The organism is Herbiconiux liangxiaofengii, from assembly GCF_041927335.1.
In the GTDB taxonomy this organism is placed as follows: Bacteria; Actinomycetota; Actinomycetes; order Actinomycetales; family Microbacteriaceae; genus Herbiconiux; species Herbiconiux liangxiaofengii.
The window spans coordinates 167,568-280,317 of record NZ_JBHFHD010000006.1; the positions used below are offsets into that span (position 1 = coordinate 167,568).

Consider the following 112,750-nt stretch of genomic DNA (forward strand, 5'->3'; position numbering starts at 1 on the left):
CACTTCCGGCTCTTCGACACCATGAGTGTGGCCGACAACGTCGTCTACGGCGCCGAGCCGCGGCGCAGGGGTCTCTTCGGCCGGGCCTTCGTCGACCGTCGAGCAGCGGATGCGCGGGTGCGCGAACTGAGCGAGCGCTACGGTCTCGAGACCGACCCGTCGGCCGTGGTGGGCAGCCTCAGCGCCGGCGCGCGGCAAAGGGTCGAGATCCTCAAGGCGCTCCACCGCGACGCGCGCATTCTGATCCTCGACGAACCGACCGCCGTGCTCACCCCGAGCGAGGTCGACAGCCTCTTCGCCGTCATCAGACGAGCAGCGGATGCCGGTACCACCGTCGTGCTCGTCACCCACAAGATCCACGAGGTGCTCTCGGTGAGCGACGAGGTGACCGTGCTCCGCGACGGTCGCGTCACCGGCCGGTTCGCCACGGCGGACGCCACGTCGGCCGAGCTCGTGCGCGCGATGACCGGACGGGCCATCGCCGACGTGACCAACACCGGCGCGGGCGAGCCCGGCGAGCCGGTGCTCGAGGTCTCGGGCCTCACCGTCGGCGACGGCCGGATCACCCACGTGCGCGACGTGTCGCTCACGGTGCACCGCAACGAGATCGTGGGCATCGCCGGCGTCTCGGGCAACGGTCAGCACGAACTCGTGGCCGCGGTGCTCGGCACGGGGGCGATGTCGGCCGGCAGCGTGGTGCTCGTCGGCTCCGACGTCACGGCCGCCTCGGTGCGCGATCGGCGGGCCCGCGGGCTGTCCGTCATCCCCGAAGACCGCCGTGGCGAGGGCAGCGCCGTCACGATGACCGTGGCCGAGAACGCCGCGCTCGGGCATCACCGTTCCGCACCGATCGGCGGCACCAGGGGCCTTGCGCGCGGCTGGATGTCGCTGAAGGCCGAGCGTGAGCAGGCCCGCGACCTCATCCGCGACTTCGACGTGCGCACCTCGGGCGAACAGCAGCTGATCGGCTCGCTCTCCGGCGGCAACGCGCAGAAGGTCGTCGTGGCCCGCGAGCTCTCGCACGGCGCACCCGTGCTCATCGCCGAGCAGCCCACCCAGGGTGTCGACGTGGGCGCCATCGAGGCCATCCACGGCCGGCTGCTGGAGTACCGCGCGGCCGGCAACGGCATCCTGCTGGTGTCGCACGAGATCAGCGAGCTGCTGGCGCTGGCCGACCGCATCCTCGTGATGTACGCGGGCGCCGTGGTGGCCGAGTTCTCGGCCGCCGAGGCCACCACCGAACTCATCGGAGCCGCCATGGCCGGAGCCGCCAGCGCCAGCACCCCCGGCCACGGAGACCCCGCATGAGCACCACCCCACCCTCCGTCGCCCGCCGCACCCCGCGCATCCTGACCGCCGCCCTGCGGCACCCCGCCGTCGTGCCGATCGGCGCGGTCGTGCTGGCCCTGCTCATCGGCGCCGTCATCATCCTCGCCGCGGGCCTCGACCCGATCGCCGCCTACCGCGCCGTGCTCGAGAACTCGCTCGACCCCGGCCAGCTCGACTACACGTTCTCGGTGTGGGCCTTCATCTGCGGCATGGCCCTCGCGGCCGCCATCCCGCTGCGCATGGGCGAGTTCAACCTGGGCGGCAACGGTCAGCTCGTGCTCGGCGGGCTCACCGCCGCGGTCATCGCCAGCAACCTCCCGTTGCCCTCGATCATCGTCGTGCCGTTGGCGGTGATCGGCGCGGCCGTGGTGGCGGGGGCGTTCGGGGCCATCTCGGCGCCGCTGGCCACCCGCTTCGGCATCCCGATCATCATCTCCACGCTGCTGCTGTCGCCGGTGGCGGTCGCCGTGGTGTCGTTCCTCGTGCGCTTCCCGCTCGGTGAGGCCGGATCCGCCGTCGCCCAGACACCCCGGCTTCCCGAGAGCGGCCGCATGTGGTCGCTCGGCGACCTCTCGTACAGCAACGCGGGCCTCATCATCATCGTGCTCATGATGGCGGTGTTCTGGGTGGTCGACTCCCGGTCGGCCGTCGGATTCGAATTGCGGGTGGTCGGTGCGAACCGCCGCTTCGGTGCCTACGGCGGCGTGCGGGTGGGGCGCCTGGCGTTCGGGGCGATGGCCGCGGCGGGAGCGGCGGCCGGGGTGGTGGGCGCGGTGATCGTGATGACCTCGCCGTTCCGCCTCATCGACGGCGCCCTCATCTCGCCCGGCTACACCTTCGCGGGCCTGGCGGCGGCTCTGCTCGCGGGCGGACGGCCCGCCCTCATCCCCGTCACCGCCATCCTCTTCACCGTGCTGCAGGTCGGCGGCGCCGGCATGGAACGCTCGGCCGACGTGCCCCGCCAGCTCTCCGACGTGCTGCAGGGCGTCGTGATCGTGGTGCTCGCACTCCGCACCGTGCTCGACCAGCGCCGCACCGAACGGAGCTCAGCCTGATGCACGTGTTCGAACTCGGCTTCGTGGCCGCCGTGCTGCTCGCGGCGACGCCCATCCTCTACGCCGCCCTCGCCGGCGCCATCTCGGCGCAGGTCGGGGTGTTCAACATCGCCCTCGAGGGCCAGATGCTCTGGGGCGCGTTCGCGGCGGTGGCGGGCAGCTTCTACACGGGCAGCGCCTGGGGCGGCGTGCTCGCCGCCATCCTGTCGACGGCCCTGTTCTCCGTGGTGCTCGCGGTGGGCGCGGCGCGGTGGAAGGCCGACCCGATCATCATCGCCATCGGCACCAACCTGCTGGCCATCGGCCTCACCGGTTTTCTGCTGCGCGTGCTCTTCGACACCTCGGGGTCGTTCTCGCCGCGCGGGCTGGAGGGGTTGCCGAAGATGGCGTTCCTCGCCGACGTGCCGGTGATCGGCCCGATCTTCGCGGGCCAGACCGTGCTGGTGCCCCTCGCCTTCGTCATCATCGCGGCCGTGGGGGTGTGGCTGTCGCGGTCGGCGCGCGGCCTTCGTCTCCGCGGCGTGGGCGAGCATCCGGATGCGTCGGCCGCGCTGGGTGTGAACGTCGCGTCGTACCAGACCTGGGTCACCATCGCGGGAGGAGCCCTCTGCGGGCTGGCCGGCGCGCAGTTGGCGCTCGGCAATGTGACGGTGTTCACCGAGAACATGACGGCGGGCCGGGGCTGGATCGCGGTGGCCGCCGTGATGCTCGTGGCCGGCCGGCCGCTCTGGTTGCCGGTGGCGTGCCTGGGCTTCGGCGCCGCGGAGGCGCTCGGCTTCCGACTGCAGGGCATCGGGGCCCCGCAGCAGCTCACCGACGCGGCGCCCTACGCCATCACCCTGCTGGTGCTCGTGGCGACGCGCATCCGTTTCGCGAAGCGCACCGCCGTACCCACCACCTGACCCGACCCCCCGCTCAACCCCCGCGACTCGTCCCGAATCGAGAGAAGACGCATGAACGACACCAACCCCGCCCGCGAGACCCGCCACATCGTGGTCGACACCGACACGGGCATCGACGACGCGCTCGCCCTGCTCTACCTCGCGGGTCGCGACGACGCCGAGATCTCGGCGATCACCAGCGTCTACGGCAACACCCCGGTCGAGTCGGCGCTCACCAACATCGCCCGCGTGCTGCAGCTGGCCGGCCTCGACGACGTGCTCGTCGCCCGCGGTGCCGCCGGGCCCATCGACGGCGAGCCGCGCATCGCCTCGCACGTGCACGGCCACGACGGCCTCGGTGACCTCTGGTCGGAGCCGATCGCGCCGAAGAACCTCTCGCCCCTGTCGTCGGCCGAACTGCTCGTCGAGCTCGGCCGGTCGAAGCCGGGCTACTACGACCTGCTGCCGGTGGGCCCGCTCACCAACCTCGGCCTCGCGCTCGAGATCGAGCCCGAGCTGCTGACGCTCTACCGCTCGGTGGTGATCATGGGCGGCTCCGGTCCGTTCCCGCCGCTCGGCACCGTGCAGATGGTCGACGCGAACATCCACAACGACGCCGAGGCCGCGCGCCGGGTGTTCGCCGCGCCGCGCAACCAGCTCGTGATGGTGGGCGTCAACGTCACCGCCGGAACCATCGTCGACGAGCAGGCCGTCCAGGCCCTGCATCGCGCCGGAACCGAGTGGGGCACCTTCTCGGCCCAGGTGCTCGAGGCGTACATGGACTTCTACCAGTTCTCCTGGGGCCGGCGCGTGTCGCCCGCCCACGACGGGCTCGCAGCGGCTCTGCTCGTGCAGCCCGAGTGGATCACCGCATCCGTCACCGGCCCCGTCAACATCACCAGCGACGGCTTCGCCACCCGTGCCCACCTCATGCAGACCGACACCGGCCTGCCCGTGTCGTGGCCGAGCGAGGCCGCGCCCGACACGTTCGTGGTGCTCGACGTCGACCGCGAGGCGTTCCTCACCGACTTCGTGCGGGTGCTCTCGGGCCGCTGACGGCCACCCCGGGTGGCCGCCGACCGACGCCGGCAGCCACCGGCCGGGCCGCCCTCCCGCTGTGGGATAGGTTGGAGGGCATGAGCACCCGGGGCGCGACGAAAACGGTTCACGTGCGGGCGCCCGGCAAGATCAACGTCTTCCTCAAGGTGGGCGCGGTGATGGATGACGGATACCACGACGTCGCCACCGCCTACCAGGCCGTCTCGCTCTACGAAGACGTCTTCGCCGCCGAGGCGAGCGACTTCTCGGTGGTGTTCGAGGGTGGCCACATCGACGCCTCGGCCCTCGAGACCGACGGCTCGAATCTCGCCATCCGTGCCGCGCGCCTCCTCGCCCGCACCACGGGCTACCGCGGCGGCGTCGCGTTGCGCATCGAGAAGAACGTGCCCATCGCGGGCGGCATGGGCGGCGGGTCGGCGGATGCCGCGGCGGCACTCCTCGCCTGCGACACCCTCTGGGGCACCGAGGTCGGCCGCGACGAACTGCTCTCGCTCGCCTCGCAGCTCGGCGCCGACGTGCCCTTCGCCTTCGCCGGCGGCACTGCGATCGGTACCGGCCGCGGCGACCAGTTGAGCCCGGCGCTGGCCAAGGGCCAGTTCCAGTGGATCCTGGTGCTGCCGGGCCGCGGGGTCTCCACCCCCGAGGTCTACCGGGAGCTCGACCGCCACCGCGAGCGGCACGCGCAGGACATCTTTCCGGCGCAGGGTCAGCCCGTGGTCGACACCGACGTGCTGCAGGCGCTCCGGGCGGGCGATCCGCACATGCTCGCGGAGTCGCTGCACAACGACCTGCAGGCGCCGTCGCTGCACCTGAACCCCGGACTGAGCGCGGTGCTCGAGGTGGGGGAGCAGAACGGGGCCCTGGCCGGGATCGTCTCGGGCTCCGGCCCGACGGTCGCATTCCTCGCGGCCGACCTCGACGGTGCGCTCGAGCTGCAGATCGCCCTCAGTGCGGCGCGGCATCACGTGGTTCGTGTCACCGGCCCGGTGCCGGGCGCCCGCGTCGTCGCCGACTGACCCTCGGCCGGGGCGCAGCGGCGGTCAGAGGGTGAGCAGCGCCTTCACCGGGGCGTCGGTGGCCGCATCGACCACGGCCCGCCCGCCGAGGTCGTCGAGCTCGATCACCACGGCCACCCCCACGACCTCCCAGCCGGCGCGCTGCATCAGCCGGATGGTGGCGGCCAGCGTGCCACCCGTGGCGAGCACGTCGTCGACGATCACCACGCGGGCGCCGTTCGGAAGCGTGTCGGGGTGCACCTCGAGGCTCGCCGACCCGTACTCGAGCGCGTAGCTCTCGTTCAGCACGGCCCCCGGCAGCTTGCCCGCCTTGCGCACCGCGAGCATCCCGTGCCCGGTCGCGACAGCGGCCGCCGCCCCCAGCACGAAGCCGCGGGCCTCGACCCCGGCGACGGCGTCGATCTCGCCGAAGCCCTCCACCAGGGCCTCCGCCACGACTCGAAGAGCGGATGCGTCGGCGAACAGCCCGGACAGGTCGCGGAACAGGATCCCCGGCTCGGGGAAGTCGGGCGTCTCGGTCATCCCGGAGCGGATGGCGTCGACCACCGGGGTCGGGGCGGCAGGGCTGACGGATTCGTTCAGGTCGGACATCCGTCAATCGTATTGTGCCGCCCGCTGCGCCGCCGAGTGAGTGGTGATTGCTCAGTCCGGGGTGCCGTAGGCCCGCACTAGCGTGTCGGAATCCGGACCGCCCCGCGGCTCCGGCGACTCGAGAGGCAGCACATGGGAACCCTTCTGCGCCCCCGCCCGCGCCCGGCCAAGCCGTAGCGCGCCCACCCCGGTCGCATCCGCGTGGTGGTGCGATGCGGCCGGGGTGTTCAGGCCCGACCGGGCTTCAGGCCCGACCGGGGTTCAGGCCCAGCGGGGGTCGTCGATGTCGGGCGAGTCCACTCCGTCGGCATCCGCGAGCACCGGCGCGCCGGCGATCCAGGCCGCGAGTGCCTCCCCGTGCAGCAGCCATGGCCGGTCCGCGCCGAACAGCTCCGGATGCTCGACCACTGCGATAGGTCCGTCGCTCGCCAGCACCACCACGTTGCCGAGCGGCCCTTCCGCATCGGCGGGGTCGAAGTCGAGCACCACGGCCACCTGCCCGAACACGGCACCGAGGGTCGCGGCCTGCGCTCGGGCGTAGTCGAACGGATGCCCGTCCAGCAGGTTCACCGCCACGAGACTGCCGGGGGCCGTGCGCCCCGCGACGAGCCGGTAGAACTCCAGGCTGGCCACGTGCGACCGGATGGTCGCGGCGTCCCACAGGTCCACCACGGTGATGCGCGCGTCGGCCCAGTCCCGCCCGGCCTGCCCTGACCAGGTTTCGGCGAGCGCGCGCGCATCGCCGTAGACGAGCTCGATGTCGGCGCCATCCGGAAGCGGCAGTGCGCCCAGCACCGCCTCGCAGAGCTCGCGTTCGAACTCCACCACGAGCTGTGGCGAACCCGGCCGGGCGGCCGCGACGTAGCGGGGGAGCGCCATCGCCCCGGCGCCGAGGTGCACGGCGAGCAGGGGCTCACCGGCCGGGGCGGCCGCGTCGATCGCCCGCGCGATGTGGCGCACGTAGGGCCACGCCAGGATGCGGGGATCCGCGAGCGACACCACCGACTGCGCCACTGCGTCGACACTCAGCTCGTAGCTGGCGCTGGCCTTGTCGACCCGCTTCAGGGTCGCCTTCCGGCCGTCGAAGGCGAACGAGTATCGGCGGCGCTCGGCGTGCATCCGCTCAGTGTAGGGCGCGGGCCGGAGCTCGCAGAGCACTGCACGGATGCACGCCGAAGCGGCAGCACACCGATGCGCCGGGGCGTGGGATCAGGCCTTGACGGGCCCGAACGCGTTCTCGACCTCGGCCATCTCGATCTCCGCGGTCTGCTGGATGAGCTTCAGCAGGTCGGGGTCGAGCCCGGGGCTGAACTCCTCGAGCCGCTCGGGAGCGATGAACGACGGGGTGCCGATCGGCGCCTGCTCGCTCGCGACGAGGTCGGTTCCGTCGTTCGACGGCGATGCGCCCTGGAAGATGCGGCCGGCCTCCGACTCGCCCTTGAGGTCGAACGAGTACTGCTTGCTCTGCAGACCCAGGTCGACCAGCTTCTTCACCTCGGGGAACTTCTCGGCGTTGGTCTTCGGAATCGGCAGCGTCTTCTTCCAGTCGATGCCGAGCGTCTCGAGTGCCTTCGCGTACGCGTTCTCGTGGGCCTGGTCGCGCACGATCAGGTACGCGATCGTCGAGCGGGCCGTCTTGTTGGCGGTCATCTCGTAGATGCGGCACTTCTGCAGGCGTCCGGTCGACTCGAGCATCAGGTTGTACAGCAGGTCGAGCACGAGGTTGCCCGAGTTGTACACGTAGCTGCCGAGCCACGGATTGCCCGCGGCATCGACGGGCAAGGCGCCCTGGGCGCCCACGAGGTAGTGGTGGATGTTGCCCGCATCGAGAGCGATGTTCAGCGGCGTGGCTCCACCGGCGCCCGGGGTGTCGAGCGGATCGGTGAGCGTGCCGGTGTAGCGGGGCGAACCGTCGAGCAGGCGCGAGATGGTGGTGCCGATGAGCTCGACGTGGCTGATCTCCTCGGTGCCGACGCCCTGGATCAGGTCGCGGTACGGCTTCGCCGCCGGGCCGCGGAAGTTCATGGCCTGGAAGAGGTACTGCATCATCGTGCGCATCTCGCCGAACTGGCCTCCGAGCCCCTCCTGCAGTGCGTTCGCGGCTGCGGGATCCGGCTCGTCCTCGGCGATCTCGTTGATCCATTCCTGAGCGTGGAAATACATGGTCGACCTCCGTGAGTGACGGATGGCGGAGTGCCATCCGCTTTTCACCCTGCTCCGGCCGGCCGGTTGCGAGGCCCCCCTTGCGCATCCCGGCGCGAAAGGGAAGATCAGCCCTGCGCCGCGCTCCCATCCGCGCCCTGTACCCTCGACGGGTGGCTCATCTCCTGGGCGCTGAGGCGCTCCATCTCGAATATCCCACCCGAGTCATCTTCGATTCCGTCACCGTCGGCATCAACGAGGGCGACCGCATCGGCATCGTGGGGCGCAACGGCGACGGCAAGTCGACCCTGCTCTCGCTGCTCTCCGGGCGTATCGAACCCGACAGCGGCCGGGTCACCCGGCGTCGCGGGGTGACACTCGGCATGCTCGACCAGGCCGATACCGTCGACTCGTCCCTCACCGTGGCGCAGGCCGTGGTCGGCGACCTCGACGAGCACGTCTGGGCGGGCGACGCCCGGGTGCGCGACGTGATCGCCGGGCTCCTCAACGACTTCGACTGGAACGCCGTCATCGGCACCCTCTCGGGCGGCCAGCGCCGCCGGGTCGCGCTCGCCGCGCTGCTCGTGGGCGACTGGGACGTCATCTTCCTCGACGAGCCCACCAACCACCTCGACGTCGAAGGGATCGCCTGGCTCGCGCAGCACCTGCGTAAGCGCTGGCCGGCCGGTTCCGGCGGGCTCGCGGTCGTCACGCACGACCGGTGGTTCCTCGACGAGGTGTCCACCGACACCTGGGAGGTGCACGACCGGTTGATCGAGCCCTTCGAGGGCGGCTACGCCGCGTACATCCTGCAGCGGGTCGAGCGCGACCGCATGGCCAGCGCCACCGAGTCCAAGCGGCAGAACCTGATGAAGAAGGAGCTCGCCTGGCTCCGGCGCGGGGCTCCTGCCCGCACGTCCAAGCCGAAATTCCGCATGGATGCCGCGGCCGAACTCATCGCCGACGAGCCGCCCGTGCGCGACACGGTCTCGCTCACCCAGATGGCCACCGCCCGCCTCGGCAAAGACGTCGTCGACATCCTCGACGTGTCGGTGTCGTTCGGCGACAAGCTCGTGCTGCAGGACGTGGAGTGGCGCATCGCTCCGGGTGAGCGCACCGGCATCCTGGGCGTGAACGGCGCCGGCAAGTCGACGCTGCTCGGCCTCGTGACGGGAGCCGTCACACCCACCACGGGCACCGTCAAGCGCGGCAAGACCGTGAAGATCGCCACCCTCACGCAGCAGCTCGCCGAGCTGCAGGACGTGCAGAGCGACCGTGTGAGCGAGGTGATCGGCCGCTACCGCACGTCTTACGTTGCGGGAGGCAAGGAGCTCACCCCCGGCCAGCTGCTCGAGCGCCTCGGGTTCACCAGCGCGCAGTTGATGACCCCGGTCAAAGACCTGTCGGGTGGGCAGAAGCGGCGACTGCAGCTGCTGCTGATCCTGCTGGACGAGCCGAACGTGCTCATCCTCGACGAGCCCACCAACGACCTCGACACCGACATGCTCGCCGCGCTGGAGGACCTGCTCGACTCCTTCCCCGGCACCCTGCTCGTCGTCTCGCACGACCGCTACCTGCTCGAGCGCGTCACCGATCAGCAGTACGCGGTGCTCGACCACCGGTTCCGGCATCTGCCGGGCGGCCTCGAGCAGTACCTCACGCTGCGGAAGGCAGGGGAGGGATCCGCGGATTCCCGCGCAATGGACCGCGGCGCCGGCGGCACCGGTTCGTCGATCGGGGCCTCGCAGCCGGCCCTCGCTGGAGCCGAGCTCCGGGCCGCCGAGAAGGAGCGCTCGTCGCTCGAGCGCAAGATCAACAAGCTCACCGGCCAGATCGACACCCTGCACCACCGCATCGCCGAGTTCGACCAGAGCGACTACGTGGGCCTCGGTGCGCTCACCGCGGAACTGCAGGCCCTGCAGACGCAGATCGACGAGTACGAGACGCGCTGGCTGGCCCTCTCCGAACAGCTCGACTAGCCGGCCTCCGGCGAGGTCACCGCTTCGCGGCCATGTCCAGCGACAGGCGGCGGAGGAGGGCCGCCAGGCGGTCCTGGTCGGCCTTGGTGAGGCCGGCGAGCAGCTCCGTCTCGGCGGCGACCAGGTGTGCGATGGCGCCGTCGACACGGTCGCGGCCCTCATCCGTCATGCGCACCCGCACCCCGCGCCCGTCGTTCGGGTCGGTGCGGCGCTCGACGAGCCCGCGGCGCACCATGCCGTCGATTCGGTTCGTCATCGTGCCGCTGGAGACGTAGGTCTGCTCGAGCAGCGCTTTCGGACTGAGCTCGTGCGGGCTGCCGGCGCGGCGGAGCGCCGCCAGCACGTCGAACTCCCACGACTCCAGGCCGACGGTGGCGAACGACGAACGTCTGGTCTTCTCGAGCTGCTTCGCCAGGCGGGACACCCGCGAGAGGATCTTCAGCGGCGAGACGTCGAGCCCCGGACGCTCGCGCATCCATGCGTCGACGATCTCGTCGACCGTGTCGCGCGCCTCCCGATTGTTCACCTGACCATTATGGCGACACGTCGTCTGGCAGACTGGTCTACTGCGCCGACCCCGGCGTTCCGCCTTGGTGTAATGGCAGCACGACAGCCTTTGGAGCTGTTAGGTCTAGGTTCGAACCCTGGAGGCGGAGCGATGGGATTCGATCCTGCGGATCGATTCCCCTCCGCTCCGAAAGACGGCAGCCCTCAGCCGGGGCACTCTGCACAACACGACCTATGACGGTCGTATCCCCACGAAGGAGTCCGGAACCGATGACCGATCAGAACCTCGCAATCGTCGTCCTCGCCGCCGGCCAGGGCACCCGCATGAAGTCCAGCCTCCCCAAGATTCTGCACGAGATCGCCGGCGTGCCCCTCATCGGTCACGTGCTCGCCACGGCCGGTGAGATGGATGCCGCCTACACCGTCACGGTGGTGCGTCACGAGCGCGACCAGGTTCAGGAGGTCGTGCACGACCACTTCCCCAGCTCCCTGATCGTCGACCAGGACGACGTGCCCGGCACCGGCCGTGCGGTGGAGCAGGCGATCGGCGCCCTCCCCGCCGACTTCGACGGCGATGTCGTGGTGGTGTCGGGCGACGTCCCGCTCCTCGACGCCGACACGCTGCGCGCCCTCGTCGGCGAGCACCGGGCCACGCGCTCGGCGGCCACGCTCCTCACCACGAACCTCCCCGACCCCACCGGGTACGGCCGCATCGTGCGCACCCCCGACGGTCTGCTCGACCGCATCGTCGAGCACAAGGACGCCACCGACTCCGAGCGCGCCCTGAGCGAGATCAACGCCGGCGTGTACGTGTTCGGCCTGGCCGAGCTCCGCGACATGCTGGCCAGGGTCACCACGGCCAACGCGCAGGGCGAGAAGTACCTCACCGACGTGGTGGGCCTGCTCCGCCGTGCCGGTTCCGACGTGGCCGCAGTCTCCGTGGCCGAGCCCTGGCTCGTGGCCGGCGTGAACGACCGGGCCCAGCTCTCCGAGGCGGCCGCCAAGCTGAACGCCCTGATCGTGCGTGGCTGGCAGCTCGCCGGCGCCACCATCGTCGATCCGGCCACCACCTGGATCGACCTGAAGGCGAGCCTCGCCGAAGACGTCACCGTGCACCCCGGCACCCAGATCAAGGGCGCCACCAGCGTCTCGCGCGGCGCCGAGATCGGCCCCGACACCACCCTCGTCGACTGCGAGGTGGGTGAGAACGCGGTGGTGAAGCGCACCGACGCGACATTGAGCGTGATCGGCGCCGGCGCATCCGTGGGCCCGTTCGCCTACCTGCGGCCGAACACGGTACTGGATGCGGGCGGCAAGATCGGCACCTTCGTCGAGACGAAGAACTCGCACATCGGTGCCGGTTCGAAGGTGCCGCACCTGTCGTACATCGGCGACACCGAGGTGGGCGTGGAGTCCAACGTGGGCGCCGGTACGATCACCGCGAACTACGACGGCGTGACCAAGAACCGCACCGAAGTGGGCTCGCACGTTCGAACCGGGTCGCACAACGTGTTCGTCGCCCCCGTTAGAATCGGAGACGGCGCCTACACGGGTGCCGGAACGGTCGTCCGAAAAGACGTGCCGGCCGGCTCGCTCGCGATCAACGTGGCTCCCCAGAGGAACATGGCCGACTGGGTCGAACAGAACCGGGCGGGCACGGCGGCGGCGAAAGCGGCCGCGGCGGCCCGCGACGGCGAGATCGACGCGAGTTAGACCCGAACGAGCGGAGAATTGGTGTCCGGAATCAAGGCCAGCGGAGAGAAGTCCCTCCTCGTCGTCTCAGGGCGAGCTCACCCGCAACTGGCTCAGGACATCGCGGCCGAGCTCGACACCACCCTGGTCGACACCGAGGCGCGCACCTTCGCCAACGGCGAGCTGTACATCCGCTACGGCGAGAGCGTGCGTGGGGCGGATGCGTTCGTCATCCAGTCGCACACCGCGCCCATCAACGAGTGGTTGATGGAGCAGCTGATCATGGTCGACGCGCTGAAGCGGGCCTCCGCGAAGCGCATCACGGTCGTGGCGCCGTTCTACCCCTACGCCCGGCAGGACAAGAAGGGCCGCGGCCGCGAGCCCATCTCCGCCCGCCTCGTGGCCGACCTCTTCAAGGCCGCCGGCGCCGACCGCATCATGTCGGTCGACCTGCACGCCGCCCAGATCCAGGGCTTCTTCGACGGCCCCGTCGACCACCTCTTCGCCATGCCCGTGCTGATGGAGCACATGCGCAAGGAGCTCGACCCGTCGACCCTCACCGTCGTCAGCCCCGACATGGGCCGCGTGCGCGTGGCCGACATCTGGAGCGACAAGCTCGGCGCACCCCTCGCCATCATCCACAAGCGCCGCGACCCGCGGGTGCCGAACCAGGTCAGCGTGCACGAGATCGTGGGCGACGTGGCGGGCCGCGTGTGCCTGCTGGTCGACGACCTGATCGACACCGGCCGCACCATCGTGGCCGCCGCCGAGGCCCTCAAGGCCAACGGCGCCACCGGCGTGGTGGTGGCGGCGACGCACGCCGTCTTCTCCGACCCGGCCCCGAGCATCCTGCAGTCGGAGTTCATCGATCAGGTCGTCGTCACCGACACCCTGCCGATCCCGGTCGAGAAGCACTGGGACAGGCTCACCATCCTGCCCATCGCGCCGCTGATCGCCCGGGCCATCAACGAGGTCTTCTCCGACGGCTCCGTCACCACCATGTTCGACGGCGACGCCTGAGTTGATTGTGTCGGCGACGCCTGGGCCGATCGTGTCGGCGACGCCTGGGCAGTTCGCGCACAGCGGGCACCGGATGCGCGGCTCGTGCCGCCGACATCCGTCGACCGGCTTAAACTGGGTCGCATGAGCATCGCCTCGATCGACACCTACACGCCCGCCGCGGGCTCCGTCACCATGTTCTCCACCGGCTGGTGCGGGTACTGCAAGCGCCTGAAGTCGCAGCTCGACGCGCAGGGCATCGCCTACACCGAGGTGAACATCGAAGAGGTCGACGGCACCGCCGAGCTCGTCGCCCAGGTTAACGGAGGCAACCAGACGGTGCCCACCCTGATCTTCCCCGACGGCTCGACGGCCACGAACCCGTCGGCGCGCGAGGTGTCCGAGCGTCTTGGCTGATCGCACCCCGTGGTCGCTGTCCGGCGCTCTGCGCGGGATGTTCCAGAAGCGCACCATCGACGACGAGACGTGGGACGACCTGGAGTCCGCGCTCCTGAAGGCCGACTTCGGCCCCACCGTCACCGAGCAGGTGGTCGACGAGCTGCGTGCGAAGGTGCAGCGCTACAACACCACCGACCCGCGCGACCTGCAGCGGATGCTCCGCGAGACCATGGAGGAGCGGCTCGCCAAGTACGACCCCACCCTCAAGCTCACCGAGCGTCCCGCCGTCGTGCTGGTCGTGGGCGTGAACGGTGTGGGCAAGACCACCACGATCGGCAAGTTCGCCCGCTTCCTCAAGACCTACGACCGCTCGGTGGTGGTGGGGGCGGCCGACACGTTCCGCGCCGCGGCCGTCGAGCAGCTCGCCACCTGGGCCGAGCGCGCCGGAGCCGACATCGTGCGTCCGCAGCACGAGGGTCAAGACCCGGCGTCGGTCGCCTTCCAGACCATCGAGAAGGCCAAGGCCAACGGCACCGAGATCGTGATCATCGACACGGCCGGCCGCCTGCAGACCAAGGGCGGGCTGATGGATGAGCTCGGCAAGATCCGGCGCGTCATCGAGAAGCAGGCGCCGGTCTCCGAGGTGCTGCTCGTGCTCGACGCCACCACGGGGCAGAACGGGCTCGCCCAGGCCGACGCGTTCATCCAGCACGCCGGAGTGACCGGGCTCGTGATCACGAAGCTCGACGGCTCGGCGAAGGCCGGCTTCGTGCTGGCCGTGCAGGAGAAGACCGGCATCCCCATCAAACTGGTGGGCCAGGGCGAGGGCATCAACGACCTCACGGGCTTCACGCCGCACGTCTTCGCCCAGAACCTCGTGGGCTGACGCCGTTCCGTCGCAGAAAGTCGTGCCCACGGGCGCTTGAGCACGGTTTTTCGCGACGCATTAGCGCTCAGGGGGGCGCGGGAACTCAGGTGCGGGCGAGGAAGGTGCGGATGGCGGGCAGCGCGTCGGGGTGCCTGGGGGTGTCGGCGTGGGTGGCTCCGTCGAGCAGCACGAGCTCGGCGCCGGGCAGCGCAGCCTTGACGTTCTCGGCCGCACGCAGGCGCGGGCGATCGCGGGTGCCGGCGAGCAGCTGCACGGGCATGGGGAAACGTGCGATCGCGGCATCCGGAACCGTCGGCTGACGCTCGGTCTCACGCATGTAGGCCGCGAGAGCCGGTGCGTCGTTCGCCAGGAACGCCGTGCGGGTCATCGGGTCGACCGGGCTTCCGGATGCGCGCTCCCACTCCGCGAGGAACCCCGCCATGCCGCCGCGCTCGAGCGCCTCGATGCTGCCGGTGAAGAACACCTTGTCGAAGGTGCCGACCCCCGTGCCGGGGGCTCCCGCCACGCTCACGAACGAGGCGAGCCGCTCCGGATGCGCGGCAGCCAGCGAGAACCCCACGCGGGCACCGAGCGAGTACCCCAGGTAGTGCACCCGGTCGAGGGCGAGAGCGTCGAGCACGGCGAGCACGTCGTCGACGAACCGGGCCATGTCGTAGTCGGCCGGCCGGTGGGGCGTGCCGCTGCGCCCGTGCCCACGGAGGTCGAGAGTGATGACGGGCCGTTCGGCGCCGAGGGCCTTCAGATAGCCGAAGCCCCGCCAGATGGCCTGCGAGAGTGCCGTGCCGTGCACGAGCACGACGGGAGTGGCCGTCTGGGCGGTGTCGCCGGTGGCCGCGGTGTGCCGGTAGGCGATGCGTGTTCCGTCATGGGGATTGGTCGCGAACTCCACGCGACCACGCTACCCGTGCCGTGCCGTGCCGTGCCGTGCTGTGCTGTGCTGTGCTGTGCTGTGCTGTGCCGTGCCGTGCCGTGCCGTGCCGCGGGCCCGACGCCGACCGCGACTGTACAACGTTGTAGTGTGGGGTGACCACCGCACGGCAAGGGGATGAGATGGCTGCGACGCTGCACGATGTGGCCAATCTCGCGGGCGTCTCGATCAAGACCGTGTCGAACGTCGTGAACGACTATCCGCACATCCGCCCGGAGACGCGTCAGAGGGTGCAGGCGGCGATCGACGAGCTCGGCTACCAGCCGAACCTGTCCGCCCGGAGCCTGCGCAGCGGGCGCAGTGGGGTGATCGGCCTCGTGCTTCCCGAGCTCAGCCTCAGCTACTTCGCCGAGCTCGCGGATGCAGTCATCGCGAATGCGGAGAAGCAGGGCATGGTGGTGCAGATCGAGCAGACCGGCGCCGATCGCGACCGCGAGATCGCGGTGCTCACCAGCCCGCGGATGCGCCTGACCGACGGCCTCATCTTCAGCCCGCTCGGCATGGGGCAGGAGGACGTCGGCCATCTCGACGTCGACTATCCGATGGTGCTGCTCGGTGAACGGATCTTCGGTGGCCCGGTCGACCACGTCACCATGCGCAACGTCGAGGCCGCCGAAGCTGCGACCCGGTTCCTGATCGATTCCGGGCGCCGCCGCATCGCGGTGATCGGTGCCCACGAGGGCGAGGTCGTCGGCTCGGCCGCGCTTCGTCTGCGCGGGTACCGCGATGCGCTCGACGCGGCCGGCATCCCCTTCGACCCGGCGCTCGTGAGCTACACCACGCTCTGGCATCGCGCCAACGGCGCCGCGTCGATGCGCGAATTGATCGATGGCGGTGTGGCGTTCGATGCCGTGTTCGGCCTGAACGACGCCCTCACGCTCGGGGCCCTCAGGGTGCTGCAGGAGAAGGGCATCCGGGTTCCCGGAGACGTGGCACTGATGGGCTTCGACAACATCGACGAAGCGCAGTACACCGTGCCCAGCCTCAGCACGATCGATCCGGGTCGTGAGCGGATCGCCGAGCACGCCGTCTCGCTGCTGGTGCAGCGCATCCGGGAGCACGAGACCCGGCCGAAAGACCCGCAGCAGATCCTGGTGGACTTCTCCGTCGTGCCCCGAGAATCGGCGCCCTCACGGGCGTGACGGCGTTCCGAGACGCGCGTACGGTGCCTGGTTGACACTGTTCGGAGTCGGGGTTACTGTTCATCTACAACGTTTACCTACAACGTTGTAAATGGTTGAAGAAGCACCCCACCACAGCTCACCCTGTACAGACGACGACGTCGCGCCGGCCGACACAGCAGTCACCCGGCAGAAAGGCTCCTCATGAAAAAGCTCCTCACGGCGGTCGCCGTGCTGGCGGTCGCCTCGCTCGGCCTCGCCGCGTGCTCGTCCGGCAGCGACTCCGGCTCCAGCTCGGGCGACCCGGTCACCCTCACCTTCTGGCACGGCTACACCGAGGCCGACGGAGACGTGCTCGAGGGCATCGTCGATGACTTCAACGCTTCGCACGACGACGTGAAGATCCAGACCGAGGTCAAGACCTGGGCGGTTATCGACGACACGCTCCTCACGGCACTCTCGGCCGACCAGGGCCCCGACATCGTGGCGATGCCGGCCGAGCGCCTGCCCGTCTACGCCTCGAAGGGCGCGTTCGCCGACCTCACCGACTTCTACGCCGACGACGCGAGCAACACGAGCGAGCTCAACCCCCAGGCGGTCGCCATGGAGACGGTCGACGGCACCCCGTACGGCGTGCCCACCGGTTTCGTGCCGCTCTCGGTCTTCTACAACAAGGCCTTGTTCGCCGCGGCCGGCATCACCGAGTTCCCCACCACCTGGGACGAGTGGGTCGCCGACGCCAAGAAGCTCACCGTCGACCAGAACGGCGACGGCACGCCCGAGCAGTACGGCATGGTGCTGCCCGACCACGCCACGGTCGCCAACGGCGTCTGGCCGAGCCTGTTCTACGGCAACGGTGGTGACGTGGTCGACGACGGCACGACCGCCGTGATCGACTCGCCCGAGAACGCCGAGACACTGGAGTACTGGAGCAAGGCCGTCATCGACGACAAGATCTCGCCCACCGGTGTCGACGGGGTGAAGGCCGACGAGCTGTTCAGCTCGGGCAAGGTCGCGATGACCATCGGCGGCCCGTGGATGGCCTCCATCGCGAAAGACAATGCCATCGACTACGGCATCGCCGCGATCCCCGCCGGCCCGAAGCAGCAGGCCGCCTCGGCCATCGGCGTCTCGATGGGCATCACCGCGCAGGCCGACGACGCGAAGGCCGCCGCGGCGAAGGAGTTCTTCTCCTACTTCTTCGAGCCCGAGGTGGCCACCGCCTGGTCGCTCGGCTCGGGCTGGCCGCCCCTGCGCACCGACATCCCCGCCTCCGACGTGGCCGAGAACCCCACGGTCGCCGCGCTCACCGAGATCGCGGGCACCAGCCGTGCGCTGCTGCCGGGCGTGGTCGACAGCTCCGACGTGCTCACCGAGATGGATGTCGCGACGCAGAAGGCACTGGCCGGCGGCGACGTGCCCAGTCTGCTCGGCGACGCCCAGACCGCCATCCAGGGCACGCTCGACGAGCAGTAGCCCCTCGGATGCGCGGGGCCGGCCCCGCTCACCAGCCCGGCCCCGCGCATCCGCTGCCCGACCAGAGCCCCCACGCGAAGGATCCGAGATGACCACTCACGCCACCCGGCCGCCCCGCCGCTACCGCCCCCCGGGCCAGCTCGGCGGCCGCGGACCTCTCGGCGGCCAGGCCAAGCGCCGGCTGACGATCGCCGGCTTCCTGCTGCCGGCCCTCGGCATCCTCACCCTGTTCGTGTTCTGGCCGATGATCTCGGCGCTGCGCCTGTCGTTCACCGATGCCAGCGGCTTCGGCCGCGAGAAGTTCATCGGCCTCGACAACTACACCGAGGTCTTCACCGATCCCGACATCCTCCGGGCGATGGGCAACACGGTGCTCTACACCGTGATGTTCACGCCGCTCGCGGTCATCCTCGCCCTGGCGCTCGCCCTCGCGCTGAACAGCCCGTACCTGCCCTTCCGGGGCGTGTTCCGCACCTGGCTCTTCCTGCCCTTCATCGTGTCGCTCGCCGTGGCGGCCTTCGCCTGGCAATACCTGCTCGACCCGCAGGTGGGCCTGCTGAACTACTGGCTGCAGGGCTTCGGCATCCGCATCGGCAACGTGCTGCAAGACCCGGTGCTGGCGATGCCCACCGTGGTGCTCGTGGCGGTGTGGAAGAACTTCGCCTTCTACATGATCGTCTTCCTGGCCGGGCTGCAGGAGATCCCGGGCAGTCTCTACGAGGCCGCGAAGATGGACGGCGCCGGGCCGTGGTCGCGCTTCCGCAACGTCACGATGCCGCTGCTCGGCAACACCACCGGCTTCGTGCTGATCATCGCCACCATCGCCGCGCTGCAGGCCTTCGACCAGATCTATGTGCTGACCGGCGGCGGCCCGTACAAGAGCACCCAGACCGTGGTGATGCAGATCTACCAGTCCGGCTTCAAAGACCTCGACCTCGGGTTCGCCTCGGCACTGTCGTACGTGCTGCTGATCGCGACGCTCATCCTCAGCCTGGTGCAGTTCTTCGTCACCGGCCGACGCGAGAAGGATGTGGGCTGATGACCGCTCTGACCGAACGACCGCCCCGCACGCCGGATGCGCCGGTCGCGCGCTCCACGGCGAAGCGACGCGCGCCCCTGCGCCGGATCGGCCCGTGGCTGTTCTTCGCCGCCATGCTCGCCGTCGCCCTGCTGGTGCTGCTGCCGATCATCATCATCGTCTTCACCGCCTTCAAGCCCGTGGCCGAGGTGAACGCCTTCCCGCCCTCGCTGGTGCCGGGCGACTGGACGCTGGACAACTTCACCCGCATCTTCACCGAGCTCCCGTTCGGCCGGCTGATCCTGAACAGCTTCGTGTTCGCGGGCGGTGTCACGCTGTGCGCCTTGGTGTTCGACTCCCTCGCCGCCTACGTGCTGGCGCGGGTCGACTTCCGGGGCAGCCGCGTGCTGCTGATCGTGATCGTCGCGAGCCTGATGATCCCGTTCCAGGCCACCCTCATCCCGATCTACCAGCTGGTGGCCGACTTCGGCTGGGTCAACACCTTCTGGGGGCTGATCATCCCGAGGGCCGCGGATGCCTTCGGCATCTTCTTCCTGCGTCAGTTCTTCCTCTCGCTGCCGCGCGACCTCGACAACGCCGCGCGCATCGACGGGGCGAGCGAGTTCCGCATCTTCCGCAGCATCGTGCTGCCGAACGCGGTTCCGGCCCTGCTCACGCTCGGCATCTACACCTTCGTCAACAACTGGAACGACCTGCTGTGGCCGCTGGTGTTCACCACCCAGCAGGATATGGGCACCATCACCTCGGGGCTGACCCTGCTCACCGGCCCGAGCGGCATCGTGCCCTACGGCGTGATGATGGCCGGTTCGCTGATCGCCGTGGTGCCCCTGGCCGTGATGTTCCTCTTCGTGCAGAAGCGCTTCATCGAGAGCGTCGCCAGCACAGGGCTGAAGTAGGCGGGCAGGAGAGAACCATGACCGACACCATCAAATGGTTCGACGACGGCCGGATGCACTTCGGTCTCGGCATCGAAGACACCTTCGTGCCCCAGGAGCGACCCGGCGAACGGGCCGTCGACGAGTACGAGCTCACCGAGCACTACGAGCAGTTCGACACCGACTTCGCACTCGCCACCGGCGTCGGAGCCTCGTTCCTGCGCTGGGGCATCCCGTGGCACCGGGTGAATCCGGCGCCGGGGGAGTGGGACTGGTCGTGGCTGGACCGCGCCATGGCCTCCTTCGGCGAGCACGGCCTCCGCCCGATCGTCGACCTGCTGCACTACGGGACGCCGCTCTGGTTGGAGGGCGAGTTCGCGCATCCGGATTACCCGCAGCGCGTCGCCGAGTACGCCGTGGCCGTCGCCGAGCGCTACCGCGACGTGGCCACCGACTACACGCCGGTCAACGAGCCGATGATCCACGCGCTGTTCAGCGGCGAGTACGCCTACTGGCCCCCGTACCTCAGCGGCCCTCATGGTCTCGTGTCGATCTCGGCCGCGCTGGCCCGCGGCTTCGTGCTGACCCAGCGCGGCATCGCCGAGGTGCTGGGAGACGCCGCGAGCTTCGTGCACGTCGACGCCACCCTCCGCTACGCCGGCGACACGGATGCGCCCGAGCACCGGGAGACCGCCGAGCGACTGCGGCACCAGGCCTTCCTCGTGGAAGACCTGGTCACCGGATCGGTGGTCGAGGAGCATCCGCTCCGGCCGCTGCTGAGCTCGAACGGGCTGTCCGATGACGCCCTCGCCTGGTTCGCCGAGCACGCGGTGCGCCCCGATGTGATGGGTGTCAACTACTATCCGCGGCACTCGACCGAGCTGTTCGAGGCGGGCGTCACCCACGGCGGCGGCTTCGCTGATCCGCGCCCCACGCTCGACGACGGCACCGACGGGATGCTCGCCTCCCTCCGCGACTACGCCTCCCGCTACGGAGCCCCGGTGATGCTCTCGGAGACCTGTGTCACCGACTCGCCCGAGGCGCGCATCCGGTGGCTGGATGCCTCGGTGGGCGCTCTCCAGGCGGCCCGCGCCGAGGGGCTGCCGGTGGTCGGCTACACCTGGTGGCCGCTGTTCGACATGTACGAGTGGACCTACCGGCACAGCACCGCTCCGCGCGCCGCCCACCTGCTCAGCATGGGCCTCTACGACCTCGTCGAGCCCGTCGACGCCGGCGGTCCGCTCGGCCGGCGCGAGAACCCCGTCGCCGCACGCTTCCGCGAGCACGCGCTCGCGGCCTCCGATACCTCCACCCCCACCTCGAAAGGCTGAGATGGCCACCGCACGACTGATCTTCGACCCCCGCCTGCCCGTCGGCGCGGTCAACCGCCGCGTCTTCGGCTCCTTCGTGGAGCATCTGGGGCGCAGCGTCTACGACGGCCTCTACGAGCCCGGCCATCCCTCCGCCGACGAGCGGGGCTTCCGCGCCGACGTCATCGAGCTCGTCGAGCAGCTCGGGGTCAGCGCCATCCGCTACCCGGGGGGCAACTTCGTCTCCGGCTTCCGCTGGGAGGACAGCGTAGGCCCGGTGGCCGAGCGGCCCGCGCGCCTGGATCTGGCCTGGCACTCCACCGAGTCGAACGAGGTGGGACTGCACGAGTTCTCATCGTGGCTGGAGTCGGTGGGCAGCGAGCTGATGCTGGCCGTGAACCTCGGCACCCGTGGCACCCTCGAAGCCCTCGACCTGCTCGAGTACTCCAACCTCGCGCAGGGAACGGCGCTCGCCGACCGTCGCGCGGCGAACGGCCGCCGCGAGCCCTTCGACGTGCGGATGTGGTGCCTCGGCAACGAGATGGACGGCCCGTGGCAGCTCGGCCACCGCTCCGCCGACGACTACGGCAAGCTCGCCGCGCAGACCGCCCGGGCCATGCGCGCCTTCGATCCCGCGCTGGAGCTCGTGGTCTGCGGCTCGTCGAGCCGGCACATGCCCACCTTCGGCGAGTGGGAGCGGGTGGTGCTGAACCACACCTACGACGACGTCGACTACATCTCCTGCCACGCCTACTACGAGGAGAAGAACGGCGATCTCGGCAGCTTCCTCGCCTCGGCCGTCGACATGGACGCGTTCATCGAGTCGGTGGTCGCCACCATCGACCACGTCAAGGCCGTGAAGGGCAGCGACCACGTCGTGAACATCTCCTTCGACGAGTGGAACGTCTGGTACAACGAGCGCTTCGAGAAGGTCGACAAGCTCACCGGCGCCGACAACTGGCCGGTGGCTCCCCGGCTGCTCGAAGACGCCTACACGGTGGCCGACGCGGTGGTGGTGGGCAATCTCCTGATCTCGCTCCTCAGGCGCGCCGACCGGGTCACGAGCGCCTCACTCGCGCAGCTGGTGAACGTGATCGCGCCGATCATGACCGAGCCGGGCGGCATCGCCTGGAAGCAGACCACCTTCTTCCCGTTCGCCCTCACCTCGGCGCTGGCCACCGGCAGCACCGTCTCGACCCGGGTGGAGTGCGAGCGCTACGACACCGCCGAGTACGGATCGGTGCCCACCCTCGACGCCGTCGCCACGGTCGACGAGGTCACCGGCCGCACGAGCATCTTCGTGGTCAACCGCTCGCAGAGCGGGACCACGACCCTGGAGCTCGATCTCAGCTGCGTGGGAGCGGTGTCGGATGCGGGGGCTCAGACGCTCGCCGACGACGACTTCCACGCGGTCAACACCCTCGAGAACCCGCAGCGCGTCGGCATAGCCGTGAACGACACCCTGGTGCTCGGCGACGGCGTGGCCACGATCGAGCTGCCGCCGGTGTCGTGGACGGTGATCACGCTCAGCTGAGGCGGGAGGCCGCCTCCACGAGCACGTCCTCCGAGCCTGCGTAGATGCCGTCGCGCCGCGGCCAGTGGGCGATCACGTCGGTGAACCCGAGCTCGCCTGCGCGGCCCGACAGCTCCTGGAACGCGTCGACACTGCTGAGGGAGTACGTGCCGCCGGAGTCGAGCGAGAGATAACGGTCGATCGTGCCGGGGTCGCGACCGGATGCGGTGGCCGCGTCATCCAAGCGCGTCGCGAGCTCGGCCACAGCGCTCCACCACTCCTCGCCCGTGCGGCCCTCGGGGCCCGTGGTCACCCAGCCCTGGCCGAAGCGCGCGACGAGCGCGAGCCCCTTCGGCCCGTTCGCAGCGAGCACGAACGGCAGGCGGGGCGACTGGGCGGGGATGCCCACCATCCGCGCATCCTTCGCCGTGTACCACGCGCCCTCGAAGGAGAATCCGGCGTCGGATGGGGTGTCGGTGTCGGTGTCGGTGTCGGCGTCGGCCTCGAACCGCAGCAGGGCGTCCAGTCGCTCCACGAACTCGGCGAAGCGCTCGTGCCGCTGCCGGGGTGTCAGCTCCTCCTGGCCGAGCACGAAGGCGTCGAACCCGGTACCGCCCGATCCGACGCCCAGGGTCAGCCGCCCGCCCGCGATCTCGTCGAGGGTCGCCAGCTCTTTGGCGAAGGGAACAGGGTGCCGGAAGTTCGGCGAGGCCACGAAGGTGCCGAGCCGGATGCGCGAGGTGACCGTGGCGGCGGCTGTCAGCGTCGGCACGGTGGCGCCCCACGGCTCACCCGCGAGCGATCGCCAGGAGAGGTGGTCGTAGGTCCAGGCATGGTCGAATCCCAGTTGCTCGGCGAGCTGCCACCTGCGGCGGCCTTCGACCCAGGGATCTTGGGGCAGGATGACGATTCCGTGGCGCATGCTGCGAGTCTGGCACGCGGTCCGCCCCCTCGGTCAGACCCGGCGCGCCTCGGCCTCGTCGAGTTCGAGGTCGTCGGCGAGTTCCTCACGCGGCGCGACGGCCTGGAAGGAGCCGGTGGCCGTGGATGTCGCGGCCATCCGGTCGCCCTCGCCGAACACGAGGCGCAGGCGCCGCCGCGTGCCCTCCCGGCCGTCGCGCTCGAGCGGTACCCGCTGCAGGCGCGCCCGCCGGTACACGACGAGCCACACGGTGCCGGCCGCGAACGCCACCAGCCCGGCAGCGGCCGCCACGCCGAGGCCCCAGCGCGGCCCCAGGGCGTTGGCGACGGCCCCGATCAGCGGTGCCCCGATCGGCGTCCCGCCCATCAGGATGGCCATGTAGAGCGCCATCACCCGCCCGCGCATGAGGGGATCGGTGCTGGTCTGCACCGATCCGTTGGCGGTGGTGATCATCACCTGGCCGGCGAAGCCGATCAGCACGAGCGCCACCGCGAACACGATCAGCGACGGCGCGAGCGCCGCGGCCAGCGCGCTCGCCGCGAAGGCGCCGCAGGCTGCGAACACCAGCACCACCCGCGGCTTGTCGCGGCTGGCCGAGAGCAGGGCGCCCGCCACCGACCCCAGCGCCATCACCGAGGTGAGGATGCCGAAGCCCGCCGACCCGAGCCCGAACTCGACGGTCGCCATGGTGGAGGTGAAGATCTGGTAGTTGAAGCCGAACGTGCCCATCACGAACACGACCACGAACAGGATGAGCAGGTCGGGGCGCTGGCGCACGTAGCGGAACCCCTCCAGCAGCTGCCCCTTGGCGCGGGGAGCCCGAGGCACCTGCACCAGGCGGTCGGCCCGGATGGCGGCCAGCGACGCGAGCACCGCCGCGAACGTGACGGCGTTCAGAAGGAACACCCAACCGGCCCCGATGCCCGCCACGAGCAGTCCGGCCACGGCCGGACCGATGGTGCGGGCGGCGTTGAACGAGGCCGAGTTCAGCGCCACCGCGTTACCCAGGTTCGGCCCGGCCACCAGGTCGGAGACGAAGGTCTGGCGCACGGGCGCGTCGACCGCGGCGGCCACTCCGAGCAGCAGGGCGAACAGGTACACGATCCAGAGCTGGGCGACCCCGGCCAGCACGATCACACCGAGCCCGGCGCCGAGCAGACCCATCGCGAGCTGGGTCACCATGAGGGTGTGCCGCCGGTCGAGCCGGTCGGCGATCAGCCCCGAGAACGGCACGAGCAGCAGTTGCGGAAGGAATTGCAGGGCGGTGGTGATGCCGAGGGCCACGGCGTCGTGGTCGCTCAGCTCGGTGAGCACGATCCAGTCCTGTGCGGTGCGCTGCATCCACGTGCCCACGTTCGACACGAGGGCGCCGGCGAACCAGATGCGGTAGTCGATGCTCGCGAGCGAGCGGAACATCGCGCTCATTCGGCCGTCAGCTTCCGGATGACCGGGGTCGCGCGCTCGAGCAGCTCCCGTTCGGCGGGGGTGAGCCTCTCCAGCCGCTGCTCCAACCACACGTCGCGGCGCACCCGGGTGGCCTGCACGACCTCCCGGCCGGCCTCGGTGAGGGTCACCACCACCATCCGCCGGTCGTCGCCGCTCGGGGTGCGGCTCACGTACCCCGCGAGCTGCAGGGCGTTGAGGGTGCGGTTCATCGACGGCGGGCTGACCTGCTCGTGAGCGGCCAGGTCGGCCGGCGAACTGCCCCCGGTTCGGTCGAGCACCGCGAGCACGGCGCTCTGGCCGGGCGACAGCTCATCGTCGGCACGCTGCTGACGGATGCGTCGCGCGAGCCGCAGAGTCGCCTGCCGCAGTTCGCTGCCCAGTGAGGAGATGACCATGTAATTATCATACGCTAATTAGCCTTGCTAACGACCTGTGCGCCCCGGCCCGCCATCCGTACCCGGTGTTCAGCCTCGACCGGTTAAACTGCTTGCACGATGGCTACTTTTGGAAACCTCTCCGACCGGCTCGCCGAGACCTTCAGAAATCTCCGCACCAAGGGCAAGCTGAGCCCGGCCGATGTCGACAGCACCGTGCGCGAGATCCGGCGCGCCCTGCTCGACGCCGACGTGGCGCTCGAGGTCGTGAAGGAGTTCACCGGCAAGGTGCGCGAGCGCGCGCTCGGCGACGAGGTGAACCGTGCGCTGAACCCCGCCCAGCAGGTGGTGCAGATCGTCAACGAGGAGCTCGTGCAGATCCTGGGCGGCCAGCAGCGCCGGCTCGAGTTCGCCAAGAGGCCGCCGACCGTCATCATGCTCGCCGGCCTCCAGGGCGCCGGTAAGACCACCCTCGCGGGCAAGCTCGCGCGCTGGCTGGCGAAGGACAACCACACGCCGCTGCTCGTGGCGGCCGACCTCCAGCGGCCGAACGCGGTCAACCAGCTGCAGATCGTGGGCGGCCAGGCCGGCGTGGCGGTGTTCGCGCCCGAGCCCGGCAACGGTGTCGGCAACCCGGTGCGCGTGGCGAAGGACTCGATCAAGTACGCGGTCGACAAGCAGTACGACACGGTCATCATCGACACGGCCGGCCGACTCGGCGTCGACGCCGACATGATGAAGCAGGCAGCCGACATCCGTAAGGCCGTCGACCCCGACGAGGTGCTCTTCGTCATCGACGCGATGATCGGCCAAGACGCCGTCACCACGGCCCGCGCCTTCCAGGAGGGCGTCGACTTCACCGGTGTCGTGCTCACCAAGCTCGACGGCGACGCCCGCGGTGGAGCCGCACTGTCGGTGGCCTCGGTCACCGGCCGGCCCATCATGTTCGCCTCCACAGGAGAGACGCTCGACGCCTTCGAGCCCTTCTACCCCGACCGGATGGCCTCGCGCATCCTCGACCTCGGCGACATCCTCTCGCTGATCGAGCAGGCGCAGTCGGCGTTCGACGAAGAAGAGGCGCTGAAGGTCGCCGAGAAGTTCGCGACCGACTCGTTCACGCTTGATGACTTCCTGAAGCAGATGCAGCAGCTGCGCAACGTCGGCTCCATCAAGAAGATGATGAGCATGCTTCCCGGCGCCGGTGGCCTGAAGCAGCAGCTCGACAACTTCGACGAGAAGGAGATCGTGCGCACCGAGGCCATCATCCAGTCGATGACCAAGGCCGAGCGCGTCAACCCGAAGCTCCTCAACGGCTCCCGCCGGCTCCGTATCGCCCGCGGTTCGGGAATGACGGTCACCGACGTCAACCAGCTCGTGCAGCGCTTCGAGCAGGCCTCCAAGATGATGAAGACGGTGGCCAAGGGCGGCGTGCCGAACGTGCCCGGCATGGGCCCCATCCCTGGCGCCGGCTTCAGCGGCGGCCGCGGCAAGCAGCAGGCCAAGAAGAAGAGCGGTTCGCGGTCGGGCAACCCGGCCAAGCGGGCGGCCGAGAACGCGGCCCGGGTGTCGGGCGAGAAGCCGGCCCTCGCCGCCGGCTCGGGGGGAGGCGCCGGTTTCGGGCTCGGTTCCAAGGCTCCGGATGGTGCCCAGAACCCGTCGCCCGAAGAACTCGAGGCGCTGCAGCGCTTCCTGCGCTGACCCGCTCGCCGAGTTGAGCCGAATCGCCCCCATCCGCTCCGCGAACGGGCGATCCGGCGCAACTCGAGGAGCCCGGTAGTGCTTAGGCTGGGGGTATGACCACCACTTCCCGCCCTGTGCGCGTGGGCGTGCAGATCGCTCCCCAGCACGCCTCGTACGGCACCATCCGCGACACCCTCTCCGAGCTCGAAGACCTCGGCGTCGACATCGCCTTCAACTGGGACCACTTCTACCCGCTCTCGGGTGAACCCGACGGCCTGCACTTCGAGGGCTGGACGATGCTCGCGGCCTGGGCGGAGCAGACCTCGCGCATCCAGTTCGGCCCGCTGGTGACCTGCAACAGCTACCGCAACCCCGACCTGCTGGCCGACATGGCCCGCACGGTCGACCACATCAGCGCGAAGGACGGCGCCGAGGGGCGCCTGATCTTCGGCATCGGCTCGGGCTGGTTCGAGCGTGACTACGACGAGTACGGCTACGAGTTCGGCACCGCGGGTCAGCGGCTCGATGCCCTCTCCGAGGCGCTGCCGCGGATCGAGGCGCGCTGGGCGAAGCTCAACCCGGCGCCCACCCGTGACATCCCGGTGCTGATCGGCGGCGGGGGAGAGAAGAAGACCCTCCGCATCGTGGCCGAGCACGCCGACATCTGGCACTCCTTCGCCGACACCGAGACGCTCGAGCGCAAGCTCGGCATCCTCGAGGAGTGGTGCGGGAAGGTCGGCCGCCCGTTCTCCGAGATCGAGATCTCGGTGGGTACCCGAGGCGCCCGCGGCGACCAGCTGCCCGACATGGACCGCCAGCTCGAACTCGGCGTCACCCTCTTCACCCTGGGCATCTCCGCCCCCGACCTCGACATGCAGGGCGTGCGCGACCTCGTGAAGTGGCGGGACTCGCTCTAGCCGGCGGAGCCCGCGCTAGCGCAGGCCGTGGCGGAGTTCCTTGGTGAGGGAGGCCACCACGGCGTGCAGGCTGCCGCCGTTGGCCTCCGCCACGCGGAGCTGGCGCTGGTAACTGGCGCCGTGCTCGAGGATGAGGTTCACCTGGTCGAGCTCGGCCGTGCAGCCCAGCTTCTCCGCGGTCGGCGCGAGGCGCACGAGTTCGCCACGGATCGCATCCGTCACCAGCTGCTCGTCGCCCGCGGAGTTCAGGATGATCTCCGCGTCCATGCCGTAGCGGGCCGCGCGCCACTTGTTCTCGCGCACGAACCACGGCTGCATGGTCGGCAGTTCTTCGCCGTCGTCGAGCCGCTCGGCCATGTCGTCGACGAGGCACTGGATGAGAGCGGCCACCGCGCCGATCTCCTCGGGGCTCGACAGTCCGTCGCAGGCACGCATCTCCACCGTCCCCCACTGCGGGCTCGGCCGGATGTCCCAGCGCACCTCCGTGTGGTCGCTGATGACGCCGGTGCGCAGCAGATCGTCGACGTACTCCTCGTAGTTCGCCCAGCTGCCGAACTGGTAGGGCAACCCGGCCGTCGGCAGCTGCTGGAACATCAGCGCCCGGTTCGAGGCGTATCCCGTGTTCACGCCGCCCCAGAACGGGCTCGACGCGCTCAGCGCCTGCAGGTGGGGGTAGTAGTTCAGCAGCGAGTTCACGATCGGCAGCGCCTTGTCGCGCGAATCGATGCCCACGTGCACGTGGATGCCCCAGATCATCATGTTCCGGCCCCACCACTGGGTGCGGTCGATGAGCTTGTGGTACCGCTCCTTGTCGGTGACGGTCTGGTCGAACCACTGGCCGAACGGATGTGACCCGGCACACATGAGCTCCACGTCGAGCGGGTCGGTGATGGCCCGCACCTCGGCCAGCTGCCCCGTGAGGTCCTCCACCGCGTTCTTCACGCGGTGGTGCACGCGGCTGACGAGCTCGACCGTGTTCAGCAGCAGTTCGCCGGTGATCTGCGGATGAGGCGAGCCGTCGGGCTGCTGCAGCGACTCGAGAACCTCGGCCGCCACCGAGACCAGATCGCCCGAGCTCTGCTCGACCAGCGCGACCTCCCATTCGATGCCGAGGGTCGATCGTTCCGACGGGGCGAAGCTGATCTGCACGGGCAGCCTTTCGAGAATTACCGCTTTGGTGGCGATATCTGTCAGAATAGCCAGTCGAGTCCGCCCTCGCCCGACCCTCTAATCAGGCGGTGCGGATTCCCTTAGAGCTTTTGCCGAGTGTGCCCCCACGCTCACGGCTGTCAGTTCGCCCACCTCATAGATCACACAGGAGAATTGTGGCTGTCAAAATCCGTCTGAAGCGCCTGGGCAAGATCCGCGCGCCCTACTACCGCATCGTCGTCGCCGACTCGCGCACCAAGCGCGACGGTCGCGTCATCGAGGAGATCGGTCAGTACCACCCGACCGAGGAGCCCTCGGTCATCAAGGTCGACTCCGAGCGTGCCCAGTACTGGCTCGGCGTCGGCGCTCAGCCGACCGAGCAGGTCGCTGCGCTCCTGAAGCTCACGGGCGACTGGGGCAAGTTCAAGGGCGACAAGGATGCCGTGTCGACCGTTCGCGTCAAGGGCGAGAAGGAAGCCTACGTCGCCGACGAGAAGAAGAAGCCCGTCCTGAAGCCCAAGGCCGAGAAGCCCGCGGTCGTCGAGGCCGAGGCCGCTGCTGACGCCGAGGCCGCTGCCGCGACCGACGCCGAGGCCAACGAGGTCGCCGTCGAGGCGGCCGAAGACGCTGCGGACAAGGCCTGACCTTGCTCGCTCCCGCTCTCGAGCACCTCGTCAAGGGGATCGTCGACAACCCGGGCGACGTCCGGGTCGTCACGAAGAGCTCACCGCGCGGCGAGGTCATCGAGGTTCGTGTGAACCCCGATGACCTCGGTCGCGTGATCGGTCGTTCCGGGCGCACGGCCAAGGCCCTGCGCACGCTCGTCTCCGCTCTGGCTGATGGCCGGCGCGTTCGTGTAGACGTGGTGGACACCGATTACTGAGAACAACATGACCCAGCTCCGGGTTGGCCGGCTCACCAAGGCTCACGGGCTGAAGGGTGCCATCAAGCTGGAGATGTTCACCGACGACCCGGAACGACGCTTCGTTCCGGGCGCGGTGTTCACCCTGCAGGTACCCACCTCGTCGCCCTGGCACGGCAAGACCCTCGAGCTGGCCGAGCTCCGCTGGTACAACGGGCATCCGGTGGGCTTCTTCAAGGGCGTGCCCGACCGGTCCGCCGCTGAGGCGCTGATCAAGGCCATCCTCTGGATCGATCTCGACCCGGAAGACGCCGTCTCCACCGAGGAGGACGCCTGGTACGACCACCAGCTGGTGGGGCTCCGGGTGGAGCGCGACGGCCGTCAGATCGGCACCGTGAAGCTCGTGGAGCACATGCCGGCGCAGGACCTGCTGATCGTGAAGACCACCGAGGGCGCCGAGGTGATGGTGCCGTTCGTGAAGGCGATCGTGCCGTCGGTCGATCTCGCCGCCGGCGTCGTCACGGTCACGCCGCCGACCGGCCTCTTCGAGGAACTGCCCGACGACGAGCCCGGCGCTGCTCAGGAGTCCGAGACGGACGACGAGCCCGGCGCTGCTCAGGAGTCCGAGACGGACGACGAGCCCCGGCCTTCCGAGGCCGCGGAGAAACCGGCCGAGCCGACCGAATCGGCATGATGCGCATCGACGTCGTCTCGATCTTCCCCGAGTTCTTCGACGTGCTCGACATCTCGCTCCTCGGCAAGGCCCGGCGCACCGGCATCCTCGACGTGAAGGCGCACAACCTGCGCGAGTTCACCCACGACCGCCATCGCACCGTCGACGACACGCCCTACGGCGGCGGTGCCGGCATGGTGATGAAGCCGGAGCCCTGGGGTGAGGCCCTCGATGCCGTCCTGCCCGAGCATCCGGATGCCCGTCCCGTCGTCATCTTCCCCTCACCGGCGGGCACCGTGTTCACGCAGGCGATGGCACGCGAACTCGCCACGCGCGAGCACCTCGTGTTCGGCTGCGGCCGCTACGAGGGCATCGACCAGCGGGTGTTCGATCACGCCGCCACGCGGGCCGAGGTGCGCCTGGTGTCGATCGGCGACTACGTGCTGAACGGGGGAGAGGTCGCCGTGATGGCGATGATCGAGGCCATCGGCCGGCTCATCCCCGGCGTGGTCGGCAACCCCGAGAGCCTGGTCGAGGAGTCGCACGAGGACGGTCTGCTCGAGTACCCGAGCTACACGAAGCCGGCGTCGTGGCGTGGGCTCGAGGTGCCTCCGGTGCTCATGAACGGCAACCACAAGGCCATCGCGGCCTGGCGGCACGAGCAGCAGCTCGAGCGCACGCGCCGGGTGCGGCCGGATCTCCTCCCGCCGGAGTGAGGCCGCGCTCCTAGGAGCGAGCGGTGAGAACCAGCGGGCCGTCTTCGGTGATGGCGACGGTGTGCTCCATGTGGGCGCCGTTCGAGCCGTCGGCCGAGCGCAGGGTCCAGCCGTCTTTGTCGGTGTAGATCTTGTCGGTCGTCTCGAGGAACCACGGCTCGATCGCGATCACGAGGCCCGGGCGGAGGGGAAGCCCCCGGCCCGCGCGGCCCTGGTTCGCGATGTGCGGGTCGCCGTGCATGGTGCGGCCCACCCCGTGGCCGCCGAAGTCGGTGTTCACGCCGTACCCCGCGGCGGTCGCGACGGCACCGATGGCGGCCGAGATGTCTCCGACCTTGTTGCCGGGCCTGGCCGCAGCGATCCCCGCGGCCAGAGCCTCGGCGGTCACCTCGATCAAGCGGGTGTCCGCCGCCGACTTCGGGGTGCCCACCACCACGGTGAGCGCCGAGTCGGAGACCCAGCCGTTCACTGAGGCGGCGAAGTCGAGGCTCAGCACGTCTCCGTCGCGCAGCGCGTAGTCGAAGGGCAGGCCGTGCAGCACGGCGTCGTTCACGCTGGTGCAGAGCACCTTGCCGAAGGGCGACGCTCCGAACGAGGGGTGGTAGTCGATGTAGCACGACTCCGCCCCGCGCGCCCGGATCATGTCGTGGGCGATCGCGTCGAGCTTGAGCAGGTTCACTCCTACGGCAGCCCGTTTCGCGAGCTCGGTCAGCACCTCGGCCACGAAAGCGCCGGCGGGGCGCATCTGCTCGATCTCGGCGGGGGTCTTGAGCTCGATCATGCTGATTCCTTCCAGAGCGTGCGACGCGATCGGAAAAGCGTCCCTGACGACCCTATCGACCGCCCGCCCGTTCACCGTCTGCGCACCGGGAACACAGGGAACTTCCGGAGAGTCTGCCTACGCTGAACATGTGATCATCCGACGGGCGTTCTTCTACTGGCAGTTTCCTGCCTCGGTGATCCTGCCCGCCTGGGTTCTGGTGGGCTGGGGATTGTTCTCCGCCACCGGCTGGCAGATCCTCGGGGTCATCGTCGGCATCATGATGCTGACGGTCGGGATGCTCGCGGTCGCCGGAGTCACCTCCGCCCGCAAGGAGGTGCGCGCCGAGAAGGCGGTCTCCTGGCTCGATGTCGCACTCCTCGCCGTGCTGCACGCCCTGGTGATCGCCGTCGGCTTCTACAGCGATTTCACGGCGCTGTTCAGCACGCTCGCCGTGGTGGCGCTGATCGCACTCTTCTGGGCCGGCATCGTGCAACTGGTCATCGAGACCCGCAAGCGGGTGCGGGCCACCCTGGCGTCGTTCGAGGCCCAGGCCGCGCGGGCTGCGAGCATCGCCGGCCAGCCGCGCAGCCCGAGGGCCGACGGCGAGTACATCGTGATCGAGACGTCGGACCACGGCTCGACGCCTCCTCGTTACTGAGCGGGTTCGCGGCGTCGCGGAGCCGGATCGGGGGCCCGGCGACGTTGCCGTTCGACGCTTTCTGGGAGACCGGATCGCGGGCTTTGCGCGCATCCGTCGGTCTGTGGCACAATTGACCCTTGTGCCGCGGCCAGGCTCTGCCACAGGGGAGCCACCAATTCATGCGCACACCATCTACTGACACCGAAGCCGTAGTCGACCTGTGGCGGGTACAGATTGCGAACACATCATGCATATCCTCGATTCCGTCGACGCAGCGTCGCTGCGTACCGACATCCCCGATTTCCGCGCCGGTGACACCGTCAAGGTGCACGTGAACATCGTGGAAGGCACGCGCTCGCGTATTCAGGTCTTCCAGGGCGTCGTGATCGCCCGCAAGAACGAGGGTGTCCGCGAGAGCTTCACCGTGCGCAAGGTCAGCTTCCAGGTGGGCGTCGAGCGTACCTTCCCGGTGCACTCGCCGGTGATCGACCACATCGAGGTCGTCACCCGCGGTGACGTGCGCCGCGCGAAGCTGTACTACCTGCGCAACCTCCGTGGCAAGAAGGCCAAGATCAAGGAGAAGCGCGACGCGTAGTCCTGCGAATTCGCTTCGCGCTCGACGCGCGCTGAGAGTTATCCTGAGCTCCCGACCACTACAGTGGTTCGGGAGCTCAGGCGGTTAAATGACAGATACATCAGTGCCCTCGCACGAGACGAGTGGCGACACCGCCGACCAGCGGAATTCGAAGCGTTCGAAGAGCGCGTGGCTGTTCGCCCGCGACCTGCTCATCATCTTCGTGATCGCACTGCTGGCGTCCGTGCTCATCAAGACCTTCCTGGTGCGGTCGTTCTACATCCCCTCGGGGTCGATGGAGAACACGCTGCAGGTCAACGACCGCATCCTCGTGAACCAGCTCGAGCCGAACCTCATCCCCATCTCGCGCGGCGACGTGGTGGTGTTCAAAGACCCGGGCGGCTGGCTGCTGCCGACGGTCGAGGCCGAGAAGAACCCGGTGGCCGCCGCCCTCGACTGGGTGCTCGAAGGCGTCGGGCTCGCCGCCGACGACGCGAACGACCACCTCATCAAGCGCGTCATCGGCCTGCCGGGCGACCACGTCACCTGCTGCAACGCCCTCGGCCAGCTCGAGGTGAACGACGTGCCGCTCGATGAGAGCGCGTATCTGAAGCTCCCGGATGGCGTGTCTGCCGTCTCGCAGGAGCCGTTCGACATCACGGTTCCCGCCGATTCGCTCTGGGTGATGGGCGACAACCGCTACAACTCGGCCGACTCGCGGTTCAACCAGGACAAGCCGGGCAAGGGCTTCGTGCCCGAGAGCAACGTGGTGGGGCGGGCAGTGCTCGTGACCTGGCCGATCGACCACTGGGCGTGGCTCGACAACTACGGGAGCGTGTTCGACGGGATCCCGGAGGGGACGGGGGCGGCGCTGTCGGCACCGTCGGTGTCTTCTTCTTCTTCGGCCGTCTCGGCCGCGTCCGACGGCTCGGCGGTGACGGCGCCGGCTCTGCCCGGAGCCTCCCGATGAGCCCGGTCGCCGATCCCACGCTGCGCTTCGAGCGGGAGATCGCGGGGCTGGTGCGTGCGCGCCGTCGGCCCGCCGCATCCGTCGCCCCGGTCGAACCGGAGGCCGTCGAAGAGCGAGCCCCGCACAGCGGCATCATCATCGGCTGCGACGAAGTGGGTCGCGGCGCCCTCGCCGGGCCGGTGGGCGTCGGTGTGAGCGCCATTGACGTACGAGCCACGAAGTCGGTGCCCAAGGGCCTCCGCGACTCGAAGATGCTCTCCGAGGCCCGGCGGGAGGAGCTCGCACCGGTGGCCAGGGCGTGGAGCCTGGCGCACGCCGTCGGCTACGCCTCGGCCGACGAGATCGACGCGATCGGTATCAGCGCGTGCCTCGGCCTCGCGGGTCGTCGGGCGCTGGAGTCGCTCGCCGCCGACGGTGTCGACGTGTCGTCGGCCACCATCATCCTCGACGGGCAGTGGGACTGGCTCACCGCCGCTGCGCCCATGCCCGTGACCGTGCGCACCCGCATCAAGGCCGACCGCGACTGCGCGTCGGTGGCCGCCGCCTCCGTGGTGGCGAAGGTCGCCCGCGATCGGCTGATGATCGAGCACGCCGCAGCGCATCCGGCCTACGGGTGGGAGCGCAACAAGGGCTACGCGAGCGAGCAGCATCGCGACGCCATCGTGTCGCTGGGCGCCACCGCCCTGCACCGGCACACCTGGCTCTCCCGCATCTCGCCGCCCGCCGAGGCCCTGTTCGAGCTCGACGGGCTCTCGGAGTCGGCGTAGCGGCCTAGACTGAAGCCACGATGGACGAAGACGAATTCGAGGACTACGACCGCGAGGTCGAGCTTGCTCTCTACCGCGAATACCGAGACGTGGTCTCGCAGTTCAAGTACGTGATCGAGACCGAACGCCGCTTCTACCTCGCCAACGAGGTGGAGCTGGCCCGCCGAGACACCGAGCACGACTTCTATTTCGAGCTCACCATGAACGACGTCTGGGTGTGGGACGTGTACCGTTCCGACCGGTTCGTGAAGTCGGTTCGTGTGCTCACGTTCAAAGACGTCAACGTCGAGGAGCTCTCGAGCAAAGACTTCGAGCTGCCGAAAGAGCTCGCACTCGACGAGTAGCGGTCGCCGCACTCCTGCACACCTTCTCGGGTAGCCGGGGTTCTCTCCACAGATCCACCCCCGTCGCTCCACCGATTCCTCCCCGCACCGATCCTGGTCGCGGAGGTACCGATGAAGGCGAAAGACGAACTGGGCCGCCGCGGTGAAGACATCGCGGTCGAGCACCTGAAGCACAGCGGTCTGCGAGTGGTGGAGCGCAACTGGCGCTGCCCTGTGGGCGAGATCGACATCGTGGCGTTCGACGGGCAGACGCTCGTGGTCGTCGAGGTGAAGACGAGAACATCGGATGCCTACGGGCACCCGTTCGAGGCCATCACGCCCGCGAAACTGAGGCGGCTGCATCTGCTCGCGGCCGCCTGGCTCGAGCAGTACGGCTCGGGGCGGCGCGTCGCATTCCGCATCGATGTGGTGGGCATCCTGTGGCCCACCCACGGCGAGCCGAGCATCCAGCATCTCCGTGAGGTGCACTGATGGTGGCACGCACGCTCTCGGTGGCCCTGCTCGGCATGACCGGGGCGGTCGTGGAGGTCGAGGCGCACATCGCCGACGCCATCCCCGGCTTCCAGCTCATCGGGCTGCCGGATGCCGCCCTGTCGGACGCGAAAGACCGCGTGCGCGCGGCGGCGGCGAACGACGGATGCGCGTTGCCGGCCAAGAAGATCGTCGTCAACCTCTCGCCGGCATCGCTGCCCAAGCAGGGGTCGGCCTACGATCTCGCCATCGCGGTGGCCGTGCTCGCCGCGGAGGGGGTCATCCCGACGGCGGCCATCGAGTCGGTGGTGCATCTCGGCGAGCTCAGCCTCGACGGCAGGGTGCGCCCGATGCAGGGCGTCCTGCCGGCCATCGTCGCCGCGCGCGCGGCGGGCTACCGGCGCTTCGTGGTGCCGGCGGGCAACGCCGGTGAGGCGAACCTGGTACCCGATGTCGAGATCTGCACGGTGGCGTCGCTCCGCGACGCCCTCATTCGGCACGGCGCCTCGTTGGAGCCCGTCGACGTCGATCCGCTGAGGTCGCCTGCGCCCCTGCCGCCCGAGCTTCCCGACGGAGATCTCGCCGACGTGGTGGGCAACCCCGATGCCGTCGAGGCGCTCGTCGTCGCGGCCGCGGGGGGCCACCACCTCATGATGCTCGGCCCGCCCGGGGCGGGCAAGACGATGTTGGCCCACCGCCTTCCGGCGCTGTTGCCCGACCTCGACGCTGAGCAATCGCTGGTGGTCACGTCGATCTCGTCTCTGGCGGGCCGGCCGCTCAACGGCCTCATCTCGCGCCCACCGCTCGAGAGCCCGCATCACACGTCGTCGGCCGCCGCCCTCGTGGGTGGAGGCTCGAAGGTCATCCGCCCGGGGGCCGCCGCGCGGGCGGCCCACGGCATCCTCTTCCTCGACGAGGCGCCCGAGTTCCCGGCCTCCGTGCTCGACGCCCTGCGCCAGCCGCTGGAGTCGGGAACCATCAGCATCCACCGGGCGAGCGCCACCGCGCACTTTCCCGGCCGATTCCAGCTCGTGCTCGCGGCGAACCCCTGCCCCTGCGGCCAGTTCGGGGCCAGAGACATCGCCTGCACCTGCACCCCCATGGCTCGGCGGCGCTACCTTGGCCGGCTCTCGGGCCCCTTGCTCGACCGCGTCGACCTGCAGCTCCGGGTCAACCGGGTCACCACGTCGGCGGTGCGCATGACGGCCGACGACCGACCGCGCACCACGACCGCGGTGGCCCGCGCCCGGGTCGAGCAGGCGCGGGCGGTAGCCCGCGACCGTCTGGCGGCCACGGCCTGGAAGACGAACTCCGAGGTGCCGGGCGTCTGGTTCAGGTCGGCGAAGCGCCGGCTCGCGCCAGCCGTCTCGGCACCGATCGACCGTGCTCTCGAACGAGGGTCGCTCACGATGCGTGGCTACGACCGCGTGCTGCGTGTGGCGTGGACTCTCGCCGACCTCGACGGGGCGACCTCGCCGAACGGCGACCACGTCGGCTGGGCGCTCTACCTGCGGAAGTCGGTGGCGTCATGACGACGGTCTACGAACTCGATCGTGCACTCGTGCGCGACCTCACGTCTGCGGTCGCGCCGACGCCGGGGGAGGGAGAGCGGCACGAAGTGTCGGAGCACGACGACGTGCAGGCGGCGCGGATGTTCGCCTCCGCCGCCTGGTCGACGCTCGCCGAGCCGGGAGACGCCACGGCCGGGCACGTCACGGCGGCCCTGGGTGCCGATCGGGCGCTGAGTCTTCTGATCGAGAGCCGAACGGTGCCGGAGTGGGTGGCCGCCCTGCGCGAGCCCAGCGAGGTCGATGCGCGAGGGTCCGGCGCTTCGGAGATCGATGAGCGGGAGGTCTCGTCGGCGCTCGAACGGTGGCGGCCCCGGCTCGCGTCACGCACGGTGGTCGCCTCGCTGCGGTCGGCGGCGCGGATCGAGGCGCGGCTGCTCGTGCCCGGTACCCCTGACTGGCCCCCTGTCTTCGACGACCTGGGGCCTCACGCACCGTTGGCGCTCTGGGTTCGGGGGAGTCTGCGGGCGCTCGCGCATCCGGCCGGCCTCGTGGCCATCGTGGGCTCCCGGGACGCCACGAACTACGGCGAGCACGTCGCGATGGAACTCGCTTCGGGCCTCACCGACCGCGGTTTCGCGATCGTCTCCGGCGCTGCCTACGGCATCGACGGCATGGCCCATCGGGCCGCCCTCGTGAGCGGCGGCATCACGGTGGCCTACCTCGCCGGCGGCGTCGATCGGCTCTACCCGGCGGCCCACCACGACCTGCTGCTGCGGGTGGCGGCCTCGGGAGCGATCGTGTCGGAGCTGCCGTGCGGCACCGCGCCCACGAAGTGGCGCTTCCTGCAACGCAACCGGCTCATCGCGGCGGCCAGCCAGGCGACCGTGGTGGTGGAGGCGGGGAGGCGCTCCGGCTCGCTCAACACGGCCGGCCACGCGGCGGCGCTCGGTCGCCCGCTCGGGGCAGTACCCGGCCCGATCACCAGCAGCACCTCGGCGGGCTGCCATCGCCTGCTCCGGGAGTACGACGCCACCTGCGTCACCTCGGCTGCCGACGTGGTGGAGCTCGTCCTCGGGCCCTCCGGTTCCGACCCGGCCCCGCCACTGTTCGACTTCGAGGCGGTGCTCCACCCCGCCGGGGCGTCCACCCCGCCGCCTGCCGCACCGTCGGCTTCGAGTGCGGTGATCATGCCCGGCGCCGAGCGGGCCACCGCGCCCACATCGAGCGAGGTCTCGCCACCCGCCTCCGCCTCGGTGATCGAGGTCGTTGCCGCACCGGTCGGAGCCGCCGCGAACGGCGATGCGGTGCGGGTGCTCGACGCGATGAGCAAGCGCACCGCCCGCTCGGCAGACGACATCGCGACTCGCTCCGGCATGTCGCCCCGGGCTGTCGCGGCGACCCTCGGCGTGCTGCTGCTCGACGAGGTCGTCCGCGAGAACGCGAAGGGCTGGGTGAAGCGATGAGGGCTCTCGGCCGAGGTGGCCCAGTCGTTCGGGCGCTGTTCGGTGTGAGGTCACGATCGAGGTCGGAGGGGTCTGAGAGACTGGGCGCATGTCTCAGTACGGCGCGCCGAACCACACCATCATCCACATCAGCGACACCCACTTCCTCGCCGATGAGAAGCCGCTGTACGGCGCCGTCGACACGGATGCCACCCTCACGCAGGCCCTGCGCCAGCTGGAGGCCTCGGGCATCCGTCCGGAGCTGCTGGTGTTCACGGGCGACATCGCCGACCTGGGTGAAGAAGACGCCTACCGGCGCATCCGGGGCATCGTGGAGCCGGCGGCCGAGCGCATGGGGGCGAAGGTGCTCTGGGTCATGGGCAACCATGACGACCGGAGCCGCATGCGCACCGAGCTGCTCGACGAGCAGGCCGCCACCGAGCCCGTGGTCGCGAGCATCCGGCTGGGCGGGTTGCGGGTCGTCGCGCTCGATTCGAGTGTTCCGGGGTATCACCACGGCGAGCTGTCGGCGGATCAGCTCGACTGGTTGCGAGACGAACTGGCGACGCCCGCATCCGAGGGCACCATCGTGGCGTTGCACCACCCGCCGATCCCCACCACCATTCCGCTCATGCCCATCCTCGAGCTCCAGCGGCAAGACGAGCTCGCCGCGGTCATCCAGGGCTCGGATGTGCGGGCGGTGCTGGGCGGCCACCTGCACTACTCCACCACCAGCATGTTCGCGGGTGTACCCGTCTCGGTGGCGGCGGCCACCTGCTACACGATGGACATGGCGGCTCCGCGGAACTCGCTCGTGGGTAAGAGCGGCGGCCAGTCGTTCTCGATCGTGCAGGTCTACGACGACCGGATCGTGCACTCCATCGTCCCGATCGGTGACTTCCCGGTCGTGTCGGGCTTCGACAGCGAGTTCATCGACCGCCTCGACGCGCTGCCGGCACCCGAGCGCCTCGAGGCCTTCTCCCGTCACGTTCAGCCGCTCGCCTGATCCGTGGATGACTTCCGCGCCGGCGATCGCCGTGCGGCGTTCGCCGTACCTGCGTTCGCTGTGCCGGCCAGACCCGGCCGCCACCGCCGATGAGAAGGCTTGCGCATGCGTTCCTGGGTTCGGAGGCCGCACCGGCCGGCTCACCTGACCCTGCCGAGCGGCGGGCGCGGGTTCGGTGGGAGGTGCGGCGCGGCTGGGGGCCGGCCACCTCGGGGCGAGGCATGCTGAAGGAGTGGAATTCGAGGCGGCGCGCGCGAGGTACCTGGAGTACCTGAGGCTCGAGCGCGGGTACTCCGACCACACGGTGCGGGCGTACGGGGCCGACCTCGCCGATCTGCGGGAGTTCGCCGCGGGGCGGGGCGTGAGCGACGTCGCGTCACTCGACCTGGAGGTGTACCGGGACTGGCTCTGGGCGGCCTCGCAGCGGGAGCTCGCCAAGTCGACGCTGGCCAGGCGGGCTGCCACGGCGAAGACGTTCTCCGCGTGGCTCCGCCGTGCGGGCGTCATCGAGATCGATGCCGCCGCGCGGCTGCGGGCGCCGAAACCCGATCGATCCTTGCCGCGCGTGCTGAGTGACGGATCGATTACCGCCGTGCTGGAGGGGTTGCAGTCCCGCACCGCTGAGGGCGACCCGGTGGCCCTGCGGGACCTCGCTCTGATCGAGCTGCTCTACGCGTCGGCTCTTCGCGTGTCCGAGGTGGTGGGCGTCGACATCGACGACCTCGACCTGGACCGGAGGACCGTACGGGTTCTGGGTAAGGGCGCCAAGGAGCGCATCGTCCCGTTCGGCCGCCCCGCCCACACCGCCATCGTCGACTACCTGTCGCGGGGGCGGTTGCCGCTGCTGGAACGCGCGGCGGCCCGGACGACTCCGGCACGCAGTCGCGGCGCCCTCTTCCTCGGCGCGCGCGGTGGCCGCCTCGGTACCCGCTCGGTGTACGAGCTCGTGGCGGGACTGTTGCAGAGTGTGCCGGGCAGTGGTCCGGCCGGGCCTCACGCCCTGCGTCACACCGCGGCCACCCACCTGCTCGACGGTGGCGCCGACCTGCGCGCGGTGCAGGAACTGCTCGGGCACGCGAGCCTCGGCACCACGCAGATCTACACCCACGTCACGGTCGAACGCCTCCGTGCCTCGTACCAGGCGGCCCACCCCCGCGCCTGACACGCCACTCCCTGGGTGGGCGGCGTCGCGCCGGCGGGGCCGGCGAGGGCCAGGTCGGATTCGCGCACGCGTCGCGGCCGCCGAGCCGTAGGGCGCGCCGGCGGCCGCCTGGAGTGCGTCAGCCCCCGGGGCCAGCCAGGGCGCGGCAGAGGGCTTCGCACACGCGTCGCGGCCGCCGACCCTGTGGGTGGGTCAAAGGCCGCCTGGAGTGCGTCAGACGTCGCCATTCAGGCACGGGAGGCGCGGGAGGCGCGGTAGTGGGTCCGGGAGGTGCCGCGAAGCGGGTGGGAGCCCCCGGAAGGTGCGGGATGCGCGGTGGCGGGATGCGCGGTGGGGGATGCGCGGAGGCCGGTTCGGGAGGTGCCGCGAAGCGGGTGGGAGCCCCCGGAACGCGCGGGATGCGCGGTGGCGGGATGCGCCGCGGCAGGCGACGCTGGGCGCTCGGTGCAGGGTCACCGGGAGCAGCACGGCGCGCGGGATCGCAGCCAGGAAGAGCAGGGGGTTGAGGTAGTCGTCGCCGAGCCGCGCCCCGAGGTGCAGGCAGGCGTCGCCGCAGTGGCCGCCGGTCGCGACCTCTCCCACGAGCTGGCCGCGCGCGACCGCTGCGCCCACGGCGACGGATGCGTGCACCGGCTCGAGCGTCGAACGGACCCCTCCGGCGTGCTGCACCACGATCAGCGGCCGGTCGACCACCGTGCCCGCGAAGGTCACCGTGCCCGCGTCGACGGCGACGACAGCGGCACCCGGAGCCGCCGCCAGGTCGATGCCCCGATGCCCCGCCTCGTACCGCGTGGGCGGCGCCCGGAACGGCGCCGTCACCCGATGGGGCGGAGCGACCGGCCACTCCCACGACCCGGACACCGGTCCAGCCGCCATCCGCCCGCCCGCCGCCGCCCCCGGGACGACCCCCGGGGCGACACCCGAACCCGGCTCTGAGCAAGAGGCCGCGGCGACGTCGCCGCATCCGATCGTCAGGCTCACCGCCAACACGACCACGACCACGCCCTTCACGCCCGCTGAAATCATGCGCCAACCCTGCCCCCGCCCGACCCCGTCAGGGCCACCTTCGGCACCGATGTGCACAAATCGTGCCAGGATCGAAAGTGTGGGGGAGAGGTCAAAGGCGACCCGCCCCGCCGACACGATCACCGACACGAAACGCCACGCGCACCACGCCTCACCGGCACAAAGGAGTCGTCATGACTGCGAATGAATCAGACACCGCCACCCAGAGTCGCCTCCGCCGCAAGGTGATCGCCCTCTCCGTCGCCGCCGCCCTCGGCGGGTTCCTCTTCGGGTTCGACTCCTCGGTGATCAACGGGGCCGTCAAGGCCATCGACGAGGACTTCGCGCTCGGCGACCTGCCGCTGCTCTCCGGCTTCGTGGTGGCGTGCGCCCTGCTCGGCTGCGCGATCGGCGCGTACTTCGCGGGCCGCATCGCCGACCGCATCGGCCGCATCCCCGTGATGCTCATCGGCGCGGGTCTGTTCCTCATCTCCTCGATCGGGTCGGGCTTCGCCTTCGCGGTCTGGGATCTCATCCTGTGGCGGGTCATCGGTGGTCTGGGCATCGGCATCGCCAGCGTGATCGCACCGGCCTACATCGCGGAGATCGCCCCGAAGGCCGTGCGCGGCGCCCTCGCCAGCCTCCAGCAGCTCGCCATCACGCTCGGCATCTTCGCCGCCCTGCTCTCCGACACCCTCCTGCAGGGCGCCGCCGGTGGGGCCAACGAGCCGCTCTGGTTCGGGCAGGATGCGTGGCGCTGGATGTTCATCGTCTGCGCCGTCCCCGCCATCGTCTACGGGCTGCTCGCCTGGCGGCTGCCGGAATCGCCGCGTTATTTGGTGGGCAAGGACCGTCGCGACGACGCCCGAGCGGTCCTCGCCAGCGTCACCCCGGCCTCCGAGGTCGACCCCGCCCTCGAGGACATCGAGCGCTCCCTCCGCGAGGACAAGGAGAACGCCCGCACGGCGAGCCTGCGCGGCAAGCTCTTCGGCCTGCTCCCGGTGGTCTGGGTGGGCATCCTGCTGTCGATGTTCCAGCAGCTCGTGGGCATCAACGTGATCTTCTACTACTCCACCAGCCTGTGGAGCTCGGTGGGCTTCGACACCACCAACTCCGGCACGAGCTTCACCATCTCGGTGGTCACCAGCGTCATCAACGTGCTCGTCACCTTCGTGGCCATCTTCTTCGTCGACAAGATCGGCCGCCGCCCGCTGCTGCTCACCGGTTCGGCCGGCATGGTGGTCTCGCTAGGCCTGATGGCGGTGGCGTTCTCCCAGTCGGTGCTCGTCGACGGTGCCCCGCAGCTGCCCGGTGCCTGGGGGCCGCTCGCCCTGGTGGGGGCGAACCTGTTCGTCATCTTCTTCGGCGCCACCTGGGGCCCGATCGTCTGGGTGCTGCTCGGCGAGATCTTCCCCAACCGCATCCGCGGCAAGGCGCTCGGTGTGGCAGCCGCCGCGCAGTGGCTCACCAACTTCGCCATCACCGAGACCTTCCCGGCGCTGTCGAGCTTCTCGCTCGCCTTCACCTACGGCCTCTACACGTTCTTCGCCCTGCTGTCGTTCGTGTTCGTGTTCTTCGCCGTCCCGGAGACCAAGGGCCGCTCGCTCGAGAGCATGGACGACCTCAAAGTCGAGCGCGGCAGGAGCAAGACGGCCTCCACCCCGGCCTCGCGCCGCTGAATGGTATGATTCTCGGAGCACCCCGCATGTCGGGGTGACTACGCGTGCCCACCAGGCGTCACGCATCCGATCGGTCTCCGTCGCCAGCTGCGAAGCTGCGAGTCGGGGTGCGGATGCGCGCCGGGCACCAGGATTCGCGGCCACCGTCGCGAAGAGAAACCGAGAATGGCGCTCCCGGCTGCTGAGGCGGTCGCGTGCGCTGAGAACAGGAGTACGGCAATGGCCGTCGTCACCATCCGCCAGCTGCTCGACAGCGGCGTTCACTTCGGGCACCAGACCCGCCGTTGGAACCCGAAGATGAAGCGCTTCATCTTCACCGAGCGTTCCGGCATCTACATCATCGACCTGCAGCAGTCGCTGGGCTACATCGACAAGGCTTACGACTTCGTCAAGGAGACGGTCGCCCACGGTGGCACCATCCTCTTCGTCGGCACCAAGAAGCAGGCTCAGGAGTCCATCGCCGAGCAGGCGACCCGCGTGGGCCAGCCCTACGTGAACCAGCGCTGGCTCGGTGGCCTCCTCACGAACTTCCAGACGGTCTCCAAGCGCCTCGCGCGGATGAAGGAGCTCGAGGAGCTGGACTTCGAAGACACCGCGAAGTCGGGCTTCACCAAGAAAGAGCTCCTCATCAAGAAGCGCGAGCTCGACAAGCTGCACAAGTCGCTCGGCGGCATCCGCAACCTGTCGAAGACCCCCTCGGCGCTCTGGGTGGTCGACACCAAGAAGGAGCACCTCGCGATCGACGAGGCCAAGAAGCTCGGCATCCCCGTCATCGGCATCCTCGACACCAACTGCGACCCCGACGAGGTCCAGTACCCGATCCCGGGCAACGACGACGCCATCCGCTCCGTCGCCCTGCTGACCCGCATCGTGGCCGACGCCGCCGCCGAGGGCCTCATCCAGCGTCACCAGAAGCCCGAGGAGGGCGACGCTCCGGCCGAGCCCCTCGCCGAGTGGGAGCGCGAGCTGCTGCAGGCGTCGGAGACCCCGCAGGCCGAAGACGAGAAGATCGAGGCCGTCGACGGCGAGATCTCCGGTGAGGTGAACACGGAGGCCGTGGCCGAGGTCATCGCCGCCGAGGTTCCCGTCGAGGAGAACGACGCCGACGCTCAGGCCGAGGCCGACCTCGCCGCCATCACCGACGAGTCGCTCGTCGTCGAGCACCACGTCGAGTCCGACGCCGAGACCGAGGCGAAGATCGAGGCCGAGGCCACCGACGCCGAGAAGCGCCCCGCAGCCGAGTAGTCGAAACCGTCACGAACGGCGGGCCGGTCACGAACCGGCCCGCCACATCTCTCAAGGAGTCTGAAACACATGGCAACAATCAGCCTGGCTGATGTCAAGGCGCTGCGCGAGCAGCTCGGCACCGGAATGGTCGACACCAAGAACGCTCTGGTCGAGGCCGACGGCGACATGGAGAAGGCCGTCGAGATCCTGCGTCTCAAGGGTGCGAAGGGCAACGCGAAGCGTGCCGACCGCTCCACGAGCGAGGGCCTCGTGGCCGCAACCCAGGGCGACGGCGCCGCGACGATGATCGAGCTCGCCTGCGAGACCGACTTCGTGGCCAAGGGCGACAAGTTCATCGCCCTCGCCGACAAGGTGCTCGCCGCGAGCGCCGCCGCCGGTGCGTCGACCGTCGAGGAGGCCCTCGCGGCCCCCGCCGACGGCAAGACGGTCGCCGACGTCATCAACGACGAGGCTGCGATCCTCGGCGAGAAGATCGAGCTCCGTCGCATCGCGCGACTCGAGGGCGAGAACTTCGAGATCTACCTGCACAAGACGAGCAAAGACCTGCCCCCGCAGGTCGGTGTCGTCGTGGCCTACACGGGCTCCGACGCCGAGACCGCTCGCTCCATCGCGCAGCACATCTCGTTCGCCGACCCGCAGTACCTCTCCCGCGACGACGTGCCCGTCGAGGCCGTCGAGAAGGAGCGCGCGATCGTCACCGAGATCTCGAAGAACGAGGGCAAGCCCGAGGCAGCTCTGCCCAAGATCGTCGAGGGTCGCGTGCAGGCCTTCTTCAAGCAGGTCGCCCTGCTCGAGCAGGACTACGCGAAGGACAACAAACTCTCGGTCTCCAAGGTGCTCGCTGAGGCGGGTCTCCAGGTGACCGGCTTCGCCCGCTTCAAGGTCGGCGCGTAACACATTCCGAGAAGGGCTCGGGCCGAGAGGTCCGGGCCCTTTTCCCTGCCCGGGCCGTGTTCGAGGTTCCGGGCACGATAGCCTGAGCAGGGGCATGACGAGAGGATGCATCACGCATGAGCGAGCCGGAATCCACGCGCAGGGTACTACTCAAACTTTCCGGTGAAGCGTTCGGCGGGGGCTCCCTCGGGGTGAACCCCGACGTCGTCTCCGGCCTCGCCCGCGAGATCGCCGAGGCGGCCCGCGAGGTCGAGGTGGCGATCGTGGTGGGCGGCGGCAACTTCTTCCGCGGCGCCGAGCTCTCCACCCGCGGCATGGACCGCGGTCGCGCCGACTACATGGGCATGCTGGGCACCGTGATGAATGCCCTCGCCCTGCAGGACTTCCTCGAGCAGGCCGGTGCGGAGACGCGCGTGCAGTCGGCCATCTCGATGACCCAGGTGGCCGAGCCCTACATCCCGCGCCGCGCCATCCGGCACCTCGAGAAGGGCCGCGTCGTCATCTTCGGCGCCGGTGCGGGCCTGCCCTACTTCTCCACCGACACGGTCTCGGCGCAGCGGGCGCTGGAGATCCACGCCGACGAGGTGCTCGTGGCCAAGAACGGGGTCGACGGCGTGTACTCGGCCGATCCGCGCATCGATCCGGATGCGGTGAAGCTCGACACCCTCACCTACAGCGACGCCCTCGTGAAGGGCCTCAAGGTGGTCGACTCCACCGCGTTCAGTCTCTGCATGGACAACGGGATGCCGATGCACGTGTTCGGCATGGAGCCGGCCGGCAACGTGGCCAAGGCCATCCGGGGCGAGCGCATCGGCACGCTGGTCGCCACGGAGCACTAGTTCCGCACTGACTACACTTGACAGCACAGATCCACTGAAGGAGCCCCCGTGATCACGGATGTACTGGCAGATGCCACCGAGCGAATGACCAAGGCCGTCGAGGTCACGAAGGACGACTTCTCGAGCGTTCGCACGGGTCGGGCGAACCCCGCGCTGTTCCAGAAGATCCTCGTGTCGTACTACGGAACGCCGACGCCGCTCGAGCAGCTGGCGTCGCTGCAGAACCAGGAGGCGCGCACCCTCCTCGTCACCCCCTACGACAAGAGCGCCCTGCGCGACATCGAGCAGGCCATCCGCGACGTGCCGAACCTCGGTGCGCAGCCCAACAACGACGGCACGATCATCCGTGTCACCCTGCCCGACCTCACCGAGGAGCGCCGCAAGGAGTACGTGAAGATCGTGCGCACCAAGGCCGAAGACGGCAAGGTGGCCATCCGCAACATCCGTCGCAAGGCGAAGGACGACCTCGACGCGCTGAAGAGCGAGGTCGGTGACGACGAGGTGTCGCGCGGCGAGAAGGAGCTCGAGCAGGTCACGAAGCGCTACGTCGACGCCATCGATGACGCGCTGAAGCGCAAGGAAGCCGAGCTCCTCGAGGTCTGACCTCCCGGCGACCATGAGCCACGAACCCCGCCCCAGTCGGCCCCCGCGAGTTCGCCGTACCCGCGCTCTGACGCGCGCCGAGGTGCAGTCTCAGGTGCGTGCTCGCAAGGAGCAGTTCGACGAGGCGAACGAGAAACTCACCGCGCGCTCCGGGCGCAACCTGGTCTCCGCCATCCTGATCGGGGTGGTGCTGGCGGGCGTGATGATCGTGAGCCTCGTGCTCATCAAAGAGCTGTACCTGGTGTTCGCCGTGGTGCTGGTCACCTTCGGCACTCTCGAGCTCGCGACCGCGCTGCGGGTGGCGAAACTGCACGTGGCGCGCATCCCGACGGTCGTCGCCGGCGTGGCGCTGGTGCCCGCCGCCTACTACTGGGGCGCGACGGGGCAGTGGCTGGTGGCGCTCGGCGGCATGCTGCTGGTGACCCTGTGGCGGGTGGCCGAGGTGGCGGTGCTGAAGCCGAGACCGGATGCGCGTGGCCTGTTGCGAGACCTCGGTGCGGGCATCTTCGTACAGGTCTACGTCTCGTTCCTGGCGAGCATCTCGGTGCTGCTGCTGGCGCAGGAGGGCGGTCAGTGGTGGGTGCTGTCGTTCATCGTGGTGGTGGTGCTGGTCGACGTGGGGGCGTACGCCAGCGGACTGAATTTCGGCAAGCATCCGATGGCCCCCACCATCAGTCCCAAGAAGACGTGGGAGGGCCTGGCGGGTGCCGTGCTCGCCGCACTCACGGGTGGCGTGCTGCTGGCCATCTTCGTGCTCGGCCAGCCCTGGTGGTTCGGCCTGCTGTTCGGCGCGGTGATCGCCTTCACCGCTACGGTGGGCGACCTGTCGGAGTCGCTCCTGAAGCGCGACATCGGCGTGAAAGACATGAGTTCGTGGCTGCCGGGCCACGGCGGGTTCCTCGATCGGCTCGACTCGATTCTGCCGTCCGCGGCCGCGGCCTACGTGCTCTGGGTGGTCTTCGGCTCGTGATCAGGTCGAAGTTCGGCACAATAGAGGCGTGAGCGCACTCTTTCCCCGCACCCGCAGTTCGAGCCTCGGCTACGACACCGACGAGGTCGACGACTTCCTCGCCCGTGCCCGCGTGGCCTACGACGAGCGCGACGGAGACACCGGCGAGTACGCGCTCACCAGCGAGATGGTGCGCCAGACGGCCTTCGGAATGCAGAAGGGCGGCTACGACGCGCGTGCGGTCGACGCCGCTCTCGAGCGGCTGGAGGACGCCTTCGCCCTGCGCGAGCGTGATCGGGCCTACCGTCAGCGCGGGGACGAGGCCTGGTTCGCCGACGCCCGCCGTCGGGCGGGCGAGATCCTCGCCCGCCTGGAGCGGCCGGACGGCCAGAAGTTCAGCCCCGCCGGCTTCCTGCGCCAGGGATACAACCGCAAAGACGTCGACGCCTTCGCCGACGCGCTGGTGGAGTACTTCCGTGCCGGCGACGACGTGACGGTGTCGGATGTGCGCACCGTCGTGTTCCGTCCGCGCCGGGGTGGTTACAGCGAGGCGCAGGTCGACGCGGTGCTCGATGCCGTGGTCGACGTGATGCTGGCCGTGCGCTGATTCATGCGTATCGGTGCCCAGCCGCGCTGAAATCCGGCGCTCGACGGTGATTCCGGGCGCACATATTTCAATCGCGTAAAGAATGCTCGTCCGACCCCGCACCGGCTAGGGCGACGGGTGTCGCGTGCTGTTAGCTATGTGACACAGCACAAGCGGGTGGCCCGCGCACCGTCGCGCCTGCCCGCCTTCGAATCAGGAAGAGGTAATGCGAGACATGACGCCCGCATCCACATTCACCCGGCGCACGCTCACGCTGGTCGCCGGCGGAGCCGCCTTCGCGCTCGTCCTCACCGGCTGCGCCGGTTCGGGCGGAGACGACACGTCCAGCTCGGCCGACGCCATCATCGTGGGCACCACCGACAAGGTCACCACGCTCGACCCGGCCGGCTCCTACGACAACGGCTCGTTCGCCGTGATGAACCAGGTCTTCCCGTTCCTGCTCAACACCCCGTACGGCAGCCCCGACGTCGAGCCCGACATCGCCGAGAGCGCCGAGTTCACCGCTCCCACGGAGTACACGGTGAAGCTCAAGGAGGGCCTGACCTTCGCGAACGGCAACGCGCTCACCTCGTCGGACGTGAAGTTCTCGTTCGACCGCATGGTGGCCATCGCCGACCCCAACGGCCCCTCGTCGCTGCTCTACAACCTCGACTCGGTCGCGGCCCCCGACGACACCACGGTGGTGTTCACGCTGAAGAGCCCCGACGACCAGGTGTTCCCGCAGATCCTGTCGAGCCCCGCCGGCCCGATCGTCGACGAGGACGTGTTCTCGGCCGATGCCGTGACGCCCGACGCCGACATCGTCTCGGGCAAGGCCTTCGCCGGTCAGTACTCGATCGACAGCTACGACTTCAACAACCTCATCTCCTACGTGCCGTTCGACGGCTACAAGGGTGTCCTCCCGGCAGCGGAGTCGGCCGTCCAGGCCAAGTACTACGCCGACTCGTCGAACCTCAAGCTCGACGTGCAGGAGGGCAACATCGACGTGGCGTTCCGCAGCCTCTCGGCCACCGACGTCGAAGACCTCTCCACCAACGACAAGGTGAAGGTCTGGGACGGCCCGGGTGGCGAGATCCGCTACATCACGTTCAACTTCAACACCCAGCCGTTCGGCGCCACCACCGCCGAGGCCGACCCGGCCAAGGCCACCGCGGTGCGCCAGGCCGTGGCCGACCTGATCGACCGCGACGAGATCGCCGACCAGGTCTACAAGGGCACCTACACCCCGCTGTACTCCTTCGTGCCCGCGGGCCTCACCGGTGCCACCGAGGTGCTCAAGGAGACCTACGGCGACGGCAACGGCGGTCCCGACGCCGACAAGGCGAAGGCCACGCTCGCTGCGGCCGGTGTCACCGGTCCGGTGGAGCTGAACCTGCAGTACAGCCCCGACCACTACGGCCCCTCCTCGGGCGACGAGTACGCCCTCATCAAGGACCAGCTCGAGTCGTCGGGCCTGTTCACGGTGAACCTGCAGTCGACCGAGTGGGTGCAGTACGCGAAGGACCGCACGGCCGACCTGTACCCGGCGTACCAGCTGGGCTGGTTCCCCGACTACTCCGACGCCGACAACTACCTCACGCCGTTCTTCCTGACCGACAACTTCCTCGGCAACCACTACGACAACCCGGAGGTGAACGACCTGATCCTCAAGCAGGCGTCCACCCCCGACGCCGCCGAGCGTCAGTCGATCATCGAGGAGATCCAGGCCAAGGAAGCGGTCGACCTGTCGACCGTGCCCTACCTGCAGGGTGCCCAGGTGGCCGTCGCCGGCACGTCGGTCGAGGGCGTGACCCTCGATGCGTCGTTCAAGTTCCGCTACGCGCCCCTCACCAAGGGCTGATCCAGAACACGCGAACCAGGGGCTAGGGTCTTCCTAGCCCCGAGCGCGGGGGCGACCGGTTCTCACCGGTCGCCCCTCGTGCGCCACCGGCTCCGACTGATAGGCGATGATGACGACAAGTCTGCTTCCGACCGACGCTCCGTCGGTGGTCGCTCCGAAACCCAAGAGCGCCGGGGGAGGGCTGGGGCGGTATCTGATCATCCGCTTCCTGCTGATCTTCCCGACCATCTTCATCCTGGTCACGCTCGTGTTCCTGCTGATGCGCACGATCGGCGATCCGATCACCGCGGCGCAGGGCGGGCGGCTCACGGCCGAGCAGCTGCAGGAGCGCATCCACGCCGCCGGGTACGACCGGCCCGTGCTGGTGCAGTACTTCGAGTACCTCGGCCAGGTGTTCACCGGCAACTTCGGCAACACCCTCTCCGACAACCGGCCCGTCACCGAGGTGCTGCTCACCTACGGCGGCGCCACCCTCGAGCTCGCGTTCTACGCGCTCATCGTGGCCTTCATCGTCGGCATCCCGCTCGGCATGCTCGCGGCCTCGTTCCGCGACAGGCTGCCGGATGCCGTGCTGCGCATCTTCGCCATCCTCTGCTACGCCACGCCCGTGTTCTTCGCGGGTCTGCTGCTCAAGCTCGTGTTCTCGGTCTGGCTGCAGTGGTTGCCGGTGGCCGGCCGCGCCTCGACGCGCACCGAGCTGTCGATGCAGACCCTGCCCAACAGGACCGGCATCTATCTCATCGACGCCATCTCCCTCGGCAGCCCCGCCGCCATCGGCGACGTGCTCTCGCACGCGGTGCTGCCCGGCATCGCCCTCGGGCTCCTCACGGCGGGCGTGTTCCTCAGGCTCGTGCGCACCAACGTCATCGGCACCCTCGGCACCGACTACGTGGATGCGGCCCGCTCACGAGGCGTCAGCGAGTTCCGCCTCGTGCGCAAGCACGCCTACAAGCCCGCCCTCATCCCCATCATCACGGTGATCGGCCTGCAGATCGCGCTCCTGCTCGGCGGTGCCGTGCTGACCGAGACCACCTTCGAGTGGAAGGGTCTCGGCTTCCAGCTCGCGGCCTATCTCGCCGCCCGTGACTTCGTGGCGGTGCAGGGCATCGTGGCCCTGCTCGCCGTGATCGTGGCCGTGACGAACTTCATCGTCGACGTGATCGCCGCCCTGATCGACCCGCGAGTGAGGTACTGATCATGACCAGCGACGTCATCGCATCCGTTCCCCCCGTGAAGAACAGCCTGCTCGGCCGGCTGCCCGTCGTGAAGCAGCTGCGCCAGAGCGTGGGCCTGCAGCGCGGGATGCTCGTGGCCGGCCTCGTGATCAGCGGCATCTTCGTGCTCGTGGCGATCTTCGCGCCGCTGATCGCGCCCTACGGCTTCTCGCAGCTGCGCGACGACTCCGGTTCCTTCGGTGCCCAGCAGCCGCCGAGCGCGGCCCACATCATGGGCACCACGGTCGGCGGCTACGACGTGTTCTCACGGGTGATCTGGGGCGCGCAGACCGCGGTGCTGGTGATCGTGCTCGCCGTGGTGTTCTCGATCGTGGCCGGCATCGTGCTCGGCCTCGTGTCGGGCTACATCGGCGGCTGGCTCGACCGTGTGCTCGTGGTGATCGGCGACGCCGTCTACGCGTTCCCGTCGCTGCTGCTGGCGATCGTGCTGTCGATCGTGATCTCGGGTGGGCAGTCGAGCCTGTGGGGCGGCATCCTCGCGGCGGCACTGTCGATCACCGTGGTGTTCATCCCGCAGTACTACCGGGTCATCCGCGCGGAGACCATCCGCATCAAGGCGGAGCCGTACGTGGAATCGGCCAAGATGCTGGGCGCGTCGACGCCGCGCATCATGTTCCGGCACGTGCTGCGCAACGCCACCCGCACGCTGCCCATCATCTTCACGCTGAACGCCTCAGAGGCGGTGCTGACCCTCGCCGGGCTCGGCTTCCTGGGTTTCGGCATCGAGCCGTCGGCTGCGGCGGAGTGGGGTTACGACCTGAACAAGGCACTCTCCGACGTCACCAGCGGCATCTGGTGGACCGCGCTCTACCCCGGGCTCGCGATCGTGCTCACCGTGCTCGGCATCACGCTCGTGGGTGAGAGCCTGAACGACCTCGCCGATCCTCGACTGCGCGGCCGCAAACGCGTCAAGGCCAAGGCGGGCGCCGTGTCGCTCACCTCGGTCGACCAGACCCTGCCCTCCGACGTCGACATCCGCGAGGAGAACGCATGACCCGCACCACCGTTCCGGCCGTCCCGTCGGGCCACACCGACGACGCCGTCGTCGAGATCGACCGTCTCGGCATCTCCTTCGCCACCGACGCCGGCGCCGTCAAGGCCGTCGACGACGTGAGCCTTCGGGTGGGCAAGGGCGAGATCGTCGCGATCGTGGGGGAGAGCGGCAGCGGGAAGACCGTCACCGCCAAGACGATCCTCGGGCTGCTGCCCGAGACCGCCACCGTGAACGGTGCCGTGCTGCTGAGCAACCGAGCCGGAACCGGGCGCTCCGACGTGGTGGCGCTGTCGAAGAAGGAGCTGCGTTCGGTGCGCGGGGTCGATGTGGCGATGGTGTTCCAGGAGCCCTCGACCGCGCTGAACCCGGTGTACACGGTGGGCTGGCAGATCGCCGAGGGCCTCCGCGCCCACGGCCGGCTCTCCCGGGCCGAGGCGAAGGCGCAGGCCGTCGACATCCTGCGGAAGGTGGGCATCCCCGACCCCGAGACGCGGGTGGACTACTACCCGCACCAGTTCTCGGGCGGCCAGAAGCAGCGTGTGGTGATCGCGGCGGCCCTGGTGATGAACCCCGGGTTGATCGTGGCCGACGAGCCGACGACCGCGCTCGACGTGACGGTGCAGGCCGAGATCCTCGATCTGCTGCGACGCCTCCGCGACGAGTTCGGCACGGCCATCGTGCTGATCACGCACAACATGGGCGTGGTGGCCGATCTCGCCGATCGCGTGGTGGTGATGTACCAGGGCCGCGTGGTCGAGGAGGCCGACGCCCAGACGCTCTTCTCCTCGCCTCAGAACGATTACACCAAGACGCTGCTCGCCTCGGTGCCGCGCATCGGCCAGGGGCGCGCCCACACCGTCAGTCGCGCCGAGCTGCGAGCGGGGGAGCAGGCCGACCGCGCGTCGGCCGGGCGGGTCGAGAACCCGGTCGTGGAGGCGCGGGGTCTCGAGATCGAGTACCCCGGGCGGCTCGGGCGCAAGGGCTTCCGGGCGGTCGACGGCGTCTCGTTCTCGATCGCGCAGGGCGAAGTGCTCGGTCTCGTCGGTGAGAGCGGGTCGGGCAAGACCACCATCGGCCGCGCCATCGGCGGCCTCACCCGGGCCACCGGCGGCTCCTTGAAGGTGCTCGACTTCGAGATGGTGGGCTTCTCGGAGCGCCGCTTCAAGCCGCTCCGCGCCGACATCGGCTTCGTCTTCCAAGACCCCGCGGCGAGCTTCAACCCGCTGCTCACCATCGCGGATGCGGTGGCCGAGCCCCTGGTCATCCACGGCCGGGCGAAGAATCCGTCCACCGCGCGAGCCAGGGTCGACGAACTGCTCGAGGCGGTTCAGCTGCCCAAGAGCTACGGCGACCGGTTCCCGCACGAGCTCAGCGGCGGCCAGCGGCAGCGAGCCAGCCTCGCGCGCGCCCTGGCGCTGGAGCCCAAGCTGCTGATCGCCGACGAGCCCACCTCGGCTCTCGACGTCTCGGTGCAGGCCCGTGTGCTCGAGCTGTTCGCCGAACTGCAGCGGGAGTTCGGCTTCGCCGCGCTGTTCATCAGCCACGACCTGGCGGTGGTCGACCTGCTGGCCGATCGCATCGCCGTGCTCTACCACGGGCACCTCGTGGAGGAAGGCACGGGAGCCGAGGTTCTCGACGACCCGCAGCACGAATACACGCGTCGGCTGATCGCCTCCCTTCCCGTGCCCGACCCGGCCGAACAGGCCGAACGACGCGCGGTGCTGGCCGCACTTCAGCAGAAGGCTGTGAACGAGTCGAGGTAATGGGCTAAAATCGGTCGAATCGTGGCAAAGCACTCATCGAACGACGCCCGCCCGACCGCATCCCGGTCTCGTGGCAGCTCGAGGCGAACCACGAACCGGGGCCGGCTGGCCCTCCAGGTGGTCGGTCTCGCGGCTGTCACCGCCTGTGCCTTCGTGACGGTCGTGGCCCCCAATGTCGGAGCGTCGTCGGTTCCCCCGTCGTTCGCCGGCACGTTCGACCAGGGCTCCGTGGGCGTGCAGAACCTCGAGGTGAACGCCGCTGCAGCCGCCTCCGTCACGCGCGACGGGTACTCCGTCAAGGAGGCCCCGAAGCCGGTCGTGGTGCTGGTTCCGGCTGCGGTCACCACCGAGAAGGAGTCGAGCTCCTCCTCTGACAGCGGCTGCCCCGACCCCGACGCCGCGGTCGCAGATCCGGCCACGGCGCAAGCCGTCGCCCTCGACCTGGCCGCCGCGCGCGGCTGGACCGGTGCGCAGTACGATGCCCTCATCGCTCTGTGGAGCCGCGAATCCGGATGGCGCGTCAACGCGCTCAACGCCTCCAGCTGCGCCTACGGCATCCCGCAGGCGCTGCCCGGCTCGAAGATGGCCTCGGCCGGCGCCGACTGGCTCACCAACCCCGCCACGCAGATCACCTGGGGCCTGAACTACATCCAGGGCCGCTACGGCGACCCGATCGCGGCCCTCGCCCATTCCGACGCCAACCACTGGTACTGATGCCCATGTCGACTCGAGCCCTCTCCGGAAAAACCGTCGTGCGCGGCAGCGTCAAGGTGCTCGCCTTCGGTGTCGCCGCTTCGTTCATGATGCTGTTCGCCGTGAACGCCCACTCGGCCGAGGCCGCACCCACCGGCACCTTCGCGCCCGAGGTGAGCACCGCATCCGGAACAGCGCAGTCGCTCACCGCAGGCGGCGCGGCCACGGCGATCGCCCGCGACGGCTACACCGTCACCGACCCGCCCGCCCCGGAGCCCGTTCCCGTGCCGGCCGCCGTCGCCGCCCCCGCGGCGGAGAGCCCCGCCAAGGAGTCGGACTCGGCAGCCCCGGCAGCCCCGGCCGACTGCTCGGCCAACACGGTTCCGACCCCGGGCCCGCCGGAGGCCGGCTCGCTGCAGGACATCGCCTACCAGGCCGTTCTCGGCTACGGCTGGGGCGAGCAGAACTACTACTACCTGCTGGCGCTGTGGAACCGCGAGTCGGGCTGGAACCCGACGGCGAGCAACCCCTCCGGGGCCTACGGCATCCCGCAGGCTCTCCCCGGCTCGAAGATGGGGCCGGGCTGGGAGTCCGACCCGAACGTGCAGATCGACTGGGGCCTGCGGTACATCGCCGGCACCTACGGCACACCCTGCGAGGCATGGGCCTCGTCGGAGAACCGCGGCTGGTACTGATCCACGCGCGGGTACTGATCCACGCGAGGTGCGCTCGCTAGGCTGAGCGCATGCGACCAGAGATCATCGGCGTGATCTGCCTGATCATCGTCGTGGGGGTCTCGGCGCTGTCGCCCAAGTTGCGGCTGGCGACACCGATCCTGCTCGTGGTGATCGGCCTCGGCATCTCGGTCATCCCCGGGGTACCTCCCGTGCACGTGCCCTCGGAGTGGGTGCTGGCCGGGGTGCTCCCGCCGCTGCTGTACTCCTCGGCGATCAACCTTCCGCTGGTCGACTTCCGCAAGAACCTCGGCTCCATCTCGGTGCTCTCGGTGCTGCTGGTGATCGCCAGCGCAGTCATCACCGGCTTCCTGCTGTTCATGATCCTGCCCGATCTCAATCTCGCCGGGGCCATCGCCCTGGGTGCCGTGATCAGCCCGACGGATGCCGTGGCCGCCACCTCGATCGGCAAGAAGCTCGGCCTGCCGCCGCGCCTGATCGCGGTGCTGGAGGGCGAGAGCCTGGTGAACGACGCGAGCGCCCTCGTGCTGCTGCGCACCGCCACCGCCGCCTCGGCCGGAACCATCGCCCTCGGCGGGTTCGGTGGTGTGGCCACCGACTTCGCCTACTCGTCGATCCTGGCGGTGGGGGTGGGGCTCGTGGTGGGCTTCCTCACGGTGTACGCGCGGTCGCGGCTGCGTGACTCGGTACTCACCACCGCGGTGTCGTTCGTCATCCCGTTCCTGGCCTACATCCCCGCCGAGGCCATCGGCGCCTCGGGCGTGCTGAGCGTGGTGGTGGCGGGGCTGTACACCGGGCACATGGGGGCCAGGCACTTCACCGCCTCGATCCGCATCAGCGAGCGGCTGAACTGGCGCACCATCCAGTTCCTGCTGGAGAACGGCGTGTTCCTGCTGATGGGGCTGGAACTCAAGGACATCTTCCTCGACGCCATCGGCGACGACCCGCAGTCGCAGAACCTCAACGCCTGGGAGGCGGTGCTGCTCGGCGTTGGGGCCGCGTTCGTGCTGTTCGTGGTGCGCTTCGCCTTCGTGGGGCCGCTGCTGGCGTACCAGCGCGCCCGGGCGCACCGGCGCGACCCGAACGGCCAGGAGGCGGGCGAAGCCACGGGCTGGCGGGGCGGCCTGGTGCTCAGCTGGGCCGGGATGCGCGGGGTGGTCACGGTGGCCGCCGCGCAGTCGCTGCCGGAGGCGACCGCCTACCGGAGCCAGCTCATCCTGATCGCCTTCACCGTGTCGATCGTCACCCTCGTGCTCCAGGGGGGCACCCTTCCCTGGATCATCCGGCTGACGAAGCTGCGCGGCGTCGACGAGGCCGCCGACCACGCCGAGTTCGCCACGCTGGTCGACGAGCTGCGCGCCGCCGGGTTGCAGGTGCTCGAGGCGCCCGAGCTGAGTCTTCCGGATGGCACCCAGGTCGACGAGGGGGTGGTCGAGCGCGTGCGCAGCGACGCCGACCTGCGCAGCGAGTCGGCCTGGGAACGGGCGCACGCGGCCGCGGTGCAGGGCGAGGCTGCCGAGATCGCGCCGCACCAGCAGTACCGGGCGCTGCGCCTGGAGGTGCTGCGGGCTGAGCGCGAGGCCCTGCTCGACGCGCGCGGGCGAGGCGAGTACGCCTCACGCATCCTCGTGCGCGCGCAGCTGATGCTCGACCAGGAGGAGTCGCGGCTGCAGCAGAGCGACGGCAGCGAGGGGCACTGAGGGCTCAGGCCTTCGTAGACTGTCAGGCATGCCCCGCAGCAATCGCCCCCGTCGTCGCGCGGGCGGAGACGACCCCGACGAGCCGGGCCTGGAGCGACTGCTCGCCGGCTGGAAGCGCACCGAGGTGCGACGCGGCGTGAGCTGGAACGTGCAGCCGGTCTCGGCGCTGTCGGCCGTGAAGGAGTACTCCTGCCCCGGCTGCTCGGTGCCCATCGCCCCCGGGCTCGCCCACCTGGTGACCTGGCGCGCCGACGGCGTGATGGGCGACGTGAGCGATCTGGCCGCCCGCCGGCACTGGCACATCCACTGCTGGAAGATCGGAGCCTGACCCTGTGACCGTGCACGACATCCGCTCGTCGACCGAGCTCCCGGCCCGCCGGGAGGACATCGAGCTGCACACCGCCGACGGGCTGACCCTCGTGGGAGAGCTGGCCACGCCGCTCTCGGGCGACCCGGTGGCCACCCTGGTGACACTGCATCCGCTGCCCACCCACGGCGGGTTCATGGACTCGCACATCCTGCGCAAGGCCGCCAACCGGCTGCCGGCGCTGGCCGACCTGGCGGTGCTGCGGTTCAACCTGCGCGGCGTGAGCTCGCCGCGCGGCACGAGCGAGGGCGCCTTCGACGAGGGCGAGGGCGAACGGCACGACGTGGCGGCCGCGATGCGGTTCGTCCAGGAGCAGGGGCTGCCGCATCCGTGGCTCGTGGGCTGGTCGTTCGGTACGGAGCTGGCGCTGCGCTACGGGGCGCAGTACCCGATCGACGGCGCCATCCTGCTGTCGCCGCCGCTGCACCGGGCCTCGCCGGCCGAGGTGGCCGCCTGGGAGGGCAACGGCAAGCGCCTGGTGGCCGTGGTGCCCGAGCTCGACGACTACCTGCGGCCCGCCGAGGCCCGCGAGAAGTTCGCGAGCGTGCCGAGCATCGAGCTCGTGGCGGTGGAGGGCGGCAAGCACCTCTGGGTGGGGGAGCAGCAGACCCGCCGCGTTCTCGACGAGATCGTGGCACATGTGAACGCCGCGGCCTACCCGCTGCCGACCACCTACGAGACGTAGGCCGGCACGACGGAGGTCAGCGCTCGTTCTGGATGGGGATGATGACCTGCTTGATGATGAGCAGGATGCTCGCGGCGATCGGGATGGCCACCAGGGCGCCGAGCACCCCGAGCAGCGTGCCGCCCGCGAGGGCCGCGATGACCACGATCGAACCCGGCACCGACACCGCGCGGTTCATGATCTTCGGGCTCAGCAGGTAGGCCTCGACCTGCATGTAGACGATGTAGTAGATACCGGCCACGAGGGCCGTGAGCGGTGAGCCGAGCCCCGGGATGAGGCAGACCAGCACGATGACGGCCGACCCCGAGATGGTGCCGACCAGGGGGATCAGCGAGAGCATTCCCGCCAGGAACGCGAGCACCGCCGAGAACGGCGCCTGGATGATCGACAGGAAGATGAAGCTCAGCACGCCGTTGATCAGCGCGAGCGAGATCTGCCCCACCACGTAGCGGCCCACGGCGCCGGTGACCTGCTCGCTCAGATCGGCGAACCGCTCGCGCTTGGAGGCGGGCACCAGGCGGTAGGCCGCCCGCTTCATGTGGTTCAGCGACGCCGTGAAGTACAGGGTGAGGATGAGCACGATGATGGCGCCGAAGGCCCCGCTGGCGATCCCCACGCCCACCTGCAGCGCGCCACCGGCCAGGGCCGTCACGTTGCCGGCGTCCTTGAAGTACTCGACGATGGCGTTGTAGACCTCGTTCACGTCGACGAAGCCGCCGAGCTGCTCGGTGGCGTTGTCGCGCCACTGCTGGTCGAGCACGCTGTTGATGATGTTCGGGATGAGGTCGATCAGCTGCGAGATCTGGTCGACGATGATCGGCACCACGGCGAACACGAGGCCGGTGAAGACGCCCAGCACCATCACCAGCACGGTGAGGATCGCCAGCCACCGTGGCCAGTGCTTGCGCTCGAGCCACGACACGATCGGGTCGAGACCGAGCGCGATGAAGATGGCCACACCGATGTAGGTGAGAATCGTGGCCAGTGAGGTGACCGCCCCCAGGATGCCGATGCCGACGCCCACTCCGAGGGTCGCCACCAGTCCGAGAGTGAAGGCGTTCTGAATCTTCACAGGTGCTCCCTCGAAGGTGATGCCGGCGGCGTAGAGCAATCATATGGTCGCCTGAACGTGGCCTGTGCGCCGGGCCGCGGGGGATCGGCTATCTTTTAATGTCTTTGTCAGGAGTCTTCGTGCGCTTTATCTTCGCCATCTTCGCCTTCATCATCGCGACCGCGCTGATCGGTGTCGGCGTCGCGCAACGAACCGTGTTCCTGCCGCCGAACACCGTCTCCTCGACGGTCGCCGTCGACGAGTCCGAGCCCTACCTCATGATCGATTCGTCGGCGCTGCTGGCGCACGAGGGCCGGCAGACCCTCGCGCTCACCGGCAGCGACACCGTGTTCGCCGCCTACGGCCGCACCTCGGACGTCGAAGCCTGGCTCGACGGCTCGGCCTACACCGCCATCGGCTACGACTCGGATGCCGGTGAGCTCACCGCGAGCACCGTCGAGGCCAACCCGGATGCGGCCGACAACGTGGCGAGCGGCTCGGCGAACCCGGCCGGCAGCGACCTGTGGCTCGAGCAGTTCACCTCCGACGACGCGATGTACCGCCAGCTGAGCCTGCCGGCCGGCTACTCGGTGATCGTGGCCTCCGACGGCACACAGCCCGCACCGTCGCAGGTGCGCATCTCCTGGCCCATCCCGAACGCGACTCCCTGGGTCGGCCCGCTCCTGGTGGCCGGCGTGGTCTTCCTGTTCGCCGGCCTGGTGCTGCTCGTGCTTGGCCTGCTGCACATGCGCCGTTCGCAGCGCCCGCGCCGGAAGCCCCCGGCATTGCCCAAGGGCAAGCGGTTCTCGCCCTCGCGCACCAACGCCATCGAGTCGGGCGTCAAGCGCGGCCGACGCTCGATCGCACCGATGATCGCCGTGCCGGTGGCCTTCGCCAGCGTGCTCGCGCTCGGCGGCTGCTCGAGCGACTACTGGCCGCAGGCCGCACCGGCCACGGATGCCGTCACGGTCACCGCGACCCCCGACCCCTCGTCGACGCCGGCCCCGGATGCGCTCCCGACCGACGCGCCCGACGACGACAGCCCGGTTCCCGCCGTCACCGAGGCGCAGCTGGAGGGGATCGTCTCGACGATCTCGACCGTGGCCGCCGAGGCCGACGCCACCTCCAGCGCCGACGCCCTCACCAGCCGCTTCGACGGCCCGGCGCTCGACCTGCGCTCGGCCACCTACGCCATCCGGGCGGGCTACCCCGAGTACCCGGCCCCGCAGGCCATTCCCTCCGGCCCGCTCGAGGTCGTGCTGCCGCAGGCGAGCACCAGCTGGCCCAAGACGGTGTTCACCGTCGTGCAGGGCACCGACACCGCGGTGCCGCCGGTGGCGCTGATGCTCGTGCAGGACTCGCCCCGGGCGAACTACAAGGTGTACTACGAGATCACGCTCGAGCCCGACACGAGCCTCCCGCCCGTGGCGGCGGCCAGTGTCGGAACGACGCGGTTGGCACCGGAGACGAAGCTGCTCACCCTCACGCCCGACGAGCTGAAGACGGCTTACGCCGACATCCTGCTGAACGGCGACTCGAGCCAGTACGCCGCTCAGATCGACCCCGAAGGCGACACCCTGCGCAGTCAGGTCGGCGCGGAGTACAAGGCCAGCCAGAAGGCCGGACTGTCGGCGACGGCCTCGATGGAGTTCGCATCCGTCGCTGCCCCCGGCCAGAACATCGCCCTGGCCACCAGCGGTTCGGGAGGCCTGGTGGCGGTGAACCTGCGCGAGTCGCAGACCGTGAAGCCGATCGAGTCGGGCGCCACGGTGAGCCCCACGGGTGCCGTCAAGGCGCTCTCCGGGGTGACCGAGAGCTCCAAGGGCACCGAGGCCGTGTTCGACTACCAGCTGTTGTTCTTCATCCCGCCTTCGGGAGACACCGGAAAAGCCGAGCTCCTCGGATTCAGCCAGGGGCTCGTCCAAGCCAAGGAGTTGCCGTGAGCATGACCCCGCCCTCCGCCGCCAGCCTGCGCGGCGCCGTCGACCTGTCGTCGCTGGTGAACCGCCCGCAGCCGGGTGTCGCCGCGCCGTCGGCCGCCGCGCCGGGGTCGGGCGCCGGGGCATCGGCCGCCGGCGGTCTCGTGCAGGAGGGCACCGACGCGAACTTCACCCAGTTCATCGAGCTGTCGAACCAGGTTCCCGTCATCGTCGACCTCAAGGCCGACTGGGCCGAGGCCAGTGTGGAGCTCACCGCCCTGCTCACCCGAATCGTGGCCGAGTACGCCGGGCGCCTGGTGCTCGTGGGCGTCGACGCCCAGGCCAACCCGCAGCTGGCGCAGGCCTTCCAGGCGCAGTCGGTTCCCACCGTGGCGGCGCTCGTGGGCGGCCGGCCGGTGCAGCTGTTCCAGGGCTCCTACCCCGAGGAGGAGGTGCGCGCGGTGGTGGAGCAGGTGCTGCAGCTCGCCGCGCAGAACGGGGTCACCGGCACGATCGAGGTCGGCGATGCTCCGGATGCCTCGAAGGCCGAGCCCGTCGAGGAACCCCTGCCGCCGCATCACGCCGAGGCCTACGACGCCATCGCCCGCGGCGACTACGCCGAGGCCATCCGCGAGTACCAGACCGCGATCGCGCAGAACCCGCGCGACGCCCTGGCTGTGGCGGGCCTCGCCCAGGTGAAGCTCCTGGAGCGGCTGCAGGGCCGTTCGCTCGACGAGATCCGCTCGAACGCCGCCGCAGCCCCGGACGACCTCGAGGCGCAGCTGCTGGTGGCCGACCTCGACGTCTCCGGCGGCCACATCGACGACGCGTTCGACCGGCTCCTCACGCTCTTCCCGGCGCAGGACGCCGATGGCAAGAACACCGTGCGCACCCGAATGCTGGAGCTCTTCGAGGTCGTCGGCAACGACGACCCCCGGGTGGCGACGGCCCGCCGCCGCCTCACCATGCTCCTGTACTAGGCCGGTCTCCGGCCAGGGCGCCGGCTGGGCGCCCTAGCTCTTGCGGGGCTTGAGGAACAGGGCCGCGAGCGGGGGCAGCGTGAGCTCCACCGACGCCGGGCGGCCCGACCAGGGCACGTACTCCGCCTCGACCGAGCCGTAGTTGCCCACGCCCGATCCGCCGTACTCCTCGGCGTCGGTGTTCACCAACTCGTCCCAGCGGCCGCCGAACGGCAGACCGACGCGGTAGGGCCCCACGGGAGCGCCCGAGAAGTTCATCAGCACGGCGATCGGGTTGCCCTCCGAGTCCCAGCGCAGGAACGACACCAGGTTCTGCGACGACGAGCCGCCGTCGATCCACTCGAAGCCGGCCGGCTCGTTGTCGAGCGCCCAGAGGGCGGGGTTCTCGCGGTAGACGCGATTGAGATGCCCCACCAGCGCGAGCAGCTTCTGGTGCACCGGCTGGTCGAGGATCCACCAGTCGAGCCCGCGCTCCTCGCTCCACTCGCTCGGCTGGCCGAACTCCTGGCCCATGAACAACAGCTGCTTGCCCGGATGCGCCCACATGAATCCGAGGTACGCCCGCAGGTTGGCGAGTTTCTGCCAGTGGTCACCCGGCATCTTCGTCAGCAGCGAGCCCTTGCCGTGGACGACCTCGTCGTGCGAGATCGGCAGCATGAAGTTCTCACTGAAGGCGTAGAGGAACGAGAACGTGATCTCGCCGTGGTGGTAGCTGCGGTTGATCGGGTCTTCGGAGATGTAGTTGAGGGTGTCGTGCATCCAGCCCATGTTCCACTTCATGCCGAAGCCGAGGCCGCCGCGATCGGTGGGGTGGGTGACGCCGGGCCACGAGGTCGACTCCTCGGCGATCATCACGATGCCGGGGTTGGTCTTGTAGGCGGTGGCCGTCACCTCCTGCAGCAGACTGATGGCCTCGAGGTTCTCGCGCCCGCCGTACTGGTTCGGCAGCCACTCGCCGTCTTTGCGGGAGTAGTCGAGGTAGAGCATGCTCGCCACCGCGTCGACCCGCAGGCCGTCGATGTGGAACTCCTCGAGCCAGTAGAGGGCGTTCGCCACCAGGAAGTTGCGCACCGTGCTGTTGCCGAAGTCGAACACCAGCGTGCCCCAGTCGGGCTGCTCGCCGCGGCGCGGGTCGGCGTGCTCGTAGAGCGGCTGCCCGTCGAAGCGGGCGAGCGCCCACTCGTCCTTCGGGAAGTGGCCCGGCACCCAGTCCATCAGCACGCCGAAGCCGGCCTGGTGCAGCCGGTCGATCAGGTAGCGCAGGTCGTCGGGGCTGCCGAAGCGCGAGGTGGCGGCGTAGTACCCCGTCACCTGGTAACCCCAGCTGCCGCCGAACGGATGCTCGGCCAGCGGCATGAACTCCACGTGCGTGAAGCCCAACTGCTGCAGGTAGGGGATGAGTTCGTCGGCGAGGGTGCGGTAGGTCAGTCCGGGGCGCCAGGAGCCGAGGTGCATCTCGTAGACGCTCATCGGGCTCGTGTGCGGGTCGACCTCGGCACGGGCCGTCATCCATTCGCCGTCTGCCCAGGTGTAGCCGCTCTCGTCGATCACCGACGCGGTGAGCGGGGGCACCTCGGCGGAGCGCGCCATCGGATCGGCCCGCTGCACCCAGTCGCCGTTCTGGGTGAGGATCTCGAACTTGTAGGTGCCGCCGGCTCCGAGGTCCGGCACGAACAGCTCCCACACGCCGGTTCCGCCGAGGCTGCGCATGGCGTGCCTCGTGCCGTCCCAGCCGTTGAACTCGCCGATCACCCGCACGGCCCGTGCGTGCGGGGCCCAGACGGCGAACGCGGTGCCCTCGGTGGCCGAGTCGACGCCCTGCACCGACTCGACCCGTGAGCCGAGAACCGTCCAGAGCTTCTCGTGCCGGCCCTCGCCGATGAGGTGCAGGTCGAGCTCGCCCAGGGTGGGGGAGTAGCGATAGGGGTCGTCGGCGGTCCACACGGCGCCGTCGTCGTAGCGGGCCTCGATGACGTAGTCGTTCAGACCCGTCAGGGTGAAGCCCTGCCAGATGCCGCCCCAGAGGTGGGTGAGGGCCGCGCGGGCGCCGTTGGAGAGCACCGCGCTCACCTCGCTCGCGAGCGGGCGGAGCGTTCGGATGACCGTGATGGGGTCGGAGACGCCCGGCGCCTCGATCAGGTGCTGACCGAGCACCTCGTGCGGGTTGTGGTACGAGCCGCTCGCCACCCGGGCGAGCAGGTCGTCGGACAGTTCGGGCAGGGAGAGCGCGGTGGCGCCGTCGGGGCTGGTCATCGGGTTGCTCCGTCTTCGGTGGATCGGGTGACGTGCAGGATGTGGGCGGGCGCCGAGAAGGCGTCGAGTCGCACGTAGTTGTGCTCGCCCCACTGCCACACGTTGCCGGTGAGCAGGTCGGTGACGGTGAACTCGGAGCCGCTCGGCAGGCCGAGCTGGGCGAGGTCGAGGTGCACGGTGGACTCGCGGCTGGAGTGCGGGTCGACGTTCACGACCACGATGAGGGTGTCGGCCACCCCGTCGGGGGTGAACTCCGCGTCGAGGTGCTTCGAGTAGGCCACGATCGCCTCGTCGTCGCTGGCGTGGACGCGGAGGTTGCGCAGCTGCCCCAGCGCCGGGTGCTCGCGCCGGATGGCGTTCAGCCGGGTGATCTCCTGCGCGATCGAGCGCCCGCCGGCCTCGGCCGCGGCGAAGTCGCGCGGACGGAACTCGTACTTCTCGTTGTCGATGTTCTCCTCGGCGCCCGGCCGGGCGACGTTCTCGATCAGCTCGAAGCCGGAGTACACCCCCCACAGCGGCGCACCGGTGGCCGCGAGCACCGCACGGATGCGGTAGGCCGGCATCCCGCCGAACTGCAGGTACTCGGTGAGGATGTCGGGCGTGTTCACGAACAGGTTCGGCCGCATGAACTCGGCGGTCTCCTGCGAGATGGAGGTGAAGAACTCCTCGATCTCGGCCTTGGTGTTGCGCCAGGTGAAGTAGCTGTACGACTGCTGGAACCCGGCTTTCGCGAGGCCCTGCATCGGCGCCGGGCGCGTGAACGCCTCGGCCAGGAAGACCACGTCAGGATGAGCGGTGTTCACCTCGTGGATGACCCACTCCCAGAAATCGAGCGGCTTGGTGTGCGGGTTGTCGACCCGGAAGATCTTCACGCCCAGCCCGATCCAGAACTCCAGCAGCCGCAGCGCTTCGGCACGGATGCCCTGCGGGTCGTTGTCGAAGTTGATCGGGTAGATGTCCTGGTACTTCTTCGGCGGGTTCTCGGCGTACGCGATCGAACCGTCGGGCAGCGTGGTGAACCACTCCGGATGCTCGGTCACCCACGGGTGGTCGGGCGAGGCCTGCAACGCGAAGTCGAGCGCGAGCTCGAGGCCGTTCCGCTCCGCCTCGGCGAGGAAGTACTCGAAGTCGGCCTGCGTGCCGAGCTCCGGATGCACGGTGTCGTGCCCGCCGGCCGCACCGCCGATGGCCCACGGCGAGCCGGGGTCGCCGGGCTGCGGGTCGAGGGTGTTGTTGCGGCCCTTGCGGAACGCCTCGCCGATCGGGTGGATGGGCGGCAGATACAGCACGTCGAAGCCCATGGCCGCCACGTCGGGCAGGCGGGAGGCCGCGGTGCGGAAGGTGCCGCTGGTCCAGGTGCCGTCGTCGGCCTGCTCGGCCCCGATCGATCGCGGGAAGAACTCGTACCACGAGCCCGAACCCGCGCGGGTGCGCTCGACGTTCAGCGGGTTCCAGTCGGAGTACGTGGTGAGGCTCTCGGCCGGACGCAGGCGCAGCGCATCCGTCACCCGTGTGCCGTAGGCCGCGCCGAGCCGCTCGGCCGGAGGGCCGGCCGTCTCACCGAGCGTTGCCGAGATCTCGGCGAACAGCTCGCGCTCCGGGTCGGGCCGGTGGGTCTCGGTGGACAGTCGGTGGAAGAGCTGGGCGCCGAGGGCGAACATCAGCTCCACGTCGATTCCGGCGGCGATCTTCACGCTCGCGTTGTGCTCCCAGGTGGCGTAGTCGTCGCTGTAGCCCCGGATGCGGAAGCGCCAGCGACCCGCGCTGGTCACTTGCGCGAGCCCGCGCCACTCGTCGTCCCAGCTGTGGGTGCGCGTGAGCGGGCGGTCGATCACGGTGCCGTCGGGTGCCTCGAGCTCGAGGTGGGCGCCGACGGCGTCGTGGCCCTCGCGGAAGACGGTGGCCCCGAACGGGATCACCTCGCCCACGAATCCCTTCGCCGTGAAGCGTCCGCCGTCGACCGACGGGAACACCTGGAGGATGGGAATGCGGCCGATGGCGGGCCGGAAGGCCGTCTCGGGCACCGGGGGCGCCGCGGGAGCCGGGGGCTCGGGAGCGGTCACCTGGGGCTCCACCGCGGGCGCCGCGGTCGTGCGCGCCTTCGAGGCGGAGGTCGATGCGGGTCGTTTGCGAGTAGCTGCCACACCTCAGACCCTACCGAGAATGGGGTCTGCTGCAACGCTGTTCACTCGCCGGTCACGCCGCCGCCCTAAGCTATCGACCACCGATCCGAGAGAGGTGTCGCGTGCGAGCGATCCGCCGATTCACTGTCCGTTCCGTGCTGCCCGAAGCGCTCTCCGCGCTCGGCGAACTCGCCGCCAACCTCCGCTGGGCCTGGCATCAGCCGACGCAGCAGATCTTCTCGCACATCTCACCGGAGGACTGGCAGAGCACCCAGGGCGATCCGGTGGCCCTGCTCGGCGCCGTGCGCCCCGAACGACTCGAGCAGCTCGCCGACGACCAGGGCTTCGTGGCCTGGGCGAACAGCCTGCGCGACGACCTGAACGCCTACCTCACCGAACCCCGCTGGTACCAGGGTCTCGAGGGGCCGCGGCCGCGGTCGATCGGCTACTTCTCGCCCGAGTTCGGCATCGCCGCCGCGCTTCCGCAGTACTCGGGCGGCCTCGGCATCCTGGCCGGCGACCACCTCAAGGCGGCCTCCGACCTCGGCGTACCCATCATCGGGGTGGGCCTGTTCTACCGCTCCGGCTACTTCTCCCAGGCCATCTCGCGCGACGGCTGGCAGCAGGAGAGCTACCCCGTGCTCGACCCTGACGGGCTCCCGCTCTCGGTGCTCCGGCTCGCCGACGGCACGCCGGCCCAGATCGTGCTGGCGCTGCCCGACGACCGGGCACTCTACGCCCGCATCTGGCAGGCCCAGGTGGGCCGGGTGCGCCTGCTCATGCTCGACACCGACATCCCCGACAACGACGACCAGCTGCGCAGCGTCACCGACCGGCTCTACGGCGGCGGTGGTGAGCACCGGCTGCTGCAGGAGCTGCTGCTCGGCATCGGCGGGGTGAGGGCGCTTCAGGTGGTCTCCGAGCTCACAGACCAGCCCATGCCCGAGGTGTACCACACCAACGAGGGTCACGCCGGGTTCCTCGGACTCGAGCGCATCTGCACGCTGATCGGCAACGGCCTCTCGTTCGACGAGGCTCTGCAGGTGGTGCGCGCCGGCACGGTGTTCACCACCCACACCCCGGTTCCGGCCGGCATCGACCGGTTCGACCGCTCGCTCGTGGAGCGGTACTTCTCCACCGACATGCTGCCGGGGCTCGACGCCGGCTCGGTGCTGTCGCTCGGAGCCGAGGACTACGAGGGCGGATCACCCGACATGTTCAACATGGCGGTGCTGGGACTGCGCCTCGGTCAGCGCACCAACGGCGTCTCCGTGCTGCACGGAGCCGTCTCCCGAGGCATGTTCAGCGGGCTCTGGCCGGGGTTCGACCGCGACGACGTGCCGATCACCTCCGTGACCAACGGCGTGCACGCCCCCACCTGGACCGACCCGCTGCTGCAGGAGCTCGCCCGCACCAAGCTCGGCACCGGTGACACCACGGTGGCCGACTGGCGCTCCGACGCCGTCACCGACGATGAACTGTGGGCCGTGCGTGGAGACATGCGGCGCCAGCTCGTGCACGACGCGCGCCGGCGGGTGACCGAGGCCTGGCGGGAGCAGAACCCCGACTCCATCCCTCCCGCCTGGTTCCAGACGCTGCTCGACCCGAACGTGCTCACCATCGGGTTCGCCCGCCGGGTGCCCACGTACAAGCGGCTCACCCTGATGCTGCACGACCCGGCCCGGTTGAAGTCCATCCTGCTGAACCCCGAGCGCCCGGTGCAGTTCGTGATCGCGGGCAAGTCGCATCCGGCCGACGACGAGGGCAAGCGGCTCATCCAGAAGCTCGTGCAGTTCGCCGCCGACCCCGAGGTGCGGCACCGCATCGTGTTCCTGCCCAACTACGACATCGGCATGGCGCAGCTGCTCTACCCGGGCACGGACGTCTGGCTCAACAATCCGCTCCGCCCGCTGGAGGCCTGCGGCACCTCGGGGATGAAGGCGGCGCTCAACGGTGGGCTCAACCTCTCCATCCTCGACGGCTGGTGGAACGAGTACTTCGACGGCGAGAACGGCTGGGCCATCCCCACGGCCGACTCGACGGGCGACGCCGACGAGCGCGACGCCATCGAGGCCGAGGCGCTCTACGACCTGCTCGAGAACCAGGTGGCCACGCGGTTCTACGACCGCGACGCCGACGGGGTGCCGCGGCATTGGCTGCGGTCCATCCGGCACACCCTGGCCACCCTGTCGCCCGAGCTGAGCGCCGAACGGATGGTGCGCGAGTACGTCGAGCGCATGTACATCCCGGCGGCCGCCGCCGAGCGCACGATGACCGTCGACGACCACGAGGCCGCGCGTGAGCTCGCCGCGTGGAAGCAGCGGGTGCGTGCCGACTGGCCGGGCGTCTCGGTGGTGCACGTGGAATCCGGTGGACTCGACGACACACCCCAGGTGGGAGACGAACTCCACGTGCGCGCCCACGTGCAGCTCGGTGGTCTCGAGCCCGCCGACGTGGCGGTGGAGGTCGTCTACGGCCACGCGGTGCACGGCGACGAGCTCGCCGAGACCGACACGGTCGAGCTGACGGCTGCCGCGGGCGCCGGCGACGGCGGATCCGACCGGGTCTACGCGGGCACCGTGCTGCTCGGCCGAGCGGGCTCGTTCGGGTACACCGTGCGCGTCGTGCCCCGGCACGCGAACCTCGCCTCGGCGGCCGAACTCGGGCTCATCGCCGCGGCACGCTGAGTACCGGGTGCCCGCGGCCGACCGGCTGGAAGCGCGTCAGCCGCGGCTGCGGTAGTCGACCCGCGGCGGCTGGCCGGCGCGGATGAGCTCGAGCTTCTCGGGGAAGACGGTGCACACCAGCTCCTCCACGTCGGGGTCGGCGCCCTCGGCGTCGACGAGCTGCAGGCCCAGCACGACGTTGGCGAGCATGCCGCCGGCCAGGAAGTCGTGGGTGGCTGCGGCATCCATGCCCGCTTCGTCGCGCAGCAGCCGGTACACCCTCATGAAACCCTCGCGGGCGGCCGCACCGATCACCGGGTCGGCGCCCGAGGCGAAGGCGTGCATGAGGCAGAGCAGGATGCTGCGGTTGGCGGTGAGTTCGAAGTACGCCAGGCCCAGCCGCCGGCCGATCGGCAGCTCGGGGTCGCCGTCCACGGCCCGGCGGAAGGCCGCCATGAGCTGATCGAGCGCGCTGCCGAGCACCTCCAGGAAGAGCTGCTCCTTGGTGCCGAACATGCGTACCACGTAGGGCTGGCTCACCCCGGCCGCCCGGGCCACCATGTCGGTGGTGGCGCCGGCATAGCCCTGCTGCCCGAACACCGCCAGCGCGGCGTCGAGCACGAGCTCGCGGCGTTCGCTCGCGGGCATCCTCGGTCTCGACTCGCTCACGCTTGACAGAGTATCAGTCGATTACTTACTCTCGTAGTTGTAATCATCTGATTACCTATAACGAGAGGGGCCGCCTTGGCCATCGCAGAATCCCCCGCGACCGGCGCCGTGCCGACAGCGCCGCAGACCGGTGCACCGGATGCCCGTCCCGGCCGGCTCGGCCGCATCCCCGTCTGGCTGGCCGTCGTGGCCGCCTCGGTGCCGATGTTCATGGCCACGCTCGACAATCTCGTCGTCACGAGTGCGCTCCCGGTGCTCGGACGTGAGCTGAACGCCTCGATCGAACAGCTGCAGTGGTTCGTGAACGCCTACACGCTGAGCTTCGCCACCTTCATGTTGCTCGCGGTGGCGCTCGGCGACCGGCTCGGCCGGCGGCACGTGTTCGTGGGCGGCATCGTGCTGTTCACCCTGGCGTCGGCGCTCTGTGCGGTGAGCACCGAGCCGTGGATGCTGATCGCGGCCCGCGCGGTGCAGGGCGCGGGGGCCGCGGCCCTGATGCCGCTGTCGCTCACCCTGCTGGTGGGCTCGGTGGGATCCCGGATGCGTCCGCTCGCGATCGGCATCTGGGGTGGCATCTCCGGCCTCGGAGTGGCGCTCGGCCCGCTGATCGGCGGCGCGGTGATCGAGGGGTTCGACTGGAACGCGATCTTCTGGCTGAACGTGCCCGTGGGCATCCTGAGCGTGCCGCTCGTGCTGCTGGCCCTGCCCAACTCGTTCGGTGCCAGGCTGCGGGCCGACGTGGTGGGCGTGCTGCTCGCGGGGCTCGGCGTGCTGGGTGTGGTGTACGGCGTGGTGCGGGGCAACGACGCGGGCTGGGGGAGCGGCGAGGTCGTGGGGGCGCTGGCCGGCGGCGTGCTGCTGCTCGTGGCGTTCGTGCTCTGGGAGCGGAGGGTGGCGAACCCGTTGCTGCCGCTGCGGCTGTTCCGCGACCGGAGCTTCACGGTGGCGAACATCGTCGGGTTGGTGTTCAGCTTCGGCATCTTCGGGGCGATCTTCATCCTCATCCAGTACCTGCAGATCGTGGGCGGGGCGACGCCGCTCGAGGCCGGCGTGATGACCATGCCGTGGACGCTGGCCCCGATGGTGGTGGCGCCGATCGCCGGAGCACTCGCCGGGCGCATCGGGCCGCGCCCGCTGATCGTGGCCGGACTGCTGCTGCAGGCGGTGGGGGTCGGCTGGCTCGCCGTGACCATGTCGGCCACGCTCGACTACCCGCTGCTCGTGCCGGCGTTCGTGCTGGCCGGGGTGGGAATGGGGCTGGTGTTCGCGCCGGCCTCGACGGCCGTGCTCGCCGGCATGACCCCGGAGGACAACGCGAAGGCCTCCGGCACCAACTCCACCCTGCGCGAGATCGGCGTGGCGCTCGGCATCGCCGTGCTCACAGCGGTGTTCACGGGGGCCGGCGGCACCTTCACCGCCACCGGTTACGTGGATGCGGCGGTTCCCGCGATCGCCACCGGTGCGGGGGCGCTGCTGCTCGCCGCCGTGGTGGCCCTCTGGCTGCCGCGAGTCGGGCGCCAGACCGTCTCGGCTCCGTGAGTCAGACGGCTTTGTAGAGCTGCAACGAGGCGGCCGCGACATCCACCGTGCTGCCGGGGGCGAAGCGGGGGAGGGGCTCGTCGTGGTGATGCGTCGACGGCACCTCCTCCGAGGAGTCCCAGAGCAGTTCGTACGCCTCGACGCCCTCGTGCACCGGCAGGGTGATCGAGATGGGCGACTCCACCCCGTGGATGACGGTGAGGATGCGGTTGAACGGCTCATGCTCGGGCGTGGAGGCGGCCACGTACTGCAGGGTGCGGTTCTCGGGTGAGTTCCAGTCGGCCACCGACATCGACTCGCCCGCGGCGTCGTACCAGTCCATCTGGCTCGAGCCGGGGGTGCGCTCGCCGAACACCCCGTAGCGCACCGGGCGGAGTGCGGGATTCTCGCGTCGCATCCGGAGCAGGTGCTGGGTGGTGCGCCAGAGCTCCTTCTGCCAGGTGCGCCGGTCCCAGCTCAGCCAGGTGAGCTCGGAGTCGTGGCAGTAGGCGTTGTTGTTGCCCTTCTGGCTGCGGCCGAACTCGTCGCCGGCCGTGATCATGGGCACGCCGGCGGAGAGAAGGAGCGTGCCCATCAGGTTGCGCATGGCACGCCGGCGGGCCTCCACGACGGCGCGGTTGGTGGTGGGGCCCTCGATGCCGTGGTTGTACGACATGTTGTTGTCGCTGCCGTCGCGGTTGCCCTCGCCGTTGCCCACGTTGTGCTTGACGTTGTAGGCCGTGAGGTCGGCGAGGGTGAAGCCGTCGTGAGCGGTGACGAAGTCGATCGACGCGAGCGGCCCCCTGGCCTGGGCGAAGGTGTTCGACGATCCGGCGATCCGCGTGGCGAGCATGCCCACGCCGTCGCCGGGGCTGCCGTTCTCGCGGATGGACTTGATGTCGCGCAGCCAGAACTTGCGCATCCGGTCGCGGAAGCGGTCGTTCCACTCCGACCAGCCGGCGGGGAAGTTGCCGGTCTGCCAGCCGCCCATGCCCACGTCCCACGGTTCGGCGATCATCTTCACGCCGGCCAGCTCGGGATCGTCGACGATGCCGGTGATCAGCGGATGCGCGGGGTCGTAGTAGTGGTCGCCGTTGCGACCCAGGGTGGCCGCGAGATCGAAGCGGAAGCCGTCGACCTGCACGTCGTTCGCCCAGTACTTCAGGGAGTCGAGGATCAGGCGGGTGACCGCGGGAGTCGCGGTGTTGATGGAGTTGCCGCACCCGGTGACGTCGACGTAGTCGCCACGGCTGGTCTGCCGGTAGTAACCGGCATTGTCGATGCCGCGGAAGCTGGTGGTCGGGCCCATCCGCCCCTCTTCGGCCGTGTGGTTGTAGACCACGTCGAGGATGACCTCGAGACCGGCTTCGTGCAGCAGTTTCACCATGCCCTTGAACTCGCGCAGCACCGCATCCGGGCCCTCGGCCTGAGCCGCGCGGGAGGCGTAGAGGCTGTGCGGGGCGAAGAAGCCGAGCGTGTTGTAGCCCCAGTAGTTGCTGAGCCCCTGCTTCTGCAGCCGCTGCTCGGAGACGAAGGCGTGCACCGGCAGCAGCTCGACTGCGGTGACGCCGAGGCTCTTGAGGTAGCCGATGCTCGTCTCGTGCGCGAGGCCCGCGTAGGTGCCGCGCAGGTGCTCCGGGATGCGGGGGTTGAGTTTGCTGATGCCCTTGACGTGCGCCTCGTAGATGACCGTGCGGTCGAGGGGGGTGTGCGGCTTGGCGACGCCGTTCCAGTTGAAGTCGTCGTCGACCACGACGCTTCGCCACTGCTCACGGCCAGAGCGCACGAGCCCTCTGGCGTACGGGTCGAGCAGGGGGAGGGCGGGATCGAAGGCGTTCTGGGGCCCGTCGGGGCCGTCGACGTGCAGCGAGTAGCGGCGCCCGGGGGCGAGGCTCTTGGTGCGGGCCGACCAGACGCTGCTCGCGTCGTCACGGGTCAGCGGCACCGTCTTGAAGACCCAGTTGGGGTCTTTGCGGTCGTAGAGACGCAGCTCGATGCTCGAGGCGGTCTCTGACCAGACCCTCAGCTCTCCGCCGTGCGAGGTCTGGCGAACGCCCAACCGGGCGAAGGGGTCGGCCGCTGTCATGCGACTTAGAGTAGTTGCAGGCGAATGCCGCGCCGAAATCGCCCGGGTGGTGCCGGTTCTGCTCGGGTCAGTTCGGTTCAGCTCGCTTGTGTTTGCTCTTGTCGCTCTGCTCGTTCTTGTCGCTCTGCTCGTTCTTGTCGCTCTGCTCACCTGGAGAACCCGGTCACGTCATGCCCGTCTACCTCGACCACGCCGCCACCACGCCGATGCTGCCCGTGGCTCGTGAGGCGTACGTCGACGCGCTCGGCGTGGTGGGGAACCCGTCGTCGATCCACAGCCAGGGGCAGCAGGCGAAGCGGCTGCTCGAGGAGTCGCGCGAGGTCGTGGCGGCCTCGCTCGGGGCCGAGCCGGTGGAGGTGATCTTCACGTCGGGTGGCACGGAGTCGATCAACCTCGGGGTGAAGGGGCTGTACTGGAAGCGGGCATCGTCTGCGGCTGCGACGTCTGCCGGCCAGTCGCGCCGGGTCGTTCTGGTGCCCGGCGGGGAGCATCACGCCACCGTCGACGCGGTCTCGTGGCTCGCGTCGCACGAGGAGGCCGAGGTGGTGACCCTGCCCGTGGACGAGGTGGGGCGGCTGCAACCCGCTGTGCTCGACGCGGCACTCGCGGAGCACGGCGCATCCGTCGCTCTGGTGAGTGTGCTGTGGGCCAACAACGAAGTGGGCACGATCAACGACGTGGCGGCGCTGGTGGCCGTGGCACGGGGGTACGGCGTGCCGGTGCACGTCGACGCGGTGGCGGCCTATGGTTACCTGCCGATCGGGTTCGACGCGCTGGGGGCGGCGGCGCTGAGCGTGTCGGCGCACAAGATCGGGGGGCCCGTGGGCATCGGGGCGCTCGTGCTGGCGCGGGCGTGGGAGGTGGAGCCGCTCATCCACGGCGGCAACCAGCAGCGTGTACGGTCGGGCACGCAGGACGTGGCGGGCGCGGTGGGGTTCGCGGCGGCGGCGGGGGCTGCGTCGGCGGGGGCTGCGGAGGCGGGGGCTCTTGCGGGCGCGGCGTCTGCGGGGTCGGTGGTGCTTGCGGGCGCGGCGTCGAACGGGGCGGAGGGTGGGTTCCTGGAGGAGTTGGCCGGGCTGCGGGACCGGTTGATCGCGGGGGTGAGGGCGGCGGTGCCCGAGGCCGTGCTGCGGGGGGATGCGACGGCCGAAGGGCGGCTGCCCGGCAACGCGCACTTCACGTTCCCGGGGTGCGACGGCGACTCGCTGCTGTTCCTGCTCGACCTGGCGGGCTTCTCGGTCTCGACCGGCTCGGCGTGCCAGGCGGGTGTGCCCGAGATCTCGCACGTGCTTCTCGCCATGGGCGTCCCCTCCGACGCGGCGCGCGGCGCGCTCCGCTTCACCCTCGGCCACGGCACCACGGCTGCCGACGTCGACGCCCTCGTGGCCGCCCTCCCCGCGGCCTACGCCGCGGCGCTCCGCGCGGGCCACTCCACCCGCGCCACCACGCGCTGACCTGCCCGCGCCCACCTCCCCAACCCACCCGCACCAACCCGTTGGGTCGCGAAAAGTCGCCCTCACGGGGCGACGAGCACGTCTTTGCGCGACTCAACAGCGGGGCACGCGCCCGTGGGCTGTGGATAACAACGGCAGGGGTGGCCCGTAGCGCCAGGATGTGCGGATGCAGCACAGACAGAGCAGCCCGCGCATCCCGGTACCGGCGAGCTTGGCGGCGGCACCCTTCTCGGTGCGGGAGGGTACTCGAGCCGGGCTCGGGCGACAGCGGCTCCTCGGGCGCGATCTCCACCGGCCGTTCGCCGGAGCGCGGGTGACCCCCGGCGACCCCACCCTCTCCCTGCAGCAACTCTGCGCCGCCTATCAGGCGAGAAGCCCGACGAGCCACTTCTTCAGCCACGTGACGGCCGCCCGCCTGTGGGATGCTCCGCTGCCCCTGGCTGCGGAAGGCGAGGCCCATGTCCATGTCTCGTGCAATCGACCGGGTGCTGTGCCGCGCGCTCGGGGTGTGGTGGGCCACCTTCTGGCCGATCCGCAGCTGCGGGTCACGGGCCTCCGCGGTCTGCGACTCTGCGACCCGGCCACCACCTGGTGTCAGCTCGAATCTCTGCTCGACTTCGGCGACCTCGTGGCGGTGGGGGACTTCTTCGTCCTGGAGCGCGAGCGCATGGGGACCCACTCCGGCCCTGAACGCCGCGCACTCGTCCCGATCGGCGAGCTCCGCCGACGTGCGGAGGAGCGCTCGGGCCCCGGCTCGCGCGTGCTGCGGAGAGCGGCGGCGGCGGTGCGCGTGGGGGCCGAGTCGCGGCGGGAGAGCCTGCTGCGTCTCCTCATCGTCGGGCACGGCCTGCCAGAGCCCCTCCTCAACCAGAACGTCTTCGACGCCGACGGGCAGTGGCTCGGTCGCGCCGACATGCTGTATCCCGCCCAGAACGTGATCGTGGAGTACAACGGCGACCTCCACCGCACCGACCTGCACCAGTTCGAGCACGACGTCGTGCGCATCGAGTCGTTCCGCCGAGCGGGCTATTCGGTCGTCGAAGTGCGCTCCCGAGGCCTCACGAGCCAGCGCCACCAGACCCTCGAGCGTGTCTCCCACGCGCTCGCCCTTCCGCTGCGCCCGGCCGTTGCGTCGCAAGAACTCGTGCTCAAGCCGCCCTGAACACGAGTTCGCGCGACGCAACGGGCGGAGGAGCAGGGGTCAGAGGGTGAGGGTGGTGATGACAGCGAGGTGGTCGGAGTCGCCGGCGCGGAGGGTCGAGTTGGAGGTGACCTGCATGCCGCGGGTGAGCACGTGGTCGGGGCGGGTCACGGGCGACGAGGCCGGCCAGGTGAACCCGAATCCGCCACCGTTCTGGTTGGCCTCGGCCAGCTGCGAGGTGAGGCCGGCGAGGTTGCGGTCGGACGACCCGGCGTTGAAGTCGCCCATCATGATCAGCCGCGCGTTCTCGTCGCGGGGCACGTAGTCGGCCAGGTTCGAGAGCATCTCGTCGCGCGCCTCGTGGTCGCCCGGCCGAGCCGATGCGGCGTGGATGACGTACAGGCTCACGAGCCCCGTCGGTGTCGCGAGGTCGGCGGCGATGCCCCGCTGCCACCCCAGGCCCAGGTCGAGGGCCTGCGCATTCTCGATCGGGAATGTGCTCCACACGCCCACGGTGCCGATGCCGTAGGAGTAGGGGTAGGTCTCGCTCAGCACGGTCTCCACCTGGTCGCGCGCGGCGTCATCCATCTCCTGCAGCGCGATCACGTCGGCTCCGGATGCGGCGAGCGCGCTCGCCGACTCGGCGGCAGTGCCTGAGTCGGCCTCGACGTTCTGGCTCGCCACCGTCAACGACGACGCGGAAGCGGCGGGAGCGCTCCAGGTCAGCGGCACGATCGAGGGCACGAACATCACGCCCCAGACGATCGCGGGGATCAGCACGGACGCCACGGCTCCACGACTCCGCGTGAGCAGCGCCACCACGAGCAGAACGGGCACGAGCAGCCCGAACCACGGCAACGACGACTCCAGCAGCAGAGAGAAACCGAACGCCTCGGGCGCCAGAGAGTGGGCTCCGAGGAGCACGGCGAGTCCGACGGCCAGCAGGCACACCGCGATCGCCACGGTGGAGCGCGAGCGCCACCGTCGCGGCGACGGACGGCCGCTCGGACGCGGCTTCTCGAGCACTGCAGACATCGCAACCATTGTGCACCGCTCGACTGGCAATCCTCCCCAGGAGGGGTGTGAACGGCAGTTGTCCACAGCCTGTACCCGCCCCCTCGTGGTGTCGGGGGCCCGCCGTATGCTGGACGGCATGAAGGTTCTCGCAGCTATGAGTGGTGGAGTCGACTCCGCCGTCGCTGCCGCACGCGCGGTCGAAGCGGGCCACGAGGTGGTGGGTGTGCACCTCGCGCTCAGCCGCATGCCCGGCACGCTGCGCACCGGCAGCCGTGGCTGCTGCACCATCGAAGACTCGATGGATGCGCAGCGGGCGGCGAACAAGATCGGCATCCCCTACTACGTGTGGGACTTCTCGGAGCGGTTCAAGGCCGATGTGGTCGACGACTTCATCGCGGAGTACTCCGCCGGCCGCACGCCCAATCCCTGCATGCGCTGCAACGAGCGCATCAAGTTCGCCGCACTGCTCGAGAAGGCCATCGACCTCGGTTTCGATGCGGTGTGCACCGGCCACTACGCCACCATCACCACGGATGCCCACGGCAACCCCGAGCTACACCGTGCGGCCGCGTGGGCCAAAGACCAGTCGTACGTGCTCGGTGTGCTCACCACCGAGCAGTTGAAGCACAGTCTCTTTCCGCTCGGAGCCACCCCCTCCAAGGCCGAGGTGCGGGCCGAGGCGGCCGAGCGCGGTTTCTCGGTGGCGAACAAGCCCGACAGCCATGACATCTGCTTCATCCCCGATGGAGACACCAGCGGATGGCTGGCGGAGCGTGTCGGCACTGCTACCGGCGAGATCGTCGACCGGTCGGGGTCGGTGGTGGGCTCGCACGAGGGGGCACACGCTTTCACGGTCGGTCAGCGGCGGGGCCTGAAGCTCGGCATGCCCGCGGCCGACGGCAAGCCGCGGTTCGTGCTCGAGGTGCGGCCGAAGGAGAACACGGTGGTGGTTGGCCCGAAGGAGGCGCTCGACATCGCCGAGATCGCGGGCTCGCGCTACACCTGGGCGGGCCTCGCGCCGGTGGATGCCGCGAACGACTTCGAGTGCCAGGTGCAGATCCGGGCGCACGCCGACCCGGTCGACGCGGTGGCGCGGGTGCGCGGCGGAGAGCTGGTCATCACGCCGGTGGTGCCGTTGAGCGGCGTGGCGCCGGGGCAGACGGCCGTGGTCTACGTGGGCACCCGGGTGCTCGGGCAGTGCACCATCGATCGCACGGTGGCGGCCGATCTGGCCGGTGCGGAAGCTCTGGCCGGTGCGGAGGATCTGGCCGGTGCGGAGGCTGCACTGGCCGGTTCGGAAGCTCTGGCCGAGGCGTCGGCCTGATGGCTGCCCCGTCGAAGGGTGCCGCTGATGGGTCGCACGACCTGACGGCGGCTGAGGCCGCTGGACCCGGGTCAGATACGTCGAGAGATGACGAACTGCTTCCCGACGAGACGCCGAACGAGCTCGAGACCGCCGCTGCGGAGGTCGAGAGGCTGACCACGCGCATCCTGCAGCTGCGTGACGAGTACTACGAGAAGAACGCGTCGACCGTGTCCGATCGGGAGTACGACGAGCTGGTGCGTCGGCTCGACGAACTGGAGCGGGCCCACCCCGGGCTCCGCTCGCAAGACAGCCCTACCCAGACGGTGGGCGGCCGGGCCGTCACCACGATGTTCACGCCCGTCACACATGCCGAGCGCATGCTCAGCCTCGACAACGTCTTCAGCGAGGAGGAGCTCGACGAGTGGGCCGCCAAGGTGCAGCGCGACGCAGGCAGCGGAGTGGTGCGCTTTCTGAGCGAGCTCAAGATCGACGGCCTGGCCATCAATCTGAGGTATGAGAACGGTGTGCTGGTCACGGCGGCCACGCGCGGTGACGGGGTCGTGGGCGAAGACGTCACCGAGAACGTGCTGCAGATCGCGTCGATCCCGGCGCGGTTGGCGGGTTCGGGGCATCCGCCGCTCGTGGAGGTGCGAGGCGAGATCTTCTTTCCCGTCGCATCCTTCGACGAGCTGAACGCCGCCCAGGAGGCGGCCGGCGAGCGGGTGTTCGCGAATCCGCGTAACGCCGCCGCCGGGTCGTTGAGGCAGAAGTCCGAGGGTAAGAACGAGCGGCAGCTGGCGCTCGTGGCCGATCGCCTGCACCGCCTGCGCATGCTCGTGCACGGCATCGGCGCGTGGCCGAACCCGCCCGTGGCGGCGCAGTCGCAGGTGTACGAGCTGCTCGCCGAGTGGGGGCTGCCCACCTCGACCCACTACCGCGTGTTCGACACCATCGGCGAGGTGGCCGAGTTCATCCGCTCCTACGGCATCAACCGGGGCACGGTCGAGCATCAGATCGACGGCATCGTGGTGAAGGTCGACGATCTCGCCCTGCACGAGGAGCTCGGCGCCACCAGCCGTGCCCCGCGGTGGGCCACGGCCTACAAGTACCCGCCCGAAGAAGTGAACACCAAGCTGCTCGACATCGTGGTGAGCGTGGGGCGCACCGGTCGCGCCACCCCGTTCGCGGTGATGGAGAAGGTGGAGGTCGCGGGTTCCGAGGTGCGGCAGGCCACGCTGCACAACCAAGACGTGGTGAAGGCCAAGGGCGTGCTGATCGGCGACACGGTCGTGCTCCGTAAGGCGGGCGACGTCATCCCCGAGGTGCTCGGCCCGGTGGTCGAGCTGCGCGACGGCACCGAGCGTGCGTTCGTGATGCCGGAGTTCTGCCCCGAGTGCGGCACGCGCCTCGCGCCGGCCAAAGAGGGCGACATCGATCTCCGATGCCCGAACGCCCGCAGCTGTCCCGCTCAGGTTCGGGGCCGCGTCGAGCACGTGGGCTCGCGAGGAGCTCTCGACATCGAGGTCTTGGGCGAGGTGAGCGCGGCTGCCCTCACGCAGCCGCTCGAACCCGCCGAGCCGCCGCTGGTCACCGAGGCCGGGCTGTTCTCGCTCACCATGCGTGATCTGTTCCCCATCCGGGTCATCGTTCGCGACTCCGAGACGGGCATGCCGAAGCTCGACAAAGACGGGGAGTCGCCGAAGGTGGTGGCGCCGTTCCGTCGGATGCGCAAGAAGACCGATCCGCCCTTCGACCCCGAGGCCGAGGTGTTCGACGGTGACGCCGACCACATCGCGTCGTCGAACGCCCTGAAGCTGCTCGATGAGATCGAGAAGGCGAAGACCAAGCCGCTCTGGCGCATCCTGGTGTCGCTCAGCATCAGGCACGTCGGGCCGGTCGCCGCGCGGGCGCTGGCCGACTACTTCGGGTCGCTGGACGCCATGCGGGCGGCCAGCCGCGACGAGCTCGCCGCCGTCGACGGTGTGGGCGGCATCATCGCCGACGCCCTGATCGCCTGGTTCGAGGTCGACTGGCACGTCGAGATCCTCGACCGGTGGGCCGAGGCAGGGGTGCAGTTCGCGACTCCCGGTCACCCCGGCCCGGGGGCGAACGTGGGCACCGGGGGAGTGCTCGAGGGAGTCACCGTCGTCGTGACGGGGGCGATCGAGGGGTTCACCCGCGAGGGTGCTCTGGAGGCGATCATCGCGGCCGGTGGCAAGGCGGCCTCGAGCGTGAGCAAGAAGACGCATTTCGTGGCGGTGGGGCCCGGTGCCGGGTCGAAGCAGGGAAAAGCCGAGGCACTCGGCCTGCGCATCATCGATGCGGCGGAGTTCGCGCTGCTCGTGACGCAGGGGCCTGATGCCATTGCACTCCCGGAACCCGAGCCTGCGCCGGAGGCGGAGGCGGCGGCCGAGGCGGCGGCGGAAGCTGAGGTGTCGACTGCTGCGGCGGCTGGGCCTGCGGCGGACGGCGGTGATGCGGCGGACGGCGGCGAGCCGTCAGGCGGCGGCTCGGGCGACGAGGGCTGAGGCGCACATGGCACGCGGGTGGGCCGTTGCGGCGGCGATGGCGGCGGCAGGGCTCGCGGTGGCCGGAGCGGTGCGGATCCGCACGTCGCCGTGGCCGTCCGTGCGGCTGATCCGCGCGGTGTTCGACCGCGATGCCGCGAAGACGGTGGCCGAGATGGAGCGTCACGCCCCGGCGGGCGTCTTCCGTGAGCTGCGGGATGTTCCTTACGACTCCGCTCATTCCTCCGGCCGGAGCACCTGCACCTTCGACCTCGTGGCGCCCGTGGATGCCGACGGCCCGCTTCCGGTGGTGGTGTGGATCCACGGCGGTGCCTGGATCTCGGGCAGCAAGGCCCATGTTGCGCCGTACCTCCGTCACTTCGCGGCGGCGGGCTGCATCGGCGTGGCAATCGACTACACCATCGCCCCGGAGGCCGCCTATCCCACCGCGGTCCAGCAGCTCGACGACGCCCTCGCCCACCTCGTCGCGCACTCCGACGACCTCGGTATCGACCCCACCCGGATCGTGCTCGCCGGCGACTCCGCAGGAGCCCAGCTCGCCAGCCAGCTCACCGCGGCGATCGTCGATCCCTCGTCGGCGGCACGCACCGGAATCCGGCCGTCCCTCGCGCGCGATCACCTCCGCGGCGTGGTGCTGCACTGCGGCATCTACGATCTCGAAGCGCTGGCGCATCTCACGGGTGTGATCGAGTGGGGGCTGAAGAGCGCACTGTGGGCCTACACCGGCCAGCGCGACTGGTCGCACACCGAGGCAGCCGGGTCGATGAGCACCATCCACGCCGTCACGGGCGACTGGCCGCCCGCCTTCGTCTCGGGCGGCAACGGCGATGGGCTCACCGCCATCCAGTCGGTGCCGCTCAGCGAACGGATGCGCGCGGCCGGCGTCGACGTCACCACCCTCTTCTGGCCGCCCGAGCACACACCCGCGCTGCCGCACGAGTACCAGTTCCACCTCGACTTCCCGGATGCCAGGCACGCCCTCGCCGCCACACTCGACTTCCTGGCCCGTGTCACGTCGCCGTCGCCCGACAGGCAAGGCGATCCACCGGTACGTCCGCAGCCCGCTGCGACGACGGGCTCCCCACCGGGCCCCGCGCATCCGACACCGTAGAATTAGCCCACACCCCTCGCGAACAGAACACCGGAGCACCATGTCCGAAATAACCCAGGAGCAGGTCGCGCATCTCGCGAGCCTCGCCCGGATCGCCCTGACACCGCAGGAGATCGAGAGCCTCACCACCGAGATCGGCTCGATCGTCGACAACGTGGCCAAGGTGTCCGAGGTGGCGACCGCCGACGTTCCCGCCACGAGCCACCCGATCCCGCTCGAGAACGTGTACCGCGACGACGTGCCCGGTGTCACGCTCACCACCGAGCAGGCGCTCGCCGGTGCACCCGACCACGACGGCTCGCGCTTCCGCGTGACCGCCATCCTCGGAGAGGAGCAGTGATGGGCCGCCACGACCACGAGCTGGTGCGCCTGTCGGCCGCCGCTCTCGCCGAGAAGCTCGCCGCGGGCGAGGTGAGTGCCCTCGAAGCCACGGATGCGCATCTCGACCGCATCGCCGCCGTCGACGGCGAGGTGCACGCCTTTCTGCACACGGCTCCCGAACTGAGCCGCTCGACGGCTGCCGCGATCGACGCCCGCCGCGCCGCCGGGGAAGCCCTGCATCCGCTCGCCGGCGTGCCGATCGCCATCAAAGACGTGATCGTCACCAACGACATGCCCACCACGAGCGGGTCGAAGATCCTCGAGGGCTGGGTGCCGCCGTACGACGCCACCGTCATGCTGAAGCTGCGCGCAGCCGGCCTCGTGCCGATCGGCAAGACCAACATGGACGAGTTCGCGATGGGCTCCTCCACCGAGCACTCCGCCTACGGCCCCACCCACAACCCGTGGGACCTCGAGCGCATCCCCGGCGGCTCGGGCGGTGGCTCGGCAGCCGCGGTCGCCAGCTTCGAGGCGCCGCTCGCCCTCGGCAGCGACACAGGTGGCTCCATCCGGCAGCCCGCCCACGTCACCGGTACCGTCGGCGTGAAGCCCACCTACGGGGGAGTGAGCCGCTACGGCGCCATCGCCCTCGCCTCGAGCCTCGATCAGATCGGCCCCGTGAGCCGCACCGTGCTCGACTCGGCGCTTCTGCACGACGTCATCGGCGGTCACGACCCGCTCGACTCCACCTCGCTCACCGACGAGTGGCCGAGCATGGCCGACGCGGTTCGCCGGGCCGACGTGAAGGGCCTGAAGATCGGCGTCATCCGTGAGCTCGACGGCGAAGGCTTCCAGCCCGGCGTGCTCGAGCGGTTCCGCGAGGCGCTCGACCTGCTCGCCGCGAACGGCGCCGAGATCGTCGACGTGAGCCTGCCGAGCCTCGAGTACGCCATCTCGGCCTACTACCTGATCATGCCGGCCGAGGCCTCCTCGAACCTGGCGAAGTTCGACTCCGTTCGCTTCGGTCTGCGAGTCAACCCACCCGGCGGCGGAACAGTCGAAGACGTCATGTCGGCGACGCGCGAGGCCGGGTTCGGTGCGGAAGCGAAGCGCCGCATCATCCTGGGCACCTACGCGCTCAGCGCCGGGTACTACGACGCCTACTACGGCAGCGCCCAGAAGGTTCGCACCCTCGTGCAGCGCGACTTCGCGGCGGCCTTCGCCGGCGTCGACGTGCTCGTGTCGCCCACCGCGCCCACCACCGCGTTCAAGCTGGGCCAGAACGACGGCGACCCGATGGCGATGTACCTCAACGACATCGCCACCATACCGGCGAACCTCGCCGGTATCCCGGGCATCTCGCTGCCCGTGGGGCTGGCGAAGGAGGATGGGCTTCCGGTCGGCATCCAGTTCCTCGCCCCCGCTCGCGAAGACGCCCGGCTCTACACCGTCGGTGGAGCCCTCGAGCGACTGCTCGAAGACCGATGGGGTCACACGTTGATCAGTCAGGCGCCCGATCTCGCCCCCGGCGAGATGGCCGCCGCACAGGAAGGGGCCGTCTGATGGCCAAGGCGAAGCTCATGGACTACGACAAGGCCCTCGAGCTGTTCGAGCCGGTGCTCGGCTTCGAGGTGCACGTCGAGCTCTCCACGAAGACCAAGATGTTCTCGTCGGCCCCGAACTTCTTCGGCGGCGAGCCCAACACGAACATCACGCCCGTCGACCTCGGTCTGCCGGGGTCTCTACCCGTGGTGAACGGTCAGGCCGTGCGGTACGCGATCAGCCTGGGCCTCGCCCTCGGCTGCTCCATCGCCCCGTCGAGCCGGTTCGCGCGCAAGAACTACTTCTACCCCGACCTGGCAAAGAACTACCAGATCTCGCAGTTCGACGAGCCCATCGCCTTCGACGGCTCGGTCGACGTGGAGCTGCCAGACGGCCGCACCTTCACGGTGCCCATCGAGCGGGCGCACATGGAGGAGGATGCCGGCAAGCTCACCCACGTGGGCGGCTCGACCGGCCGCATCCAGGGCGCCGAGTACTCGCTGGTCGACTACAACCGGGCCGGCGTGCCCCTCGTCGAGATCGTGACGAACATCATCTACGGCGCCGAGAAGGATGCCCCGGAGCTGGCGAAGGCGTACGTCGCCACCATCCGCGACATCGTGGTGGCGCTCGGCATCTCCGACGCGAAGATGGAGCGCGGCAACCTGCGCTGCGACGCCAACATCTCTCTGCGCCCGCGCACCGCCCCGGGCGAACCGCCGGCACCGCTCGGCACGCGCACCGAGACCAAGAACGTGAACTCGCTGCGTTCGGTCGAACGCGCCATCCGCTACGAGATCCAGCGCCAGGCGCAGATCCTCGCCGACGGCGGCACCATCACGCAGGAGACCCGGCACTGGCACGAAGACACCGGAACCACCTCGGCCGGCCGCCCCAAGTCGGACGCCGACGACTACCGCTACTTCCCCGAGCCCGACCTGCTGCCCGTCGTGCCCTCGCCCGAGCTGATCGAGGAGCTGCGGGCGGCCCTGCCCGAGGCACCCGCCGCCCGTCGGCGCCGGCTCAAGCAGGAGTGGGGATTCACCGACCTCGAGTTCCAAGACGTGCAGAACGCCGGTCTCCTCGTCGAGGTCTCCGAGACGGTCGCCGCCGGTGCCTCGCCGCAGGCGGCCCGTAAATGGTGGTCGGGCGAGATCTCGCGCATCGCGAACGCCCGGTCGGCCGAGCCCTCGGCCCTGGTGTCGGCGACGGATGTCGCGGCTCTCGTCACCCTCATCGACAGCGGTGCGCTGAACGACCGTCTCGCGCGGCAGGTGCTCGAGGGCGTCATCGACGGCGAGGGCACCCCGCAAGAGGTCGTCGATGCCCGTGGGCTCGCGGTCGTGTCCGACGACGGCGCGCTGATCGCCGCCATCGACGAGGCACTTGCGGCGCAGCCCGACGTGCTCGCGAAGATCAAAGACGGCAAGGTGCAGGCGGCGGGCGCCGTGATCGGCGCGGTCATGAAGGCCATGAAGGGCCAGGCCGACGCCGCCCGCGTGCGCGAACTCGTGCTCGAGCGCGCCGCCGCCGAGTAGCGCTCCGGGCAGGCCCGGGTAGCGCGAGCAGCCGTAGCAGCAGCGGAGCGTCGTCGGTGATCGGTACCGGTGAGGCGAACAACCCGCTGGTCTCCAGGGCGTCCCGCTGCGGCTCGAACACCGTCCAGACCATCTGAACGAGCTCGTCGTCGAGCTCCTCCGAGGCTCCGACGGCTCGCGCGAGATCCCAGGTGTGGATGGTGACGTCGGCCACCTGCTCCTTGAGGTACTCGGTCACGGCCACTGTGTCGGAGGCGAGGTTCACCTCGGCGGTCGGCTCCGCGCCGCGCCAGGCGGTCGTGGCCGCGAGCGAGTAGCGGTGCCACTCATGGGTGAGGTCGCCCTCGAGCGCCTCGAGACGGCTGCGCGCCTGGCGGGTGCTGAGCCCCGACAAGAGCCACGGCACCCACTGCTGCTCCTCGATGACGTGCTGCACCAGGTCGCGCACCGTCCACTCCGTGTCGGGGGTGGCGCCCTCCCAGTCCTGCACCGCGGCGAGCCGCTGGCCGAACTCGTGGTGGGCGCGCTGCTGCAGACGCAGCCAGGTCGCGGTCTCGGTCTCGAGGGGGGTTCGTGCAGCCATCCGGAGCTCCTATCGATCCTCATGGTCAAGGCGAGCGCCGGGATGCGCATTCCTGCCGCTGAGCCGTCGGGACGTCAGTCCGCGGAGAGCGAACAGCCCAGTAGGGTCGAGGCGTGACGAACGATGCCGTGGTGCTGCGCCCGCTGACCGATGCCGATGTCCCGCGGCTGCTGGAACTCAACCATGCGGCCGTGCCCGCCGTCAACGACGTCGACGCCGGCGAGATGCGGGCGCTGCTGGCGCAGGCCGCCGTGGCGGTCGGAGTGGTGAGCCGCCCGGCGTCGGCGGCAGCACCCGACGAGCTGGTGGGCTTCGTTCTCGCCCTCGGTCCGGGTGCCGACTACGCCAGCGAGAACTACCGCTGGTTCAGCGCCCGCGGCGACTCGTTCCTGTACGTCGATCGCATCGTGGTGGGCGACGGATGGCGGGGAGCCGGTCTCGGTGTGCGCTTGTACGACGCGGTGTTCGCGGCCGCCCGCGCATCCGGAGCGGCGGAGGTGGACTGCGAGGTGAACGTCGAGCCACCGAACCCGGGCTCCCTGGTGTTCCACGGCCGCCTCGGGTTCGCCGAGATCGGCCGCCAGTCGACGAAGGGCGGCTCGGTGGTGGTGGCGCTGCTGGCCCGCCCCGCGAGCGACTGAGCCGCAGCGCCGGCCGGGCCCGCGCCGGCCGAGCCTGCGCCGGCCGGCCCGCGCCGCCCGAGCCCGCGCCGGCCGGGCCCACCACCGGCCGGCCCCGCTACACCACGCGCTGCGGGGGCGAGACCGTCTTGCGGGGGTCGCGCTCCGCGACCGGCGCGATGACGTCGTCGATCCGAGACAGAACCTCGGCCGACAGCGTCACTCCCGACGCCTGCACGTTCGACTCGACCTGCTCGGGGCGCGAGGCGCCGATGATGGCGCCGGCCACGTTCTCGTTCGAGAGCACCCAGGCCACCGCGAGCTGGGCGAGCGTGAGGCCCTGCTCGGACGCGATGGGCTCGAGCTGCTGCACGCGCTCGAGGATGTCGTCAGTGAGGAACGACTTCACCATGTCGGCCCCGCCCTTCTCGTCGGTGGCCCGCGAACCGGAGGGGAGCGGCTGACCCGGCTTGTACTTGCCCGTGAGCACTCCCTGCGCGATGGGCGACCAGACGATCTGCGAGATGCCGAGCTCCTTCGAGGCGGGCACGACCTCGTCTTCGATCACGCGCCACAGCATCGAGTACTGGGGCTGGTTCGAGATGAGCTGGAATCCGAGCGCCGTCGCGAGCTCGTGGCCGGCGCGCAGCTGCGACGCATCCCATTCGCTCACGCCGATGTAGAGCGCCTTGCCCTGCCGCACGATGTCGGCGAAGGCCTGCATGGTCTCTTCGAGCGGGGTCTCGTGGTCGTAGCGGTGCGCCTGGTAGAGGTCGACGTAGCCGGTGCCGAGGCGGGTGAGTGAGCCGTCGATCGACTCGAGGATGTGCTTGCGCGAGAGGCCGGTGTCGTTGTGGCCCTTGGGGCCGGTGGGCCAGTACACCTTGGTGAAGATCTCGAGCGACTCACGCCGCTCGCTCTTCAGGGCATCGCCGAGCACCTGCTCGGCGACGGTGTTGGCGTAGGCGTCGGCCGTGTCGAAGGTGGTGATGCCGCCGTCGAGCGCAGCCTGCACGCACTTCGTGGCGGTGTCGTTCTCCACCTGGGAGCCGTGGGTGAGCCAGTTGCCGTAGATGATCTCGGAGATCTTGAGTCCGCTGTTGCCGAGGTGTCGAAACTTCATGCTTCGAAACTACTCCCGGCGGCTGGAGCCCGCCCGCACGGCACTGGTGCCGGCGCTGCCGCGGGCACCGGCACCGGCGCCGGCGGCGGCGGCCGCCCCGTCGGCATCGGCCAGGATGGCGGCGACCACGCCGCACGCGTCGTGCTCCCCGCGCCCGAGATGCACCCCCGCCGCGGCCCGCTCGAGCAGCGTGCGGAGTGACTCCGCCTCCGCGGGGGCGAGGCCCGGCAGCAGGTCTGCCTCGGCGGTCGCCACGCGCGACCTCAATGCCATCAGGCGCGTGGAGCCGGTGTCGGTGAGCGCGAGACGTCGTACCCGGCGGTCGCGCGCATCCACCCGACGTTCGATGAGGCCCGAGGCCACGAGGTCGTCGATGACGTAGGTGAGCACGGTGCGGTCGATGCCGAGGTGCGTGGCGAGCTCTGCCTGTGTGGGGGCGCGGCCGGGGTCGGCCGCGAGCGTGTTCAGGATCTGATAGCCCCGCGGCCCGCGCGGCAGCTCGCCGACGGCTTCGGTGACCGCGCTCTGCCAGGAACGGAAGAGCACCCCGAGGGCCCAGCCGAAGTCGAGATCATCTGCCATCCGATCAGTGTAGCGGAATAGGTTGGTGACAATATAGGTTGTAAAGCAGATGATCTGTGAAACAGATCGACGGTTCCAGACCAGCAAAGGCACACCATGGATCACGGCCACCCCCTCCGCTTCGGCACCTTCATCACCCCCACGGCGGCCAGCCCGCAGGGCTCGGTGCAGCTGGCCCGGCTCTCCGAGAGCCTGGGCTACGACCTCGTCACCTTCCAGGACCACCCGTACCAGCCCGCCTTCCTCGACACGTGGACGCTGCTCGCCTACGCCGCAGCCGCGACCGAGCGCATCCACCTCGCCCCCAACGTGCTCAACCTCCCCTTGCGGCCGGCACCTGTCACGGCGCGCGCGGCCGCCTCACTCGATCTGCTGAGCGGGGGCCGGCTCGACCTGGGCCTCGGCGCGGGCGGCTTCTGGGACGCCATCGAGTCGATGGGCGGCCGCCGCCTCACTCCCGGGCAGGGAGTCGACGCACTGAGCGAGGCGATCGACCTCATCCGCGGCATCTGGGCGGTGGGAGACCGCTCGGTGCTGCACGGCGGCGACTACTACCCGGTCGACGGCGCCAAGCGGGGCCCCGCCCCCGCCCACGACATCCCCATCTGGATCGGCGCGTACAAGCCCCGCATGCTGCGGCTCACGGGTGAGAAGGCCGACGGCTGGTTGCCGAGCCTTGGCTATCTCGAGCCGGGCGCCCTGGCCGCGGGCAACGCCCGGATCGACGACGCGGCGACGGATGCGGGGCGCGACCCGCGTGAGATCCGCCGGCTTCTCAACATCTCCGGCACCGAGAGCCTCGACCAGCTGCTGTCACTCGCGCTCGACGACGGCATCGGCACGTTCATCGTGGTCGGAGACGACCCGGCGGCACTCGAACGATTCGCCGACACGAGCATGCCGGCCCTGCGGGAGGCCGTCGATGCCGAGCGCGCGCGTCGCGGTACGAAGCCGACGAGCGGCGGCCGTCCGGCTCGGGCGCTGGCGCACCGACGCGAGGGGATCGCCTACGACGACATCCCCGACTCGCTTCGCGAGACCGCCGTCGAGCCCGGCGACCTCGGCTACCGGACTGTGCGGTCGACCTACCTGCGGGGTGGTGCGCCCGGTGTGGTGCTGCGCCCGGCCACCGTCGAGCAGGTTCAGGATGCGCTGGCCTTCGCCCGTCGTCACCCCGCGCTGCCCCTCGGCATCCGGAGCGGCGGCCACGGCATCAGCGGCCGCAGCACGAACGACGGCGGCATCGTGATCGACCTCAAGGAGCTGAACGCCGTCGAGGTGCTCGACGAGCAGACCGGCCGCGTGCGGATCGGCCCCGGCGCCCGCTGGATGGAGGTGGCGGCCGCCCTGCAGCCCCACGGGCTCGCTCTCTCCAGCGGAGACTACGGCGGCGTGGGCGTCGGCGGCCTGGCCACGGCCGGGGGAGTGGGGTTCCTCGGCCGCGAGCACGGCCTCACCATCGACCACGTGGTCTCCGCCGACGTGGTGCTCGCCGACGGGTCGCTCGTGCACGTGTCGGCCGAGCAGCACCCCGACCTGTTCTGGGCGGTGCGGGGTGCCGGGGCGAACGTGGGCATCGTGGTGTCGTTCGAGTTCCTGGCCGACCGGGTGGGCGAGGTGGGCTGGGCACAACTGGCTGTCCAGGTCGACGACGCCGCCGCGTTCCTCGAGGGCTTCGGGCGCACCATGGAGGCCGCTCCGCGCGACACGACGCTGTTCCTCATCCTCGGCGCCTCGCGGCCCGCCGAACCGGTGGTGGCGCAGCTCTACGGGGTCGTCGACTCCTCAGACCCCGAGACCATCGTCTCCCGGCTGCAGCCGTTCGCCGAGCTCGGCACCCTGGTGGGCCAGCAGGTGCAGCTGCTGCCCTACGCGGCCGTGATGGCCAACGCCTCGGATGCCGCCCACGACGGCCAGGGCGAGCCGCAGTTCCGCTCGGGGCTGGTCGAACACCTCGACGCCGACGTGGCCCGGGCCGCGGCGGCGCTCGCCACCTCGGGTGCTGCCCCCTGGTTCCAGATCCGGGCGGTCGGCGGCGCTGTGAACGACGTGGCGCCGGATGCCACGGCATACGCCCACCGCTCCGCCAACTTCTCGATCACCTCGGTCGGTCGCTCCGAGCGCTTCGAGGCGCTCTGGTCGGCGCTCGCCGAGCACTTCGACGGGCTCTACCTGAGCTTCGAGAGCCGCACCGGGGAGACCATCCTGCAGCAGGCCTTCCCGCCCGCCACGCTGGCCCGGCTGCGGGCCATCAAACGCGACGTCGACCCCGACGGTGTGTTCGTCGACAACTTCGGGGTGGCCGAGCCCCAGCCACTCGGCTGACCGAGCGAACCGGCCCGCCTACCCCTGCCGCCCGAAGGTGCGCACGGCCTGGCGCGCCGACAGCGTCGGCAGGTACGCGCGCGCCAACGCCAACCCGATCGCGGGCAGCGTCAGCGGGTCGGGGTAGCACAGGTGCAGCCGGTGCAGCTCGGGCCGGAACTTGAGCTTGAACCGCAGCAGCGATCGGAAGCCGTACACCGGCTCGAGAGTGCGGCTGAGAAAGGCGAGCACCCCGTCCATGGCGGTGGCACGGGCATCCGGAGCGGACCCCACGGCCAGCGGAGCACCGGAGAGGCTCACGAAGTCGACCCCCTCGTCGCGCGCCCGCAGGATGGTCTGCGCGATCAGGAACTCCATCAGCCCGTTCATGCCGTCGGGTCGGCGCCGCATGAAGTCCAGCGTCAGGCCCACCACCGTCCCGTCGGAGAAGGTGGGCAGCCAGCTCGTCACCCCGTGCACCCGGCCGGCCTCGTCGAGGCCGATCATCAGCATCACGTCGGGGTCGATCAGCTCGTCGAGACCGCCGAGGGTGAAGCCCATCTCGGGCAGCTCCTTCTCGGCCACCCAGAGCTCGGAGATCTCACGGATCTGCGCGGTCTGAGCCGACGGCAGGTCGCCGTAGCGCACCCACTCGGCGCGCAGGCCCTCCTTCGCGGCCCGGTTGATGGCGGTACGGATGTCCTGCATCTTCTTGCCGTCCAGCGACCAGCCGGCCGGGCGCACCACCGTCTCCTCCGCCACCTGCAGCGACGACCAGCCCGCGAGCTGCAGCGCCTGCTGCAGCTCATCCGTCACCGAGTAGAACGCGGGTGTCCAGCCCTGGTCGGCGCAGTGGGCCGCGAACTCGAGGGCGGTGCGGGCGTGACCGGATGGCGGCCCGAGCGGGTCGCCGGTGGTCACGGCCACCCCGCCCACCACGCGGTACGCCACGGCGCCGCCGTCGCTGCCGAACCAGTAGCGGTTGCCCGGCCAGGTGGTCATCCAGGCGAGCGTGCCGCCGGAGCCCGCACGCAGCAGTTCCCGCACCCGTCGCGCCCCGTCGCCCTCGGCCGCGTGCCCGGTCACCGGATGCCCGGTGAGCATGCCGCGCACGGCCGCCACGATGACGGCCACCCAGAACACCGGCCCGATCCACTGCGACGCGATCACCGCCACCGGCCCCTGAGGCACGATGTCGAAGGGTTCGAACGCCAGGAAGCCCACCGGCACGAACCGCTCCGGCAGGTCGAGCAGCAGTTCATAGAACGACGCCGTGGGCGAGAACTGGTCGCGCGCGAGCCACGCGACACCGAGGTAGAGCACCGAGCAGGCGGCGGCGATGGCCACCACCGTGAGCGCGAAGCGCAGCACCGGCCGGCGGGCGGTCTCGGGCGGGAACAGCCGCCCCGACGAGGCGAGCACGATCGCGATCACCAGCGGCACCGCCACCGATACCAGCTCGAACACGCGGTAGTCGTCGGCCGCGGCCTGCTGGAAGCGGGTGTACTCGCTGCTGGCGAGCAGGGGCAGGAAGCCGTAGTACACGGCGGCGAGCAGGGCGAGCGCCACGTTGATCCACACCCCGAGATGCAGAGCCACCCGCTTGCCGAGCTGGATGCCGCGGGCGGCCACGAGCAGGGCGACCAGCGGCAGCACCGTGAGCAGCACCGCGCCCGGCCCGTCCAGCCGCGACAGTGCCAGCGCGTCGACGCAGTGCCGCGAGTAGTCACCCGTCTGGCAGCGCGCCGCGATGGCCGCGTAGTCGCGGAGCGGATCGCGGAAGAGAAGCCCCAGAGGGTTCAGGATGCCGACACCCTGGGGTGCCGCGATGGTCACCAGCGGCCCGAGGGCCGTCACCGCCACCACCGCGCCCAGCAGCGTTCGGGCCTCGCGGCGGGACGCCCGCGGCACCCGCACCACGATCCGGGTTCGGGCGAGAACCAACCCGAGCAGCAGCCCCACCACCGCGGAGTACAGCCGGAACTGGTCGCTCGGCGCGCCCGAGTAGAGCGTGAACACGGCCAGCAGCGTGAAGCCGACGATGCGCACCCGTCGGCGCATCAGGGGTCCGCAGAAGGCGCTCGCCGTCATCACCACTCCGGCCACGGCGATCAGCGGATCGACCACGCGGTGCGTGCGGGTGATCTCGGCCGCGTAGAGGTCGAGCACCACGCCGAGTCCCTGCAGGGCGAGGGCGAGGGCGATTCCCACCACCGTCACGATCACGAAGGCGAGCACGGTGCGCAGGTGCCCCATTCGCCGCTCGCTCCAGCCGAGGGTCACCAGCACCACCACGAGCACGAAGCCGAGCACCACGGGATTGTGCACGAAGAACACCGCGGTCAGCGTCGACAGCCAGTCGTGGTGCACGAACACCGCGTCGAACCCGGTCGACACGAACGCGTCGACGTTGCCGCGTTCGCGCCCTGGCTGCAGCGTCATGCGCAGCACGCTGGCGACGAGGGTGAGGGCCACCACGGTCCAGGTGACCGGCACCGACCGGGCGCGGGCGGAGAGGGCCGCGCCCATCCGGCGCAGGTTGGGGCGTCGCGGCCCGGTCATCGGTTCAGTCCCCAGTGGTCGGCGATCAGGGTCATGCCGTTCTTGAACACGTACGCCCACGTGGTGGCGTCGTGCGCGCTGCCGGGCGATTCGAGGTAGGTGGCGGTCATGCCCGCGGCCTGCGCGTCGGCGTAGAGCTCCTTGAGGCCCGGCTTGAAGCCGGTGTCCTCGCTGCCCACCCCGAACACGGCGAACATGTTCGTGTAGGGCGCTTTGGCCGCCATGATCGCCGACGGTGCGGCGGCTGCGAACGCCGCCGCGTCGCCGCCGAAACCCTTCTGGATGGTCGTCGCGTCGTCACCGAGTGACGGGTGGAGCTCGCCTGAGGCGTCGAGGATCGCACTGAAGAGTTCGGGATGCGCGGCGCCGAGCTGGATGGAGCAGGTTCCACCCTGCGACAGCCCCCCGATACCCCAGTAGTCGGGACTCGCGAGGACGTTGAGGTGCGTGGTGATCCAGTTCGGCACATCGACCGTGAGGTATGTGGCCGAGTTGCCGCCCGCCGCCGAGTCGATGCACATCGGATTCCGGTCGGGGGCTCCGAGCTGATCCGGTGACACCACGATCGGCGCGAGCCCGAGGTGCGCGGCCGCGTACTCGTCGAGACTCTCCTGAAGGTGATCGCTCACCAGCGGATCTTCGGGACTGCCCGGCTGGCCCGACATCACGATCAGAACCGGCAGCTTCGGTGGATTCGCGACAAGCGCGGCCGGTGGCAGATACACCACGGCCTGTCGCGCCGAGAATCCCGACACGGTTCCGGGGATGTCGGCTCGCGCCGTGGTTCCCTTGGCAGGCATGCCGTCCGGCGGGGTCCACGCCGCGATGGTGGGAGACTCGATCCCGGGGGCGGTCGTCGGGTCGGGCAGGACCGCCTCGATGCTGCTGATGCCGAGTGCCGTGCGCACCGTCGGGTACTGGCCGAAGTCGATGTTGATCGACATCGCAGTGGTGCCGGCGAAGAGCACGACCGCCAGCACGGATGCGACGGCCCGGAGCCAGGTGGAGCGGCCCAGGGAGACGGCGGCGAGGGCCATGGCGGCGAAGCCGGCGGCGATCCAGACCCGCACCACCACCGTCAGTTCGGCGCCGAACAGGTTGAGCGCGTCGGAGAGCAGCCAGGTGAGGAAGACACCCAGCAGCGCCCCTGCGACCAAGGCGATCGCGGCGTTCACCCACCAGCGCCGCCGACGCCAGCGCTTCGACGGCCGCACCGCGATCAGCGCCACGGCGGCCACAGCAGCGAGCACGTAGACCACCACCACGAAGGGCCCCGAGATGATGCCGATGTCGAGGATGGCGTTCACGGTCGGTCCTGTCGTCGGGCAGCGCACCCGCGGTGGCGGGCGTCGTACAGTATTTTCCCCCGGCCTGGGCGGCTTCTGAAAGCCGGCCGAACAGTGTCGGCGGTGCGACGTAGGCTCGGAGCATGCACTCCGACGCGAGAACCGCCCCTGCCGGGCCGGCTCTCGAGCCGAGCCCTCCTATTCTGCACGTCGACATGGACGCCTTCTTCGCCTCGGTGGAGCTGCTGTCGCATCCGGAGCTGAAAGGCAGGCCGGTGATCGTGGGCGGGCGCTCGCCGCGGTCGGTGGTCACCAGCGCCACCTACGAGGCGCGTGCCTACGGGGTGCACTCCGCGATGCCCGTGGGCAATGCGCTGCGCCTGTGCCCGAAGGCCGTCGTGCTCGAGCCGCACATGCACCTCTACCGCGAATACTCCCGCCAGGTGATGGCGTTGTTCCGGGAGGTCACGCCGTTGGTCGAGCCGCTCAGCATCGACGAGGCCTTCCTCGACGTCTCGGGTGCGCGGCGGTTGCTCGGCGAATCCGACGTGATCGCCCAGAACCTCCGTGCGCGGGTACTGGCTGAGACGGGGCTGCCCTGCTCGGTGGGCGTGGCCTCCACCAAGTTCATGGCCAAACTGGCCTCGGGGCGCGCCAAACCCGACGGCATGCTGGTCATCCGGCCGTCGGAGCTGCTGGCCTATCTGCATCCGCTCCCCGTGCGCGCGCTCTGGGGCGTGGGGGCGAAGACCGCGGAGCAGCTCGAACGGCGGGGCCTGCGTACGGTGGGTGACATCGCCGACACCCCGCTCGACGCGCTGGTGCACGCGGTCGGCGAGGCCACCGGGTCGAAGCTGCACGAGCTCGCCCGGGGCATCGACACCCGGCAGGTGGTACCCGTCGGGCAGGAGAAGAGCGTGGGCCATGAGCGCACCTTCGACATCGACGAGCGGTCGACCGAGGTGCTCAAGCGCGAACTGCTGCACCAGTCGAGTCGCGTCGCCGTGCGGTTGAGGGCGGCTGGACTCGTGGGCCGCACGGTGGCGCTCAAGCTGCGGTACAGCGACTTCACCACCATCTCGCGCTCGCGCACCCTGGCCGAACCCACCGACCTCGGCCGGCGCATCTACGACGAGGCGGTGGCCGTGTTCGACTCGGTGGGCTTGCGCGGCGAGGCCATCCGGCTCATCGGCGTACGGGTCGAGCAGCTCTCCGAGGCCGACGGCACGGTGCACCAGCCGGCGCTCTGGGCCGACGAGACGGTGCCCTCCGAGGGCTGGCGCGAGGCCGAACTCACCATCGACCGGGTCACGGCCCGCTTCGGCACCGACATGGTGCGCCCGGCCTCCCTGGTGCGGGCCCCCAAGTCGGGCGAGACGGCCGACCGCAACGGCACCCGCACGTAGCCGTCCGCCCGCCCGCCCCCGACCTTCCGACACCCTCTCGACCACGGGCGAGCGACGGAGTTTCGGCGGCCGGGCGGGTCAGACATCCGTCGTTCCCGGGATCGGGGCCGAAACTCCGTCGTCAGCCCGAGGGAGCGGCGGGAGGCTCAGCGCTGGCGCGCGACCAGCACCGAGCGGGGAGCCACGCCGGCCGGGCGGCCGGCGGCCTCGTCGGGCGTGGTCGACGTCGGGTCGTGCAGCACCCGGTGCGAGTCGAACAGCACCTCGCCGAGCAGCGGCGCCACACGCGCTACGGTCCCGGCATCGAGCCGTTCCTCGCCGAGGTTCACCACCACCACGATCGAGGGGCGCGAGAGCACCAGCCACCGGGCGTGCTCGTCGAACTCCACGTTCACGTCGGCCAGCGTGAGCTCGTCGCCCGGCGGCAGGGTGCGACGGATGGCCGCGAGACGCCGGTACACCTCCAGCACAGGCGCGTGCGCCGGGTCGTCGAGCTCGCTCCAGTCGAGCTTGGAGTTCTCGAACGTCGCCGGATCCTGCGGGTCGGGCACGATCGCCGGGTCCCAGCCGTGCTTCGAGAACTCCTCGATGCGGCCCTTCGCGGTCGCCTCGCCGAGCTCGGGCTCCGGGTGCGAGGTGAAGAACTGCCACGGCGTCGATGCGCCCCACTCCTCGCCCATGAACAGCATCGGCGTGAACGGGCCGAGCAGCGTGAGCGCGGCCGCGATCGCCAGGCGGTCGGGCTCGAGGGCGGCGGTGATGCGGTCGCCGGTCGCCCGGTTGCCGATCTGGTCGTGGTTCTGCGAGGCCACCACGAGCCGCCAGGGCGCCGTCGAGGCGCGGTCGAGCTCGACGCCGTGAACCCGCTCGCGGAAGCTCGAGTAGGTGCCGTCGTGGAAGAACCCGCGCGTCAGCACCTTGGCGAGCGCCTCCACCGAGTCGAAGTCGGCGTAGTAACCGGCCGTCTCGCCGGTGAGGTTCACGTGCACGGCGTGATGGAAGTCGTCGCTCCACTGGCCGTCGAGCCCGTAGCCGGTGCCCTGCGTGCCGGCCGCGCGCGGGTCGCCCTCGCGGGGCAGGAACATCACGGGGTCGTTGAGGTCGGACTCGGCCACGACCAGCCGCTTCACACCCGTCTCCGCCGAGAGGGCGTCGGCCTCGGCGGCCAGCTCGGCCAGCAGATGCGTGGGGCTGTCGTCCACCAGCGCGTGAACCGCATCCAGTCGCAGGCCGTCGACGTGGTAGTCGCGCAACCACATCTGCGCGTTGTCGAGGATGTAGCGGCGCACCTCGGCCGAGCCCTCCTGGTCGAGGTTCACCGACACGCCCCAGGTGTTCTTGTGGGCGTCGCTGAGGTAGGGGCCGAACAGCGGCAGGTAGTTGCCGCTCGGCCCGAGGTGGTTGTACACGACGTCCTGGATGACGGCCAGCCCGGCGGCGTGACAGGCGTCGACGAAGCGGCGGTACGCATCCGGACCCCCGTAGCCCTCGTGCACCGTGAACCACGCCACACCGTCGTAGCCCCAGTTGTGCGTGCCGTTGAACCCGTTCACGGGCAGCAGCTCGACGTGGGTGACGCCGATCGAGCGCAGGTGCTCGAGCTTGTCGGGGGCCGCGGCGGCGGCGAGGGTGCCCTCGGGGGTGAAGGTGCCCACGTGCAGCTCGTAGATCTCGGCGCTGTCGATCGGCAGGCCGGCCCAGTCGCCGTCGTGCCACTCGAAGGCGGCGGGGTCGTCGGTGCGCGAGAGGCCGTGCACGCCGTCGGGCTGGCGGCGCGAGCGCGGGTCGGGGTAGGGCCCCGCGCCGTCGAGCAGGTAGCCGTAATCGAGCCCGGGCCCCCAGACGACCTCGTCTCCCGGGGCCCACCAGCCCTCGCCGTCGACGGTCAGCGGATGCACGGTCCGGCCGTCGTGGCCGGCGAGCACCAGCTCGACCGTCGTGGCGCGGGGCGCCCAGACGCGGAAGGTGCGGTCGACGTTCTCGGTCATGATTCGATCCTCTGCAGCAGTGCGACGGGGTAGCGGGCGAGCAGTTCGGACAGCCGCACCGAGCCGTCGGGGAAGAGCGTGCCGGTGAGCGTGTCGGCGTAGCCGTTGCGCGCCTCGGGCAGCTCGATGGTGGTGTCGTCCCAGCCGCCGTGCCGGGCGAGGCCGATCGGCAGGCGGGTGACGACGGTGACGGCGCCGCCGCGGTCGAAGGCCACGGCGAACCGCTCGGCCAAGCCGCGCGCCTCGAGCGGGGTGTAGCCGTCGAAGAGCTCGGGGCGGTCGCGGCGCAGCTTCAGGGCCGAGGTGGTGACGAGCAGCTTCACGGCGCCGGTGTCGTCGGCGCCGGGCTCGAGCACGGGCGGCTCGCCGGCCTCGATGGCGCCGAGCAGCTCCGAGCGCAGGTCGAAGTCGACCTCGCGGCGGTTGTCGGGGTCGACGAGCGAGAGGTCCCACAGCTCGGAGCCCTGGTAGACGTCGGGCACACCGGGGGCGGTGAGCTGAACCAGCTTGGCGGCGAGCGAGTTGCTGCGGCCGGCGCCCTCCACGGCGGCCACCGCACTCGCCAGGAGCCCGGCGGTGATCTCGTCGTCGTAGGCGCCGTCGATCAGCTCGGCCATCCGGGCCTCGAACTCCTCGTCGACCGCGAGCCAGTCGGTGGAGTTGCCCGCCTCACGGGAGGCCTTGGTGGCGTAGGCCTGGGCACGCTCGCGGCTGATCGGCCAGGCTCCCACCATCGCCTGCCAGAGCAGGTTCTCGAGGGGCCCGTCGCCGAGCGGCTTCCGGTCGCGCAGCTTGGCGAGGGTGCCGGCCCAGCCGGCGGCGATCTCGGCGAGGGCCGAGATGCGCGCCCGCACGTCTTCACTGCGCTTGGTGTCGTGGGTCGACAGCGTGGTCATCGAGTGCGGGATGGTCCCGAGCCGCCGCTGCTGGACGGCGTGGAAGCGCTCCGGGCTCCAGCTGAAGTCGTCGGGGTCGGCGCCCACCTCGGTGAGGCTGGTGAGGCGGGTGAACCGGTAGAACGCCGAGTCCTCCACACCCTTGGCCATCACCATTCCCGAGGTCTGCTGGAACCGGATGCTGGGCGCGACGCCGGTTCGGCCGAGCACGTCGGCCACCTCCCGCAGCACGGGCTCGAGGTCGGGACGGTGCCGCAGAGCGAGGTCGAGGGCGTCCTTCAGGTGCTCGGCGCCCTCGGGAAGGTAGGAACGGTAGACCGGGAAGCAGGCCAGCAGCTCGGCCAGAGCATCCCGTACCACCGTCTGCTCGGTGGGGGTGGCGAGCCCGCCGGCCCGCTCGATGTCGCGGGCGAGCCGGCGCACCTCCGACTGCAGGATGCCGTCGGCCACACCGCGCTTGGTGTCGTGGATGAGCGCCCGGTAGCGCTCGGCGGCGGTGCCTTCCGCCTCGGTGGGCAGCTGCCGCAGCGTCAGGTCGAGGCGATCCAGCCCGGCCTCGCCCGCGGGGTCGACGAAGAGGCGGTCGATGCCGGCCAGCGCGTCGTAGCCCGTGGTGCCGACCGTCGGCCAGTCGGGCTCGAGCGGCTCGTCGCCTTCGAGGATCTTCTCGATCAGGATGTACGCGCCGCCGGTGAGCTCCGAGAGCCGTTCGATGTACCCGCCCGGGTCGGCCAGGCCGTCGGGGTGGTCGACGCGCAGACCGTCGACGAGACCCTCGTCGAACCAGCGCTTGATCTCGGCGTGCGACTCGTCGAAGACCCACGGCTCCTCGACCCGGATGGCGGCGAGCGTCGACACGGCGAAGAACCGGCGGTAGTTCAGGTCGGTGCCCTCGCGGCGCCAGTTGACGAGCTGGTAGCTCTGGCGCGCGTGCACGGCCTGCGCATCCGCGCCGTCGTCGGCCGTGCCAGGAGCCACGGGGTAGCGGTTGTCGTAGTAGGCCAGGATGCTGCGGTCGTCTTCGAGGGTCAGCGCATCGAGCGAGTCGTCGCCCAGCACGGGCAGCAGCAGTTTGCCGGCGCCGGCCTCCCAGTCGATGTCGAACGCCTCCGCGTAGCGGGAGTCGCGCCCGTTCTTCAGCAGGTCCCACCACCACGGGTTCTGCGACGGCGTCGCCACTCCCACGTGGTTCGGCACGATGTCGACGAGCACGCCGAGGCCCGCGTCGTGTGCGGCCTCGGAGAGCTCGCGCAGGCCATCGGGCCCACCGCGCGAGACGTCGATGCGCGAGTGGTCGGTGACGTCGTAGCCGTGCTGCGACCCCTCCTCGGCCTGCAGGATGGGCGAGAGGTACACCCAGTCCACCCCGAGCCGCGACAGGTACGGGATGAGCCGCGCCGCGTGCTGCAGGGTGAAGTCGGAGGTCAACTGGAAGCGATAGGTGGAACGGGGGGTGCGCATCCGCTGCCCTCTTTCGTCGTGGTGGATCCGGTGGGGGCTCCCCGGCCCACCGTGGGCTAGACCACGGTGGGAACGATGGGGATGGCCTGCGTCGTCGAGTCGGCCTGAGCCGTCAGCGAGGCGGCGACCGAGTGGTCGGGCTCCGTCTCGGGCTCCTGGTGGACGCGCAGCACTACCATCGATCGTGCCCTGACGTTGACCTGGCCGCCAGCGGTGAACACCTGGGAATCCGCCGCCTCGCCGGCGGTGTCGATCACGGCGTCCCAGCTGTCGGAGTACTCCTCGGAGGGCAGGGTGAACTGCTCGTCCTCGTCGTGCGCGTTGAAGTAGAGCAGGAAGTTCACGTCGCTGAGCGGCTGGCCCCGCGGATCGCGGCCCCGGATGCCCTGCCCGTTCAGGAACAGGCCCACCGAGCGCGACAGCCCGGAGTCCCAGTCCTCCGGCGACATCTCGGTCGCATCCGCGGCGAGCCAGACGATGTCGGGCAGGGGTTCACCCGCTCCGCGCTTCACCGGGCGGCCGTCGAAGAAGCGGCTGCGGCGGAACGTGGGGTGCTCCTTCCGCAGCCTCAGCACGGCGGCGGTGAAGTCGATCAGCGGCTGGTCCTCCTGGTCCCAGTGGATCCAGGTCAGCGGCGAGTCCTGCGCGTAGGTGTTGTTGTTGCCGAGCTGCGTGCGGCCGAGCTCGTCGCCGTGCAGCAGCATCGGAACGCCCTGGCTGAGCAGCAGGGTGGCGATGAAGTTGCGCTGCTGCCGGGCGCGCAGGCCCAGCACCTTCGGGTCTTCGGTCGGGCCCTCGACGCCGCAGTTCCAGGAGCGGTTGTGCGATTCGCCGTCGTTGTTGTCCTCGCCGTTGGCCTCGTTGTGCTTCTCGTTGTACGACACGAGGTCGCGCAGGGTGAAGCCGTCGTGGGCGGTGACGAAGTTGATGCTCGCCACCGGGCGGCGGCCGGAGTGCTCGTAGAGGTCGGCGCTGCCGGTGAAACGGCTCGCGAACTCGCCCAGGGTGCTGGGCTCGCCGCGCCAGAAGTCACGCACGGTGTCGCGGTACTTCCCGTTCCACTCCGTCCACTGAGGCGGGAAGTTGCCCACCTGGTAGCCGCCGGGGCCCACGTCCCACGGCTCGGCGATGAGCTTCACCTGCGAGACCACCGGGTCCTGCTGCACGAGCTCGAAGAAGGTGGAGAGGCGGTCGACGTCGTAGAACTCGCGGGCGAGCGCGCTGGCGAGGTCGAAGCGGAACCCGTCGACGTGCATCTCGGTGACCCAGTAGCGCAGCGAGTCCATGATGAGCTGCAGCGCGTGCGGGTGGCGCACGTTCAGGGTGTTGCCGGTGCCGGTGTAGTCCATGTAGTACCGCAGGTCGTCCTCGACGAGGCGGTAGTAGGCCCCGTTGTCGATGCCGCGGAAGCTGAGGGTGGGGCCCAGGTGGTTGCCCTCGGCGGTGTGGTTGTACACCACGTCGAGGATGACCTCGATGCCCGCCGCATGCAGCGACTTCACCATGCCCTTGAACTCCTGCACCTGCTGACCGCGGTCGCCGGTGGAGGAGTAGAGGTTGTGCGGGGCGAAGAACCCGATCGTGTTGTAGCCCCAGTAGTTGCTGAGGCCCTTGTCGATCAGAACGCTGTCGTTCACGAACTGGTGCACGGGCATCAGCTCGATGGCGGTCACGCCGAGCTTCTTCAGGTGGTCGATGATGGCCGGATGCGCCACCGCCGCGTAGGTGCCGCGCTGCTCCTCGGGAATCGCCGGGTGCAGTTCGGTGAGGCCCTTCACGTGGGCCTCGTAGATCACCGACTCGTTGTACGGGATGCCGAGCTTGCGGTCGCCCGACCAGTCGAAGAACGGATTGATCACGACGCCGAGCGTCATGTGGGGTGCGCTGTCCTCGTCGTTGATCGAGTCGGGGTCGCCGAAGGTGTAGGAGAAGAGCGACTGATCCCAGTCGATCGTGCCGGCGGTCGCCTTGGCGTACGGGTCGAGCAGCAGCTTGTTGGGGTTGCTGCGCTGGCCCGACTTGGGGTCGTATTCGCCGTACACCCGGTAGCCGTAGCGCTGACCCGGCTGGATCTGCGGAAGGTAGGCGTGCCAGACGTAGGCGTCGACCTCGGTGAGCTCCACCCGCGTCTCGATTCCGGCGTCGTCGAAGAGGCAGAGCTCCACCTTCTGGGCCGACTCGCTGAACAGCGCGAAATTGGTGCCGCTCCCGTCGTAGGTGGCCCCCAGTGGATAGGCCGATCCTGGCCAGGACTGCATCTGGACTCCCTCGATTGTGCTGTGACGTCGTGCGGTGTACCGGGCCTTACCGTACCGGGTTCTGCCTGAGCCTCCACATCCGGCCCTATCCCCACCGCAGGGGAGCCGGTAGCGTTGGGGCCATGGCTGACCTCGTGGAATCCCTGACCGACTCCCTCAAGAAGCTCGGCATCGACGCCGCCTACGGCGCTCCGGTCGAGGTCGACGGCAAGACGATCGTGCCGGTCGCCCTGGCTTGGTCGGGGTTCGGCGGCGGCACCGGCAACGCGTCATCCCCGGGCACCGTCACCGAGCGCATCGCGGCCGGCGACGCGGGCGGCGAGGGCTTCGGGGGCGGGGGCGCCACCATCCCCATCGGCGCCTACGTCACCGAGGGCGGCCGCGCGGTCTTCCAGCCCAACATCATCGCGCTGGCCGCGGTCTGCATCCCCCTCGTCTGGACCACGGGCCACGCCCTCTCCCGCGTCATCCGCGCCCTCAAGAAGTAGCCAACGCATCCACTTGCCGCCATCCGCCCTAAAAGTCGAGTTATAGGGCGAATGGCGGCAAGTCGATCGCATGTCCGGCCAGGGCGTCGCGCACGAGTGCGATCGCGAGCGGGGTCGGCCCCACGAGCTGTCGTGCGCGGAGTCGCACGACGCGGTAGCCGAGTGAGTAGAGCTCGTCGGTCCTCCGGATGTCGCGGTCGTACTGCCGCGAATCCGTACGGTGCTGGTCCCCGTCGTATTCCACCACCACGCGGGCGCCCCGGTAGAGCATGTCGACCCGCGCCACGAATCGGCCGTCCACGGCTCTGATCTCCACGTTCAGGTCGGGCTCGGGCAGTCCTGCCCGCACCAGTGCCAGGCGAAGCCGCGTCTCCTGCGGCGAGTCAGACCCCTGTCGCACCAGGGGCAACGCCGTCCGGGCGCGTGCCACACCTCTGCTCGTGGAACGAGAGGCCCTGAGCGAGAGCTGCTCGATCGTCGCGAACGGCCGACGGGCTCCGCGCTGCATCGGAGCGACCCGCACGAGGTAATCACCCGCCACGACGAGGTCATCGATGCTCAGCGTCCGGCCGAGCTGAAGCCAGCACGAGACGGGGTCGATCACCGGCAACCCGGAGATCCGCCCCCGCTGCAGATCGATCTCCGCGAGTTGGTGCCCGCGCACGGCAGCGCCGCGGGACGCCCGCCAGGGAGCGGGCACCGCGACGTGCAGCGGCTCGTCGGTCGACCACTCCGCGGGCAGTGGGATACCCCACAGGCGCGCGGCGGTGACGTGCGAGAACACCTCGCAGGCCCGCATCCGTAGCAGGTACGCGCGGCACCGGGCATCGAACTCCGTCGCCACGGATGCCGACAGACGGACTCCCGGGAACGGGCTGACGAGATCGGCTCCGCGCATCCGCTTGGCACCCACCCCCGCCGCGGCACCGTCGGACACGGAGAACGCACTGCCCCTGAGGTGGGGCGGGAGGTCGATGCGGCGCGGCATGCGCGACAGTCTGCGGCAGGAACAGGGCCCGCGGCAGTTATCCACAGACGCGGGAGTGCCTATACTGGCCGTACACGGGAGTCCGGTGAGCCGGGCTGAGAGGAAGGTTCTCAACCTTCGACCGTCGAACCTGATCTGGATCATGCCAGCGCAGGGAGGCATCTCAAGACGCTCGGGCTTCTGCTCCGTCGTCGACCCGTGCCCCTTCCACCGAATGAAAGGGCACGTCCAGTGCATTCCACCATCAACGACATCGCACCCGCGACCAGCGCCACCCGGCGCCCGAACCTCCGCTGGCGGGTGGTCGACATCGTCATCGCGAGCGTCATCGGCGTCGCGGCCGGCCTGATCTTCTGGGTCTGGAACCTCACCTACTCGCCGCTCAGCGCCGGTCTCGAGGCGTTCCTGCCCGGCATCCAGTCGCTCATCGGCGGTGTGTGGCTGTTCGCCGGGGTTCTCGGCGGCCTCATCATCCGCAAGCCCGGCGCCGCCATCTACACCGAGGTGGTCGCGGCCGTGGTGTCGGCGCTCGTCGGCACCCAGTGGGGCGGCTTCCTCACCATCGAGGCTGGGCTGGTCCAGGGCCTGGGCGCCGAGATCGTCTTCGCCCTGTTCCTCTACTCCAACTACCGCGTGTACGTGGCCGTGCTCGCCGGCGCGGGCGCCGGTCTCGCCATGGGCATCAACGACATCGTGCTCTGGTACCCGCAGCTCGGCGGCGACTTCAAGACCATCTACGTGGTCGCGGCCGTCGTCGGCGCCTCGGTGATCGCCGGCCTGCTGTCGTGGCTCATCATGCGAGCGTTGGCGCGAACGGGTGCCCTCAACCGCTTCGCCGCCGGCCGCGAGGTGACGGCACGGGCGTGACCCGCGTGACGCCGAACGAGGCGGCGGGCCCCGTGACGGATGCGGCCGAGCTCCGCGCGGAGAACTGGGGCTGGCGGCACGCGGGTCGCTCGTCGTGGGCGGTGCGGGGTCTCGACCTCGTCATCCGCCCCGGCGAGCGGGTGCTGCTGCTCGGTGCCTCGGGTGCCGGCAAGTCCACCCTGGTGCACGCCTTCGCGGGCGTGCTCGGCGGTGCAGACGAGGGCGAGCAGGAAGGCTCGATCACCGTGGGCGGCCTGCCGCCCGAACGCGTGCGCGGCCGCACCGGCCTCGTGCTGCAGGACCCAGACTCCCAGGTGGCCCTCGCCCGCCTCGGCGACGACGTGGCGTTCGGCTGCGAGAACCTCGGCGTTCCGCGCGACGAGATCTGGCGGCGGGTGCAGACCGCGCTCGACGCGGTGGGCCTCGACCTGCCGCTGGACCGCCCCACCTCCGCGCTCTCCGGGGGCCAGAAGCAGCGGGTGGCGCTCGCCGGGGTGCTCGCCATGCAGCCCTCGGTGGTGCTGCTCGACGAGCCGACCGCCAATCTCGACCCGGTCGGCGTGGCCGAGGTGCGGGATGCGGTGGCCGGGGTCGTGCGCGCCTCCGACGCGACCTTCGTGGTGATCGAGCATCGCGTCGATGTGTGGCTCGACGTCGTCGACCGCGTGATCGTGCTCGAGCCCGGCGGGGGAGTGCTCGCCGACGGCGACCCCGCGACCGTGTTGCGGGAGCGCGGCGAGGAGCTCGCCCGCGGCGGTGTCTGGGTTCCGGGCATCGACCCGCTCGGCGGCGAGCCCGCGCGTCACCCCACCGTGCAGACAGGGGCTCCGGATGTCTCTGCCGGCCTTCTCTCGACGCGCGACCTCGCCGTCAGCCGAACCCCCGCATCCGTCGCCGCGCGCCACCTCGACGTCGACGTCAGAGAGGCCTCCGCGCTCGCGCTCACCGGACCGAACGGTGCGGGCAAGTCGACGCTCGCCCTGACGCTGGCCGGGTTGATCGAGCCGGTCGGCGGACGGTTGAGCGCCCTGCCCGCACTCACCGGCGACCCGTCGCCGGCCGAGTCCGCCGCCTACCTGCCGCTCGCCGGAGCCGACCTGCGGCGCCACCGCCGAGCCGTGCGTGACGCCCGCCGCCGTTCGGGAGTCCGCGGCCGGCCGCTCGGCGCGCATCCGTTCGACTGGCCGTCGCGGGAGTTGCTCACCCGAATCGGCACGGTGTTCCAAGACCCCGAGCACCAGTTCGTGTCGTCGACGGTGCGCGGCGAGCTCGAGGTGGCGCTGAAGGCGCTGAAGCTCGACGAGGCCGAGATCGCGGCGCGGGTCGCCGAGACCGCCGGGCGACTGCGGCTCGACGGACTGCTCGCCGCCAACCCCTACACGCTCTCGGGCGGTGAGAAGCGGCGCCTGTCGGTGGCCTCGGTGCTCGTGGCGCGACCCAAGGTGCTCATCCTCGACGAGCCCACGTTCGGCCAGGACTCCCGCACCTGGGCCGAGCTGGTACGCCTGCTCGGCGAGCAACTCGACCGCGGCACCGCGGTGGTGGCCGTCACCCACGACCGCGCGTTCATCGACGCGCTCGCCGACGTCGAGCTCGTCGTGCACCCCGCAACGGATGCTGCGGTGCGCCGATGAGCATCCTCACCCCGGTGCGCGGCTCGGGCCGCATCTTCGCCGTGAACCCCGTGGCGAAGCTCGCGGCCTCGCTTCTGCTCAGTGTGTTCCTGCTCGTGACCGTCGACTGGGTGTCGGCCGCCGTGGCGCTGGCGCTGGAGAGCGTGCTGTTCATCTGGGCCGGGCTGACTGCGAGCGCCTTCTTCCGGCGCACGGCCGCGGTGTGGATCGCCGCCCCGCTCGCCGGAATCACCACGGTGCTCTACGGGCTGCCGTCGGGACACGCCTTCTTCGAGTTCGGCCTCATCCACATCACCGAGGGCTCGGTGCAGCTCGCGCTGGCCTCCACCCTGCGCATCCTCGCCATCGGGCTGCCGGCCGTGGTGCTGTTCGCCACCGTCGACCCCACCGATCTCGCCGACGGTCTGGCCCAGGTGCTGCACCTGCCCAGCCGGTTCGTGCTGGGCGCGCTGGCGGCCCTCCGCCTGGTGGGGCTGTTCCTCGACGACTGGCGGCAGCTCGAGCTCGCCCGCCGGGCCAGGGGCATCGGCGACACGGGCCGGCTGCGTCGCTTCGCGAACCAGGCCTTCGCTCTGCTCGTGCTGTCGTTGCGCCGGGGCAGCAAGCTCGCCACGGCGATGGAGGCGCGCGGCTTCGGCGGCAGCACGACGCGCACGTGGGCCCGCCCGTCGACCTTCCGCGCCCGCGACTGGGTGCTCATGGGTATCGGATTCGTCATCGGGGCCGCGGCCCTGTCGATCTCCGTCGCCACCGGCTCCGTGAACTTCGTGCTGGGATAGGGGCCCGATGACCATCATCCTGATCGACGGCCCGAGCGGCTCCGGCAAGACCGCACTGGCCCTCCGGATGAGACGGGGCTGGGTGGGCGACGACCTGCCCACCCTCGTGCACCTCGACGACATCTACCCGGGCTGGGACGGGCTCGAGCAGGCGAGCACCCACGTGCACGAGAACCTGCTGCTCCCGCTGCGGAGCGGGCTCCCCGCCCGCTGGCAGCGTTGGGACTGGGCGCGGGACGAACCCGCGGAGTGGACCGGGATCGACCCCGGCCGGCCCCTGATCGTCGAGGGCTGCGGCGCGCTCAGCCGGCAGAACGCGGCGCTCGCCGATCTCACCGTGTGGGTGGAGACCGATGACGTCGAGCGCAAACGGCGCGCCCTGGAGCGTGACGGTGAGCTGTACGCCCGCGAGTGGGACCGATGGGACGCGCAGTGGCGGGCCTTCGTGGCGCGGGAGCGTCCACGGGAGGTCGCGACCATGGTGGTGCCCACCTGAGGTGGGCTGCGCCCAGACGGTTCGAGCCGGGCCCCGCCGCGCTCAGCCGAACCGCGAGTCGATGAACGCCTCGATCACCGGCACCGGATGCGTCAGCCTCCAGAACGGCCCCGGGTCACCGATGCGCCCGTCGAGTTCGAGCAGCACGTTGAGCGGGCCGTCGGGGGTCGTCACGGTGACGCTGCCCACCTGTTCGCCTCGCGACCCGGTGCTCAGGGTCTTGGCGTCGACCTGGTACTCCAGGGGAGTGGTCACCCAGAGCAGCCGGCTCTCGGTGCCCATGGCCACGCCGTTCGCCGACTCACCCCAGTCGGTGGTGTAGGTCACGTAGCTCTGCCCCTCGGTCACCACCGGCGTCGAGCGGATGGTGGTGGCCGCCGTGGACGCCAGCGCGGCCAGATCGGCGTCGAGCGTCTCCCAATCGGGTTCGCGCAGGAATGCTCCCACCAGGGTGACCGACCCGGCGTCGGTGGTGACGTCGAGGGCGAACAGGAAGCACACCCCCGCCTCGTCGGTGTAGCTGCGTGAGAGCCCCGTGTAGCCCTGATCGGTGGCGTACTTCGCCAGGTTCTCGACCGGCCGGTTGCCGTTCACGCGGGCGTCGCTGCTGGCCATGATCTCGGCGATCGCCGGATCGGCCATCGCGAGCGAGGCGATGCGGGCGAGGTCGGACGCCGTGCCCACGTCGCCCTCGGCGAGCCCGTTGGTGTCGACGAGCTGAACGCTGGTGAGGCCCTTCTCGGTGAGCCAGGCCTGCGCGGCCGCGAGGTAGCCGTCGATCGAGCCGAAGGCCCACCTGGCCAGCGCATCCGCGTGGTTGTTGCTGGAGCCGAGCAGCATGGCCTGCAGCATCTCGCGCTGCGACCAGGTCTCGCCGGCGATGAACGAGATGGCGCGGGCCCGCTCGCTGAGGTACTGCACGTACGAGGCGTAGTCCTCCTGGGTGATCGGCACCGATTCGCCCGCGGCGCCGGCCGCGAGCGGCTTCGCGTCGAGCACCACCAGCGCGGTGATGACCTTCGCGGTGCCGCCGATGGGAACGGCCGCCGCCTCGCCGCCCGAGGTGAGCACCGCATCCGACCCCGACGCCATGACGGCGCTCGCGCCCGTCTGCGGCAGCGCAGGGACGGCTGTGGTGGCCGCGTCGGCCGGCGCCTGCACCACCGTGGCGGTGGCCGGCGGCAACGGCCCCACGAGGGTGGCGGGGCCATAGACGCCCACCGCGAGGATGACGAGCGCGCCGATCATGATCACGACGGCGCGGAGCACCTTGCGCCCGGGAGAACCTGCCATGGCTCCAGGCTAGAGGGCACGCCCGACGCCCGCCGTGAACGCCGGCGGCTCGGCGTGCGTCAGCCCCAGCCGAGCTCGTGCAGCTTGGCGTCGTCGATGCCGTAGTAGTGCGCGATCTCGTGCACCAGGGTGATGTGCACCTGGTCGTGCAGCTCGTCGAGGTCGTCGCAGATCGACAGCAGGGGCTCGCGGTACAGGATGATGCGATCGGGCATCTCCCCGAAGCCGTACTGGCCACGCTCGGTCACGGCCACGCCGTCGTACAGGCCGAGCAGATCGAGCGAGCCGTCCTCAGGCCGGTCCTCGATCACGAACACCACGTTGTCGAGACCGTCGAGCATGTCGTCGGGCAGCTCGTCGAGCTCGTCCGACACGAGTGCGTCGAACTCGTCGGCGGTCATCTCGATCATCCGGCTCCCTCGCATCGGCACCAGGCCGCGGATACGACGATGGCCCGGCGTGAACCGGGCCATCGTGGGTGACTCACGTCACCAGTGGGGTGAATAACGGGACTCGAACCCGCGACATCCGGCACCACAAGCCAGCGCTCTACCAACTGAGCTATATCCACCATGGTCACCCTGCGACCGAGATCGCGAGGCAACGGGAATACAGTCTATTACATCTTCGAGGTGAAGTCGCGCACCACGTCCGACGAGATGGTCTTGAGCTCGGCCGACGAGGGTCCGGGCTCCGGGATGAAGACCGCCTTGCGGTAGTACTCCAGCTCACGGATGGACTCGAGGATGTCGGCCAGTGCCCGGTGCCCGCCCGCCTTCTCGGGGGCGTTGAAGTACACCCGAGGGAACCAGCGCCGGGCGAGCTCCTTGATCGAGGACACGTCGATGCTGCGGTAGTGCAGGTGCCCGTCGACCCGCGGCATGAACTTGGCCAGGAACATCCGGTCGGTACCGATGGTGTTTCCCGCGAGAGGGGCCTGCTGCGCCGTGGGCACGTGCTGCAGGATGTACTCCAGCACCTGGTACTCGGCGTCGGCGAGGCTCACGCCGTTCGGGATCTCGTCGGCGAGACCGCTGGATTCGTGCATCGCCGTGACGAAGTCGTTCATGTGGGCGAGCGCGGAGTCGTCGGGCTTGATCACGACGTCGAAACCCGGGTCGACGAGATTGAGGTCGAAGTCGGTGATGACCACGGCGACCTCGACCAGTTCGTCGACCTCGAGGTCGAGCCCCGTCATCTCGCAGTCGATCCAGACGAGACGGTCTGAGGAAGAACTCATGCGAGAAGTCTAGAGGGGCGCTGATCGTAAACTGACGGCGATGATTACGACACTCGCCATCCTGCTGTTCGTCAACGCCGCCTGGAACGCCATCGTGTGGCCGCAGTTCTACAAGCGGGTGAGCCGCGACGAGCGGGCCCGCGACGCGAACGGCAAGCCCACGAGATTCCTCGTCGTGCACGCCGTGCTGATCGGCATCTCGCTCGTGATCGCGGTGATCTCGCTCATCGCGGGGATCGTGGCCCTGGCGGGCGCCTGACCGGCCGTACCGGTTCGCCCGCCAGCGTTCCCCCGGCTCGAACGGTGTGCCCCTGGCTGGATTCGAACCAGCGACAAACGGATTAGAAGGCCGGTGCTCTATCCACTGAGCTACAGGGGCGACCAGAGAATCGTACTCCGTCCGGCTCAGTCCGTCGGGCCCGGGGTGCGGTCGTCGGTGGTGCCGGTGGCCGAGGTCGGGGCGGCGGCTCCCACGGTGGCGGGCTTGCGCGCACCGAGTCCGCGGCTGCCGGTGCCCGAGGCCACCTGCTGCACGATGGGGCGGGGGTCGTGCGTGGGAGCCAGCGGCGCCGACGGCTGGATGGGGGTGGCCTGGGTCGGCACATCCGTGTAGTCAGGGCGAACGGATGCGCCCAGCGGGGTGGCGGGCCGGTTCACCACGGCGGGTCGCTGCGGAGCCTGGGGCTGGGCGGCGTCGGGCCGGGCATACGTCTCGTGGTGCTGCTGCGCCACCCAGGACTCCTGCTGAGCGGCGAGCTCACCCTCCTTCGAGGAGTCGACCGCGGCCCAGCGCTCGAGGTCGGCCTGGAAGAGCTTCTTCTCGCGGCCGGGGCGACGCTGCCAGTCGAGCAGGCGATCGCGGAACTCGATCACGGCCGGCTCGATCTGGTAGCCGAAGGTGGCCGATTCGCGCTTCATCTCGGCGAGGCAGCGGGCCGCCCAGTCGGCCGCGATGTCGGAACCCCTGATGGGCAGCAGGCGCACCTGGATGTCGGCCTGGCCGGTGGCGCGGGTGGAGAGGATCTGCTCCTGCGGCGACAGGGCGTTCCACACGGAGGCCTGCTCGGCCGCGTCGATCAGGGCGGCGATGGCCGACACCTTCTGCTCGCGATCGTGCTTGGCCAGCAGGCGCTTCACCGAGGAGTGCGCGATCCACGCGGCCAGCAGACCGGCCACGATGATGGCCGCGGCGGGCAGCACGAGGCTCGAGACGACGTATTCACCATCGGATGACGCGAGCCATCCGGAGAGTCCATTCCACCATTCCATGAGCCGCACGATACCCCCGGGTCAGCCCTCTGCCGGGGCGACCGGCCGGTGTCGCCCCGATCGCTGCCGAACCGCGATGTCGCGCGTCATCGCAGGCACTCCACCGCGTCCTCGCGGGCCGAGAACTCGCCGATGTCGCCCACCAGGCCCGAGGAGTAGCGGCGCTTGGCGCGATAGAGCACCCCGAACCCGTCGACCGACTCCTCCACGTAGCCGAGCACGGCACCGGATGCGCCCGAGACGCGCCAGTAGCCGTCACGGATGCGGTGGACGACGGGACCCTGGACCGTGGTGCTCTGCGTGGTGGTGGGCATGACCCGACGGTACGGCCGGCCACCGACATCCGTCCCCGCCTGCGAACGTAGAATCCAGGCATGGAAACTTTCGTTCTCGCCGGAGGCTGCTTCTGGTGCCTCGAC

General features: G+C 70.1%; 101 protein-coding genes, 3 tRNA genes and 1 riboswitch (2 of these 105 only partly in view). Of the genes, 71 read left to right on the forward strand and 33 right to left on the reverse strand.

Going from position 1 to position 112,750, the window contains the following annotated elements:
- The 5 genes from ACEXOR_RS04570 to ACEXOR_RS04590 form a co-directional block, all read left to right on the forward strand.
- A protein-coding gene (locus tag ACEXOR_RS04570) for an ABC transporter ATP-binding protein (RefSeq protein ID WP_374848209.1) crosses the window boundary here: on the forward strand, window positions 1-1,308 show its 3' portion. The gene continues 330 nt to the left of window position 1, outside the view; 1,308 of the gene's 1,638 nt are visible here — the last part of the coding sequence; the start codon falls outside the window, past its left edge; its stop codon occupies window positions 1,306-1,308.
- Window positions 1,305-2,384: an ABC transporter permease gene (locus tag ACEXOR_RS04575; RefSeq protein WP_374848210.1), complete on the forward strand. Its 1,080-nt coding sequence runs from the start codon at window positions 1,305-1,307 to the stop codon at window positions 2,382-2,384. Before ACEXOR_RS04570 ends, ACEXOR_RS04575 begins: the two co-directional genes overlap by 4 nt.
- Window positions 2,384-3,286 carry an ABC transporter permease gene (locus ACEXOR_RS04580; protein ID WP_374848211.1) on the forward strand — a complete coding sequence of 301 codons (903 nt, stop codon included), beginning with the start codon at window positions 2,384-2,386 and terminating at the stop codon, window positions 3,284-3,286. Before ACEXOR_RS04575 ends, ACEXOR_RS04580 begins: the two co-directional genes overlap by 1 nt.
- 51 nt (window positions 3,287-3,337) lie before the next feature.
- Window positions 3,338-4,321 (forward strand): nucleoside hydrolase, encoded by a 984-nt coding sequence (locus ACEXOR_RS04585; RefSeq protein WP_374848212.1) that lies wholly within the window; start codon window positions 3,338-3,340, stop codon window positions 4,319-4,321.
- 80 nt (window positions 4,322-4,401) lie between these two features.
- On the forward strand, window positions 4,402-5,340 hold the full coding sequence (locus ACEXOR_RS04590; RefSeq protein ID WP_374848213.1) for a 4-(cytidine 5'-diphospho)-2-C-methyl-D-erythritol kinase: 939 nt from the start codon (window positions 4,402-4,404) through the stop codon (window positions 5,338-5,340).
- A 24-nt stretch (window positions 5,341-5,364) separates the two neighbouring features.
- Here ACEXOR_RS04590 and ACEXOR_RS04595 read toward each other — a convergent pair whose 3' ends face one another.
- The 3 genes from ACEXOR_RS04595 to ACEXOR_RS04605 all read right to left on the reverse strand — a co-directional run bounded on the left by ACEXOR_RS04595 (window position 5,365) and on the right by ACEXOR_RS04605 (window position 8,094).
- Window positions 5,365-5,931 (reverse strand): adenine phosphoribosyltransferase, encoded by a 567-nt coding sequence (locus tag ACEXOR_RS04595; protein WP_374848214.1) that lies wholly within the window; start codon window positions 5,929-5,931, stop codon window positions 5,365-5,367.
- A 261-nt stretch (window positions 5,932-6,192) separates the two neighbouring features.
- Window positions 6,193-7,050, reverse strand: a complete 858-nt coding sequence (locus ACEXOR_RS04600) for a spermidine synthase (protein WP_374848215.1) — start codon at window positions 7,048-7,050, stop codon at window positions 6,193-6,195.
- A 90-nt stretch (window positions 7,051-7,140) separates the two neighbouring features.
- On the reverse strand, window positions 7,141-8,094 hold the full coding sequence (locus ACEXOR_RS04605) for a manganese catalase family protein (RefSeq protein WP_374848216.1): 954 nt from the start codon (window positions 8,092-8,094) through the stop codon (window positions 7,141-7,143).
- Between the two features lie 152 nt (window positions 8,095-8,246).
- Between ACEXOR_RS04605 and ACEXOR_RS04610 the strand changes: the two genes are divergently transcribed.
- The gene (locus ACEXOR_RS04610) at window positions 8,247-10,052 is read left to right on the forward strand and encodes an ABC-F family ATP-binding cassette domain-containing protein (protein ID WP_374848217.1); all 1,806 of its coding nucleotides are present in this window, start codon (window positions 8,247-8,249) and stop codon (window positions 10,050-10,052) included.
- Window positions 10,053-10,068: 16 nt separating this feature from the next.
- On the opposite strand, the gene ACEXOR_RS04615 is transcribed toward ACEXOR_RS04610, so the two are convergent.
- A complete protein-coding gene (locus ACEXOR_RS04615) occupies window positions 10,069-10,527 on the reverse strand; it encodes a MarR family winged helix-turn-helix transcriptional regulator (RefSeq protein ID WP_374848432.1) in 459 nt (152 codons plus the stop codon).
- A 109-nt stretch (window positions 10,528-10,636) separates the two neighbouring features.
- On the opposite strand from ACEXOR_RS04615, the gene ACEXOR_RS04620 reads away from it, so the two are divergent.
- The 5 genes from ACEXOR_RS04620 (at window position 10,637) to ftsY (ending at window position 14,535) form a co-directional block, all read left to right on the forward strand.
- Window positions 10,637-10,708, forward strand: a tRNA-Gln gene (locus tag ACEXOR_RS04620).
- Between the two features lie 121 nt (window positions 10,709-10,829).
- Window positions 10,830-12,272 carry a bifunctional UDP-N-acetylglucosamine diphosphorylase/glucosamine-1-phosphate N-acetyltransferase GlmU gene (gene glmU, locus ACEXOR_RS04625; RefSeq protein WP_374848218.1) on the forward strand — a complete coding sequence of 481 codons (1,443 nt, stop codon included), beginning with the start codon at window positions 10,830-10,832 and terminating at the stop codon, window positions 12,270-12,272.
- A 21-nt stretch (window positions 12,273-12,293) separates the two neighbouring features.
- A complete protein-coding gene (locus ACEXOR_RS04630; protein WP_374848433.1) occupies window positions 12,294-13,271 on the forward strand; it encodes a ribose-phosphate diphosphokinase in 978 nt (325 codons plus the stop codon).
- 123 nt (window positions 13,272-13,394) lie between these two features.
- Window positions 13,395-13,667, forward strand: coding sequence for a mycoredoxin (locus tag ACEXOR_RS04635; protein WP_374848219.1), 273 nt, complete (start codon window positions 13,395-13,397; stop codon window positions 13,665-13,667).
- Window positions 13,660-14,535 (forward strand): signal recognition particle-docking protein FtsY, encoded by an 876-nt coding sequence (gene ftsY / locus ACEXOR_RS04640; RefSeq protein WP_374848220.1) that lies wholly within the window; start codon window positions 13,660-13,662, stop codon window positions 14,533-14,535. Before ACEXOR_RS04635 ends, ftsY begins: the two co-directional genes overlap by 8 nt.
- An 85-nt stretch (window positions 14,536-14,620) precedes the next feature.
- Here the strand turns inward: ftsY and ACEXOR_RS04645 are convergent, their stop codons facing one another.
- A complete protein-coding gene (locus tag ACEXOR_RS04645) occupies window positions 14,621-15,427 on the reverse strand; it encodes an alpha/beta fold hydrolase (protein WP_374848221.1) in 807 nt (268 codons plus the stop codon).
- A 161-nt stretch (window positions 15,428-15,588) separates the two neighbouring features.
- Here ACEXOR_RS04645 and ACEXOR_RS04650 point away from each other — a divergent pair, with 161 nt between their 5' ends.
- The 6 genes from ACEXOR_RS04650 (at window position 15,589) to arfA (ending at window position 22,821) form a co-directional block, all read left to right on the forward strand.
- Entirely contained in the window at window positions 15,589-16,608 is a 1,020-nt protein-coding gene (locus ACEXOR_RS04650; protein WP_374848222.1) for a LacI family DNA-binding transcriptional regulator, read from the forward strand.
- Window positions 16,609-16,791: 183 nt separating this feature from the next.
- Window positions 16,792-18,063, forward strand: coding sequence for an ABC transporter substrate-binding protein (locus tag ACEXOR_RS04655; RefSeq protein ID WP_374848223.1), 1,272 nt, complete (start codon window positions 16,792-16,794; stop codon window positions 18,061-18,063).
- A gap of 88 nt (window positions 18,064-18,151) precedes the next feature.
- Window positions 18,152-19,102 (forward strand): carbohydrate ABC transporter permease, encoded by a 951-nt coding sequence (locus tag ACEXOR_RS04660; protein WP_374848224.1) that lies wholly within the window; start codon window positions 18,152-18,154, stop codon window positions 19,100-19,102.
- Entirely contained in the window at window positions 19,102-19,998 is an 897-nt protein-coding gene (locus tag ACEXOR_RS04665; protein ID WP_374848225.1) for a carbohydrate ABC transporter permease, read from the forward strand. Before ACEXOR_RS04660 ends, ACEXOR_RS04665 begins: the two co-directional genes overlap by 1 nt.
- 17 nt (window positions 19,999-20,015) lie before the next feature.
- Window positions 20,016-21,308, forward strand: coding sequence for a family 1 glycosylhydrolase (locus tag ACEXOR_RS04670; protein WP_374848226.1), 1,293 nt, complete (start codon window positions 20,016-20,018; stop codon window positions 21,306-21,308).
- Between the two features lies 1 nt (window position 21,309).
- Window positions 21,310-22,821 carry an arabinosylfuranosidase ArfA gene (gene arfA, locus ACEXOR_RS04675; protein ID WP_374848227.1) on the forward strand — a complete coding sequence of 504 codons (1,512 nt, stop codon included), beginning with the start codon at window positions 21,310-21,312 and terminating at the stop codon, window positions 22,819-22,821.
- Here the strand turns inward: arfA and ACEXOR_RS04680 are convergent.
- The 3 genes from ACEXOR_RS04680 to ACEXOR_RS04690 are packed head-to-tail and all read right to left on the reverse strand — an operon-like array spanning window position 22,814 to window position 25,563.
- Window positions 22,814-23,722, reverse strand: a complete 909-nt coding sequence (locus ACEXOR_RS04680; protein WP_374848228.1) for an LLM class flavin-dependent oxidoreductase — start codon at window positions 23,720-23,722, stop codon at window positions 22,814-22,816. The two genes, arfA and ACEXOR_RS04680, sit on opposite strands and share 8 nt — an antisense overlap.
- A 33-nt stretch (window positions 23,723-23,755) precedes the next feature.
- Window positions 23,756-25,147, reverse strand: coding sequence for an MFS transporter (locus tag ACEXOR_RS04685; protein ID WP_374848229.1), 1,392 nt, complete (start codon window positions 25,145-25,147; stop codon window positions 23,756-23,758).
- Complete coding sequence (locus tag ACEXOR_RS04690; RefSeq protein WP_374848230.1) at window positions 25,144-25,563, reverse strand: MarR family winged helix-turn-helix transcriptional regulator; 420 nt, start codon at window positions 25,561-25,563, stop codon at window positions 25,144-25,146. Before ACEXOR_RS04690 ends, ACEXOR_RS04685 begins: the two co-directional genes overlap by 4 nt.
- 99 nt (window positions 25,564-25,662) lie before the next feature.
- Between ACEXOR_RS04690 and ffh the strand changes: the two genes are divergently transcribed.
- Both ffh and ACEXOR_RS04700 read left to right on the forward strand, forming a co-directional pair.
- Window positions 25,663-27,240, forward strand: coding sequence for a signal recognition particle protein (gene ffh / locus ACEXOR_RS04695; RefSeq protein ID WP_374848231.1), 1,578 nt, complete (start codon window positions 25,663-25,665; stop codon window positions 27,238-27,240).
- A gap of 95 nt (window positions 27,241-27,335) precedes the next feature.
- The gene (locus ACEXOR_RS04700) at window positions 27,336-28,139 is read left to right on the forward strand and encodes an LLM class F420-dependent oxidoreductase (protein WP_374848232.1); all 804 of its coding nucleotides are present in this window, start codon (window positions 27,336-27,338) and stop codon (window positions 28,137-28,139) included.
- 15 nt (window positions 28,140-28,154) lie between these two features.
- On the opposite strand, the gene ACEXOR_RS04705 is transcribed toward ACEXOR_RS04700, so the two are convergent.
- On the reverse strand, window positions 28,155-29,288 hold the full coding sequence (locus tag ACEXOR_RS04705) for a glutamate--cysteine ligase (RefSeq protein WP_374848233.1): 1,134 nt from the start codon (window positions 29,286-29,288) through the stop codon (window positions 28,155-28,157).
- 176 nt (window positions 29,289-29,464) lie between these two features.
- Between ACEXOR_RS04705 and rpsP the strand changes: the two genes are divergently transcribed.
- From rpsP to trmD, 4 genes are read left to right on the forward strand one after another with little or no spacing between them, the layout of a single operon-like run.
- Window positions 29,465-29,932 carry a 30S ribosomal protein S16 gene (gene rpsP / locus ACEXOR_RS04710; RefSeq protein WP_374848234.1) on the forward strand — a complete coding sequence of 156 codons (468 nt, stop codon included), beginning with the start codon at window positions 29,465-29,467 and terminating at the stop codon, window positions 29,930-29,932.
- A 2-nt stretch (window positions 29,933-29,934) separates the two neighbouring features.
- Window positions 29,935-30,171 (forward strand): RNA-binding protein, encoded by a 237-nt coding sequence (locus tag ACEXOR_RS04715; protein ID WP_374848235.1) that lies wholly within the window; start codon window positions 29,935-29,937, stop codon window positions 30,169-30,171.
- Between the two features lie 7 nt (window positions 30,172-30,178).
- Window positions 30,179-30,844, forward strand: coding sequence for a ribosome maturation factor RimM (gene rimM, locus ACEXOR_RS04720; RefSeq protein WP_374848236.1), 666 nt, complete (start codon window positions 30,179-30,181; stop codon window positions 30,842-30,844).
- Window positions 30,844-31,539, forward strand: coding sequence for a tRNA (guanosine(37)-N1)-methyltransferase TrmD (gene trmD / locus ACEXOR_RS04725; RefSeq protein ID WP_374848434.1), 696 nt, complete (start codon window positions 30,844-30,846; stop codon window positions 31,537-31,539). Before rimM ends, trmD begins: the two co-directional genes overlap by 1 nt.
- A 10-nt stretch (window positions 31,540-31,549) precedes the next feature.
- Here the strand turns inward: trmD and map are convergent, their stop codons facing one another.
- The gene (map, locus tag ACEXOR_RS04730) at window positions 31,550-32,320 is read right to left on the reverse strand and encodes a type I methionyl aminopeptidase (RefSeq protein WP_374848237.1); all 771 of its coding nucleotides are present in this window, start codon (window positions 32,318-32,320) and stop codon (window positions 31,550-31,552) included.
- A gap of 130 nt (window positions 32,321-32,450) precedes the next feature.
- Between map and ACEXOR_RS04735 the strand changes: the two genes are divergently transcribed.
- The 10 genes from ACEXOR_RS04735 to ACEXOR_RS04780 all read left to right on the forward strand — a co-directional run bounded on the left by ACEXOR_RS04735 (window position 32,451) and on the right by ACEXOR_RS04780 (window position 41,189).
- A complete protein-coding gene (locus ACEXOR_RS04735) occupies window positions 32,451-32,960 on the forward strand; it encodes an MFS transporter (protein ID WP_374848238.1) in 510 nt (169 codons plus the stop codon).
- A gap of 229 nt (window positions 32,961-33,189) precedes the next feature.
- On the forward strand, window positions 33,190-33,537 hold the full coding sequence (rplS, locus tag ACEXOR_RS04740) for a 50S ribosomal protein L19 (protein WP_374848239.1): 348 nt from the start codon (window positions 33,190-33,192) through the stop codon (window positions 33,535-33,537).
- 88 nt (window positions 33,538-33,625) lie between these two features.
- A complete protein-coding gene (lepB, locus tag ACEXOR_RS04745) occupies window positions 33,626-34,486 on the forward strand; it encodes a signal peptidase I (protein WP_374848240.1) in 861 nt (286 codons plus the stop codon).
- A complete protein-coding gene (rnhB, locus tag ACEXOR_RS04750) occupies window positions 34,483-35,253 on the forward strand; it encodes a ribonuclease HII (protein WP_374848241.1) in 771 nt (256 codons plus the stop codon). Before lepB ends, rnhB begins: the two co-directional genes overlap by 4 nt.
- Window positions 35,254-35,273: 20 nt before the next feature.
- Window positions 35,274-35,597 (forward strand): DUF2469 domain-containing protein, encoded by a 324-nt coding sequence (locus ACEXOR_RS04755; protein ID WP_022898285.1) that lies wholly within the window; start codon window positions 35,274-35,276, stop codon window positions 35,595-35,597.
- 111 nt (window positions 35,598-35,708) lie between these two features.
- Window positions 35,709-36,068 (forward strand): YraN family protein, encoded by a 360-nt coding sequence (locus tag ACEXOR_RS04760; protein WP_374848242.1) that lies wholly within the window; start codon window positions 35,709-35,711, stop codon window positions 36,066-36,068.
- On the forward strand, window positions 36,065-37,600 hold the full coding sequence (locus ACEXOR_RS04765; RefSeq protein ID WP_374848435.1) for a YifB family Mg chelatase-like AAA ATPase: 1,536 nt from the start codon (window positions 36,065-36,067) through the stop codon (window positions 37,598-37,600). Before ACEXOR_RS04760 ends, ACEXOR_RS04765 begins: the two co-directional genes overlap by 4 nt.
- Window positions 37,597-39,042 (forward strand): DNA-processing protein DprA, encoded by a 1,446-nt coding sequence (dprA, locus tag ACEXOR_RS04770; RefSeq protein WP_374848243.1) that lies wholly within the window; start codon window positions 37,597-37,599, stop codon window positions 39,040-39,042. Before ACEXOR_RS04765 ends, dprA begins: the two co-directional genes overlap by 4 nt.
- Before the next feature lie 88 nt (window positions 39,043-39,130).
- Window positions 39,131-40,027, forward strand: coding sequence for a phosphodiesterase (locus tag ACEXOR_RS04775; protein WP_374848244.1), 897 nt, complete (start codon window positions 39,131-39,133; stop codon window positions 40,025-40,027).
- A gap of 232 nt (window positions 40,028-40,259) precedes the next feature.
- Entirely contained in the window at window positions 40,260-41,189 is a 930-nt protein-coding gene (locus tag ACEXOR_RS04780) for a tyrosine recombinase XerC (protein WP_374848245.1), read from the forward strand.
- A gap of 213 nt (window positions 41,190-41,402) precedes the next feature.
- Here the strand turns inward: ACEXOR_RS04780 and ACEXOR_RS04785 are convergent, their stop codons facing one another.
- A complete protein-coding gene (locus ACEXOR_RS04785; RefSeq protein WP_374848246.1) occupies window positions 41,403-42,215 on the reverse strand; it encodes a peptidoglycan DD-metalloendopeptidase family protein in 813 nt (270 codons plus the stop codon).
- A gap of 173 nt (window positions 42,216-42,388) precedes the next feature.
- Here ACEXOR_RS04785 and ACEXOR_RS04790 point away from each other — a divergent pair, with 173 nt between their 5' ends.
- The 16 genes from ACEXOR_RS04790 to ACEXOR_RS04865 all read left to right on the forward strand — a co-directional run bounded on the left by ACEXOR_RS04790 (window position 42,389) and on the right by ACEXOR_RS04865 (window position 58,985).
- A complete protein-coding gene (locus tag ACEXOR_RS04790) occupies window positions 42,389-43,873 on the forward strand; it encodes a sugar porter family MFS transporter (RefSeq protein WP_374848247.1) in 1,485 nt (494 codons plus the stop codon).
- A 219-nt stretch (window positions 43,874-44,092) separates the two neighbouring features.
- Complete coding sequence (rpsB, locus tag ACEXOR_RS04795) at window positions 44,093-45,118, forward strand: 30S ribosomal protein S2 (protein ID WP_374848249.1); 1,026 nt, start codon at window positions 44,093-44,095, stop codon at window positions 45,116-45,118.
- Between the two features lie 69 nt (window positions 45,119-45,187).
- Window positions 45,188-46,015, forward strand: coding sequence for a translation elongation factor Ts (gene tsf / locus ACEXOR_RS04800; protein ID WP_374848250.1), 828 nt, complete (start codon window positions 45,188-45,190; stop codon window positions 46,013-46,015).
- A gap of 116 nt (window positions 46,016-46,131) precedes the next feature.
- Entirely contained in the window at window positions 46,132-46,854 is a 723-nt protein-coding gene (gene pyrH, locus ACEXOR_RS04805) for a UMP kinase (RefSeq protein ID WP_374848251.1), read from the forward strand.
- Window positions 46,855-46,902: 48 nt separating this feature from the next.
- Complete coding sequence (gene frr, locus ACEXOR_RS04810) at window positions 46,903-47,457, forward strand: ribosome recycling factor (RefSeq protein WP_374848252.1); 555 nt, start codon at window positions 46,903-46,905, stop codon at window positions 47,455-47,457.
- Window positions 47,458-47,551: 94 nt separating this feature from the next.
- Window positions 47,552-48,427 carry a phosphatidate cytidylyltransferase gene (locus ACEXOR_RS04815; protein WP_374848253.1) on the forward strand — a complete coding sequence of 292 codons (876 nt, stop codon included), beginning with the start codon at window positions 47,552-47,554 and terminating at the stop codon, window positions 48,425-48,427.
- Between the two features lie 28 nt (window positions 48,428-48,455).
- Entirely contained in the window at window positions 48,456-49,013 is a 558-nt protein-coding gene (locus tag ACEXOR_RS04820; RefSeq protein ID WP_374848254.1) for a DivIVA domain-containing protein, read from the forward strand.
- 214 nt (window positions 49,014-49,227) lie between these two features.
- The gene (locus tag ACEXOR_RS04825; protein WP_374848255.1) at window positions 49,228-50,853 is read left to right on the forward strand and encodes an ABC transporter substrate-binding protein; all 1,626 of its coding nucleotides are present in this window, start codon (window positions 49,228-49,230) and stop codon (window positions 50,851-50,853) included.
- A gap of 109 nt (window positions 50,854-50,962) precedes the next feature.
- Window positions 50,963-52,048 carry an ABC transporter permease gene (locus ACEXOR_RS04830; RefSeq protein ID WP_374848436.1) on the forward strand — a complete coding sequence of 362 codons (1,086 nt, stop codon included), beginning with the start codon at window positions 50,963-50,965 and terminating at the stop codon, window positions 52,046-52,048.
- A 2-nt stretch (window positions 52,049-52,050) separates the two neighbouring features.
- Window positions 52,051-53,082 carry an ABC transporter permease gene (locus ACEXOR_RS04835; RefSeq protein WP_374848256.1) on the forward strand — a complete coding sequence of 344 codons (1,032 nt, stop codon included), beginning with the start codon at window positions 52,051-52,053 and terminating at the stop codon, window positions 53,080-53,082.
- Window positions 53,079-54,845, forward strand: a complete 1,767-nt coding sequence (locus ACEXOR_RS04840; protein ID WP_374848257.1) for a dipeptide ABC transporter ATP-binding protein — start codon at window positions 53,079-53,081, stop codon at window positions 54,843-54,845. Before ACEXOR_RS04835 ends, ACEXOR_RS04840 begins: the two co-directional genes overlap by 4 nt.
- A 21-nt stretch (window positions 54,846-54,866) precedes the next feature.
- On the forward strand, window positions 54,867-55,559 hold the full coding sequence (locus tag ACEXOR_RS04845) for an aggregation-promoting factor C-terminal-like domain-containing protein (protein ID WP_374848258.1): 693 nt from the start codon (window positions 54,867-54,869) through the stop codon (window positions 55,557-55,559).
- 5 nt (window positions 55,560-55,564) lie between these two features.
- Window positions 55,565-56,233 (forward strand): lytic transglycosylase domain-containing protein, encoded by a 669-nt coding sequence (locus tag ACEXOR_RS04850; RefSeq protein WP_374848259.1) that lies wholly within the window; start codon window positions 55,565-55,567, stop codon window positions 56,231-56,233.
- Between the two features lie 50 nt (window positions 56,234-56,283).
- Window positions 56,284-57,933 carry a cation:proton antiporter gene (locus tag ACEXOR_RS04855; protein WP_374848260.1) on the forward strand — a complete coding sequence of 550 codons (1,650 nt, stop codon included), beginning with the start codon at window positions 56,284-56,286 and terminating at the stop codon, window positions 57,931-57,933.
- 28 nt (window positions 57,934-57,961) lie between these two features.
- Window positions 57,962-58,261, forward strand: a complete 300-nt coding sequence (locus tag ACEXOR_RS04860) for an Rv1322 family protein (protein ID WP_374848261.1) — start codon at window positions 57,962-57,964, stop codon at window positions 58,259-58,261.
- A gap of 4 nt (window positions 58,262-58,265) precedes the next feature.
- On the forward strand, window positions 58,266-58,985 hold the full coding sequence (locus ACEXOR_RS04865) for an alpha/beta hydrolase (RefSeq protein WP_374848262.1): 720 nt from the start codon (window positions 58,266-58,268) through the stop codon (window positions 58,983-58,985).
- 16 nt (window positions 58,986-59,001) lie between these two features.
- Here ACEXOR_RS04865 and ACEXOR_RS04870 read toward each other — a convergent pair whose 3' ends face one another.
- Window positions 59,002-60,057 carry an AI-2E family transporter gene (locus ACEXOR_RS04870; protein ID WP_374848263.1) on the reverse strand — a complete coding sequence of 352 codons (1,056 nt, stop codon included), beginning with the start codon at window positions 60,055-60,057 and terminating at the stop codon, window positions 59,002-59,004.
- A 119-nt stretch (window positions 60,058-60,176) separates the two neighbouring features.
- On the opposite strand from ACEXOR_RS04870, the gene ACEXOR_RS04875 reads away from it, so the two are divergent.
- On the forward strand, window positions 60,177-61,979 hold the full coding sequence (locus ACEXOR_RS04875; RefSeq protein ID WP_374848264.1) for a DUF8094 domain-containing protein: 1,803 nt from the start codon (window positions 60,177-60,179) through the stop codon (window positions 61,977-61,979).
- On the forward strand, window positions 61,976-62,935 hold the full coding sequence (locus ACEXOR_RS04880) for a tetratricopeptide repeat protein (RefSeq protein ID WP_374848265.1): 960 nt from the start codon (window positions 61,976-61,978) through the stop codon (window positions 62,933-62,935). The genes ACEXOR_RS04875 and ACEXOR_RS04880 overlap by 4 nt, the downstream gene beginning before the upstream one ends.
- A 33-nt stretch (window positions 62,936-62,968) precedes the next feature.
- Here ACEXOR_RS04880 and glgB read toward each other — a convergent pair whose 3' ends face one another.
- Both glgB and ACEXOR_RS04890 read right to left on the reverse strand, forming a co-directional pair.
- Window positions 62,969-65,188: a 1,4-alpha-glucan branching protein GlgB gene (gene glgB / locus ACEXOR_RS04885; RefSeq protein WP_374848267.1), complete on the reverse strand. Its 2,220-nt coding sequence runs from the start codon at window positions 65,186-65,188 to the stop codon at window positions 62,969-62,971.
- Window positions 65,185-67,332: an alpha-1,4-glucan--maltose-1-phosphate maltosyltransferase gene (locus ACEXOR_RS04890; RefSeq protein WP_374848268.1), complete on the reverse strand. Its 2,148-nt coding sequence runs from the start codon at window positions 67,330-67,332 to the stop codon at window positions 65,185-65,187. The genes glgB and ACEXOR_RS04890 overlap by 4 nt, the downstream gene beginning before the upstream one ends.
- A 101-nt stretch (window positions 67,333-67,433) precedes the next feature.
- Between ACEXOR_RS04890 and glgP the strand changes: the two genes are divergently transcribed.
- Complete coding sequence (gene glgP, locus ACEXOR_RS04895) at window positions 67,434-69,998, forward strand: alpha-glucan family phosphorylase (protein WP_374848269.1); 2,565 nt, start codon at window positions 67,434-67,436, stop codon at window positions 69,996-69,998.
- 36 nt (window positions 69,999-70,034) lie between these two features.
- On the opposite strand, the gene ACEXOR_RS04900 is transcribed toward glgP, so the two are convergent.
- Window positions 70,035-70,646, reverse strand: a complete 612-nt coding sequence (locus ACEXOR_RS04900) for a TetR/AcrR family transcriptional regulator (RefSeq protein ID WP_374848270.1) — start codon at window positions 70,644-70,646, stop codon at window positions 70,035-70,037.
- A 75-nt stretch (window positions 70,647-70,721) separates the two neighbouring features.
- Here ACEXOR_RS04900 and ACEXOR_RS04905 point away from each other — a divergent pair, with 75 nt between their 5' ends.
- Window positions 70,722-72,185 carry a DHA2 family efflux MFS transporter permease subunit gene (locus ACEXOR_RS04905; RefSeq protein WP_374848271.1) on the forward strand — a complete coding sequence of 488 codons (1,464 nt, stop codon included), beginning with the start codon at window positions 70,722-70,724 and terminating at the stop codon, window positions 72,183-72,185.
- A 1-nt stretch (window position 72,186) separates the two neighbouring features.
- Here the strand turns inward: ACEXOR_RS04905 and glgX (ACEXOR_RS04910) are convergent, their stop codons facing one another.
- The gene (gene glgX / locus ACEXOR_RS04910; RefSeq protein ID WP_374848273.1) at window positions 72,187-74,250 is read right to left on the reverse strand and encodes a glycogen debranching protein GlgX; all 2,064 of its coding nucleotides are present in this window, start codon (window positions 74,248-74,250) and stop codon (window positions 72,187-72,189) included.
- A gap of 170 nt (window positions 74,251-74,420) precedes the next feature.
- On the opposite strand from glgX (ACEXOR_RS04910), the gene ACEXOR_RS04915 reads away from it, so the two are divergent.
- Both ACEXOR_RS04915 and ACEXOR_RS04920 read left to right on the forward strand, forming a co-directional pair.
- Window positions 74,421-75,704 carry a cysteine desulfurase family protein gene (locus tag ACEXOR_RS04915; protein WP_374848274.1) on the forward strand — a complete coding sequence of 428 codons (1,284 nt, stop codon included), beginning with the start codon at window positions 74,421-74,423 and terminating at the stop codon, window positions 75,702-75,704.
- A 166-nt stretch (window positions 75,705-75,870) separates the two neighbouring features.
- The gene (locus ACEXOR_RS04920) at window positions 75,871-76,866 is read left to right on the forward strand and encodes a putative endonuclease domain-containing protein (RefSeq protein WP_374848275.1); all 996 of its coding nucleotides are present in this window, start codon (window positions 75,871-75,873) and stop codon (window positions 76,864-76,866) included.
- 39 nt (window positions 76,867-76,905) lie between these two features.
- Here ACEXOR_RS04920 and ACEXOR_RS04925 read toward each other — a convergent pair whose 3' ends face one another.
- The gene (locus ACEXOR_RS04925) at window positions 76,906-77,880 is read right to left on the reverse strand and encodes an endonuclease/exonuclease/phosphatase family protein (protein ID WP_374848276.1); all 975 of its coding nucleotides are present in this window, start codon (window positions 77,878-77,880) and stop codon (window positions 76,906-76,908) included.
- A gap of 118 nt (window positions 77,881-77,998) precedes the next feature.
- Between ACEXOR_RS04925 and mnmA the strand changes: the two genes are divergently transcribed.
- From mnmA to gatB, 6 genes are read left to right on the forward strand one after another with little or no spacing between them, the layout of a single operon-like run.
- Window positions 77,999-79,186, forward strand: coding sequence for a tRNA 2-thiouridine(34) synthase MnmA (mnmA, locus tag ACEXOR_RS04930; protein WP_374848278.1), 1,188 nt, complete (start codon window positions 77,999-78,001; stop codon window positions 79,184-79,186).
- Window positions 79,186-81,696 (forward strand): NAD-dependent DNA ligase LigA, encoded by a 2,511-nt coding sequence (gene ligA, locus ACEXOR_RS04935; RefSeq protein WP_374848279.1) that lies wholly within the window; start codon window positions 79,186-79,188, stop codon window positions 81,694-81,696. Before mnmA ends, ligA begins: the two co-directional genes overlap by 1 nt.
- 7 nt (window positions 81,697-81,703) lie before the next feature.
- Window positions 81,704-82,807 (forward strand): alpha/beta hydrolase, encoded by a 1,104-nt coding sequence (locus ACEXOR_RS04940; protein ID WP_374848281.1) that lies wholly within the window; start codon window positions 81,704-81,706, stop codon window positions 82,805-82,807.
- 40 nt (window positions 82,808-82,847) lie between these two features.
- Window positions 82,848-83,147: an Asp-tRNA(Asn)/Glu-tRNA(Gln) amidotransferase subunit GatC gene (gene gatC / locus ACEXOR_RS04945; protein WP_374848282.1), complete on the forward strand. Its 300-nt coding sequence runs from the start codon at window positions 82,848-82,850 to the stop codon at window positions 83,145-83,147.
- Window positions 83,147-84,691: an Asp-tRNA(Asn)/Glu-tRNA(Gln) amidotransferase subunit GatA gene (gene gatA, locus ACEXOR_RS04950; RefSeq protein WP_374848283.1), complete on the forward strand. Its 1,545-nt coding sequence runs from the start codon at window positions 83,147-83,149 to the stop codon at window positions 84,689-84,691. The genes gatC and gatA overlap by 1 nt, the downstream gene beginning before the upstream one ends.
- Window positions 84,691-86,208 (forward strand): Asp-tRNA(Asn)/Glu-tRNA(Gln) amidotransferase subunit GatB, encoded by a 1,518-nt coding sequence (gene gatB / locus ACEXOR_RS04955; RefSeq protein WP_374848284.1) that lies wholly within the window; start codon window positions 84,691-84,693, stop codon window positions 86,206-86,208. Before gatA ends, gatB begins: the two co-directional genes overlap by 1 nt.
- On the opposite strand, the gene ACEXOR_RS04960 is transcribed toward gatB, so the two are convergent.
- On the reverse strand, window positions 86,132-86,791 hold the full coding sequence (locus ACEXOR_RS04960) for a TIGR03086 family metal-binding protein (RefSeq protein ID WP_374848285.1): 660 nt from the start codon (window positions 86,789-86,791) through the stop codon (window positions 86,132-86,134). The two genes, gatB and ACEXOR_RS04960, sit on opposite strands and share 77 nt — an antisense overlap.
- A 113-nt stretch (window positions 86,792-86,904) precedes the next feature.
- Between ACEXOR_RS04960 and ACEXOR_RS04965 the strand changes: the two genes are divergently transcribed.
- On the forward strand, window positions 86,905-87,432 hold the full coding sequence (locus ACEXOR_RS04965) for a GNAT family N-acetyltransferase (protein ID WP_374848286.1): 528 nt from the start codon (window positions 86,905-86,907) through the stop codon (window positions 87,430-87,432).
- A 97-nt stretch (window positions 87,433-87,529) separates the two neighbouring features.
- Here the strand turns inward: ACEXOR_RS04965 and ACEXOR_RS04970 are convergent, their stop codons facing one another.
- A complete protein-coding gene (locus tag ACEXOR_RS04970; RefSeq protein ID WP_374848287.1) occupies window positions 87,530-88,534 on the reverse strand; it encodes an aldo/keto reductase family protein in 1,005 nt (334 codons plus the stop codon).
- A 9-nt stretch (window positions 88,535-88,543) separates the two neighbouring features.
- The gene (locus tag ACEXOR_RS04975) at window positions 88,544-89,116 is read right to left on the reverse strand and encodes a MarR family winged helix-turn-helix transcriptional regulator (RefSeq protein WP_374848288.1); all 573 of its coding nucleotides are present in this window, start codon (window positions 89,114-89,116) and stop codon (window positions 88,544-88,546) included.
- 96 nt (window positions 89,117-89,212) lie between these two features.
- Between ACEXOR_RS04975 and ACEXOR_RS04980 the strand changes: the two genes are divergently transcribed.
- Entirely contained in the window at window positions 89,213-91,441 is a 2,229-nt protein-coding gene (locus tag ACEXOR_RS04980) for an LLM class flavin-dependent oxidoreductase (protein ID WP_374848290.1), read from the forward strand.
- An 18-nt stretch (window positions 91,442-91,459) separates the two neighbouring features.
- Here the strand turns inward: ACEXOR_RS04980 and ACEXOR_RS04985 are convergent, their stop codons facing one another.
- Window positions 91,460-93,982, reverse strand: coding sequence for an MprF family protein (locus tag ACEXOR_RS04985; RefSeq protein ID WP_374848291.1), 2,523 nt, complete (start codon window positions 93,980-93,982; stop codon window positions 91,460-91,462).
- Window positions 93,979-95,289: an alpha/beta hydrolase gene (locus tag ACEXOR_RS04990; RefSeq protein ID WP_374848292.1), complete on the reverse strand. Its 1,311-nt coding sequence runs from the start codon at window positions 95,287-95,289 to the stop codon at window positions 93,979-93,981. Before ACEXOR_RS04990 ends, ACEXOR_RS04985 begins: the two co-directional genes overlap by 4 nt.
- Window positions 95,290-95,411: 122 nt before the next feature.
- Between ACEXOR_RS04990 and ACEXOR_RS04995 the strand changes: the two genes are divergently transcribed.
- Entirely contained in the window at window positions 95,412-96,674 is a 1,263-nt protein-coding gene (locus tag ACEXOR_RS04995; protein ID WP_374848293.1) for a DNA polymerase IV, read from the forward strand.
- Between the two features lie 146 nt (window positions 96,675-96,820).
- Here the strand turns inward: ACEXOR_RS04995 and treZ are convergent, their stop codons facing one another.
- From treZ to glgX (ACEXOR_RS05010), 3 genes are read right to left on the reverse strand one after another with little or no spacing between them, the layout of a single operon-like run.
- Window positions 96,821-98,662: a malto-oligosyltrehalose trehalohydrolase gene (treZ, locus tag ACEXOR_RS05000; RefSeq protein WP_374848294.1), complete on the reverse strand. Its 1,842-nt coding sequence runs from the start codon at window positions 98,660-98,662 to the stop codon at window positions 96,821-96,823.
- A complete protein-coding gene (gene treY, locus ACEXOR_RS05005; protein WP_374848295.1) occupies window positions 98,659-101,019 on the reverse strand; it encodes a malto-oligosyltrehalose synthase in 2,361 nt (786 codons plus the stop codon). The genes treZ and treY overlap by 4 nt, the downstream gene beginning before the upstream one ends.
- A 56-nt stretch (window positions 101,020-101,075) precedes the next feature.
- Window positions 101,076-103,277, reverse strand: coding sequence for a glycogen debranching protein GlgX (glgX, locus tag ACEXOR_RS05010; protein ID WP_374848296.1), 2,202 nt, complete (start codon window positions 103,275-103,277; stop codon window positions 101,076-101,078).
- Window positions 103,278-103,399: 122 nt separating this feature from the next.
- On the opposite strand from glgX (ACEXOR_RS05010), the gene ACEXOR_RS05015 reads away from it, so the two are divergent.
- On the forward strand, window positions 103,400-103,765 hold the full coding sequence (locus ACEXOR_RS05015) for a hypothetical protein (protein WP_374848297.1): 366 nt from the start codon (window positions 103,400-103,402) through the stop codon (window positions 103,763-103,765).
- Window positions 103,766-103,805: 40 nt separating this feature from the next.
- Here the strand turns inward: ACEXOR_RS05015 and ACEXOR_RS05020 are convergent, their stop codons facing one another.
- Window positions 103,806-104,753, reverse strand: coding sequence for an endonuclease domain-containing protein (locus ACEXOR_RS05020; protein WP_374848298.1), 948 nt, complete (start codon window positions 104,751-104,753; stop codon window positions 103,806-103,808).
- Between the two features lie 64 nt (window positions 104,754-104,817).
- Window positions 104,818-104,928, forward strand: a riboswitch (TPP riboswitch).
- A gap of 56 nt (window positions 104,929-104,984) precedes the next feature.
- On the opposite strand from ACEXOR_RS05020, the gene ACEXOR_RS05025 reads away from it, so the two are divergent.
- From ACEXOR_RS05025 to ACEXOR_RS05040, 4 genes are read left to right on the forward strand one after another with little or no spacing between them, the layout of a single operon-like run.
- The gene (locus ACEXOR_RS05025; protein ID WP_374848299.1) at window positions 104,985-105,620 is read left to right on the forward strand and encodes an ECF transporter S component; all 636 of its coding nucleotides are present in this window, start codon (window positions 104,985-104,987) and stop codon (window positions 105,618-105,620) included.
- Window positions 105,621-105,625: 5 nt separating this feature from the next.
- Window positions 105,626-107,254: an ABC transporter ATP-binding protein gene (locus ACEXOR_RS05030; protein WP_374848437.1), complete on the forward strand. Its 1,629-nt coding sequence runs from the start codon at window positions 105,626-105,628 to the stop codon at window positions 107,252-107,254.
- Window positions 107,251-108,033, forward strand: a complete 783-nt coding sequence (locus ACEXOR_RS05035) for an energy-coupling factor transporter transmembrane component T family protein (protein ID WP_374848300.1) — start codon at window positions 107,251-107,253, stop codon at window positions 108,031-108,033. Before ACEXOR_RS05030 ends, ACEXOR_RS05035 begins: the two co-directional genes overlap by 4 nt.
- Before the next feature lie 7 nt (window positions 108,034-108,040).
- A complete protein-coding gene (locus ACEXOR_RS05040) occupies window positions 108,041-108,529 on the forward strand; it encodes a nucleoside/nucleotide kinase family protein (protein WP_374848301.1) in 489 nt (162 codons plus the stop codon).
- Window positions 108,530-108,571: 42 nt separating this feature from the next.
- Here the strand turns inward: ACEXOR_RS05040 and ACEXOR_RS05045 are convergent, their stop codons facing one another.
- From ACEXOR_RS05045 to orn, 4 genes are all read right to left on the reverse strand, one after another.
- Complete coding sequence (locus ACEXOR_RS05045) at window positions 108,572-109,822, reverse strand: D-alanyl-D-alanine carboxypeptidase family protein (protein WP_374848302.1); 1,251 nt, start codon at window positions 109,820-109,822, stop codon at window positions 108,572-108,574.
- A 59-nt stretch (window positions 109,823-109,881) separates the two neighbouring features.
- Window positions 109,882-110,232, reverse strand: coding sequence for a metallopeptidase family protein (locus ACEXOR_RS05050; protein WP_374848304.1), 351 nt, complete (start codon window positions 110,230-110,232; stop codon window positions 109,882-109,884).
- 85 nt (window positions 110,233-110,317) lie between these two features.
- Window positions 110,318-110,393: transfer RNA gene (locus tag ACEXOR_RS05055), tRNA-His, on the reverse strand.
- Window positions 110,394-110,441: 48 nt separating this feature from the next.
- Window positions 110,442-111,062: an oligoribonuclease gene (gene orn / locus ACEXOR_RS05060; protein ID WP_374848305.1), complete on the reverse strand. Its 621-nt coding sequence runs from the start codon at window positions 111,060-111,062 to the stop codon at window positions 110,442-110,444.
- A 40-nt stretch (window positions 111,063-111,102) separates the two neighbouring features.
- Between orn and ACEXOR_RS05065 the strand changes: the two genes are divergently transcribed.
- Complete coding sequence (locus ACEXOR_RS05065; RefSeq protein ID WP_374848306.1) at window positions 111,103-111,321, forward strand: SCO4848 family membrane protein; 219 nt, start codon at window positions 111,103-111,105, stop codon at window positions 111,319-111,321.
- Between the two features lie 47 nt (window positions 111,322-111,368).
- Here ACEXOR_RS05065 and ACEXOR_RS05070 read toward each other — a convergent pair.
- From ACEXOR_RS05070 to ACEXOR_RS05080, 3 genes are all read right to left on the reverse strand, one after another.
- Window positions 111,369-111,441 (reverse strand) — tRNA-Arg (locus tag ACEXOR_RS05070).
- 26 nt (window positions 111,442-111,467) lie between these two features.
- Entirely contained in the window at window positions 111,468-112,331 is an 864-nt protein-coding gene (locus tag ACEXOR_RS05075; RefSeq protein ID WP_374848307.1) for a hypothetical protein, read from the reverse strand.
- Between the two features lie 86 nt (window positions 112,332-112,417).
- Window positions 112,418-112,645, reverse strand: a complete 228-nt coding sequence (locus tag ACEXOR_RS05080) for a hypothetical protein (protein ID WP_374848308.1) — start codon at window positions 112,643-112,645, stop codon at window positions 112,418-112,420.
- 60 nt (window positions 112,646-112,705) lie between these two features.
- On the opposite strand from ACEXOR_RS05080, the gene msrA reads away from it, so the two are divergent.
- On the forward strand, window positions 112,706-112,750 hold the start of the coding sequence (gene msrA / locus ACEXOR_RS05085) for a peptide-methionine (S)-S-oxide reductase MsrA (RefSeq protein ID WP_374848309.1). It continues 483 nt past the right edge of the window; the window shows 45 of its 528 coding nt (coding positions 1-45); the start codon lies at window positions 112,706-112,708; the stop codon falls past the right edge of the window.

Bases quoted from the DNA above. Each gene is read 5' to 3' on its own strand.
- ACEXOR_RS05035 (WP_374848300.1), top strand. From the start codon at position 107,251: ATGAGCATCCTCACCCCGGTGCGCGGCTCGGGCCGCATCTTCGCCGTG.
- ACEXOR_RS04985 (WP_374848291.1), bottom strand. From the start codon at position 93,982: ATGACCGGGCCGCGACGCCCCAACCTGCGCCGGATGGGCGCGGCCCTC.
- ACEXOR_RS05020 (WP_374848298.1), bottom strand. From the start codon at position 104,753: ATGCCGCGCCGCATCGACCTCCCGCCCCACCTCAGGGGCAGTGCGTTC.
- ACEXOR_RS04760 (WP_374848242.1), top strand. From the start codon at position 35,709: ATGAAGGCGAAAGACGAACTGGGCCGCCGCGGTGAAGACATCGCGGTC.
- ACEXOR_RS04975 (WP_374848288.1), bottom strand. From the start codon at position 89,116: ATGGCAGATGATCTCGACTTCGGCTGGGCCCTCGGGGTGCTCTTCCGT.
- tsf (WP_374848250.1), top strand. From the start codon at position 45,188: ATGGCAACAATCAGCCTGGCTGATGTCAAGGCGCTGCGCGAGCAGCTC.
- ACEXOR_RS04590 (WP_374848213.1), top strand. From the start codon at position 4,402: ATGAGCACCCGGGGCGCGACGAAAACGGTTCACGTGCGGGCGCCCGGC.
- ACEXOR_RS04830 (WP_374848436.1), top strand. From the start codon at position 50,963: ATGACGACAAGTCTGCTTCCGACCGACGCTCCGTCGGTGGTCGCTCCG.
- dprA (WP_374848243.1), top strand. From the start codon at position 37,597: ATGACGACGGTCTACGAACTCGATCGTGCACTCGTGCGCGACCTCACG.
- ACEXOR_RS04925 (WP_374848276.1), bottom strand. From the start codon at position 77,880: ATGTCTGCAGTGCTCGAGAAGCCGCGTCCGAGCGGCCGTCCGTCGCCG.
- ACEXOR_RS04670 (WP_374848226.1), top strand. From the start codon at position 20,016: ATGACCGACACCATCAAATGGTTCGACGACGGCCGGATGCACTTCGGT.
- ACEXOR_RS05040 (WP_374848301.1), top strand. From the start codon at position 108,041: ATGACCATCATCCTGATCGACGGCCCGAGCGGCTCCGGCAAGACCGCA.
- ACEXOR_RS04575 (WP_374848210.1), top strand. From the start codon at position 1,305: ATGAGCACCACCCCACCCTCCGTCGCCCGCCGCACCCCGCGCATCCTG.
- ACEXOR_RS04635 (WP_374848219.1), top strand. From the start codon at position 13,395: ATGAGCATCGCCTCGATCGACACCTACACGCCCGCCGCGGGCTCCGTC.
- pyrH (WP_374848251.1), top strand. From the start codon at position 46,132: ATGAGCGAGCCGGAATCCACGCGCAGGGTACTACTCAAACTTTCCGGT.
- ACEXOR_RS04835 (WP_374848256.1), top strand. From the start codon at position 52,051: ATGACCAGCGACGTCATCGCATCCGTTCCCCCCGTGAAGAACAGCCTG.
- rpsB (WP_374848249.1), top strand. From the start codon at position 44,093: ATGGCCGTCGTCACCATCCGCCAGCTGCTCGACAGCGGCGTTCACTTC.
- ACEXOR_RS04790 (WP_374848247.1), top strand. From the start codon at position 42,389: ATGACTGCGAATGAATCAGACACCGCCACCCAGAGTCGCCTCCGCCGC.
- ACEXOR_RS04660 (WP_374848224.1), top strand. From the start codon at position 18,152: ATGACCACTCACGCCACCCGGCCGCCCCGCCGCTACCGCCCCCCGGGC.
- ACEXOR_RS04915 (WP_374848274.1), top strand. From the start codon at position 74,421: ATGCCCGTCTACCTCGACCACGCCGCCACCACGCCGATGCTGCCCGTG.
- ACEXOR_RS04600 (WP_374848215.1), bottom strand. From the start codon at position 7,050: ATGCACGCCGAGCGCCGCCGATACTCGTTCGCCTTCGACGGCCGGAAG.
- ACEXOR_RS04785 (WP_374848246.1), bottom strand. From the start codon at position 42,215: ATGATTTCAGCGGGCGTGAAGGGCGTGGTCGTGGTCGTGTTGGCGGTG.
- ACEXOR_RS04650 (WP_374848222.1), top strand. From the start codon at position 15,589: ATGGCTGCGACGCTGCACGATGTGGCCAATCTCGCGGGCGTCTCGATC.
- ACEXOR_RS04825 (WP_374848255.1), top strand. From the start codon at position 49,228: ATGACGCCCGCATCCACATTCACCCGGCGCACGCTCACGCTGGTCGCC.
- ACEXOR_RS05050 (WP_374848304.1), bottom strand. From the start codon at position 110,232: ATGATCGAGATGACCGCCGACGAGTTCGACGCACTCGTGTCGGACGAG.
- ACEXOR_RS05065 (WP_374848306.1), top strand. From the start codon at position 111,103: ATGATTACGACACTCGCCATCCTGCTGTTCGTCAACGCCGCCTGGAAC.
- ligA (WP_374848279.1), top strand. From the start codon at position 79,186: ATGGCTGCCCCGTCGAAGGGTGCCGCTGATGGGTCGCACGACCTGACG.
- ACEXOR_RS04685 (WP_374848229.1), bottom strand. From the start codon at position 25,147: ATGAGCGCGATGTTCCGCTCGCTCGCGAGCATCGACTACCGCATCTGG.
- ACEXOR_RS04960 (WP_374848285.1), bottom strand. From the start codon at position 86,791: ATGGCTGCACGAACCCCCCTCGAGACCGAGACCGCGACCTGGCTGCGT.
- ACEXOR_RS04855 (WP_374848260.1), top strand. From the start codon at position 56,284: ATGCGACCAGAGATCATCGGCGTGATCTGCCTGATCATCGTCGTGGGG.
- ACEXOR_RS04595 (WP_374848214.1), bottom strand. From the start codon at position 5,931: ATGTCCGACCTGAACGAATCCGTCAGCCCTGCCGCCCCGACCCCGGTG.
- ACEXOR_RS05080 (WP_374848308.1), bottom strand. From the start codon at position 112,645: ATGCCCACCACCACGCAGAGCACCACGGTCCAGGGTCCCGTCGTCCAC.
- gatB (WP_374848284.1), top strand. From the start codon at position 84,691: ATGGCCAAGGCGAAGCTCATGGACTACGACAAGGCCCTCGAGCTGTTC.
- ACEXOR_RS04605 (WP_374848216.1), bottom strand. From the start codon at position 8,094: ATGTATTTCCACGCTCAGGAATGGATCAACGAGATCGCCGAGGACGAG.
- ACEXOR_RS05045 (WP_374848302.1), bottom strand. From the start codon at position 109,822: ATGGCAGGTTCTCCCGGGCGCAAGGTGCTCCGCGCCGTCGTGATCATG.
- map (WP_374848237.1), bottom strand. From the start codon at position 32,320: ATGATCGAGCTCAAGACCCCCGCCGAGATCGAGCAGATGCGCCCCGCC.
- ACEXOR_RS05075 (WP_374848307.1), bottom strand. From the start codon at position 112,331: ATGGAATGGTGGAATGGACTCTCCGGATGGCTCGCGTCATCCGATGGT.
- ACEXOR_RS04995 (WP_374848293.1), top strand. From the start codon at position 95,412: ATGCACTCCGACGCGAGAACCGCCCCTGCCGGGCCGGCTCTCGAGCCG.
- ACEXOR_RS04580 (WP_374848211.1), top strand. From the start codon at position 2,384: ATGCACGTGTTCGAACTCGGCTTCGTGGCCGCCGTGCTGCTCGCGGCG.
- ACEXOR_RS04840 (WP_374848257.1), top strand. From the start codon at position 53,079: ATGACCCGCACCACCGTTCCGGCCGTCCCGTCGGGCCACACCGACGAC.
- gatC (WP_374848282.1), top strand. From the start codon at position 82,848: ATGTCCGAAATAACCCAGGAGCAGGTCGCGCATCTCGCGAGCCTCGCC.
- ACEXOR_RS05015 (WP_374848297.1), top strand. From the start codon at position 103,400: ATGGCTGACCTCGTGGAATCCCTGACCGACTCCCTCAAGAAGCTCGGC.
- rimM (WP_374848236.1), top strand. From the start codon at position 30,179: ATGACCCAGCTCCGGGTTGGCCGGCTCACCAAGGCTCACGGGCTGAAG.
- ACEXOR_RS04920 (WP_374848275.1), top strand. From the start codon at position 75,871: ATGCAGCACAGACAGAGCAGCCCGCGCATCCCGGTACCGGCGAGCTTG.
- ACEXOR_RS04700 (WP_374848232.1), top strand. From the start codon at position 27,336: ATGACCACCACTTCCCGCCCTGTGCGCGTGGGCGTGCAGATCGCTCCC.
- ACEXOR_RS04860 (WP_374848261.1), top strand. From the start codon at position 57,962: ATGCCCCGCAGCAATCGCCCCCGTCGTCGCGCGGGCGGAGACGACCCC.
- ACEXOR_RS04940 (WP_374848281.1), top strand. From the start codon at position 81,704: ATGGCACGCGGGTGGGCCGTTGCGGCGGCGATGGCGGCGGCAGGGCTC.
- orn (WP_374848305.1), bottom strand. From the start codon at position 111,062: ATGAGTTCTTCCTCAGACCGTCTCGTCTGGATCGACTGCGAGATGACG.
- glgB (WP_374848267.1), bottom strand. From the start codon at position 65,188: ATGACCAGCCCCGACGGCGCCACCGCGCTCTCCCTGCCCGAACTGTCC.
- treZ (WP_374848294.1), bottom strand. From the start codon at position 98,662: ATGACCGAGAACGTCGACCGCACCTTCCGCGTCTGGGCGCCCCGCGCC.
- ffh (WP_374848231.1), top strand. From the start codon at position 25,663: ATGGCTACTTTTGGAAACCTCTCCGACCGGCTCGCCGAGACCTTCAGA.
- trmD (WP_374848434.1), top strand. From the start codon at position 30,844: ATGCGCATCGACGTCGTCTCGATCTTCCCCGAGTTCTTCGACGTGCTC.
- mnmA (WP_374848278.1), top strand. From the start codon at position 77,999: ATGAAGGTTCTCGCAGCTATGAGTGGTGGAGTCGACTCCGCCGTCGCT.
- ACEXOR_RS04970 (WP_374848287.1), bottom strand. From the start codon at position 88,534: ATGAAGTTTCGACACCTCGGCAACAGCGGACTCAAGATCTCCGAGATC.
- ACEXOR_RS04755 (WP_022898285.1), top strand. From the start codon at position 35,274: ATGGACGAAGACGAATTCGAGGACTACGACCGCGAGGTCGAGCTTGCT.
- rnhB (WP_374848241.1), top strand. From the start codon at position 34,483: ATGAGCCCGGTCGCCGATCCCACGCTGCGCTTCGAGCGGGAGATCGCG.
- ACEXOR_RS04615 (WP_374848432.1), bottom strand. From the start codon at position 10,527: ATGCGCGAGCGTCCGGGGCTCGACGTCTCGCCGCTGAAGATCCTCTCG.
- arfA (WP_374848227.1), top strand. From the start codon at position 21,310: ATGGCCACCGCACGACTGATCTTCGACCCCCGCCTGCCCGTCGGCGCG.
- glmU (WP_374848218.1), top strand. From the start codon at position 10,830: ATGACCGATCAGAACCTCGCAATCGTCGTCCTCGCCGCCGGCCAGGGC.
- glgX (WP_374848273.1), bottom strand. From the start codon at position 74,250: ATGACAGCGGCCGACCCCTTCGCCCGGTTGGGCGTTCGCCAGACCTCG.
- glgX (WP_374848296.1), bottom strand. From the start codon at position 103,277: ATGCAGTCCTGGCCAGGATCGGCCTATCCACTGGGGGCCACCTACGAC.
- ACEXOR_RS04690 (WP_374848230.1), bottom strand. From the start codon at position 25,563: ATGGTCATCTCCTCACTGGGCAGCGAACTGCGGCAGGCGACTCTGCGG.
- ACEXOR_RS04850 (WP_374848259.1), top strand. From the start codon at position 55,565: ATGTCGACTCGAGCCCTCTCCGGAAAAACCGTCGTGCGCGGCAGCGTC.
- ACEXOR_RS04980 (WP_374848290.1), top strand. From the start codon at position 89,213: ATGGATCACGGCCACCCCCTCCGCTTCGGCACCTTCATCACCCCCACG.
- gatA (WP_374848283.1), top strand. From the start codon at position 83,147: ATGGGCCGCCACGACCACGAGCTGGTGCGCCTGTCGGCCGCCGCTCTC.
- ACEXOR_RS04585 (WP_374848212.1), top strand. From the start codon at position 3,338: ATGAACGACACCAACCCCGCCCGCGAGACCCGCCACATCGTGGTCGAC.
- rplS (WP_374848239.1), top strand. From the start codon at position 33,190: ATGCATATCCTCGATTCCGTCGACGCAGCGTCGCTGCGTACCGACATC.
- ACEXOR_RS04655 (WP_374848223.1), top strand. From the start codon at position 16,792: ATGAAAAAGCTCCTCACGGCGGTCGCCGTGCTGGCGGTCGCCTCGCTC.
- ACEXOR_RS04665 (WP_374848225.1), top strand. From the start codon at position 19,102: ATGACCGCTCTGACCGAACGACCGCCCCGCACGCCGGATGCGCCGGTC.
- treY (WP_374848295.1), bottom strand. From the start codon at position 101,019: ATGCGCACCCCCCGTTCCACCTATCGCTTCCAGTTGACCTCCGACTTC.
- ACEXOR_RS04775 (WP_374848244.1), top strand. From the start codon at position 39,131: ATGTCTCAGTACGGCGCGCCGAACCACACCATCATCCACATCAGCGAC.
- lepB (WP_374848240.1), top strand. From the start codon at position 33,626: ATGACAGATACATCAGTGCCCTCGCACGAGACGAGTGGCGACACCGCC.
- ACEXOR_RS04680 (WP_374848228.1), bottom strand. From the start codon at position 23,722: ATGCGCCACGGAATCGTCATCCTGCCCCAAGATCCCTGGGTCGAAGGC.